Annotated in this window: 66 protein-coding genes and 4 pseudogenes (2 of these 70 only partly in view); 26 read left to right on the top strand and 44 right to left on the bottom strand. The window is 70.5% G+C overall.

Annotation, left to right across the window (positions count from 1 at the left end):
* Nucleotides 1-2,109, top strand: partial view of an SF1B family DNA helicase RecD2 gene (recD2, locus tag ACQP0P_RS25125; RefSeq protein WP_433358950.1) — the 3' portion only. Its footprint begins 108 nt before the window's first position; 2,109 of the gene's 2,217 nt are visible here — the last part of the coding sequence; its start codon lies beyond the left edge, outside the window; it ends in the stop codon at nt 2,107-2,109.
* On the opposite strand, the gene ACQP0P_RS25120 is transcribed toward recD2, so the two are convergent.
* Nucleotides 2,106-2,807, bottom strand: coding sequence for an ArsR/SmtB family transcription factor (locus ACQP0P_RS25120; RefSeq protein ID WP_433358949.1), 702 nt, complete (start codon nt 2,805-2,807; stop codon nt 2,106-2,108). The genes recD2 and ACQP0P_RS25120 overlap by 4 nt on opposite strands.
* 206 nt (nt 2,808-3,013) lie before the next feature.
* Between ACQP0P_RS25120 and ACQP0P_RS25115 the strand changes: the two genes are divergently transcribed.
* Together ACQP0P_RS25115 and ACQP0P_RS25110 are read left to right on the top strand one after the other, a co-directional pair.
* Complete coding sequence (locus ACQP0P_RS25115; RefSeq protein ID WP_433358948.1) at nt 3,014-4,204, top strand: Ig-like domain-containing protein; 1,191 nt, start codon at nt 3,014-3,016, stop codon at nt 4,202-4,204.
* Nucleotides 4,205-4,296: 92 nt separating this feature from the next.
* A complete protein-coding gene (locus tag ACQP0P_RS25110; RefSeq protein ID WP_433358947.1) occupies nt 4,297-4,989 on the top strand; it encodes an HAD family hydrolase in 693 nt (230 codons plus the stop codon).
* 16 nt (nt 4,990-5,005) lie between these two features.
* Here the strand turns inward: ACQP0P_RS25110 and ACQP0P_RS25105 are convergent, their stop codons facing one another.
* The gene (locus tag ACQP0P_RS25105; RefSeq protein WP_433358946.1) at nt 5,006-5,968 is read right to left on the bottom strand and encodes a radical SAM protein; all 963 of its coding nucleotides are present in this window, start codon (nt 5,966-5,968) and stop codon (nt 5,006-5,008) included.
* Nucleotides 5,969-6,080: 112 nt separating this feature from the next.
* Between ACQP0P_RS25105 and ACQP0P_RS25100 the strand changes: the two genes are divergently transcribed.
* The 4 genes from ACQP0P_RS25100 to ACQP0P_RS25085 are packed head-to-tail and all read left to right on the top strand — an operon-like array spanning nt 6,081 to nt 8,020.
* Nucleotides 6,081-6,407 carry a DMT family transporter gene (locus ACQP0P_RS25100; RefSeq protein ID WP_433358945.1) on the top strand — a complete coding sequence of 109 codons (327 nt, stop codon included), beginning with the start codon at nt 6,081-6,083 and terminating at the stop codon, nt 6,405-6,407.
* Nucleotides 6,408-6,461: 54 nt separating this feature from the next.
* Nucleotides 6,462-7,022, top strand: a complete 561-nt coding sequence (locus ACQP0P_RS25095; protein WP_433358944.1) for a GNAT family N-acetyltransferase — start codon at nt 6,462-6,464, stop codon at nt 7,020-7,022.
* A 52-nt stretch (nt 7,023-7,074) separates the two neighbouring features.
* Nucleotides 7,075-7,452 (top strand): DUF952 domain-containing protein, encoded by a 378-nt coding sequence (locus ACQP0P_RS25090; RefSeq protein WP_433358943.1) that lies wholly within the window; start codon nt 7,075-7,077, stop codon nt 7,450-7,452.
* Nucleotides 7,453-7,471: 19 nt separating this feature from the next.
* Nucleotides 7,472-8,020, top strand: coding sequence for an NUDIX domain-containing protein (locus ACQP0P_RS25085; RefSeq protein ID WP_433358942.1), 549 nt, complete (start codon nt 7,472-7,474; stop codon nt 8,018-8,020).
* Here ACQP0P_RS25085 and ACQP0P_RS25080 read toward each other — a convergent pair.
* The gene (locus ACQP0P_RS25080; protein ID WP_433358941.1) at nt 7,962-8,180 is read right to left on the bottom strand and encodes a hypothetical protein; all 219 of its coding nucleotides are present in this window, start codon (nt 8,178-8,180) and stop codon (nt 7,962-7,964) included. The two genes, ACQP0P_RS25085 and ACQP0P_RS25080, sit on opposite strands and share 59 nt — an antisense overlap.
* A gap of 619 nt (nt 8,181-8,799) precedes the next feature.
* Here ACQP0P_RS25080 and ACQP0P_RS25075 point away from each other — a divergent pair.
* From ACQP0P_RS25075 to ACQP0P_RS25065, 3 genes are all read left to right on the top strand, one after another.
* Nucleotides 8,800-9,840, top strand: coding sequence for a LacI family DNA-binding transcriptional regulator (locus ACQP0P_RS25075; RefSeq protein WP_433358940.1), 1,041 nt, complete (start codon nt 8,800-8,802; stop codon nt 9,838-9,840).
* A 551-nt stretch (nt 9,841-10,391) separates the two neighbouring features.
* Complete coding sequence (locus ACQP0P_RS25070; RefSeq protein ID WP_433358939.1) at nt 10,392-11,015, top strand: TetR/AcrR family transcriptional regulator; 624 nt, start codon at nt 10,392-10,394, stop codon at nt 11,013-11,015.
* Nucleotides 11,012-12,520: an FAD-dependent monooxygenase gene (locus tag ACQP0P_RS25065; RefSeq protein ID WP_433358938.1), complete on the top strand. Its 1,509-nt coding sequence runs from the start codon at nt 11,012-11,014 to the stop codon at nt 12,518-12,520. The genes ACQP0P_RS25070 and ACQP0P_RS25065 overlap by 4 nt, the downstream gene beginning before the upstream one ends.
* 159 nt (nt 12,521-12,679) lie before the next feature.
* On the opposite strand, the gene ACQP0P_RS25060 is transcribed toward ACQP0P_RS25065, so the two are convergent.
* The gene (locus ACQP0P_RS25060) at nt 12,680-13,108 is read right to left on the bottom strand and encodes an Lrp/AsnC family transcriptional regulator (RefSeq protein WP_433358937.1); all 429 of its coding nucleotides are present in this window, start codon (nt 13,106-13,108) and stop codon (nt 12,680-12,682) included.
* Nucleotides 13,109-13,253: 145 nt separating this feature from the next.
* Here ACQP0P_RS25060 and ACQP0P_RS25055 point away from each other — a divergent pair, with 145 nt between their 5' ends.
* The gene (locus ACQP0P_RS25055; RefSeq protein ID WP_433358936.1) at nt 13,254-14,423 is read left to right on the top strand and encodes a trans-sulfuration enzyme family protein; all 1,170 of its coding nucleotides are present in this window, start codon (nt 13,254-13,256) and stop codon (nt 14,421-14,423) included.
* A 299-nt stretch (nt 14,424-14,722) separates the two neighbouring features.
* A pseudogene (locus ACQP0P_RS25050) lies at nt 14,723-15,178 on the top strand (RNA polymerase sigma factor); the annotation flags it as partial.
* A gap of 147 nt (nt 15,179-15,325) precedes the next feature.
* Here the strand turns inward: ACQP0P_RS25050 and ACQP0P_RS25045 are convergent.
* From ACQP0P_RS25045 to ACQP0P_RS25035, 3 genes are all read right to left on the bottom strand, one after another.
* Nucleotides 15,326-16,078 carry a hypothetical protein gene (locus ACQP0P_RS25045; protein WP_433382482.1) on the bottom strand — a complete coding sequence of 251 codons (753 nt, stop codon included), beginning with the start codon at nt 16,076-16,078 and terminating at the stop codon, nt 15,326-15,328.
* 72 nt (nt 16,079-16,150) lie between these two features.
* Entirely contained in the window at nt 16,151-16,519 is a 369-nt protein-coding gene (locus ACQP0P_RS25040) for a hypothetical protein (RefSeq protein WP_433358935.1), read from the bottom strand.
* The gene (locus ACQP0P_RS25035; protein ID WP_433358934.1) at nt 16,516-16,905 is read right to left on the bottom strand and encodes a hypothetical protein; all 390 of its coding nucleotides are present in this window, start codon (nt 16,903-16,905) and stop codon (nt 16,516-16,518) included. Before ACQP0P_RS25035 ends, ACQP0P_RS25040 begins: the two co-directional genes overlap by 4 nt.
* Nucleotides 16,906-16,946: 41 nt before the next feature.
* Between ACQP0P_RS25035 and ACQP0P_RS25030 the strand changes: the two are divergent.
* A pseudogene (locus ACQP0P_RS25030) lies at nt 16,947-18,092 on the top strand (Tn3 family transposase); the annotation flags it as partial.
* A 582-nt stretch (nt 18,093-18,674) separates the two neighbouring features.
* Here the strand turns inward: ACQP0P_RS25030 and ACQP0P_RS25025 are convergent.
* On the bottom strand, nt 18,675-18,917 hold the full coding sequence (locus ACQP0P_RS25025) for a hypothetical protein (protein WP_433358933.1): 243 nt from the start codon (nt 18,915-18,917) through the stop codon (nt 18,675-18,677).
* Between the two features lie 117 nt (nt 18,918-19,034).
* Here ACQP0P_RS25025 and ACQP0P_RS25020 point away from each other — a divergent pair, with 117 nt between their 5' ends.
* Nucleotides 19,035-19,955, top strand: coding sequence for a serine protein kinase RIO (locus ACQP0P_RS25020; protein ID WP_433358932.1), 921 nt, complete (start codon nt 19,035-19,037; stop codon nt 19,953-19,955).
* Nucleotides 19,956-20,971: 1,016 nt separating this feature from the next.
* On the opposite strand, the gene ACQP0P_RS25015 is transcribed toward ACQP0P_RS25020, so the two are convergent.
* A complete protein-coding gene (locus ACQP0P_RS25015; protein ID WP_433358931.1) occupies nt 20,972-21,439 on the bottom strand; it encodes an SRPBCC family protein in 468 nt (155 codons plus the stop codon).
* Between the two features lie 37 nt (nt 21,440-21,476).
* A complete protein-coding gene (locus ACQP0P_RS25010; RefSeq protein WP_433358930.1) occupies nt 21,477-21,803 on the bottom strand; it encodes a hypothetical protein in 327 nt (108 codons plus the stop codon).
* 364 nt (nt 21,804-22,167) lie between these two features.
* On the opposite strand from ACQP0P_RS25010, the gene ACQP0P_RS25005 reads away from it, so the two are divergent.
* Entirely contained in the window at nt 22,168-22,911 is a 744-nt protein-coding gene (locus ACQP0P_RS25005; protein WP_433382076.1) for an alpha/beta fold hydrolase, read from the top strand.
* 132 nt (nt 22,912-23,043) lie between these two features.
* On the opposite strand, the gene ACQP0P_RS25000 is transcribed toward ACQP0P_RS25005, so the two are convergent.
* From ACQP0P_RS25000 to ACQP0P_RS24985, 4 genes are all read right to left on the bottom strand, one after another.
* Nucleotides 23,044-23,274 carry a PLDc N-terminal domain-containing protein gene (locus ACQP0P_RS25000; RefSeq protein WP_433358929.1) on the bottom strand — a complete coding sequence of 77 codons (231 nt, stop codon included), beginning with the start codon at nt 23,272-23,274 and terminating at the stop codon, nt 23,044-23,046.
* Nucleotides 23,275-23,579: 305 nt separating this feature from the next.
* On the bottom strand, nt 23,580-24,242 hold the full coding sequence (locus tag ACQP0P_RS24995; protein ID WP_433358928.1) for a CBS domain-containing protein: 663 nt from the start codon (nt 24,240-24,242) through the stop codon (nt 23,580-23,582).
* A gap of 36 nt (nt 24,243-24,278) precedes the next feature.
* Nucleotides 24,279-24,419, bottom strand: a complete 141-nt coding sequence (locus ACQP0P_RS24990; protein WP_433358927.1) for a hypothetical protein — start codon at nt 24,417-24,419, stop codon at nt 24,279-24,281.
* 526 nt (nt 24,420-24,945) lie between these two features.
* Complete coding sequence (locus ACQP0P_RS24985) at nt 24,946-25,086, bottom strand: hypothetical protein (RefSeq protein WP_433358926.1); 141 nt, start codon at nt 25,084-25,086, stop codon at nt 24,946-24,948.
* A gap of 29 nt (nt 25,087-25,115) precedes the next feature.
* On the opposite strand from ACQP0P_RS24985, the gene ACQP0P_RS24980 reads away from it, so the two are divergent.
* The 3 genes from ACQP0P_RS24980 to ACQP0P_RS24970 all read left to right on the top strand — a co-directional run bounded on the left by ACQP0P_RS24980 (nt 25,116) and on the right by ACQP0P_RS24970 (nt 27,241).
* A complete protein-coding gene (locus tag ACQP0P_RS24980; RefSeq protein ID WP_433358925.1) occupies nt 25,116-25,370 on the top strand; it encodes a hypothetical protein in 255 nt (84 codons plus the stop codon).
* Entirely contained in the window at nt 25,367-25,789 is a 423-nt protein-coding gene (locus ACQP0P_RS24975) for a hypothetical protein (RefSeq protein WP_433358924.1), read from the top strand. The genes ACQP0P_RS24980 and ACQP0P_RS24975 overlap by 4 nt, the downstream gene beginning before the upstream one ends.
* Nucleotides 25,790-26,143: 354 nt before the next feature.
* The gene (locus ACQP0P_RS24970; RefSeq protein WP_433358923.1) at nt 26,144-27,241 is read left to right on the top strand and encodes a tyrosine-type recombinase/integrase; all 1,098 of its coding nucleotides are present in this window, start codon (nt 26,144-26,146) and stop codon (nt 27,239-27,241) included.
* A gap of 44 nt (nt 27,242-27,285) precedes the next feature.
* On the opposite strand, the gene ACQP0P_RS24965 is transcribed toward ACQP0P_RS24970, so the two are convergent.
* Nucleotides 27,286-27,540 (bottom strand): helix-turn-helix domain-containing protein, encoded by a 255-nt coding sequence (locus tag ACQP0P_RS24965; RefSeq protein WP_433358922.1) that lies wholly within the window; start codon nt 27,538-27,540, stop codon nt 27,286-27,288.
* 140 nt (nt 27,541-27,680) lie between these two features.
* A complete protein-coding gene (locus ACQP0P_RS24960) occupies nt 27,681-29,603 on the bottom strand; it encodes an ABC transporter ATP-binding protein (protein WP_433358921.1) in 1,923 nt (640 codons plus the stop codon).
* 255 nt (nt 29,604-29,858) lie between these two features.
* Between ACQP0P_RS24960 and ACQP0P_RS24955 the strand changes: the two genes are divergently transcribed.
* A complete protein-coding gene (locus ACQP0P_RS24955) occupies nt 29,859-30,170 on the top strand; it encodes a DUF3817 domain-containing protein (RefSeq protein WP_433358920.1) in 312 nt (103 codons plus the stop codon).
* 16 nt (nt 30,171-30,186) lie between these two features.
* On the opposite strand, the gene ACQP0P_RS24950 is transcribed toward ACQP0P_RS24955, so the two are convergent.
* The 4 genes from ACQP0P_RS24950 to ACQP0P_RS24935 form a co-directional block, all read right to left on the bottom strand.
* On the bottom strand, nt 30,187-31,212 hold the full coding sequence (locus ACQP0P_RS24950) for a DUF4037 domain-containing protein (RefSeq protein ID WP_433358919.1): 1,026 nt from the start codon (nt 31,210-31,212) through the stop codon (nt 30,187-30,189).
* 68 nt (nt 31,213-31,280) lie between these two features.
* Nucleotides 31,281-32,006 (bottom strand): GNAT family N-acetyltransferase, encoded by a 726-nt coding sequence (locus tag ACQP0P_RS24945; RefSeq protein ID WP_433358918.1) that lies wholly within the window; start codon nt 32,004-32,006, stop codon nt 31,281-31,283.
* A 26-nt stretch (nt 32,007-32,032) separates the two neighbouring features.
* On the bottom strand, nt 32,033-33,463 hold the full coding sequence (gene purB / locus ACQP0P_RS24940) for an adenylosuccinate lyase (protein ID WP_433381632.1): 1,431 nt from the start codon (nt 33,461-33,463) through the stop codon (nt 32,033-32,035).
* A 168-nt stretch (nt 33,464-33,631) separates the two neighbouring features.
* A complete protein-coding gene (locus tag ACQP0P_RS24935; RefSeq protein ID WP_433381629.1) occupies nt 33,632-36,868 on the bottom strand; it encodes an efflux RND transporter permease subunit in 3,237 nt (1,078 codons plus the stop codon).
* Between the two features lie 116 nt (nt 36,869-36,984).
* Here ACQP0P_RS24935 and ACQP0P_RS24930 point away from each other — a divergent pair, with 116 nt between their 5' ends.
* Complete coding sequence (locus tag ACQP0P_RS24930; RefSeq protein WP_433381626.1) at nt 36,985-37,464, top strand: MarR family winged helix-turn-helix transcriptional regulator; 480 nt, start codon at nt 36,985-36,987, stop codon at nt 37,462-37,464.
* 14 nt (nt 37,465-37,478) lie between these two features.
* On the top strand, nt 37,479-38,252 hold the full coding sequence (locus ACQP0P_RS24925) for an SDR family NAD(P)-dependent oxidoreductase (protein ID WP_433381623.1): 774 nt from the start codon (nt 37,479-37,481) through the stop codon (nt 38,250-38,252).
* A 33-nt stretch (nt 38,253-38,285) separates the two neighbouring features.
* On the opposite strand, the pseudogene ACQP0P_RS24920 reads toward ACQP0P_RS24925, so the two are convergent.
* Nucleotides 38,286-39,412: pseudogene (locus ACQP0P_RS24920) on the bottom strand (macrolide family glycosyltransferase).
* 277 nt (nt 39,413-39,689) lie between these two features.
* Between ACQP0P_RS24920 and ACQP0P_RS24915 the strand changes: the two are divergent.
* Nucleotides 39,690-40,853, top strand: coding sequence for an MFS transporter (locus ACQP0P_RS24915; protein ID WP_433381620.1), 1,164 nt, complete (start codon nt 39,690-39,692; stop codon nt 40,851-40,853).
* Between the two features lie 551 nt (nt 40,854-41,404).
* On the top strand, nt 41,405-42,262 hold the full coding sequence (locus ACQP0P_RS24910) for a recombinase family protein (protein ID WP_433381617.1): 858 nt from the start codon (nt 41,405-41,407) through the stop codon (nt 42,260-42,262).
* 11 nt (nt 42,263-42,273) lie between these two features.
* Here the strand turns inward: ACQP0P_RS24910 and ACQP0P_RS24905 are convergent, their stop codons facing one another.
* Both ACQP0P_RS24905 and ACQP0P_RS24900 read right to left on the bottom strand, forming a co-directional pair.
* Nucleotides 42,274-42,399 (bottom strand): hypothetical protein, encoded by a 126-nt coding sequence (locus ACQP0P_RS24905; RefSeq protein WP_433381614.1) that lies wholly within the window; start codon nt 42,397-42,399, stop codon nt 42,274-42,276.
* A gap of 50 nt (nt 42,400-42,449) precedes the next feature.
* Complete coding sequence (locus tag ACQP0P_RS24900) at nt 42,450-44,078, bottom strand: ABC-F family ATP-binding cassette domain-containing protein (protein WP_433381611.1); 1,629 nt, start codon at nt 44,076-44,078, stop codon at nt 42,450-42,452.
* 156 nt (nt 44,079-44,234) lie between these two features.
* On the opposite strand from ACQP0P_RS24900, the gene ACQP0P_RS24895 reads away from it, so the two are divergent.
* Nucleotides 44,235-44,942, top strand: coding sequence for a TetR/AcrR family transcriptional regulator (locus ACQP0P_RS24895; protein ID WP_433381608.1), 708 nt, complete (start codon nt 44,235-44,237; stop codon nt 44,940-44,942).
* Nucleotides 44,943-45,180: 238 nt separating this feature from the next.
* Here the strand turns inward: ACQP0P_RS24895 and ACQP0P_RS24890 are convergent, their stop codons facing one another.
* Nucleotides 45,181-46,449, bottom strand: a complete 1,269-nt coding sequence (locus ACQP0P_RS24890) for a transposase (protein WP_433381605.1) — start codon at nt 46,447-46,449, stop codon at nt 45,181-45,183.
* A 110-nt stretch (nt 46,450-46,559) separates the two neighbouring features.
* Nucleotides 46,560-48,164, bottom strand: coding sequence for a DUF4158 domain-containing protein (locus tag ACQP0P_RS24885; RefSeq protein WP_433381602.1), 1,605 nt, complete (start codon nt 48,162-48,164; stop codon nt 46,560-46,562).
* 1,060 nt (nt 48,165-49,224) lie between these two features.
* Here ACQP0P_RS24885 and ACQP0P_RS24880 point away from each other — a divergent pair.
* A complete protein-coding gene (locus ACQP0P_RS24880) occupies nt 49,225-49,491 on the top strand; it encodes a hypothetical protein (protein ID WP_433381599.1) in 267 nt (88 codons plus the stop codon).
* On the opposite strand, the gene ACQP0P_RS24875 is transcribed toward ACQP0P_RS24880, so the two are convergent.
* The 6 genes from ACQP0P_RS24875 to ACQP0P_RS24850 all read right to left on the bottom strand — a co-directional run bounded on the left by ACQP0P_RS24875 (nt 49,472) and on the right by ACQP0P_RS24850 (nt 60,186).
* The gene (locus ACQP0P_RS24875) at nt 49,472-50,767 is read right to left on the bottom strand and encodes an ISAs1 family transposase (RefSeq protein ID WP_433381515.1); all 1,296 of its coding nucleotides are present in this window, start codon (nt 50,765-50,767) and stop codon (nt 49,472-49,474) included. The genes ACQP0P_RS24880 and ACQP0P_RS24875 overlap by 20 nt on opposite strands.
* A gap of 323 nt (nt 50,768-51,090) precedes the next feature.
* Nucleotides 51,091-55,806, bottom strand: a complete 4,716-nt coding sequence (locus tag ACQP0P_RS24870) for an AAA family ATPase (protein ID WP_433381596.1) — start codon at nt 55,804-55,806, stop codon at nt 51,091-51,093.
* A 15-nt stretch (nt 55,807-55,821) separates the two neighbouring features.
* On the bottom strand, nt 55,822-56,127 hold the full coding sequence (locus ACQP0P_RS24865) for a trypco2 family protein (RefSeq protein ID WP_433381593.1): 306 nt from the start codon (nt 56,125-56,127) through the stop codon (nt 55,822-55,824).
* A gap of 313 nt (nt 56,128-56,440) precedes the next feature.
* Nucleotides 56,441-56,755 carry a hypothetical protein gene (locus ACQP0P_RS24860; RefSeq protein ID WP_433381591.1) on the bottom strand — a complete coding sequence of 105 codons (315 nt, stop codon included), beginning with the start codon at nt 56,753-56,755 and terminating at the stop codon, nt 56,441-56,443.
* Between the two features lie 320 nt (nt 56,756-57,075).
* Nucleotides 57,076-58,635 carry a Tn3 family transposase gene (locus ACQP0P_RS24855; protein WP_433381588.1) on the bottom strand — a complete coding sequence of 520 codons (1,560 nt, stop codon included), beginning with the start codon at nt 58,633-58,635 and terminating at the stop codon, nt 57,076-57,078.
* A 39-nt stretch (nt 58,636-58,674) separates the two neighbouring features.
* Nucleotides 58,675-60,186 carry a DUF4158 domain-containing protein gene (locus ACQP0P_RS24850; RefSeq protein ID WP_433381585.1) on the bottom strand — a complete coding sequence of 504 codons (1,512 nt, stop codon included), beginning with the start codon at nt 60,184-60,186 and terminating at the stop codon, nt 58,675-58,677.
* Nucleotides 60,187-60,940: 754 nt separating this feature from the next.
* Here ACQP0P_RS24850 and ACQP0P_RS24845 point away from each other — a divergent pair.
* Entirely contained in the window at nt 60,941-61,555 is a 615-nt protein-coding gene (locus ACQP0P_RS24845; protein ID WP_433381582.1) for an O-methyltransferase, read from the top strand.
* Here ACQP0P_RS24845 and ACQP0P_RS24840 read toward each other — a convergent pair.
* The 13 genes and pseudogenes from ACQP0P_RS24840 to ACQP0P_RS24780 all read right to left on the bottom strand — a co-directional run.
* On the bottom strand, nt 61,530-62,630 hold the full coding sequence (locus tag ACQP0P_RS24840) for an HAD-IIIC family phosphatase (protein WP_433381579.1): 1,101 nt from the start codon (nt 62,628-62,630) through the stop codon (nt 61,530-61,532). The two genes, ACQP0P_RS24845 and ACQP0P_RS24840, sit on opposite strands and share 26 nt — an antisense overlap.
* A gap of 28 nt (nt 62,631-62,658) precedes the next feature.
* Nucleotides 62,659-63,768, bottom strand: a complete 1,110-nt coding sequence (locus ACQP0P_RS24835; RefSeq protein ID WP_433381576.1) for an acyl-CoA dehydrogenase family protein — start codon at nt 63,766-63,768, stop codon at nt 62,659-62,661.
* On the bottom strand, nt 63,761-64,039 hold the full coding sequence (locus tag ACQP0P_RS24830; protein WP_433381573.1) for an acyl carrier protein: 279 nt from the start codon (nt 64,037-64,039) through the stop codon (nt 63,761-63,763). Before ACQP0P_RS24830 ends, ACQP0P_RS24835 begins: the two co-directional genes overlap by 8 nt.
* Complete coding sequence (locus tag ACQP0P_RS24825; RefSeq protein ID WP_433381570.1) at nt 64,036-64,899, bottom strand: 3-hydroxyacyl-CoA dehydrogenase family protein; 864 nt, start codon at nt 64,897-64,899, stop codon at nt 64,036-64,038. The genes ACQP0P_RS24830 and ACQP0P_RS24825 overlap by 4 nt, the downstream gene beginning before the upstream one ends.
* 58 nt (nt 64,900-64,957) lie before the next feature.
* A complete protein-coding gene (locus ACQP0P_RS24820) occupies nt 64,958-66,181 on the bottom strand; it encodes a cytochrome P450 (RefSeq protein WP_433381567.1) in 1,224 nt (407 codons plus the stop codon).
* Nucleotides 66,178-69,339: an ACP S-malonyltransferase gene (gene fabD, locus ACQP0P_RS24815; protein ID WP_433381564.1), complete on the bottom strand. Its 3,162-nt coding sequence runs from the start codon at nt 69,337-69,339 to the stop codon at nt 66,178-66,180. The genes ACQP0P_RS24820 and fabD overlap by 4 nt, the downstream gene beginning before the upstream one ends.
* Nucleotides 69,323-70,588, bottom strand: coding sequence for a cation:proton antiporter (locus tag ACQP0P_RS24810; RefSeq protein ID WP_433381561.1), 1,266 nt, complete (start codon nt 70,586-70,588; stop codon nt 69,323-69,325). The genes fabD and ACQP0P_RS24810 overlap by 17 nt, the downstream gene beginning before the upstream one ends.
* Nucleotides 70,585-86,799: an amino acid adenylation domain-containing protein gene (locus ACQP0P_RS24805; protein ID WP_433382073.1), complete on the bottom strand. Its 16,215-nt coding sequence runs from the start codon at nt 86,797-86,799 to the stop codon at nt 70,585-70,587. The genes ACQP0P_RS24810 and ACQP0P_RS24805 overlap by 4 nt, the downstream gene beginning before the upstream one ends.
* A gap of 54 nt (nt 86,800-86,853) precedes the next feature.
* A pseudogene (locus ACQP0P_RS24800) lies at nt 86,854-91,269 on the bottom strand (type I polyketide synthase); the annotation flags it as partial.
* Nucleotides 91,270-91,301: 32 nt separating this feature from the next.
* The gene (locus ACQP0P_RS24795; protein ID WP_433381558.1) at nt 91,302-98,402 is read right to left on the bottom strand and encodes an SDR family NAD(P)-dependent oxidoreductase; all 7,101 of its coding nucleotides are present in this window, start codon (nt 98,400-98,402) and stop codon (nt 91,302-91,304) included.
* Nucleotides 98,395-99,504 (bottom strand): DUF6421 family protein, encoded by a 1,110-nt coding sequence (locus ACQP0P_RS24790; protein ID WP_433381556.1) that lies wholly within the window; start codon nt 99,502-99,504, stop codon nt 98,395-98,397. Before ACQP0P_RS24790 ends, ACQP0P_RS24795 begins: the two co-directional genes overlap by 8 nt.
* A gap of 52 nt (nt 99,505-99,556) precedes the next feature.
* Nucleotides 99,557-108,733 (bottom strand): amino acid adenylation domain-containing protein, encoded by a 9,177-nt coding sequence (locus ACQP0P_RS24785; RefSeq protein ID WP_433381553.1) that lies wholly within the window; start codon nt 108,731-108,733, stop codon nt 99,557-99,559.
* On the bottom strand, nt 108,733-115,343 hold the 3' portion of the coding sequence (locus ACQP0P_RS24780) for an amino acid adenylation domain-containing protein (protein WP_433381550.1). The gene runs 5,269 nt beyond the window's last position; only the last 6,611 of its 11,880 coding nucleotides appear in the window; its start codon lies beyond the right edge, outside the window; it ends in the stop codon at nt 108,733-108,735. Before ACQP0P_RS24780 ends, ACQP0P_RS24785 begins: the two co-directional genes overlap by 1 nt.

Genomic DNA, 115,343 nt, shown 5'->3' with positions numbered 1-115,343 from the left:
GTCGATCGCTCCAGCGACCTGCTGACCGTGGTCGGGCCGCTGCTGGGAGCCCAGCCCGGCGAGTCACTGCGGCTGACCGGACGCTGGACCTCCCACCCCAGGTACGGCAAGCAGTTCGAGGTGTGGTCCTATGCCACCGTGCTGCCCGCCACCGTGCAGGGCATCCGGCGCTACCTGGGCTCCGGGCTGATCAAGGGCATCGGGCCGAGGATGGCCGAGCGGATCGTCGAGCACTTCGGCGTCGAGACCCTGGAGGTCATCGAGACCACCCCCGAGCGGCTGGTCGAGGTCCCCGGCCTCGGCCCCAAACGGACCAAGATGATCGGTGTCGCCTGGGAGGAACAGAAGATCATCAAAGAGGTGATGATCTTCCTGCAGGGGGTCGGCGTGTCCACCTCGATCGCGGTCCGGATCTTCAAGCAGTACGGCGACAACTCCATCACCGTCGTCAAAAGCGAGCCCTACCGGCTGGCCGACGACGTGTGGGGCATCGGTTTCAAGACCGCCGACACCATCGCCCAGGCCGTGGGCATCCCGCACGACAGTCCCGAGCGCGTCAAGGCGGGCCTGCGCTACACCCTTTCCCAGGCCGCCGACGACGGCCACTGCTACCTTCCGGCGCCCAACCTCGTCGCCGACGCGGTGAAGATCCTGGAGGTCGCCGCCGAGCTGACCACGCGCTGCCTGCAGGAGCTCATCGCCGAAGACGGCGTGGTCGCCGAGGACATCCCGGTCGGCGACGGCACCGTCCCCGCGGTCTACCTGGTGCCCTTCCACCGCGCCGAGCTGTCCCTGGCGGGCGCCCTGCGCACCCTGCTGACCTGCGAGCACGACCGGCTGGGGGTCTTCGGCTCCGTCGACTGGGACGTCGCGCTCAACTGGCTGCACACCCAGACCGGCGCCGACCTCGCCGAAGAACAGGCCCACTCGGTGCGGCTGGCGCTGACGAGCAAGGTCGCGGTGCTGACCGGCGGCCCGGGCTGCGGCAAGAGCTTCACCGTGCGCTCCATCGTCACCCTGGCCCGGGCCAAGAAGGCCAAGGTGATCCTGGCCGCGCCCACCGGCAGGGCGGCCAAGCGCCTGGCGGAGCTGACCGGCCACGAGGCCACCACCGTGCACCGGCTGCTGCAGCTACGCCCCGGCGGGGAGGCCACCTTCGATCGCGACAACCCCCTGGACGCCGACCTGGTCGTGGTCGACGAGGCCTCGATGCTGGACCTGCTGCTGGCCAACAAGCTGGTCAAGGCCATCGCCCCGGGCACGCACCTGCTTTTCGTGGGCGACGTCGACCAGCTGCCCTCGGTCGGCGCCGGCGAGGTGTTGCGCGATCTGCTGGCCGCCGAGAAGGAGATCCCCCGGGTACGGCTGACCCACATCTTCCGCCAGGCCCAGGAGTCCGGCGTCGTCGTCAACGCCCACCGGGTCAACACCGGCCTGCATCCGGCGCTGGAGGGCATGAGCGACTTCTTCCTGTTCCCGTGCGAGGAACCCGAGGAGATCGCGGCGCTGACCGTGGACGTGGTCACCAACCGCATCCCGCGCAGGTTCGGCCTCAACCCGCGCCGCGACGTGCAGGTGCTGGCCCCGATGCACCGGGGCGCGGCCGGGGCGGGCAACCTCAACCACGTGCTGCAGGAGGCGCTGACCCCCTCGCGCGAGGGCATGCCCGAGCGCCGCTACGGCGGGCGGGTCTTCCGGGTCGGCGACAAGGTCACCCAGTTGCGCAACAACTACGAAAAGGGCGCCGCCGGGGTGTTCAACGGCACCGTGGGCCTGGTCGTCGACATCAAACCCGACGAGCACAAGCTGACCGTGCTGACCGACGAGGACGAGAACGTCGAGTACGCCTTCGACGAACTGGACGAGCTGGCCCACGCCTACGCGGTGTCGATCCACCGTTCCCAGGGCAGCGAGTACCCGGCGGTGGTGATCCCGCTGGCCACCAGCGCGTGGATGATGCTCCAGCGCAACCTGATCTACACCGCGATCACCCGGGCCAAGAAGCTCGTCGTCATCGTCGGCTCCCGCCGCGCGCTGGCCCAGGCGGTGCGCACCCGCGGCGCCGGGCGCCGCCACACCAGCCTCACCCACCGCCTGCGCCGGCCCTAGGGGGCGGTTTCCGCCAGGCCGGTGACGCCCAGCAAGCGGGCCAGGGCCTGCTGCCCGGCGGCGGTGACGGCCAGGGCGCGTCCCGAGCCGATCCGGCTGACCCAGCCGCGCTCCAGCGCGGTCGCGCAGAGCACGGCCCCGGCGGTGCCGGCCAGGTGGTGGCGGCGCTCGGTCCAGTCCAGGCAGGGCCGGGCCAGCAGGCGGCGCCCGCCGACCGGCAGGCAGACCCCCAGCTCGGTGGCGAACCATGACAGCCCGGCGTCGCTGAGCGCGAAACCGGCGTCCTGGCGCAGCAGGCTGCGCGCGAGGAGCGCGTCGTTGATCATCACTCCGAGCCGCCCGGCCAGGTGGTCGTAGCAGGTGCGTGCGGCCGCCAGCGCCCGGGTGGCGCTCGCGGCGCGCAGCGTGGCCGGCTGCGCACCGGCACCGGCGTGGGCGGCCAGGTCCTCGATGAGCTGGGCCACGCCCGGCCCGGCCAGGCGCACGTACCGGTGGCGTCCCTGCCGCTCCTCGGTCAGCAACCCGCCGCCGATGAGCCGCGACAGGTGCTCGCTGGCGGTCGAGGCCGCCACGCCGGCGTGGGCGGCCAGCTCTCCGGCGCTCCAGGCGCGCCCGTCCAGCAGCGCCAGGCAGAACCTGGCGCGCGTGTCGTCGGCGAGCAGGGCGGCCAGCGCGGCGAGCGGGGGACTGAGCGTCATGTACCCATCATCGGCCCGGGACGCTTCGGCGCCGACCGAAGCCTCCCTCTCCACCCTCACCGCCCCACGGCTGACTCCCGGTCAGGATTTTTCCCACTTTAGTAAGAGACCGAAACGTTACCAAACCGGTCGCAACCATGCGCAGTCACCATGCATCTCCTATTAGTGTTTTTAAGGGCAGTTTGCTGTAGTGGGGGAGAGAAATTGTGCTGACCGTGGAACGCCACAGGACGCCACTGGCCGCTCTGGCCCTGGCGACCGCGGCGGTGCTGGCCACCGCCTGCTCTACCGGGGCGGACACGAAGGCTCCTGCGGCCGGCGGGCAGGGCACCGAGGCGCCCAGCACCCCGGCCGCGCCGGAGATAAGGATCAGCCCCGCCAAGGGCAGCCAGACCGTGCGTCCGAACAGGAAGGTCGTCATCAGCGCCTCCAGCGGCGCGCTGGAGGAGGTCACCGTCGAAACCGGTGGCCAGGTGCTGGAGGGCGACTTCGACGCCGAACGCACCAAGTGGACCTCCACCACCCCCATGATTCCCGCCAGCGACTACACCGTCTCGGCGCGCGCGGTGGACGGCACGACCGCCAGCAGCTCCTTCCGGACGCTCAAACCCGAGCACGAACTCGAGGTCGCGGACGTGACCCCGGCGATCAAGGGGGAGAAGGTCGGTGTGGGGGCACCGATCATCGTCACCTTCAACCAGCAGATCGCCAACAAGGCCGGGGTGGAGAAGGCACTGAAGGTCACCTCGGACAAACCCTCCCAGGGAGCCTGGCGCTGGATCAACGACACGACCGTGATCTACCGCACCGCGAAATTCTGGCAGCCCCACCAGAAGGTGACCTTCACCGCCCGCCTCAAAGGCGTCCAGGGCGGCAAGGACATGTACGGCGTCAAGGACATGACCAAGGTCATCCACATCGGCGCGGCCCAGATCGCCACGATCGACACCCGCAAGCACAAGATGATCGTCAAGCGTGACGGCAAGGTCGTGCAGACCATGCTGATCAGCGCGGGCAACGCCAGCACCCGCGAGTACACCACCACCAGCGGCGTCCACCTGGCGATGGGCAAGGCCAACCCCGAACGCATGATCTCCCCCGGCCGCAAGAAGGGCGATCCCGGCTACTACGACCTGATGATCAACCACGCGGTCCGCTTCTCCAACAGCGGCGAGTACGTGCACGCGCTGAACAACGTCTGGGCCCAGGGACGCCGAAACGTCAGCCACGGCTGCATCAACTCCCGCCCCGACCAGGCCAAGTGGTACTACGACCAGGTCCAGCGCGGCGACGTGATCACCATCACGGGCACCGACCGCGAGATGGAGTGGAACAACGGCTGGGGCTTCTGGCAGATGCCGTACACGCAGTGGAAGAAGGGCAGCGCCCTGGCCTGACCCCGCGGCCTGACCCCGCACCGGCGCCACCGCGTACCCCGGATACGACGGTGGCGCCGGCGGCCGACGAGAACTCCAGCAAAGGAACAGGTTTGCGACTCCACCGGCAGGTCCTCATCTTCGACGCCGACGACACGCTCTGGGAGAACAACGTACTTTTCGAGCGCGTCGTCGAGGACTTTCTCGACTGGCTGGCGCATCCGACCCTGGCGCGGACCCGGATCCGCGCCGTCCTCGACGACATCCAGGCCGCCAACGCCGTCACCCACGGCTACGGCAGCACGATGTTCCTGCGCAGCCTCGGCGAATGCTTCGAACGACTGCGCGAGCGGCCGGCGACCGCGCAGGAACGCCGCCACATCGACGAGCTGGCGCTGACCCTCCTGCAGCGCCGCGTAGAACTCGTCCCCGGCGTCGCCGAGACACTCACCGCCCTGGGCGAGCGGCACGAGCTGCTGCTGCTCACCAAGGGCGCGCTGGATGAACAGCGGCGCAAGCTGGAGGCCTCACAGCTGGCCCACCACTTCCGCGACGTGCACATCGTGGCGGAAAAGGACGTCACCACCTACCGGTGGCTCACCCGCGAGCACGCGCTGGCACCCGCGACGACCTGGATGATCGGCAACTCCCCGAAGTCCGACATCCTCCCCGCCCGGCAGGCGGGCATGAACGCCGTCTTCATCCCCAACGACCACACCTGGGCGCTGGAGCAGAGCGAACTGGACCCCGGCGACGAGCGGGTACTGCACCTGAGCAGATTCCCCGACCTGCTCGATCACTTCTGATCTCGCACCGGGAAGGCTAGAGCAAGGTGAGCTGGGCCTGGCGGGGCAGCGCCAGCGGCAGGGGCTGCTCGGGCCGCACCGGACCCATGCCGTAACGGGCGGCCAGCTGCAGGACCTGGTCGGTGACGCGGCGCACGTAGCCGGCCTCGGCATCGGCACTCCTGGCATACAGCTCGCCGTAACGGGGTGCCAGCGCCGGGTGGTGCTCACCCAGCCAGGCCAGATACCACTCACGGGCACCCGGAGGCAGGCGCAGCACGTGCGGGACCAGGCTGACGGCCCCGGCGTCGGCGACCCGGCGCACGGTGGCCGCGAGCTGGTCGGGGGAGTCGGTCAGCAGCGGCAGGATCGGCGCCATCGCCACCCCGCACGCCACCCCCCGCTCGTTCAGCTCGGCCACCAGCTCCAGGCGCTTTTGCGCGCTGTGGGCGCCGGGCTCCACACTGCGGCGGATCCGGTCGTCGACGAAGGCGATCGAGACGACCACCCCCGCCCCCGGAGTGGCGGCCAGCAGATCGGCGTCGCGCAGGATCAGCCGGCTCTTGGTGTGCACGGTGAACGGCGCCCCGGCCTCACGCAACGCGGTGACCAGGCCGGGCATCAACCGGTAGATGTCCTCGGCACCCTGGTAGCAGTCACCGCCCACCCCCACCGTGACATGCTCGCCGTCCCAGCGCGAGGCCAGCTCCGCACGCAACCGCCGCACGATGTTGGTACGCACCACGATCCGCGAATCGAAGTCACCGCCGGCGTCCAGCCCCAGATAGCGATGCCCCCGGCGCACCGAGCAGTAGCGGCACCCCTGGGCACACCCCCGGTACGGGCTGATGCTCCATCCCCCGGGCGTGCGCTCCAGCGCGGTGCGCGCCTGCACCTCGTAGCAGGTCAGCGCCCCGTGCACCCTGACCAGCGCGGAGCGCTCGATCCGCGGCCTGACGTCGGGCGGCGCGGCGAGCAGGGAAGGCGCGTCCCATCGCATACGGCTCAGTGGAACACGCTTTCGACACCGCTCGCAAGTGGACTCCGGACGCGGCGCGGGCACCACCGGCCGGATGAAATGATACGTTCGTACAGATTTTGGGGGAGTGGTCATGGCGTGGTTGATCCTGGCTGGGGCGATCATCGCCGAGATCGTGGCGACCACCGCCCTCAAGCTGAGCGACGGCTTCGCCCACAAAGGCTGGGCCGCCCTGGTCGTCGCCGGCTACGCCGCCGCCTTCATCCTGCTGGCCCAGGCGCTGAAACTGCAACTGGAGGTCGGCACCGCCTACGCGGTCTGGGCCGGAGCCGGCACCGCGGCCATCGCCGCGATCGGCGTACTGTTCCTCGGCGAGACGATCAGTCTGGCCAAGATCGCGGGCATCGTCCTGATCATCGGCGGAGTCGTGGTGCTCAACCTGGCCGGCAGCCCCCACTGACCGGCCGGAAATAACGCCTCGACCGCCACCGGGCACCTGGCCTACCCTGGCCCGGTGCTGAAACCCACCTACCCCATCCGGACCGGCCGCCTGATCCTGCGCCCCTACACCCCGGCCGACCTCGACGCCCTGCACGCCATCCAGTCACTGCCGCAGGTGACCCGCTACCTGTACTGGGAACCGCGCACCCGGGAGCAGGCCGACGAGGCACTGCAAACCAAGATCACCCAAACGGAGCTGCTCGAGGAGGGACAGATCCTGACACTGGCGGTGGAACTGGCCGCCACCGGCGAGCTGATCGGCGACGGCATGCTGATCTGGCACAGCCTCACCCACCGCAGCGGAGAGATCGGCTACGTCCTCCACCCCGCCCACCACGGCAAGGGCTACGCCACCGAGACCGGCCTGGCCCTGCTGGAGCTGGGATTCGACGGCCTTGACCTGCACCGGATCATCGGACGCCTGGACGCCCGCAACGAGGCCTCGGCCCGCGTGCTGGAGAAACTGGGCATGCGCCGCGAGGCACACCTGGTCGACAACGAGATGGTCAAGGGCGAATGGACCAGCGAGCTCGACTACGCGATCCTGCAGCGGGAGTGGCGCGCCCGGCGGTGACGCCCCCCGCCTTCAGTTGAAGAACGCCCCTCCGCAGGGCACCATGTCTGCGATGACCATCCTGCATCTGGCCCTGGCCGCCGACTGGGACGCCGCCCTGCGGGCGGGGGAGTACCGCATCTCCACCCTCGGCCGCACCCTGGACGAAGAGGGCTTCATCCACGCCTGCGCGAGCCACGAACAGCTACGCGGCGTGGTGGAGCGTTTCTACCGCGACGTCACCACCCCCCTGGTACTGCTCAGCGTCGACCCGAGCGGACTGGACGTGCGCATGGAGGTGCCCGCCGACTCACCCGAGGCCTTTCCGCACATCTACGGGCCGCTACCGGTCACCGCGGTGACCTCCGTCCTGCCGTTCGCCCCACCCGGCCTCGGCCCGCACCGTCCGCACGACGCCGACCAGGCCGACGCACCTCGAACGGAGCCGTAACAGCAGTAAGCTGCGCGCCATGACCGACGTATCCGGACCGACGATCCGCACTCTCGACTCGACGGTCGTCTACACCAACCCCTGGATGAGCGTGCGCGAGGACCGCATCGAACGCCCCGACGGCTCCCACGGCATCTACGGCGTGGTGGACCAGATCGACTTCGCCCTCGTCCTGCCCATGGAAAACGACGGCTTCCACCTCGTGGAGGAGTACCGCTACCCGGTGGGGCGGCGCACCTGGAACTTCCCCCAGGGCGGGGTCAAGAACAGCCCCTCGCCCCTGGTCACGGCGCACACCGAACTGACCCAGGAGACCGGCCTGCGCGCCGCCTCGATGACCCACCTGGGCCGCCTGGACAACGCCCACGGCACGACGGGCCAGCACTTCGACATCTTCCTGGCCACCGACCTGACCGCGGGCACCCCCGACCGCGAGGACACCGAGCAGGACATGCGCCAGGAGTGGGTCTCACGGACGGAACTGGAGCAGATGATCCTGCGCGGCGCCATCACCGACAGCGGCTCGATCGCCGCCTACACCATGTTCCTGCTGCGCGGGGCGGCCTGAGGGCCCGGCGGGAGCCGGCGGGGCCGTCGCCGATCGGCCGCAGGAGGGCTCGAGCGCCGCGGGGACGCCGTACCCGAAGAGCAGCCGCCCACCAGGTGCTGCCGGTCGCGTTGGTGCCGTTGCGCGACAACACCCGGACCCGGTGCCCGTGCCGGTGCATAGGGTGGTCGATGAGGCTGCGATTTCGGATCGTCGCTCCCGGGCCAGAGGTGGGTGAAGACGGTCTTCTCCACGGTCTGCGGGACGTGCTCGTCTTCGACGATCAGCGAGCCGGGACGGGCAGACCTTCGTCCAGACCGCGGAGTCGTGGGACGGCGAGCCGGTCCGCGTCGAACGAGACGGCATGCAGGTCGCTCTGGAGGGGTCGCTCACCGCCTGGCTCGCCCATCTCAGGCAAAGGGCCGGGAACGAACCCCGCTGAGTCCTGGCCCGCCGGCCCTCGTCCGCAAGGATGTGCGGTACGCACGCTCGGGAGGCGCGCCATCGGCGCTCCTCCCGGCATCGCGATCTTCGGCGATGCGCAGCGATCGGCCCGGCCGCGAAGACCGTTCGTCCTGGGCAGGCGCATGTGATGCCCAAGCGCGTTGCGGATGTCGCGAGGTGGTGTCGATCTCAGGCCGTCGGCAGCGTGTTCGCAGCACGGACCCGAGCGGAGGGCCTCCTTCCCGGCACAAAAAAGGAGCGCTCCCACGGAAAACACCTCCCGCACGGACCCGCCCCCCGAACTGTTAGCGCAAACACTCGGATACGCTTGAAGTAACTTCGACGAGGCGGACAGGGTGACCCAGCAGGTATCTGGACAGACGTTCTCCGAGCGGCCCAAAGCCGCCGTCATGGAAGACGTCGCCGCACGCGCGGGCGTCTCGGCCATGACCGTCTCCCGCGTTCTCAACACCCCGGAGAAGGTGCGCCCCGACACCCGCGCCCGCGTCCTGGACGCGGTACGCGAACTCGGCTACCGCCCCAACTTCGCCGCCCGCTCGCTGGTCACCGGCCGCTCGGGCGCCCTGGGGGTCGTCAGCTTCGACACCACCCTGTACGGCCCGGCCTCCACCCTGCACGGCATCGAACAGGCCGCCCGCACCCACGACTACCTCGTCACCATCGTCAACGTCACCACCCTCAACCGCCGCTCCATCGCCGAGGCCGTCAACCGGCTGCGCTTCCAGTCCGTCGACGGCGTCGTCATCGTCGCCCCCCACGAATCGGCCGCCGACGGCCTGCACCACCTGCCACCCGACCTGCCCGCCGTCGTGGTCGGCGCCCGTGAGAGCCTCCCCGTCCCCGTCGCCGCCGTCGACCAGGCCGCCGGAGCCGTGCGAGCGACCAGACACCTGCTCAGCCTCGGCCACAACACCGTCTGGCACCTGTCAGGCCCCGAGGACTGGATCGACGCCAGCGCCCGCATCGAGGGCTGGCGCTCGGTCCTGACCGCCGAAGGCCGCCAGATTCCCGACCCCCTGCGCGGCGACTGGAGCGCACGCTCCGGCTTCGAGGCGGGCAGGCAACTGGCCCGCGACCCCGAGGTCACGGCCATCTTCGCCGCCAACGACCACATGGCCACCGGCGTGCTGCGAGCACTGCGCGAAACCGGCCGCCGAGTGCCCGAGGACGTCAGCGTGGTCGGCTTCGACGACGTCCCCGAAGCCCCCTACCTGTGGCCACCGCTGAGCACCGTGCGACAGAACTTCACCGAGGTCGGCCGCCTGGCCTTCCGACTGCTGCTGGAACGTATCGACGGCCGCACCGCCACCCCGCATCGCATGATCGAACCCGAACTCGTCGTCCGCGAGAGCACCGCCGCCCGCCCGCCCGGCTGATCCACAGCAGCGGGCCCACACCCACATCACCCCACTACCGACCCGACTCCCAGGCTTTTCCTCCAGGGGTCCCGGTAGTAATGGCGCAGGATCCAACGGATTGGATGGGGACGTTCTCCGAGGCGTCTCCCAGTCGCCGTCCAGCAGCGTCCACGCCGCGATCAGCGATCAGCTCCTCCGGCTCCCACCCCCGCCGCACCCGAACCCACCCTCCACCCGACCGTCTCCGACACGAACACGATCAAGCAGAAGCCCAGCCCAACCAGCCACATTCACCGCTCCGAAACGATCACGAACCGCAATCGTGATCTCTCACCCCGCTACCTGGCGGCTGGGGACATGTTCGGGAGCGGAGGGCCGTCACCCGCAGTGGCCTGCGGCAATGCTCCTGCTTTCCTTTCATGGCACGGACCCGGGCGTCGGGCCGTCAGGCCGGCCGGCCGCACCGAGCGTGAGCGTAGCGGCGGCGCAAGGCCGTTCGCAGACTTGGCCAATCGTTGCCTAATCAGCAAATTTGCCAACTAAGCAACATGTGGGTACGGTGAGGCCGTGTGAGCGGGCTAAGGGAACGCAAAAAGCAGGCCACGCGCGAGGCATTGATGAGCGCGGCGCTGCGGCTGACGTTGAAGCACGGGCTGCCCAACGTACGTAACGAGGACATCGCCGCCGAGGCCGGCGTCTCCCCTCGCACGTTCAGCAACTACTTTTCCAGCAAGTACGAGGCGCTCGCCGCCCGCCACACCGACCGCGCCGCGTACCAGGCGGCGGCGCTGCGCGCGTGGCCCGCCAATGAGCCGTTGTGGCATGCGCTGACGGAGGCGACGGTCCAGGCCTGGGAGCAGCACACCAGGCCCGATGCCGCCGCCCCCGAGCCGGAACGGCTCGCCGCCACCCGGCTGCTGGTCGACGAACCCAGCCTGCAGGCTGAAGCGGTGAGACTGGCTCTCGCTTCCCAACGGGAGCTGGCGGCCGCAGTGGCCGAGCGCACCGGCACCGATCCTGATCGCCACCTCTACCCCCACCTGGTCGCCGGCGCCGTGACCGCCGCCGTGCAGGCGGCCGTCGGGCACTGGCTGTACGCCGATCCCCCTATCCCGCTCGTGCCGCTGCTGCGCGACACGCTGCGCCTGCTGGCGGCCGGCCTCCCAGACCCATCGACGCAAGGAAACACGTGAGCGCGGACATCGTCGCGGACATCGTCGCGGACATCGTCATCGCCGGCAGCGGCCCCAACGGGCTGATGCTGGCCTGCGAACTCGGGTCGGCCGGCATCCGGCCGCTCGTCATCGAACGCCTGCCCCGCCGCAGCGACCAGCCCAAGGCCAACGCCGTCGTCGGCGAGGTCGTCCACCTGCTGCACCGCCGCGGGCTCGGCACCGGCCGGCCCACCCCGGCGCGGGCCTTCATGTTCGGCGCGCTGCCGCTGGACTTGGCCGACCTCGCCGACAACCCCTTGACCGGCATGCAGATCAAACAGGCACAGCTGGAGGAGCAACTGGAGCGCCGGGCGGTCGAGGTGGGCGCGCGAGTCCAACGCGGGCACGAGCTGACCGGCCTCGAACAAGACGCCGACGGGGTCACGCTGAACATCACAGGTCCCGAGGGGTCGTACCACCTGCGCACCCGCTACCTGGTCGGGTGCGACGGAGGGCACAGCACGGTCAGGAGGCTGGCGGGCATCGATTTCCCCGGAGTGAGCCAGAGCGACATCGTCAGCCGCGCCGCCGAGGTCACCGTGCCCGGCGCGACCTTGCGGCCCGAGCGAGCCGAGCTGGAGGTGCCGGGGATCGGCACGTTCGGGTTGTACGCCTGGCACCGGACCGAGCGCGGCGCGTACGCCATGCTGCCCACCCGGCCCGGCGTCCTGACCGTGAGCTCGGTGGAGTGGGGCGGCGCGGCGTCCGGCGAGGAGGTGCCGATGACCATCGCCGAGCTGTGTGCCAGCCTGGCTCGCGTGGTCGGTGCCGATCTGCCCCTGGCCGCCCCCGTCGGCGACGGCCCGTACCTGATGCGCCGCCTGAACGGACGCAACACCCGGGTGGCTGACCGCTACCGTGCGGGCCGGGTGTTCCTGGCCGGGGACGCCGCTCACGTCCACTCGGCCATGGGAGCCCCCGGGCTCAACCTGGGCCTGCAGGACGCCGCGAACCTCGCGTGGAAACTAGCCGCGGCCGTACAGGGCTGGGCCCCGCCCGACCTGCTCGACACCTACCAGGCCGAGCGCCGCCCTGCCGCCCTGCGGGTCGCGATGCACTCCAGGGCCCAGCTCGCCTTGACCGCCCCCGGTTCCGAGGTCACCGCGCTGCGCGAGGTGTTCGGTGAGCTACTGGCCGAGGAGGGCAACCGCCGCCGCATCGCCGCTCTTCTTGCCGGTACCGACCTGCCCTACCCGACGACCGCCCCACCGCACCCGCTCGTCGGCCGCTTCCTCGCAGACCTGCCCGCCCAGCTCGACGAGCCCGCATCGCGGGCCCGGCCGCTGCTGCTCGACCCCACCGGCAGTCTCCGCGTCCGGCACTCCCATGTGGAAGTGGTACATGTGAAAGTGCCCGAGACCGTGCTCGTGCGACCCGATGGCTTTGTGGCCTGGGCGGGCACCCCCGACAAGACGCTGGATGACGCGTTGCAGACCTGGTTCGGCGACAGCCTCGCCGAGACTGGTTCTCTCGCTGACAGGTGAGTTGTCTGAACCGCCGGCAACAAAGTCGCGAGCCATTGGTAGCCGGCCGTTACCAGGGGTCGACGTCATCGGCTTTTCCGCCGCAGCCGCTCAGCGGTACGAAGCGCTGGGAATCGAGTGCCGCAGAGAGCGAGAGCGCCGGGGTAGGTTGGCTATCTGCTAGAGCGTCTTCATGGTGACGTAGCTGGTCACCGTGGCCACGCTCGGCAGGTCGGCCAGCCGGTTGGCGTGGAAGTCCTCGTAGGCGGGCAGGTCGGCCACCTCGACTTGGAGCAGATAGTCGAAGTTGCCGGTGATGTGGTGACATGCGACCACCTCGGACAACCGGCTGACCGCGCGCTCGAAGGCGACCACGTCCGCGCGGGTGTGCCGCATCAGTCGTACTCCGGCGAACACCCGCAGGCTCCGGCCGATCGCGGCGGGGTCGATCAGTGCCCGGTAGCCGCGGATGATCCCCGCTTCCTCCAGGTGGCGCACGCGCCGCAGACAAGGTGACGGCGATAAGCCGACCCGGGCGGCGAGTTCGGCGTTGCTGATCCGCCCATGTTGTTCGAGCACCGCCAGAATCGACCGATCGACCTCATCCATGAGGGCAGATTATTGCTCTGGCAGCCCGGCTACCACAATGCGCTGCCTGGTCGGCGCGCAATGTGCTGCCAAAGTTGCCCGGAACCGTTCGCATCCAGGCGGCGGGCGGGCACGCTTCCTCCCAAGACCGAGCGGAAGGACAGCCATGCCAGGCGACAGCACCATCACCGTCCACGCTGATCGCGATATCCATCCCAGCCGGGCCGTGGCGCCACCCATCTACCAGACGGCGGCGTTCTGGGCCGAGGACGGGGAGTCGTTCGCGGCCGGCGCGGTCGCCCCGCGCGGTAAAGACTTCTACACCCGCTTCGGCAATCCGAACCACGCGCAGGTCGCGGCCGTCGTCGCCGAACTGGAGCACACCGAGACGGCCCTGGTCACCGCCTCCGGAATGGCCGCGGTCACCACCGCCGTGCTGGCCCTGGTATCGGCCGGCGACCACGTCATCGGGCAGAGGTCCACCTATGGCGGCACCGCGTCGCTGCTGCTGAACCTGCTGCCGCGCCTCGGCGTGGCGACCACCCTGGTGGATCAGACCGACCCGGAGGCGTTCGCGAAGGCGCTGACCCCGCAGACCCGCCTCATCCTGGTCGAATCACCGAGCAATCCGCTGCTGCAGATCACCGACCTGCGGGCCGTCGTGGACCTCGCCCGCGCACACGACGTCCTGACCATGGCGGACAACACCTTCGCCACCCCGCTGAACCAGCGGCCGGCCGATCTCGGCGTCGACCTGGTCTGGCACAGCGCGACCAAGTACCTCAACGGCCACACCGACGTCTCCGCCGGGGTGATGGCCGGGCGGGCCGAGTTGCTGGACCGGATCTGGGATGTCGGTCTGCTCACCGGCGCCACCCTCGGTCCGATCGACGCGTGGCTGCTCCTGCGCGGCATGCGCACCCTGCCGCTGCGGGTGTCGCGACACAACGCCAACGGCCTGGCCCTCGCCCATGTGCTGCACGAACATCCGGCCGTCAGCCGGGTGCACTATCCCGGCCTGACCAGCCATCCGCAGCACGAGTTGGCGGCCGGGCAGATGAGCGGTTTCGGTGGGGTGCTCTCCGTCGAGTTCGCCGGCGGTTACGAGACGGCTGACGCCTTCCTCGGGCGGCTGCGCTACCCCCGCCTGTCGGCCAGCCTCGGTGGTGTGGAGTCGCTTGCCGTACATCCGGCGTCCATGTGGCGCGGGATGCTCAGCGAGGAACAGATCGCCGAAGCTGTCCCGCCAGGCCTGATCCGGCTGGCCGCAGGGACGGAGGACACCGCCGACCTGGTCGCCGACGTCCTGGCCGCCGCCGACGCGGCGAGCACCTGACAGTTTTGATCACCGGCGGCACCAGCGGCATCGGGTTCGCGACCGCGCGCAAGCTTCTCGACGAGGGCGCCGGAGACAGGCCCGAAGTGCCGGTGCCGGCCCAGCCAGTACGCGGTGCGTGAGGCGATCTCGACCAGCGTGCGCTCGGGCATCCGCGTCTCCGGCACGCAGCTCCCCGGCCAGGTAGGCGAATACCATCACCCCACCCACTCAAGATCATCCCAATGTGGGTTTTGGGCTCATGCGGGCTGACCCCCAGTAACGCGACCTGCTCATAGCGAGCTGTCACATTCCGAAAGGTGCCGGACATTAACCAGGTGTCCGGCACCTTTCGGCAAGGAGACCTTGTGACAGACCGAGATCGCTTCGAAGCGGTCTATGACGCGTACTACCCGGCGATACATCAGTACGCCGCCCGCCGTACCAGCTCGCCCGACGACACGGCCGATGTCATCTCCGAGACGTTCCTCACCGCCTGGCGACGCATCGACGACGTGCCCGAGGGGGAGGAGGCGCCGCTGTGGCTGTACGGGGCGGCCCGCCGCGTGCTGGCCAATCAACAGCGCGGCGATGTCCGCAGGGCCGTGCTCGCCGAACGGCTGCGTGCGGAACTGGCCGCCGACCGGCCGATCAGACCGGTCGATCTGGACCATGTCCGCGTCGCCTTCGACGAGTTACCCGAACGTGACCGCGAGGTCTTGGCGCTGGCCTGCTGGGAGGGCCTGACCAGCGAGCGGATCGCCAAAGTTATGGGATGTACGGCTATGGCCGCCCGGACCCGGCTGCGTCGGGCGCGCAAGCGGCTGGCGGCGGTGCTGGAGCGGCAGGCCGACCCCGAGGCGCTGAACTCGAAGGGCCGGTTGATCGACGCCGGCCTCCGACAGCCATTGCGCGTTGTTTGTTCAGCTAGGGATTTGCCGCAGGAGGTGGAGGTCGTCGCCCCAGGCGTCCAGTACCGAGCTGTGACCGGCGGCGCGTGCGAATGGTTCCAGGTCGAGGAAGAGCCGGCGAGCCGTCTGCGGGACGGCGTGCGACAGGACTGTTTCCAGGAGCGGCAGCAACCTTTCCTGGCGCCATGGAGGCGGTCCCAGGGGATGGTTCCGTAGTTCCCAGCCGAGGTACTTGTTATAGGGGCGGACCCGGCAGTGGAGAGCGAAGATGCAGGTCAGCAAAGGAGGAATAGCTTCAGCGGCATCCAGGCGGGCTTCGGTGGCGCGTTCGTCGCGGTGGCTTTTCAGCCAGCGGTAGGCGGCGTTGACGAAGGTGTCCAGGGAGGCGGCGACTGTCTGATGGGCTTCCTCGCGTGACAGTGCTCCCTTGCCGGCGACAAGTTCACCGATGAGACCGTCGGGCCGGTCTTTGAGGACGCGGGCATGGGTGAAGGAGTACCTGTTCCATTCCCAGCCCGATCCCGGCAGCGCGTGCGCGCGGAATTCCTCCAGGGACATGGCCTTGACGTCCAGCCGGGAGTCGCGGCGCTCTTCGTCGGCTGCCCTGTCATCGATGGTGATCAGGTAGATGTCATAGTCGGAACGGTGCGTGGCCATGCCTTGCCGTGCCTGTGATCCGCTGAGGACGGCCCCGATGACGGCCGGGTCTGCACTGACACGGGCGAGCAGGGCAGAGAATTCTTCTCGCGCCGAGGTGTTGGTCACCGGGGCACTCCACCACCTCCCCAGACGTGGCGGCAACGGGTTATCCCGTTGCCTGGGTGCCAGGAAGCAGAGTCATCGAGGGTGATCGCCGGGGGCGTACTTCTTCCAGGTGCCTCCGGCTTCGGCGGCGATCCTGGTGGTGCTTTTGTCGTGGGTGAGGCGGACGATGCGGCTGACGGGTTGCGCGAAGAGCAGGACCAGGCAGGCCGCGATCCGGGCCTGCTCGGCATCGGTGATGGAGCCGAGGCGCTCGGCGAGCCAGCGTTCGAATGTCCATGAGTAGATCGCGCAGGTAGGTGGCGGTCCGCCAGATCGGGACCTGCTGCAGCGCTTTGGCCCGTCCGACCACTCCGCCGATTTCGGTGCTCGCCGGTTGCAGCGTGCGCAGGTGCGGATGTGCCAGCGCTCGTATTGCTCGCGGCTGACATTGGCGGGGCTCATTTGTCGCCGGTGATCCGAGCACGCTTGGGGCGAATGATGGCGGCCAGGTCAGCGATCTGGGCGCGGAGGTCGACAGCGAGACCGGCGGAGACGACGAGCAGACAGCCCCCAGGACCGACGTCGCGGCTGCGGTCGAGATGCTGGTCAAGGCGGTGCGAACGCAGGCCGCGGGGGTGGGGTCGATCCGCCAGGTGGTGGAGCGGGCCGGCGGCGCGGCCTCGCAGCTGGCAGACATCGAGGAGGTAACGGCCTACCAGCACGACAACCACGAACTGCTCGTCCAGCAGTTCTTCAAGACCGACCGCTCCATCATGCTCGCCCTGGCCGGCGCCCTGAAGTTTGTGGCGACCTCGGCCGACCGCAGCGTGCTGGACGCCTTGAACCACGCGCTCACCTACTGGGGCAAGACCCGCGAATTCATCCCCAGCCGCCACGCCGACGGCCGCAGCCTGGATCTGGCTTCGCCTCGGCCAACTGGCTGCGCGCGATTCGGGACCGCAAACATCCGGACATGCTGGTCAAACGGCACTTTGAGGCGATGGTGTTCGCCTACCTGGCCGAGGAGTTGCGCACCGGGGACATCGCGGTGGCCGGGGCCGCCGAGCACGGCGACTGGAGCTCTCACCTGCTGAGTTTCGATCAGTGCCGGCCCCTGTTGCCGGCCTACTGCGCAGAAGCGGGCCTACCGGAGACCGCGAAGGAGTTCGTGGCCGAGCTGAAGGAACGGCACCGCCAGGCCGCCGAGCACCTGGACACCAGATACGTCGACAACGAGGATCTGACCTTCGCCAAGGACGGCACCCCGACGCTCAAGCGGCTGGTCGGGGTCGGCACCACCTCGACCGCTGTCAGGCTGGGTGCGGAGGTCAAATCCCGGGTGCCCGAGCGCACGCTGATCCAGATTGTGTCGCGCACCGCGTACTGGCTGGGCCGGCACCGGCACTTCGGGCCCTCCTCCGGCCATGACCCGAAGCTGAAGAAGCCGCAGGACCGGTACGTGCTGACCACGTTCGCGTGCGGATCGAACATGGGCCCGGCCGAAGCGGCCCGGCACATCGAGGGGATCACCGCGCATGAGATCTCGCCGGCCAAGAACCGGCACATCACCCTGGCCAAGCTGAACAAGGCGATCACCGACGTGGTCAACGCGTTCGCCGCGCTGGACGTGGTCAAGGCCTGGGATGATGGCAGCAGTGTGGGGACCGACGGCACGCAGGTCGACACCTACATCGACAACCTGCTGGCTGAGACCTCGATCCGCTACGGAGGGTTCGGCGGGATCGCCTACCATTACGTCTCCGACAACTACATCGCCCTGTTCTCCCGGTTCGTGCCGTGCGGGGCGTGGGAGGCGATCTACATCATCGACGGGCTGCTGGCCAACGCCTCCGAGGTCCAGCCCAAGGCCGTGCACGCCGATACCCAGGGCCAGTCTTTCCCCGTCTTCACGCTGGCGCATTTGTTCGGTTTCGATCTGATACCGCGCATCCGCAACTGGAAGGGCCTGACCTTCTTCCAGCACGCCGACCAGATCGCCTACCAGCACCTCGACGCCTTGTTTCGCGGTGACCGCGAGCACGGGCGCGGCCCCGGTGCCCCGCTGGCTCCGCCAGTGGCTGCGCTGCGGCTTCGGGGGCCTTTTCGCGGGGCTGTTTTGGGGGATCGCGTGCGCCATCGCTGTAGCCAGGCTGCCCGCGGGTGGAGAGCTCAGGGTGGCGGGGATGGCGGTGGAGGCTGCGGTGTGCATCGCGATCGGCCTGCTGTCGGCGTCGGTAGCCGGGCGCATGCACCAGGGGAAGGTGGCCGCCCTCGCGGGCATGGGCGGTCTGCTGGTGATCGTCTCGGTGAGCCTGGTTCTGCGGGGACCGTACTGGCCGTGGCTCTATCCGGAAGAGGAGAGCTGGGAGATCGTGCACTACGGGTGGGTGGCCGTGTTGCCGCCCGTGCTCGCCGCACTGGGCTGGGCGAGCCGGGATCTACGCTGAGGAGACGGACAGGGCGTCGGCTTCGTCAGCTCTCGGGTGATCTACCGCCTGGCTTGCGTCAATCGTAACCACCGAAACGCTGAGCGCCTGGCTGGACACCGGCCAGGCCGACTCTGCCCATGCCGCCGTTTGTCGGCCGAGACGTTCCGGCTCGAACACTCCCACGGGTTTCAACACTTTCCATAGCTGCCGTTGCGAGACGAGGTGACGCTCGCCTGGTTCGCGCGCTCCCCGGCGCGGCGGCGTACGACGAACACCGCCGGCAGCTCGCCGCGTCGCAGCTCTGGCCGGGAGCCGGTGCTGCCGGAGCCGGTCTGCCGATCCGCGAAGCCGATGCAGGAGCTCCGGCTGAGCCCGACCGCACGGTTCCAGCTCCGGTAAATACGTTGCGGGGTCCGAAACGGGCGGGGCATGCTGGGTCGATCGAGCGGCGAAGAGCGCTGCCTGGACTAAGGAGGGCTGACGGATGGCCATCACTGCGCTGCGGCATGTCCGCATCAGTCCCACCTCTTTGTTCAGGAGCACACCCGTTGTCTTCCGAGTACGAACCCTCTGATACCTACTCCGACCTCGACTCCCGCCGACCCGAATTCACCGGTGACGAGTCCCAACCAGATCCGGCCGCAGCCTTCGTCTTCACGTTCCATTCGGTCGACGAGGAGCTGGGCCCGGATCGGCGGTGGTCCACCTGGCCGGAGGTCGAGCGCGGTTCTCGCGGCCCGGAACCACGCCCCTCGTGGGTTGTGACGGAACAGGCTGCGATCGACACCGAGCTCGGCGTCCTCAAAACCGGCAAGGAAGCCGACGTCTTCCTGCTCGAACGGGCCGTCGAAGCCATCGGCGACAACCCGGCGAAGTCCTCGCTGCTGGCCGCGAAACGGTACCGCACCGAGGAGCACCGGTCCTTCCACCGCAGTACGTCGTACCTCGAAGGCCGCCGTACCCGCAACAGCCGCGACAGCCGGGCGACGGCGAAGAAGACCTCGCACGGCCGCAGTGTCGCGGACGGTCAGTGGGCATACGCCGAATGGGACGCCCTCAACCGGTTGTGGAAGGCCGGCGCCCCGGTGCCGTATCCCGTGCAGGTGGACGGCACCGAGCTGCTGATGGAGTTCATCGACGACGGCCAGGGCGGTGCCGCGCCCCGGCTCGCCCAGGTCCGGCCGTCGAAGGAACTGCTCGGTGTGTACTTCGAGCAGCTCCGCAACGGCATGCGTGAACTGGCCCGCACGGGGCTCGCGCACGGCGACCTCTCGCCGTACAACGTCCTCGCGCAGGCCGAACGGATCGTGATGATCGACCTGCCCCAGGTCGTCGACATCGTCGGCAACCCGAAGGGCATGGACTTCCTGATGCGCGACTGCCACAACATGGCCACCTGGTTCACGAACCGCGGGCTCGAGATCGACGAACAGGAGCTGTTCGCCGACCTGCTCACGATGGTGTTCTGATCGCCTTCTGCACGACAACACACTCGGACACCGACAGGTCTATCCGGAACCTGGCTGATGGCCCGCACGGGGACGACGAACCGCAGCCCGTCCACGGAGCCAACGGCTGTACCGATGTTCCCCAAGGCCGTTATCGCCCACCAGGTCCCAGTCAGCGCCGACCAATCGCGCATCCCCTGAACAGGAATCACCATCAGAGGCAGCCGATAACAACTACGCCTTGAAGTCGAGATCTACCACACCGCTACCTTGCGGCTCGCCGCGGCTTCGGGATTCCCGCGCCAAGTCGCCTGCACCGGGGGAGTAGGCCGCACCGGCACCGTACAGGGAGGCGCCGTCCAAGGCAGCGGTGCGCCCACCACGGAACCTGTCCCGGTCACGATCGATACCACCCGCCATCGCAGGAACGCGCCATGACAGCCACACCCTCCGGAGCCGATGGCGAGCGGCGGCAAACGCATCGACGCCCTCAGCACGGCGGCCCGGCGCACAACCGAGGAAGAGGTGGAGTCGGCTGTCAAGCATCCGCTCAGGAAGGGCAGGCCCGTGGTTTCAGGCTGTGCAGCGAGAGCCGGAGGTTTCTGTACGGGCACCAGGTCCTGCGGCGGCGTATCGAGCGACCTCGCCGGCGCTCCACGCCAGTGCGGGCGGTCGTCCTCGACGAGGCCGATAAGGGGACACTGCGGACAATATGCTTCTCGCCCTGACAGCGGAGATCACTCGGCTCAAGAGCGCCCATCGGCCGGAGATGGCTGGGCTGCGTCAAGCGCTGGAGCGGGCGCACGGTGAGAACCCGATCCTGCACCGGGAGCCGACTGTCCTGTCTCATTCAATGTGGTCCGGAGCGAAACCCCTGACCTGCGGCGGACCAGATTGAACGAGACAGGACGGTAGTGAGCTGTCTCATCGAATGTGGTCCATTTAGCGCGCTCTCCAGAGGTTGTCTCATCCAATCTGGTCCATCTCAACGAAATGCTCAAACCGCCTCACACGATGTGGTCTAACGTGGCGGATCATCACTCGACCGCGGGAGCGGTTTCGGCAACCTGTTTGACGTGTTGGTTCCGGACTCGGATCAACCTGCGCATGTAGCGGCGGAGAACCAGGATTTCAGCGATGGTCCCCAGGGGACCAAGAGGTGCGGCGAAATCGATGATGTCGCTCATCACCGTGGCGCCATGACCGTCGGACTGGAAACGGTGAGCGTGGTGCCAGTGTTTGAACGGGCCCGACACCTGTTCGTCGACGAAATATCCCGGCCGGTCGTAGGCGCTGATCGTGGAAGTCATCCGCCAGCGGATACCGAAGTGCCGTGCCTGCCAGGTGACGCTCTCACCGAGCTCCAGACCGCCGGCGGTCACCCCGCCGACCGCCTTTTCGGACGATCCCGCCATCGAGGTGGTATGGACGCCCACGTCCAGTGAGATGTCGAAGACCCGATCCGGCGGCGCGATGACATGCGTAACGACCTCGAAGCGCGGCATGCGCTAAGTCTAAGGCTGTGCCGTGTCAGCGGAATGCTCACCTCGTCTCGCTCAACCCGAACCGCGACAGCACGATTCTCGGGTCTCTCCCACTGCGGAGTGCTTTGTTAAGGCGTAACTGATCATCGACCCAGTGCAGGACCGGATCGCTCGCGCCGCGAGGGATGTAATCGGGTGTGACCTTTCGAATCTCGGCGTAAAAATCGGCCAGCCCGTCGACGAATCGATCGACGGCGAGCGTTCTCCAGCGCGGTGAGACAAGAATGCCGCTCAGTCCGACGACCTCTGGGTAGCCGACCGCGTAGTAGATAGAGGTGCCTTGGTGGGACATGCCAGGAGACGGGACAGCCGGTTGAATGGGCATTGAAATGATCATACCTTATACCGAACAGAATCAACCTTCTGTTCGGTATAAGGTGAATAGTTCTAATCTGCCGTCTTGTCGCCCCACCTCAAGCGATTTGCTCGAGCCTCAGGTCTGGCTCACGTGGTCCGCTCGCTGAAGGTCACTTTGCGGGCGCACGCCAGGGCTCACGTCTCACTTAACCCGCCTTGCGATCATGGCGATCTTGGTGATCACGATCGTCTTAAACGATCCACTCGGCCGCACATGTACATCTCACTTGATCTGCTCTGTCAGGCCGACTTCCTTCGTGCCGTGATCGTCAGGACAGGACGTTGCGCCGCAGCGACTTGGCCTCCAGCGGGGCGTACATCTCGGCGAGTTCATCGGGTGCGAGCCAGAAGGTGCCCTGCCGGGGTGGAGTGACCGGGTCGAGCTGCCGCGCACCTCCACCCAGGTCACCGACGAGCTGCGCGAGTTGCTGCGGGTCGCCGGTGTGTCCGCTCCCTATCTGCTGGTCGGTCATTCCCTCGGCGGCCTCTACGCACGCCACCATGCGCGGCGTTTCCCCGACGAGGTGGCGGGCCTGGTCCTGGTGGATCCCGAACACGAGGACTACGACTCCTACATGCCCCAGAAACTGAACGAGCTGTACCAGGCATGGGACCCCGACGAGGCGTTACCTGATGAGTTGCCCGACGAAATCATCCAGTTCTACCGCGAACTGTTCGCGCGGGAGATGGCCGACTGGCCGCAGGAGATCCGCGAACCGCTGATCGACCGTCACATCGGCCCCGAATGGCTGAGGATCGGCGGCCAGGAGGCGACCAACCGACACCGACTCCATGACGAGGTACGCAACGCGGGACCGATGCCGGACGTCCCGCTGATCGTGCTCACCGCCACAGCGATCGACCCCTTCAAAGAAGCGGTGACCCAGGGCATCCCCACATCGCTCCTTCGCGAGGAGGCCGAAGCCAAGACGCGGCTCTACAGCGCGCTGGCCGAATCGGTCTCCCACGGCGAGAACCGCGTTGTCGACGACGCCGGACACGCCTCCGTCGTCTTCCGCCGCCCCGATGCCATCCTCCAGGCGATCCAGGACCTACTCGGCGGAGTCGGCAGCTGATGTTGGGAACGCGGCCGAGTTCGGCGCCACTCAGGGCGGTGCCCCGCAGGTCCGGCTCCGGCATTGCAGCTCAGCGGTGCTTTTCTCATGTAAACGATCAAGTTCTCCGAAACTCACCGCGAAAGCCCGGGGCTAGCGGGGTGAGGGGATGCGGCCCAGCGTGAGGTAGGCGATCGGACCCAAGGGCTGGACGAGGAGCAACGGCCACCACAGCGCCTTACCTCCCCGGATCTGTCCGGCGGGCCTGCGCCACAGGTCTGCGGCCGCCGTGGCGGTGAGCGACAGCTCTATGGAGGCCAGCGTCAAAATCGCCGCCCGTTGCCGGTCGGAGAGGTCACGCCAGCGCTTGTGTGAACGTGTCATGGGTGCTCCTTTGCTGAGAGCGGCACGGGCTCGATGCGAAACAGTGCGGTCCGCACCTCGCCTGCTTACTCGGTGATACCTGTATCTTCACCTCCATCACACACCCGCAGGAGGGCTCCGGCACCGGCCGAACGTCACCCGCCGCAAGGACCAATGTCTCCCGCGGCGCCCTCGTAGGCTCGCCGGAGGTCGCCGCCTGGCGGTCGTCTCCCCCTCCGTGCCCGGTTCGCCCGGCCTGATCCCCCGCCGCCGGCTGCTGCACGTCCTGCTCCAGGAACACGGCAAGGCCGATCCACAGCGGCGGTCTACAGCAGCGGCGGGATGACGAGCAGGTCGTCGCTTCCGTGTTCGAGCCGCGAGGTGACGTCGATGACGCCTTCGAGCCGGCGGATCGCCTGAATGAGCCGGACGATCTGTGAGCGGTGTTCGACCTTGCCTTCGAGTGTCACCACGCCGTTCTCGACGCCGATCGCCACGTCGGTTCCGGTCAGGTCGCGGACGATGGCTTCGGCCTCGGCCCGCAGTTCGGTCTCGGGGCGGTCGAAGACACGCAGCAGGTCCGACCGGTGCAGGATGCCGGCGATGCGGCCGGTCACCGGGTCGATCACCGGGAGCTGTTCGATCTTCTTGTCGTGCATGAGCCGCGCCGCGTCCCGGGCGGGCATGCCCGGGGTGACGGTGATCGCGGGCGAGGTCATCAGGTCCTTGGCCATGACCGCCGCGGCCTTCTCGTGCTCGCGGCGGCGGGCGGCGCTCTCGAAGATCGAGATACTGTGGCGCATCGCGTCGCTCTCCTTGAGCAGCAGGTCGTCTTGGGACACCACCCCGATCGGACGGCGGTCCGGGTCGATGACCGTCACCGCGCCCACGGCGAAGCGCCGCATCACGCCCACGATGTCGGCGAAGCCCGCGTCCTGTCGCACGGCGATGGCGGTGCGGCCCATCACGTCACTCACTTTGATCGGCATCTTCTTTCTCCATTCCCGCGTTTCCTTTGAGCGTTCCTATGAGATGTCGTTCGGCCGGCGGTGCACGGCGGTGACGATGCGCGGCGGCGGGCCTGTACGAGTGTCGTCGGCGGCCCATCCGAGGGCGGCGGTCGCGCCGGTGGAGCCGTCGGTTCCGGTGATGATCAGAGCAGACATGGCTGTTCTCCCTTCCTCTCCCATCAGACCCCGCCGGAAGGCCCGGCCCCAGGGCCACAGGTCCTGATCCCGCCGCGGGAGGACAGGGTCTTTCGCCCCAACGCGCCGGGTGACACCACCCCGCCTGACCGTGGCCATGGGCGCGCTGAGCGTGCCCGGCGCGAAGGCCACCTGGGTGAGGGACCTTCGGCCCCGGTGATCGCCGCCCCGGCGCGACCGGCATGGGCTGCACGTCCGCCGGTTGTGGGTGACGGCCGGTGTTCGTCCAGCGCGTTGCTCAGCGGGCGCTGGACGGCCTCGGTGGACCAGGGCCGGGGGTTGTGCGGCGACGGCGCCCACGACCCGGCCGCCTTGCGCGTGCGTGCTTGTGCAGACGTTCGCACAGTGACCGAACGGCCCGCTTGCCAGGCACTTTTGTGCCATGAGCCGGGTTTCGCCTTCGAGGCGAGCGTACAAGGAGGTGAGCACGCCTTGTGATCATGCCTGCGGGGGGTGGGGCGATCACCGGACCGAGAACCCGTTTTGGTCAGGTGAGTACCGGATGTGCCGTTTCGGGCATGGACTCGATCGCGGCACGCGGGGCGCGCATGTCGGCGTTTCGCATCCGGTCGACCTGGTCAGGGGTGACGACGACGGTCCGGAGGAGAAGGCGGTTCGCACCTGACACCAGAGGTATGCACTCTATAGAGTGAACGTATGCGCATTAAGGATAAGCGGACCAGCTTCTCCCACACCAAGGAGCAGGCGGACCAGCTCAAAGAGGCCGCCGACGAGTACGGCGTCACCGTATCCGCCTATATCGGCGAAGCCGTCACCGAGAAACTCCAGCGTGACCGCCGCATGACCGCCTGGCGGCAACTCGTCGGCCACGACCTCGACGACTCCCCCGGCGACGTCCTCGCCCGTGTCCGCACCATGTTCGACCAGATCGAGGAGAGCCACCGTCCGTGAGGTTCTTCGACACCGGCCTCGTCCTGGACCACTCGGCCCTCAACGACTGGCTGAACAAGGACATCGAGATTGAAGTGATCATCGGCGAGGCCGTCCGTCGCGGGTATCCGATTGTCGTGTCCGCCGTCGCGGCCGCCGAGGCCTCCCGCCAGGCGCTCACCGTTCCGGCTCGCGAGCGTCTGCACGGCCTTCTCTACATGATCGCCCAGCACGTCGACGGGCTCGACGCCGACGATGCCCTCATCATCGGCAACATGGCGGCCGAGCGCGAGGTCGTCTCTCTCGCCGCCGCCCACACCGCCCACTCGGCCTCCACCCGGGTCACCGCGATCGGCAATGTCACCGACTGGCGCATCATCGCCCGTGACGCGCAGCCCTATCGGCGGTTGTGTCCGCGCATCCCGGTCAACTGGCCGTAGCGGGCGCGGGCAGGTGGCGGGAAGGTGGTGAGCCGGCTCAAGGCTCCGCTCCCCCGGTTCCCCTGACCCGATCCCCGCTGCGGGCGCTCGGCGAAAGGCCGGGTGGTCGATGCCGTGCCCGGTCTTCTTGGAGGGGCGGCCCGGGTGCGGGCATTCGTTTACCGTGGGGAATGGACATGATCGGTGATCTGGCGGGCGGGACGGGCGTGCGCGGGGCGGTGTTTTTCCGCGTCGCTGTTTCGTGGCCTCGTCCCTACCGGTGCCGGTGCGAGATGAGTGGCCGTTTCAGGGCGGTCTGGGCGCGAAAGGGGTGTCGTCGGGATCATGCGGCCGGCTGATCTGAATCGTCTCGGTGTGGGTGAGTGCGCCGACCGTTATGTGGAGCTGGTGCGGGCCAGGACCCTGACCGGTGCGTTGTCGATGTCGACGGCGGAGGTGTACGCGCGTGATGTAACCACCTTTGTGCAGTTGGTGGGCGAGGAAGTGGTTTTAGATGATCTGACGGGTGAGGAGGTGGATGCCGTTCTGCTGGCCTTCGCGCGCAAGCCGGACGGGCGGCGGCGCTCGCAGCCGGAGGCCGCCTCGGGGGCGTTGCAGTCCGCCTCCTCGCAGGCGCGGTTTCGGCGGTCGGTGTCGGCGTTGTTCAAGCACGCGGTGCTGGTCGGGTGGGTGCAGGTCAATCCGATGGCGATGGCGACGGTCACGGCCAGGGAGCGCGGGGGGCTGCGGCCGGAGCGGCGTGCGCTGACCCGTGAGCAGGCGCAGGGGCTGATCGGTGCGGCGCGTGACCTGGGCGGCGGGCCGCAGGGGGTGGCGGCGAAGGAGTCGGCGGCGGGCTCGGGGCGCAGGCGTCGTCGTGATCAGAACACCGAGTTGCGCGACGGGCTGATCGTGCTGATGCTGTCGACGATGGGGCCTCGGGTCTCGGAGCTGGTGCGGGCCAATGTGGAGGACTTCTACACCAACGACGGGGTGCGTTACTGGCGGATCTTCGGTAAGGGCGGTAAGACGCGGGACGTACCGCTGCCCGGTGATGTGGCGCTGGTGCTGGAGGCCTATCTGGCGCGGGGGCGGATCGCCTCCCCCGACAAGGCGTTGCTGCTGTCGTGGCGGGGCCGGCGTCTGGCGCGCGGGGATGTGCAGGCGGTGATCGACCGGGTGCAGCGGGGGGTGGATCCCGATCGGCGTCGTTCGGTGACGCCGCACGGATTGCGGCACACCACGGCCACTCATCTGCTGGCCGACGCGGTGGACATGGACGCGGTGCGGCGGGTTCTGGGACACAGTGATCTGGCGACGCTGGGGCGCTACCGCGATGAGCTGCCCGGGGAGCTGGAGGTGGCGATGCGTTCGCATCCGTTGCTGCGCGGCCCGGCCGTTCGCGGCGCGGGTGCGTCGGGATCGGTCTCCGCCGAGGGAGTGCAAAGGTCCGGGCCCGCGGCGTCGGCATAGCCGGCGCCGGGCGGGGTTGTTTTCCGTTGCCGCCGGTGGCGGGGTCAGGCGGCGCGTTCGCCGGCGCACACCTCGGCCAGGACGTCCAGGGAGACGTCGAGGGCGGTGGCGAGCGCGGCGATGGTGAAGAAGGCCGGGGTGGGGATGCGGCCTGTCTCTATCTTGCGGAGGGTTTCGGCGGACAGGCCCGCGGCGGCGGCGACCTCGGTCATGCTGCGGGTGCCGCGTGCCTGGCGCAGGAGCGCACCCAGGCGGTGGCCTCGTTCGCGGTCAAGTTCGGTCAGCGGGGGTCGCACCATGCGCATGATCCTAGCAAGCGTGATAATAATACCGCTACGGGTGTTGGGGTGATCAGGGGGGGACGCATGGTGGAGATCAAGACCGTGGCCGAGCTGGATGCCCCTGCCCGGCCCCCTGCCCGGCGCGGCGCAGGCGGCGCTCAGCGGGCGGGTACGGCGGAGAACTCCCCGAGCCCGTCTTCCAGGTCTTCCAGGCAGGTGGCCGGCTGGTCGAACTGGGTGCGATACAGCTGCGCGTAGCGGCCGCCGGCGGCCAGCAGCTCGGTGTGCGTGCCGCGCTCGGCGACGCGCCCGTCCTCGACGACCAGGATCAGGTCCGCGGTGCGGACCGTCGACAGCCGGTGGGCGATGACCAGTGCGGTCCGCCCGGCCAGCGCCTCGGCCAGGGCTTCTTGCACCGTGGCCTCGGAGGTGGAGTCCAGGTGCGCGGTGGCCTCGTCCAGCACCACCAGCCGCGGCCGGGCCAGCAGCAGCCTGGCGATGGTCAGCCGCTGGCGCTCACCGCCGGAGAGGCGGTAGCCGCGCTCGCCGACCACGGTGTCCAGGCCTTCGGGCAGCGCCGCGACCAGGTCGGCCAGCCGGGCGCGCCGCAGCACCTCCCACAGTTCCTCGGGTTCGGCGTCCGGCCTGGCCAGCAGCAGGTTGGCCCGGATCGAGTCGTGAAACAGGTGCCCGTCCTGGGTCACCATGCCCAGACTCTGGCGGATCGAGGCCGCCGACAGCTCGCGCACGTCCACCCCCGACAGCCGTACCGCGCCGCTGTCGACGTCGTACAGGCGGGCCAGCAGCTGCGCGATCGTCGACTTGCCGGCTCCGGAGGATCCCACCAGCGCGACCAGCTGCCCGGCCTCGGCGCGGAAGGACACCTCGTGCAGCACCGCCTCGCCGCCGCGCGCGTCCAGGGCGGCGACCTCCTCCAGCGAGGCCAGCGACACCTTCTCGGCCGACGGGTAGGCGAAACCGACCTGGTCGAACTCCACGCTCACCGGCCCCTCGGGCACCGCCTTGGCGTCCGGCCTGTCGGTGATGAGGGGTTTCAGGTCGAGGATCTCAAAGACCCGCTCGAAGCTGACCAGGGCGCTCATCACCTCCACCCGGGCACCGGCCAGCGCCGTCAGCGGCGCGTACAGGCGGGTCAGCAGCAATGCCAGCGCCACCACCGCGCCCGGCTCCAGCTGCCGGCTCAGCGCGTAGAAGCCGCCCAGGCCGTACACCAGGGCCAGTGCCAGCGCCGCGACCAGGGTGAGGGCGGTGACGAACACCGAGCGCACCATCGCGGTGCGCACCCCGATGTCACGTACCCGCCGTGCCCGTGCCAGGAACTCGGCCGACTCCCTCTCGGGGCGGCCGAACAGCTTGACCAAGGTGGCGCCGGGCGCGGAGAAGCGCTCGGTCATCTGCGTGCTCATCGCCGCGTTGTGGTCGGCGGCCTCGCGTTCCAGCCGTGCCAGCCGGGCGCCGACGCGCCGGGCCGGCAGCACGAACACCGGCAGCAGCACCAGTGCCAGCGCGGTCAGCTGCCAGGAGATGCCGACCATCACCGCCAGGGTCAGGGTGAGGGTGACCAGGTTGCCCACGACCCCCGACAGGGTGTCGCTGAAGGCGCGCTGGGCGCCGATGACGTCGCTGTTCAACCGGCTGACCAGCGCGCCGGTGCGGGTGCGGGTGAAGAAGGCGACCGGCATGCGCTGCACGTGGTCGAAGACGGCGCCGCGTAGCCGCAGGATCAGGCCCTCGCCGAGGTTCGCCGACATCCACCTGGTCACCAGGCCCAGCGCCGCCTCGGCCAGCGCGATCACCGCGATCAGCCCGGCGAGCCCTGCCACGACGCCCACCGCGGCGCCGGTGACGATCGCGTCGATCACCTGCCCGGCCAGCACCGGGGTGGCCACCGCCAGCACCGCCGAGACGACGCTCAGCAGCAGGAACCAGGCCAGCAGGGCGCGGTGCGGGCGGGCGAAGGCGGCGATGCGCCGCAGCGTGGCGGCCGAGAACGGCCGCCGGTCGCGCTGGGCGTTCATCGCGCCGTACAGCGAATGCCAGGCGGCCATTTCCATGCTCATCACACACCACCGTGCTTCCTAGGGTCCTGGTTTCCCGCGCTCTTGGGTGAGAGCACCGGCGCGGTCACGACACGACCCTAAAAGCTGAACTTAAGTTGAGGTCAAGGGCCGTTGTGCTCCGGGCTCTTTCGGCGGCGCCTACCGCTCCCCCGGCGCACCGACCGGCCCCGCGCCCCCCTAGGCTGAAGACCATTGTCCGATCCGCCCGGATACCCCCTTTCTGGATCACCCCTTTTGGGAGAGGTGTACTTCGCCGTGCCGACTCTGCCGCTCACCCTGCGTCTGTTCCGTTACGTGGCGTTCGCCGAGGCGTGTTCGTGGACGGGGTTGCTCATCGGCATGTACTTCAAGCACGTGGCCGCCACCGGCGATCTCGGGGTGAGGATCTTCGGGCCGGTGCACGGCGCCCTGTTCGTGCTCTACCTGATCGCGCTGCTGGTCGCCGGCCGTCAGGCCCGCTGGAGCCTGGGCACACTCATCGTCGGCCTGGTGTGCGCGGTGCCGCCACTGGCCACGCTGTGGTTCGAGCGGCGGATGTTCGCCCGTCGCGAACCGGCCACCGTCTGACCCCTCCCGCCTGGCCTCACAGGTCCAAGATGGCGCGGGTGGCCGCCCGGCAGCGCCGCGGATCGGCCAGCAGGTCGGCGCAGTCGCCGAACTGGTCGACCGACCCCACCGCAGGCAGCGCCCGCACCCGGGCGTCGGTGATGGCGCCGCTGAGGGCGTCGGCGAACCGGCCGGCGTCGATGACCTGGAAGGGCCGCCGGTGATACGCCCGCAGGCTCCCCTCCAGCGCCGGGCCCACCCCCATCCGGTTGTGCAGGGCCGCCACCCGCCGGTAGACCACCCCCAGATGCCCCTCGCGCTCGTGCCACCCGGTGGCCGCCACCGCCGCCGACAGGGCCTCTGCCTGCTCGGCCGTACCCGACAGGCGCGCAAAGGCGCTGCCCAGCCATTTGGCGTACGGCGGGTAGCGGCGGCGCAGCAGCAGCGCCAGGCGCATCAGATCGCGGGCCAGATCGGCGGTGGCCAGCGCCGAGCCCAAATCGTCGCCGACCTCCCCGCACCGCCCGGGGAAGGCCTCCTGCTGAGCCAGGCGCCTCCACTGCCCGGCCAGCACGTAGCGCTCCAGATCCGGCGGGTACCAGCGCAGCGCGGCACGGACGCGTTCCAGGACCTCCAGGCCGTCGTGGAAGACCTCCCCGCAGGTGACCTCCGCCAGTTTCTGCCAGGGGGTCGACAGCCAGTCCAGCATGCTCACCCCCCGCAGCGGGTCGAAGCCGAGCCGCCCGGTGAACCAGGCCGCCGCGTCACCGACCTGCACACCGTGCCCACCGGTGCCGGTCACGGCGGTGCGATAGCCGCGGAAAACCTCCGGCAGCCCGCCGGCGACGGCGCGGCGGACCTGCTCGATCCGATGCTCCTCGACGAAGAGGACCACCCGGGGACCCCAGTCGTGGTCGGTGGAGCGTTCGGTGTCGAACGCCAGCACCTCAGAACCGGCGCCGATCAGCGCGGCACTGTGCGGCACCTCGGCCACGATCGGCCGCACCACCTGGGCGTAGAAAGTACGAGAAAGCTCCAGGCCAGGTATGAAACCAGACATCATTTCGTCCACTCTGCCCGCCCCGGCCTCGGCCCGCACCAGGTTTTCCCGCCCCTGCCCGGGGACCGGGTTCAGGCACCCTCCAAGGCCGCGGCGGCCAGCGGGCGAAGGCGCAGGCCCAGCCGCCCGTACAGCGCGAGCGCGGTGTGGTTGGCGGTGTCGACCATCAGCGCGGCGCGGCCGTGCGAGGTAAGCAGATCGCCCAGCGCCAGGCGGCACACCGCCTCGCCGTACCCGGCGCCGCGGCGCCGGGCGGCGGTGGCGACCCCGGCGACGAAGCCCACCTGCGGGCAGGACCAGGCGTCGGCGGCCACCGCGACCAGGTCGCCGTCCTCGTCGCGCACGCCCGCCCAGCGGCGTACGCCGGCCACCCCTGGCACCGCCCACGAGGAGGGCGCCGCGGCCGCGAGCAGGGCGCTCACCTCGCCCTCCTCCTGCGGGCCCAGCCACCGCGCCCGCCCCGGTCCCGCGTTGAGGACAGGGCTGAGCCGGTGGGTGTCCATCCACTCGAAGGTGCCCAGCAGGCGCAGCCCCGGTGAGCGGGCGGCCACCTGCCCTACCAGTGCCCGGGTGCCCACCACCCGGTAGGAGGGGCCGAGGCGCCTCAGCACCCACTCCACCAGCGCGGCCACCTGCTCGGGCTCGCCGCACACCGTCAGGCGGTCGCGGCGGTTGAGATCGGGACAGGCCACCGCGACCGCCTCCCCCAGCGCCCAGGCCCGCACACCCTGCACCATCCCCTGGGCACCCCACAGCACGAGCGGGTCACCGGCGCAGGCGGCGGCCACCTCGGCCACCTCGCCCAGCACCCTCGGCGCGCGGCTCAGAGGATCGCCCCGGGCCGGTAGGCAGCCGCCTGCGGGTAGCGGGTCACGACCTCCTGCACGCGGGCCACGACCGCCGCCACCTGGGAGGTGGCCGCGCCGGTGAAGGAGATCGGCTCGCCCAGCAGGCCCTCCAGCGCCGCCCGGTCCAGCGGGAAGCGCTCGTCGGCCGCCAGGCGGGCGAGCAGTTCGTTGCCGCCGGCGCCCTCGCGCATGGCCAGCGCCGAGGCCACCGCATGCTCCTTGATCAACTCATGGGCGCTCTCCCGGCCCAGCCCGGCCCGCACCGCGGCCATCAGCATCTTCGTGGTGGACAGGAACGGCAGGTAGCGCTCCAGCTCGGCGGCGATCACCGCGGGGAAGGCGCCGAACTCCCCCAGCACCGTCAACATGGTCTCCACCAGCCCGTCGAACGCGAAGAACGCGTCCGGCAACGCCACCCGGCGCACCACCGAACACGAGACGTCGCCCTCGTTCCACTGGTCGCCCGCCAGTTCCCCGGCCATCGACGCATACCCGCGCAGGATCACCGTCAGCCCGTTGACCCGCTCACACGAGCGGGTGTTCATCTTGTGCGGCATCGCCGAGGAACCGACCTGCCCCTGGGCGAACCCCTCGGTGACCAGCTCGTGCCCGGCCATCAGCCGGATCGTCTTGGCCAGCGAGGAGGGCGCCGCGGCCAGCTGCACCAGCGCGGTGAGCACCTCGTAGTCCAGCGAGCGCGGATACACCTGTCCCACACTGGTCAGCCGGTGGGCGAACCCCAGGTGCGCGGCCACCTCGTCCTCCAGCGCGGCCAGCTTGGCCGCGTCCCCGCCCAGCAGGTCCAGCATGTCCTGGGCGGTGCCGACCGGCCCCTTGACGCCGCGCAGCGGGTAGCGGCCGATCAACTCCTCCAGCCGGGCGAACGCCACCAGCAGCTCGTCGGCGGCCGAGGCGAAACGCTTGCCCAGCGTCGTGGACTGCGCGGCCACGTTGTGCGAGCGCCCGGCCATCACCAGCGGTGCGTGCTCGGCCGCCAGCGCCGCCAGTCCCGCCAGCAGCGCCACGCACCGGTCTCGCACCAGCACCAGGCTGTCGCGGATCTGCAGCTGCTCGACGTTCTCGGTCAGGTCCCTGGACGTCATGCCCTTGTGCACCTGCTCGTGCCCGGCCAGCGCGTTGAACTCCTCGATGCGGGCCTTGACGTCATGGCGGGTGACCCGCTCGCGGGCGGCGATCGACTCCAGGTCGACGTGCTCGACGACCTTCTCGTAGTCGCCCACCGCCTCGGGCGGGACATCCACCCCCAGCCGTGCCTGCGCGGCCAGCACGGCCAGCCACAGGCGCCGCTCGGCCACCACCTTGTACTCAGAAGACCACAGGCGGGCCAGCTGCGGTGAGGCGTAGCGGGCGGCAAGGACATTGGGGATACGCGGCTTGGCAGTCACGTTGCGTCAGTATATTCCGCCCACCCCGCCCACCCCGCCCAGGGGTTCGGGGCCGGGCGAGCACGCCTGCCGGGCGCCATCGCGAGATGGGCGGACCAGGAACGAAAAAGCCGGTCATCGCGCGGTACACACCACGCGATGACCGGCTCACCGGGCTTGCCCTGGGGCTTACTGCCTGCTCGGCGCCACCTCTTCCTTGTCGTAGACCTTCAGATCCGGCCGCGAGCCCCCTTCCTTGGGGGTACGCCGCATCCGCTCCTTGAGCCGCTCCACCATCACGTACAGGGTCGGCACCAGCACCAGCGTCAGCAGCGTCGACGACAGCAGCCCGCCGATCACCACGATCGCCAGCGGCCGGGAGATGAACCCGCCCGAACCGGTCAGTCCCAATGCCATCGGAATCAACGCGAAGATCGTCGCCACCGCGGTCATCAGGATCGGCCGCAGCCGTCGCCGGCCCCCCTCGATCACCGCCTCCACGATGCCCATGCCCTGCTCACGGTACTGGTTGATCAGGTCGATCAGCACGATCGCGTTGGTCACCACGATGCCGATCAGCATCAGCATGCCGATCAGGGCCGGCACGCCCAGCGGCGTGCCCGTCGCCAGCAGCAGCCCGATCGCGCCGGTCGCCGCGAACGGCACCGACACCAGCAGGATCAGCGGCTGCACGAAGCTCCGGAACGTCGCCACCATGATCATGAAGACGATCGCGATCGCCGCGAGCATCGCCAGCCCCAGCTGCCCGAACGCCTCGGCCTGGTCGGCGCTAACCCCGCCCACACTGAAGCTCGCCCCCGCGGGCATCGTCAGCGTGTCCAGCTTCGCGGTCAGCTCGGTGGTCACAGCGCCCAGGTCGCTGCCGACGGCCGTACCCGACACCGTCGCACTGCGCGCACCGTCGATCCGGGTCACCTGCGTGGGACCGTCGACCTTGGCGACCTCGGCCACCTGCGACAGCCTGACCATGCCCGCCGCCGTCGGCAGCGTCAGCGCACGCACCGCCTTGAGGTCCTCGGGCGCCTCCCCGGCCCGCAGCACCACCGTACCGGCGCGCCCGTCCAACGTCAGCTCACCCAGGGACATCCCGCGGAACCGCTGCGCGACCAGCTGCCCGATCTGCGTCTCGCTCAGCCCCCTGGCCGCGGCCTTCTCCCGGTCGACCCGCACCTCGATACGCTGCGCGCCGGCCTCCAGGTTCGAGCCCACGTCCCGCAGCCCGCCCAGGCCGGCCATCGCCGCGCGCACCGTCTCGGTCGCCGTGCGCAGCGTCGCCACATCCGGCGCCTGCACGATCACCTGCAACTGATCGGCCGAGCCGCCACCGGGGGCACCCTGGGCGCCGCCCACGGTTACCTCCCCGACCTCTGAGAGTCCCTTCAGCCGCTCGCGTAGCGTCTCCTCCAACGCCGCACTGTCGGCGTCCTCCTCGACCGTCACCGAGTAGGAGGCCCGGTCTCCACCGCCACCGCCGCCGGTCGCCCCCTCAAAGCCGCCGCCGGCGCCCACGTTCACCTGGTAGCCGCGCACCTCCTCCAGCGACGTCAAAACCTCCTCGACCTTCTTGGCCGCGGCGTCCGTCGTCGCCAGATCCGTGCCCGAGGGCATCCGCTGGCTGATCGAGATCGTGTCCTGCCCCGAGGAGTCGATGAAGTTGGTCTCCAGCCGGCCGGCCAGCCCCATCGTCGCGGCGAACACCACCACGCCCACCAGCAGCGTCGCCAGCCGCCGCCGGGTGGCGAAACGCAGCACCGGCAGGTACGCCCGCTGCAACGGGCTGCGCAACTCCTTGGCCTCGGCCTCCTCGCGCACCGCCCGCGCCTGCTCGGGCGAGAGCACCGGCGCCTTCAGGAACCAGTAGGCCAGCACCGGCACCACGGTCAGCGACACCAGCAGCGACGCCAGCAGTGCCACACTCACCGTGACCGCGAACGGCGCGAACAGCTGCCCCACCATGCCGCCCACCACCGCGATCGGCACGAACACCGCGACGGTCGTCAAGGTCGAGGCCGTCACCGCGCCGCTGACCTCGCGTACCCCCTCCAGCACCGCCTTGCGCTTGGCCTCGCCGTAGCCGAGGTGGCGCTTGATGTTCTCCAGCACCACGATCGAGTCGTCGACCACCCGGCCCACCGCGATCGTCAGCGCGCCCAGTGTCAGCATGTTCAGCGAGTAGTCCCCCACCCACAGTGCGATCAGCGCGATGATCACCGACAGCGGGATGGAGGCCGCCGTCACCAGCGTCGAGCGCACCGACAGCAGGAAGACCAAGATGACCAGCACCGCGAACGCCAGCCCCAGCAACCCCTCGGTCGTCAGGTCGTGGATCGACCGCTCCACGTACGGCGCCTGGTCGAAGACCACCGTCACCTGAGAGGAGTCACCGATCGCCCGCACGAAGCCGGGTATCTTCTCGCGCACCGCGTGCGAGATCGTCACCGCGTTGCCGTCCGGCTTCATCGTCACCACCACGCCCAGGCTCGGCTGCCCGTTGGTGCGCGTCAGCGAGGTGCCCTCGGCCAGCGACCGCTCCACCGTGGCCACCTCGCCCAGCCGCACCGGCCTGGGGGCCGGCACCGGGCGCTGAGCCTGAGCCTGCGGGCCCTGCTGGGCGCCTCCCGTCCGCGCCTGCGCCGATGCCTGCGCGGGTGCCTGCGCCGGTGCCGCGGGGGTCAGGTAGAGGTCCTTCAGCTCCTGCAGGGTCGAGACCCGCGTGCCGACCTGCACCGTCAGCGACGCCTTGTCCTCGGTCAGGCTGCCCGCGGGAATCGGCTGCCCGTTGGCGCGCAGCAGGTCGGCCACCGCCGTGGGCGCCAGGCCCAGTAGCGCCAGTTTCCCGAGGTCCGGGGTGATCGTCACCACCTCGTCGCGGGTGCCCGTCACCGTCGCCTCGCGCACTCCCTCGATGCCCTGCAGCTCCGGCACCACCAGCCGCTGCAGCCGCTCGGCCATGACCCGCTGGTCGCCGCCGTCGCCCACCGCCAGCTGCACCACCGGAATGTCGTCGGTCCCGCCCGTCAGCACCTGCGGGTTGACCCCCCCGGGCAGCTGCGTCCCGATCCGCGACAGTGCCTGCTGCATCTTCGAGACCGCGGCGTCGATGTCGGTGCCGTACTCGAACGCCACCTGGATCTGCGCCATCCCCTCCCGAGACGTCGAGGTCACCTTCGTGACGCCCTCCAACCCCTGGAAGCTGTTCTCGATCGGCTCGGTAACCTGTTCCTCGACGATCTCGGGAGAGGCGCCCAGGTACGGGGCCACCACGAACGCCCCCGGGAACGAGAGCGAAGGCAGCAGTTGTTGCTTCAGTGACGGGATCGCGAAGACACCGAACGCGCTGAGCACCAGCGCGATCAGTATGACGAGGCTACGGTTGGCGAGGCTCAACCTGGCCAAGGAGGTCATGGGGGCGGGACTCCTCAATGGATGTCACAACAAGATTCGCCCCAGACTAACACTTCGCCTTAGGCGAATATTTAAGGAAGCTTACCGTTCCTGATAACCTTCTCAGGAAGCGAGAGGTGAGCGTGAACGACAACCGCGAACGACTGATCGACCAGATCGGTGCCATCCAGCGCGACCTGGGACGACTGTTCGCCCAACACCAGCCCTCCTCCCCCCTCTTCGACTCCAACCTGACCATGCGCCAGCTCAAGGTCGTCATCTTCCTGTCCTGCCAGGACTCCGCCTCCGGCCAGGACCTCGCCGGCCACCTCGGCGTCGGCCTCGGCACCGTCACCGGCATCGTCGACCGCCTCGTCGCCCACGGCCTCGTCGATCGCCGCGAGGACCCCCACGACCGCCGGGTCCGGCGCGTCGGGCTCACCCCCGCCGGCCTGGCCCTGACCGAGCAGATCGCCGACGCCGGCCTCACCGACTTCCGCCGCATCCTGCACCACCTCGACACCGGCACCCTGCGCGACCTGTCCAACGTCATGGAGAAGATCCAGCAGGCCGCCTCCACCCTGCAGAATCATCCTCCACACAAAAAGGTGGGATGATAGGTTCTGCCGCTGTGACCACACCCATCAACGACTTCTTCTCCCTCGCGGGCCGCACCGCCCTCGTCACCGGCGGCAGCTCCGGCATCGGACGCACCATCGCCCAAACCCTCGGCCACGCCGGCGCGGCCCTCGTCATCGTCGCCCGCCGCACCGAACAGCTCACCCGCACCCTCGGCGAACTCCACGACCACGCCATCAGCGCCGCAGCCATCAGCGCCGACCTCACCGACCCCGCCGACATCACCCGCATCCGCGACCAGGCCCCCACCCTCTTCGGCGACATCGACATCCTGGTCAACAACGCCGCCAACAACATCCGCCACCCCATGGCCGACCTCACCGACGACGACTACCACCAGACCATGGCCGTCAACATCACCGCCCCCTACCTCCTCGGCCAGCACTTCGGCCCACGGATGGCCCGGCGCGGCTGGGGTCGCATCATCAACCTCGGCTCCCAGCAATCCCACAGGGCCTTCGGCGACAGCGGCGCCTACGGCATCTCCAAAGCCGCCATCACCGGCCTCACCCGCTCCCAGGCCGAAGCCTGGTCCCCCCACGGCGTCTGCGCCAACACCATCATCCCCGGCTTCGTCCTCACCCCCCTCACCGAACCCGCCCAGGCCATCCCCGGCCGCGTCGAAGCACTCGCCGCCCGCTCCATGACCGGCCGCAACGCCACCCCGGCCGACTTCGCCGGCATCGCCCTCCTGCTCGCCTCCGACGCCGGCGCCTACATCACCGGCCAGGCCATCTGCGTCGACGGCGGCTTCTCCGTCCACTGAGCAGACCACCCGCCCCCACCGGCGGCATGAAGATCAGCCCAGCATCTCCTCAATGAGATCCGCAGCACGCGCCTCGGCACGCAGCGACGCCGAACGCCGGGCGACCTCCGCCTCACCGACAAGTTCCTCCAGGGCCACCCGCAAAGTCACCGCGGTGGCATCCTGGGCATCGACACGGCGAGCCACCCCCAACTCGACAAGCCGGTCGGCGTTGGTGAACCGATCAACGGCCTGCGGGACCGCGATCATCGCAACCCCGGCGAACAACCCCTCACTGCTGCCCCCCATACCCGCATGGGTGACGAACGCGTCGGCCTGCTCCAGAACCGCCAGCTGAGGCACCCAGGAATACACCTCGACATTGGCCGCAACCTCCCCCAGTTCCCCCGGATCGGTGTACTTGCCGATCTGAAGCACGACATGCCAGCCAGACAGACCACCAAAGGCCGCCAGACACTGACGGTAGAACTCCGGCCGGCGGGTGTACGCCGACCCCAAGGAGACCAGCAACACCTTCTCCGCATCGACCGGACGCGTCCAGGCGCCCTGCCCCGCCCGCGCACCGAAACAGGGACCGACGAACGTCACCGCATCGGTGTCCACCTGATCCGCGTGCGGCTGCATGGCCCTGGGAATCAACGCCAGAGCTCGCGCGGGACGACCGGAAAAACATCCACATCCGCGGTGGACGCCCCACACCCGGCGAGCCACCGCGCGAACCTCCCACGATAGGAATCGGCACCCGGCAACTCCCACAACGGCGCCGCGACCTCCTGGTCATAGCCCTCCCACGCCACGAACGTCGAAGACAGCTGCACGACAGGACGGCCCTGCGCCTCGGCGAGAGCACGCGCGGCATAGGCGCCGATGTCGTACAGGTAAAGGTCCGCACGATCACGGTCGTAGACGGCACGCAACTGCGGAAGGGCCTGAACGGCGTCGTCCAGAAAGACGCCCATCGCGGCGATGGGGTCATCCGGCCAGTCGTTGTCGGCGACCGGCAGGAGCGACCCGTAGGGGACGAACTCAGCACCGGCGGCCGTGACCAGACCGGCCACCGCCGAACCGTTGGCATAGGTCACCCGGTGGCCACGAGCCACCAGCTCACGGATGATCTCAAGGCTGGGCAGGACATGACTGACGGCGGGGATGCCGACCATCGCGATATGGGCCCGGCGACGGGACAACACAGATCACTCATTTCAGGTCTACGGCGAAAGGGAAACGGCACACCGGTGCGCCGCCCCCCGACAGCAAAACCCACACAGCTCTTCAAACCCTCACCGCACACCAACCGCCAACGTCACCGGTCTTCTCCTCACCCAGGATGACCAACCAGACAAAAACTCCCATATGCTGCCAGTCCGCACACCACCCACCAACACCTCACCATGATTGAATAACCCCCCGGATGATCCAACACACCCGGGGGCGCTCATGACCACCACACATCAGCACCCCACCAACGCCCGCCGAGCCGTCTCCTACTTCTTCATCCTCCTCGGCACCGCCTCCGGAGCCTGGGCCGCCCGCATCCCCGCCGTCAAACACACACTCAACCTCAGCGACGGCCAGCTCAGCTACGGACTCCTCGCCGTCGCCATCGGACTCATCACCGGCATGCGCTTCGCCGGACGCCTCACCGACCGCCTCGGCAGCGCCCGCCTCATCACCCCCGCCGCCATCGCCACCTCACTGACCGTCATCCCCCCCGGCTACGCCACCACCCTCCCCGCCCTCATCGCCACCCTCTTCCTCTTCGGCCTCGTCAACGCCGCCCTCGACGTCTCCATGAACGCCCACGGCGTCGAAGTCGAACGCGCCTACGGCCGCCCCATCATGTCCTCCTTCCACGGCATGTTCAGCATCGGCGGACTCATCGGCGCAGGCATCGGCGGACTCTTCGCCTGGCTCGACCTCAGCGCCGCCGCCACCCTCACCGCCGTCGGCATCCCCCTCGCCCTCGCCTCCCTGTACGCCCGGCGCCACCTCCTCCCCGCCACCCCACCCCCGGCGGCCACCCACACCACCAACCCACGCCGCGCCCCATGGACCAACTGGATCATCCTCATGGGAGTCGTGGCCTTCGCCGGACTCGTCGGAGAAGGCGCCGCCAACGACTGGACCGCCGTCTACCTCTTCCAGGACCTCGGCGCCCCCCAAGCCGTCGCCGCCGCCGGATTCGCCGTCTTCTCCACCGCCATGACCATCGGCCGCTTCGCGGGAGACCACCTCGCCCAACGGTTCGGCCCGGTGCGCCTGGTCCGCTACTCCGGGCTCGTCGCCGCCCTCAGCCTCGGCACCGCACTGCTCGTCGGCCAGACCCTCGTCGCCTTCGTGGGATTCGCCCTGTTCGGCCTGGGCCTGGCCACCATCGTCCCCCAGGTCTTCTCCGCCGCGGGAAACCACGACCCGGCCCGTGCCGGGCAGGCCATCGCTCAGGTCGCCACCGTCGGCTACGCCGGGCTCGTCGCCGGCCCCGCCATCATCGGCGGCGCCGCCGAACTCATCGGCCTGCCCGCCGCCCTGGGGATTCCTGTCCTGCTCGCGGCCTTCATGGCGGCCTCCGCCGGAGCGCTACGCCCCCCGCAATCGTCATGACCGAACGGCTCTTGCTCTTTGGAGGGAGTCTTCAGTCCGCTGTAAATGATCTTGAACCCGGATGGACGCCTTTACAATGTAGATTTATAAGAGGATGGCGTTCCGTCCGGGGCCTGAGGAACACGGGCCTGGATGTCGAGGAGCTGGGTCTGCGGCTATGGGCCCTGCCGCCGACAACGCCGTCGGAGGAGTAGTTTCGGGCCAGGACCCGGCCGAGCACGATGAGCACGACGGCGCTCCAGACGGCCGCCCGCGACCCGGCCCCTGAGCAGCAACCAATCGGCCAGTGGCGGTAGCGGGCCGACGCCAGCGGAGCTACCGCCATCCAGCGGTCCGCTACAGGGCCCTCCACTCGGATCCGCGCGACCAGCCCCAAAGTAGCTCTCTGCAATCGCGCTCACGGATTGTGCTTCGGAGGCCGTTCGGGCTTGTTTGATAAGCGACCACCTATGAAACAGTGCCGTCGGCCAGGCGCATCCAGCATGTTCCGTGTTTCATAGGTCAGTGCAAACGGCTTGATTCATGAAACGTACCTATGAAACGGTTGGGCAGTGCTCGACGACTTCCAGCGGGTGGAGTCCCGCGACTGCCCGATGTCCTCCTGCGCCGCCCCGGCCGGCTCACCCTGCCGCACAGGCCGGGGCAAGGTCGCCATCCAGTACCACACCGCCCGGTTCCGGCTCGTGCCCTCGCTCGCCAAGGCGCTCAACGTGCCCACCCCGGCCGTACGCAAGCCAGGGACGGCCTGGACCGAACTGCCCCGCCCCGCAGCAGCAGGCGGCGAGAGCGCCGGTCACGTACGGATCGGCTACGCCCGCGCCTCCACCCTGCGCCAGTCCCTGGACACCCAGCTCGACTCCGTCACCAAGACCGGCGTCACCCGGATCTTCTCCGAGAAGATCTCCACCCGCGCAACGAGACGGCCCGAACTCGAACGCGCCGTCGCCCTGGCCCGGGAACTACGGGCCTCCGGCGTCGCAGTCACCCTCGTGGTCCACGAGCACAAGCGGCTCGGCCGCGGCATCGACCTAGCCACCCTCGCCGAAGAACTGAAGGCAGCCGGTGTCGGCCTGGAGTTCCTCACCGGGGAACTGCAAGGGTCACACGACCCCTCCGGCGTCGTGTTCACCGTCCTGGCGGCCCTGTCCGGGATGGAACGCGAATACATCCGCGACCGCACCCTGGAAGGCCACGAATCCGCACGCGCCCGCGGCAAGGCCATCGGTGGCGCCAGCGTCACCGATGACCACATGCTCTCCATGGCCCTGCACCTGCGCGGCCAGGACCTCAGCCTGCGCGACATCGCCGCACGGCTCGTCATCACCAGCGGCACGAAGAAGGGTCGGCACCCGTCCCCGGCGACCGTCATGCGCATGCTCCGCGAACACGACCAGCAGAGCGCGACCTGACCGGCCAGGGCCTACCGCAGGCGAATCGCCTCGGCAGTGCGGTGGCACACCGGGTAGACCGGGCTCCCGTCGGCGTCCAACCCCTTCACCAGGCGGTTATCGGTCACCACGATCTCCCACTCGCCAGGGGCGACCATGCCCAGCACCAGTTCCGGCGGCCACGGCCGCGACGTCTTGTCCTTATCGTTCAGCGGGCACGCTCGACGCGGGCTTCGTCCCATACCGGTTCGTCGCTCTCGTAGACGGTTCCGTCGGCGCCGAAGATGAGGAAGCGGTCGAAGTCGGCGGCGAACCAGCGGTCATGGGTCACCGCCAACACGGTGCCGGCGAAGGACGCGAGGCCCTGTTGTAGGGCCTCGGCGCTGGCCAGGTCGAGGTTGTCCGTGGGTTCGTCGAGCAGCAGCAGCGTCGCACCCGACAGTTCCAGCAGCAGGATCTGCAGCCGGGCCTGCTGCCCGCCGGACAGGGTCTCGAACCGCTGATTAGCGGCTGGTGCGAGTTCATAGCGGGCAAGCGCGGCCATGGCTTCGTTCAGCGTGAGAGCATGCCCGGTCATCACCAGCTCAGCGGGAGTGCGACCGTGCAGGTCGGGCCTGGCGTGGGTCTGCACGAAGTGGCCGGGCTCAACCCGGGCACCCAGCCGTACGGAACCGGTGTGCCGTACCGAGGGGACCGCGCCGTCCGTCGCTTCGGCCAGCAGCCGGAGGAAGTGAGATTTGCCCGAACCGTTGGAGCCGAGGACGCCCACGCGTTCGCCGTACCAGATCTCGGCGTCGAAGGGCCGCATCAGACCGGTGAGTTCCAGGGCTTCGCAGATGATGGTGCGTTTGCCGGTCCGACCGCCGCGCAGCCGCATCCGGACGTTCTGCCGTTTGGGCGGGCGTTCGGGCGGGCCCGCTTCCTCGAACCGTGCCAACCGCGTGCGGGCGGCCCGGTAGGTGGAGGCGACGGCATCGTTGTTGGCCGCTGTCTGCCGGAGGGTCTGCACCAGGCGCCTGAGCTTGGCGTGTTCCTCGTCCCAGCGGCGGCGCCGTTCCTCCAGCCGGTCGATGCGGTTCTGGCGGCCCTGGGCGTAGGTGGCGAAGCCCGCGCCGTGGACCCAGACGCCGCGCGCTTCCACGGTCACGATGCGGTCCGTGGCGTTGGCCAGCAACTGCCGGTCGTGGGAGACCAGCAGCACGGTCTTGGATGTGGCGCGCAGCTGATCTTCCAGCCATAGCTTGGCGGGCACGTCGAGGTAGTTGTCCGGCTCGTCCAGCAGCAGGACCTGATCCGGTCCGCGCAACAGGGCCTCCAGGACGATGCGCTTTTGCTCGCCGCCCGACAGGGTGCTCACCGGGCGTTCCCGGACCGCGTCGTGGGGCAGGCCCAAGGCCGCTGTCGCGCAGGTGTCCCACACCACCTCCATGTCGTAGCCGCCAGCGTCGGCGTAGTCGCTGATCGCCTGCGCATAGGCCAGTTGCGTCGCCTCGTTGTCGTGTTCCGCCAGCGCCGACTCCGCCCGGTCCAGGTCCGCGGCGGTGGCGCGGACCTGGCCGGGTGCAACTGATAGCAACAGATCATGCAAGGTCCGGTCGTCGCGGACGCTGCCGATGAACTGCCGCATCACCCCCAGCCCACCTGAGCAGGCCACCCTGCCGTCGTCCGGTTGCAGATCTCCGGCGATCAGTCGCAGCAGGGTGGTCTTGCCCGCACCGTTCGGCCCCACCAGCCCGGCCTTGACGCCATCGCCGATGCGGAACGAGACCTCGTGAAGCAGTAGTCGCCCGTCCGGCAGCACGTAGGTGAGCCGGTCCACCTCGACATGTCCCGCCACCGTGTTCCTCCCTGCCGGTCGACCGCTTTCCAACCAACTGGCCCGTTGTTCTAGAAACCGGATCATTGATCCAGCGCTCGATCACCATACTAGACTCGGCATTGCGACGAAGAGGAGGACGGATTGGGAGCGAGACACTCAGGATCGGCAGGAGACGTGTGGTTGCGACCGCCCGCGCGGGCGGCGCGCGAAGCGCCGCCGCTCAGCCGCGACCGGATCGTGCACGAGGCCATAACCCTCCTCGATGAGGAAGGCGCCGACCGGCTGACCATGCGGCGGCTCGCCGAGCGCCTTGGCACCGGCTCCACAACGCTGTACTGGCACGTGAAAACCAAGGATGACGTCCTTGACCTCGCCCTCGACGCGATCTTCGCAGCGGTTGAGATCCCGGGCGAAGGCAGCAAGGACTGGCGTGCCGACATCACAGCGCTGATCAGCGGATGGCGTGCCATCCTGCTGGAACATCCCTGGTCGGCGGCGCTGCTCGGCCGTCCGATGCTAGGCCCCAATGTGCTTGCCCGCAGCGAGTTCCTGTATGCCACCCTTGTGGAGGCCGGGGTCACCGAGCCACACCTGACCGCCGCGGCGTACGGCTTGTCCAACTACGTCATCGGTTCTGCGCTCATGCAGACAACCTGGACGGCCCGAGAGGAGCAAGGCGCGCGACAAGCCGCTCAGGAACACTTCCGCGCCAACCGTGACCAGTACCCCGTCCTCGCCACCCACGGCCCCCTCGCCGAGGACAGCGACTGGGACACCAGCTTCACCTTCGGCCTTACCTGGCTCCTCGACGGCATCCAAACCAGCGCGGTCAGTGCCCACAGTGCCGACGACGCTGCCAACGAGGCATCCACGGAGGTGTAGATCAAGCCCGCCCGGTGAGGCAGCGGGATCAACCCGCAGCGCCGCTATGCGGATGCGTCGGTCTCGAATCGCTGAACCTGTCCCACCTCTTCGTCGGAGTCGACCGCGCCCGGGAAACGCAGCTCCGAGCGCGATCAAGGTGGCGCCAACAAGCGCCTCCTGGACACGCCGGGAGCGGAGCAGGTTCTCCAGCCAGCCGCACACCACCGGGCCGCGTCGGGCGGCATCCCCCGCGCTGTCAGGCGGGCGGGCTGAAGCGGACGCCATCCAACTCCAGGTGGCGGCTCATGTCGAGCTCGAAGCGCCCGTACAGGTTGAGATGGGTCCAGAACAGAGCCGAAAGGCCCCGCCGATCAGCCGCGCTCAGCCGTTTTCGCCAGGCCTGATCGCGCAACACGATCTGAATCAGATGCATGTTGAGGTAGGTGATGGCGGCAGCGATCAGGTGCAGCGCCAGGGCGGAGACCTCGACGTTCTCCCGGTCGTCGCCGGTCAGGTCGCCGGCCTTGCCGTAGAACAGGTCCTTGCTGGCGGAATTGAAGTTCTCCACCACGTTCAGGCCCTCGTTGATTTCCCGTCTGAGCTGCTCATCGGCAAGGTAGTCGCAGATGAAGACGGTTCTCACAACACGGCCGAGCTCCTCGATCGCCTGGTAGGTCGGGTGCTTGGGACCACCGCGAGTGAAACGGCGCAGCATCTGGTGAGACTCAGCGGTACGCAACCGCAGAGCGGTCGCGTACTTGATCATCTGGTCGTAGTGGCGGGCGATCAGGTCCCAGTCGATGGTCTTGTTCGACAGCACCGACTCCAGACGCGGCCAGGCCTCATCCTCACCCGTCCCCGGCCGATACAGCCGTGCCGAACCGATGTTCTTCAACCGGGGCAGCAGCTTGAAGCCGAGCAACTCCGAGAAGGCGAAGCCGACGATCGAGGCGCCGTGGGTATCGGTGTACTGGCGGTCGATCTCCGCGTCGGTCAGGTGCCGCAGCAGACCCTCGATCATCGAGGCCACCTCGGAGGCGGTCGTGCTGGTCACCTGGCTGTAGATACACACGCTGCGGCGCTCCACATGCCAATACACCATGATCCCCGGCCCGTGATAGCGCTCATGCCATTCGATCATGAAATTCGCCGACCACGACCCGAACTTGCGCGAGTCGGAGGCACATGAGGTGCCCTCGCCCCACAGGGCCACATCACGCGCCTTCAGAGTGGCGTTCACGATGAGGCGGATCGCCTCGCGCAGGTTGTCGCGGTTGATAAACAGCCGACGGGTGCGCCGCAGCGCGGCCTCGTTGTCGGTCTGGCCGTCCGGCAGCGTGGCCGCAGCCACGCCGTCGGCCACCCGTTTGATCCCGACGTTCGTCCCGAGTCCGTACAGGCACAACAACAGCCGTCTTTGCACGACTGCCGGGTCGGTGACGGTACGCGAGGCGACCGACGTGAAGGCGGTGGTGTAGTCAGTGACGTGAGCGACGTCCTTGAGCACGTCCAGCAGGTCGATCACGCCCCACCGGCGGGAGATCTCCTGCTTGAGCGCCTTCAGGCCCGCCGGCTCCTCCTGTTTGCCCAGAGACGGGACGCTGATCCACGGCTCGCCCTTCTTCCGGGTGATCTTCACGCCGCCAGTGGTGCCCTTGCGAATCGTCTTGTCCAGCCGGTCGAGGGCGGCGGTGTGGCGGCGCTGCAGGTCGTCGGGTCGCGGGGCTTCGAGAGTGCCTCGTAATGCACGTCGCGGTTGTCGTCGAAGTCGGCCGGCAGGTCGGCCTCGGGGTTGCGCCAGATCTTGCCGCCCTCCACCCAGATCTCCCGCCGGCGGATCGCCTTGCGCAGCGCGACCAGCACGCACAACTCATAGGGGATGCGCTCAATCCGGCCGCGTTCGTCGACCACCGCCTCCTGCCAGTCCTCAGGCACCACATGCTCGATCGGCACGATCTCGGAGCGATCGTAGAAGACGCTCTCGGAGTCGGCGTAGCGGTCCAGCAGCTTCAGGGCGTCCATCACCGGCTGGAAGGTGGTGTTGTTGCAATGGAAGGCCAGCGCGCGCAGCAGCTTGGGCAGACCGCGCCGGTAGTGGCGCGAGTACGAGCCGCGCAGCTTGATCCGCACCCGCTGGTTGAATGCCTTTTCGTTCGCCTTGGCCTCGGCCACGATGTCGGCCAGCGTGCCGGCGCCGACCACCGGGTAGATCGCCGTGCGGACAAGCTCCTCGGGCAGGTCCAGGGCTGCCTGGGCGAGCCGGGCCAAGATGCCGTGCTTGCCCTGCACCCGCCGGAACTCGCTGCTGATCTCGTTTTCGACCTTCTTCTCGGCCCGCACGCTGATCTTGTGCACGAGCTGGATCAGCAGCTCCACCAGGCCGTCGATCATCTCCGCCTTGCGCACCCAGCACAGCGCCGCCAGCAAAGTCAGCCGGATCGGCTCGGGCGCGGCGGCGAAGTCGGACGGGTACATGCGCATCGCTCGCGCGCGCCACGCCTCCACGACCTTCTCCGACACTCCCTCGAACAGGTGCTCTGGCAGGCCGATCGCCTTGACCCGCTCCAGCTTGACGATCTCGGCCAGCAGCGTCTCCAACTGCAGCGGCCCAGGGTCCTCCTTCAACTCCTGCAGGAAGCTACGCGCTCCGGCGGCCCCAGCCTCGCCCTCACCGCCCGGGTCGGGGTCGGGAACCGCGATCAAATCTTCGAGTGCGGCCACCGTCGAGACCGGCAACTGCCGCATCGTGGTCGTGGTGAGCTCCCGCTCGAACAGCGCCTCGGCCGCGCCGGCCAGCCGTTCGATCTGCTTAGGCGTGGGCGGCTCGGTCCGTTCCTCGCGGCAGCGGGTCAGCAGCGCGGCGCGCAGCCGCTCCCGCGAGGTCTCCACTGGGCAGATCTTGTCGGCCAGCCAGAACGTCAGCTTGTCTTCATCGGCGACCGTCGGCTCGCGAAAGCCATGGAACCGGCGGATCTGCGCCCGGTGGTACTCGATCGTGCTGCCGGACCAGCGGTACTCGGCATACAGCGCCGTATCGACCTTCACCTGGCCGGCCACGTAGTCGACCGCGGCCTTTGGCACGTCCTCCCGGCGCGGGAAACGGCCCTCCAGCTCGAAGAATTTCAGCATCAGCGCGAATCCGAGACGGGTGGCACCGCTCTTGTTCGCCAACAGCTCGGCCTCGGCCTCATCCAATGTCCAGCACTCGATGAGGTCTTCCAGCTCCCACTCTCTGCGCATCGGCGGGGACCCTTTCTCCCCCGATTGCACTGAAGATTCGCAAACACCCTGCTCCGCACCGATGTCGCTACGGTACGGTACCGCTCATCCGTGACCGCTACGTATCGATTCTGAGACATTACAAAGAGCTACTTTGGGGCTGGTCGCGTGGACCCGAGTGGAGGGCCGAGTACGGCGGAAACGGGCCGCGTCTGCTGGAGACCGCACGTCAGGCAGTGGGGGCGGAAGCCGGGGTTTCGGCTGTGGATGGCCGTGCCCGGCGTGGGCCGGATTGGCTCCCGCAGTGCCTCCACCGCGCTGACCTGGTCAGACGCCGTCCCGGGAACCGGACAGAATGAAGGTTCTGTCCGGTGTGCCGACCGCCGTTGCCCCTTTCCGGCTTACTTGGTCTGCTCCCCCCAAGACCGCCACCAACACGACGACGATCACCCTAACGACCGGCCTTCAGGCCCCGCGGTGTCTTTCCGGCGTATTCGTGTGTCCTGAACGTGAAGGAGAGTTCGATGTAGGCGAATGATCTGGAGCGATGCTGCTCGGACGATGAAGGTTTGGCCCTTCGGAGTCGCCCTGCGGAGGGAGGCTTCAAACCGCCTCATGCTGCGTTTGCTGAAGACAGTCGTGGTGAGCGATGAGGAAAAGGCGCTGCAAAGGCGTCAGGTAGGGACCGGGAAGGCGAACGCGAGTGAACCACTGACGACGTGTCGAAATCGGAACAGATGACATCGAAACCGGGGAGTGAATACGACCCCGGGATGAGCCTGGCGGGTGTCCGCTTATTGGCCAGGCGGTGTCCGGCATGGAGGTGGCGTGAGTCCGGTCTGCGGCGTTCGAGTGGAACAGGAGAAGGCGCTGTTCGGACACTGCCCGCTTCGGCGGGCGAAAGGGGAGAGCCGTGGTCTGGGGAAACCCCGGGAGGCGGCGTCAGAGTACCCGTTGCCGGGCGCGCTGGCGGACCGGCCCGTAGTAGTGGTGAAGGTCCTGTAACGGGGCTGGAGCGAAGGGGCCGGGTCGTTCGTGACCCGTTTGTTCGATCAACCGGAAGTTCTCCGGGAGGAGTCGCGTGAACGAGTTGAAAGCACCGGACAAGCCGTTTGAGATCTCTAAATGGGCTGTCCAGGTGGCGTGGGAGAAGGTCAAGGCGAATAAGGGCGTAGCTGGGGTGGACGGGGTATCCATCGGGGAATTCGAGAAGGATCTGAAGAACAACCTGTACAAGATCTGGAATCGAATGTCCTCGGGAACGTACTTTCCGCCTCCGGTCACAGGGCCCCGGCACATTGACGATTCGGTCTGCCATGGGTCGATTTTCACAGGGCGAATAGGGTGAGCAGACGGTGTGAGGCGTAGCCGTGTCTGCGGCGGGCCTGAGCCATGTTGATGTGACCTTTCTGCCGGAACGCGCCGATCACGAGGTTGCGGATGGCGGCCATCACATGCGGGAGTTGCCCGGTACGCACTTGACTGGCGTCTTCGCGGAAAGTAACGTCACGAACGTAGTGCTCGCGGTTCTCCACGCCCCAGTGCTGTCGGGTGTAGTGGTTGAGGTGGGCCGGTCCGGCCAGGCCGGCGGGCAGGCTGGTGATCCCGAACGTCACCTGTTTGCCGGTGCGGGTTTCGTCCAGGCCACCGCGGTAGCGCAGGATCCGGAAGAACTGGGCCGCACCGGGGAAGTCGATGCCCTCGGCGTCGGCCGTGCGCAGGGTGCGGGTCTCGGTCCGTCCGTGGCCACGATCGGACATGGTGTGGCTGCGCGTGGCGAAGTCGGCATCGACGCCGGTCAGCGCACGCTGGGCCGCCGCCAGGAGCGTCGGTTGATTCGCCTTGAGCGTCAAGATGTAGTGCGCGCCCAGGTCCTGGGTCAGATGGCGGGCCGTCTCTCGAACGGTATGAAGCGCATCGGCGGTCAGTACCATGCCGCTCAGGTCGATTTCGGCCAGTAGCGGTGCCAGTTCGGGCACCTCGGTGGTTTTGGCCCCGATCCGGCGCTGCGCCGGCACGCTCCCGCTGGCGTGGTCGAACAATGACAGCAGGTTGACCCGGCCGCCGCCGGGTAGCCGGGCACCGCGTATGGCCTTGCCGTCCACCGCGGCTGATGGCAGCACTCCGGCCGGGGGCTGTCGGCGGTCGCGCTGAGCGGCTCGGCGTGCCTCGCGTTCACGCGCTTGCCCTTGGCCACTGTCATGGCCGCGGGTCGGTCGTCGGCCGTCGGGCTCGCGCGACTGGGCCAGGTACGCGGCGGTTTGCCGGTCGACATCGTTGCCGTTGACGTCGGCCGGTACCCGGCGGATGGTCCGCTCGCTGGGTGGGTGACATAGCCCGGTGAACGGGTCGCGCCGGCAGCCCAGGGAGGCGAGCAGATGTTGCGGCGCTTCGGCGGCCCAGTCGCAGATCGCGGTGATGGAGTCGCCGCCGACCGCGGCGGTACCGAAGGTCATCACCGCCAAGATCGTCTCCAGGGGGTGCCGGATCTTGTACGCGCATCGGCTGTCTTCGATCACGCGAAAGCGGATCAAAAGTCCCGGCTGTGGTGAGTCCAGCGGGGCTTCATCGATAATCTGGCCCTCGCTGGAAGCGGTGATCGGCGATGATGGGGCGAGGGGCACGGTTCCTCCGAGGATCGCACGGCTTAAGACACCGCTGATCTTCGGGAATCGTGCCCTTCTCCGTGCCGTGGTTTGGGCAGTTATTACCCGGCCTGCAGGCCGACTTCGACCTCACGTCCGCCGCGGGCAAGAATCAAACCCGGTCAAAACCTCGATGTGCCGGGGCCCTGCCCCGGCGGACGCTCAGTCGTCGTCTTGCTAATCCTCCCCCGATCCTCGTTCTTGTCGGCGGCCGACTGAGCCCGGCGATTGAAGTCGTCCTGGGCGCTGTCGCTGTCGGGTCTTGAAGACAGCCCGGACAGCCGGTGTGTGCCACAGACGACTCACGAGGGGCAGACAGGGCTGGGAGATTGGCCCGGCAAGTATCTCGACCACTCCTGCGGTGTGAGGTTGCGGTGAAGGACCTTGCAGATCTTCTGGATAGCCTCGGTCGGCCCGGGAAGGGCCACATCCCATAGGAGCACTGGGCCTCCGTTGGCGTCCGTAGTGGCCAGGGTGCCTCCGTCCGGGCTGAACACCACATCGTTCACGGAACTTGTACCAGGCAAGGTGGTCCGGACGTGGCCAGTGGTCAAATCCCACAGAGATACGTCTCCGGCGCCGTCGGTGGCGAGGGTGTGCCCGTTCGAGCTGAACGCCACATCGTTTACGGAAGACGTACCGGGGAGGCTCCGGGCCCGGCCAGTCACGGTGTCCCACAGTTGCACGCCATCAGTGGCAAGGGTGCGCCCGTCCGGGCTGAATTCCAGAATATCGCTCGTGCCTGTTCCGGAGAGGCCCAGAGGCTTGCGGGTGGCCAGGTCCCACAGTTGGACGCCCTTGTCACCGCTGGTGGCGAGGGTGCGCCCGTGCGGGCTGAACACCATCTGGTTCTCCGTTGTTGCTGTGGAACCTGTTCCGGGAAGGGTCCAGGGCTTGCGGGTGGCCAGATCCCACAGTCGGACGCTCTTGTCATCAATGGTGGCGAGAACGTTTCCGTCCTTCGGATTGAACGCCACACTGAAGCTGCCGCCTGTTCCGGGGAGGCTCCAGGAATCGTGGGTGCCCAGATCCCATAGTCGGATACCCGTCTCGCTGATGATTGCCAGGGTGCGTCCGTCCGGACTGAACCCCCGCGGAACCGCACCTGATGCATCAGGAGGGAGAGTGAGAGTGGTGCGGAGCACGCCGGTGACCGCATCCCACAGTCGTATCCTATTGTCGAATCCGTCGGCGGCGACGATCTGGCCGTTGGGGCTGAAAACGGGCCAGTACACCGCCGCCCATTGCACTCCACCGTGCTTGGGAGGGCTGGGGACGGGCACATCGAGGACGGCTAGGAGCTTATCGGTCTTCACATCCCACAGTCGTGGCCTCGCATCCGTCGATCCTATTTCGGTGGCTGTAGCCAGCGTGCGTCCCTTCGGGTTGAACTCCACCACGCCGCTATCCGTGTCTGGGAGGGCCGTTCGGGCCCAGCCTGCGGCACCCCACCGTTGCACAGTGCCGTCGCGGTCGTTAATGCCGGTGACGAGGGTGCGCCCGTCCGGGCTGAACGCCACCGAACTGCCGGGGCCGAGAGCAGTCCGGAGCTGACCAGTTGCCCAATCCCACAGTTGCACACCGGTGTCTCCGGTGGTGACGAGGATGCGCCCATCCGGGCTGAACGCCACCGTGACGTTATCCGTGGGTGGAAGAGTGACCTTGGTTCGTCCACTGGACATATCCCACAGCCGAGTACGGCCTCCGACGGTTCCACCGGCACCGCTGGCGAGGACGCTCCCGTCCGGGCTGAACGCCACCGCGCCCACATCCTCGCCGCCAGTGGGCATGTCTGCCAGATGTTTCCCGTTGTCCAGGTCCCACAATTGCACCCCGCCCTGCAGGCTGATGGCGACGAGGTCGGCCTTTGTCGGACTGAACACAATCGAATTCACAGTGGTGGGCGTGGTGAAGCTTCCCAAGCGTTTTCCGGTGGCCACACTCCACGAGCGAACCGAGCCAGGACTACCAACGCCGATGATCAAGGTGTCGCCTTCGACTCGACCCGTGCCAATCCCCTGGCCGGTGACGAGGGTGCTGCCGTCGGCGCTGAACGCGACCGAGTTCACGTATTTGCCTGCGGGGAGGACGCGGATCGTTTTTCCGGTAGCCACCTCTCGTAGTTGCACACCGTTGTCGCTGGCGATCGCGAGGATGCGGCCGGCTGGGTTGAAGGCTACCGATTTCGCGGCCTGGCTGGTGAGGGTGCGCAGTATTTTTCCGGTGGTCACGTCTCGTAGTTGCACACCGTTATCGCTGTTGATCGCGAGGATGCGGTTGTCTTTCGGGTGGAACGCCACTGACTTCACGGGAGCGCCGACAGTGAAACTGGCCTGGAGCGGAAGATCGGCGGCCGCGCCGAGACTCGCGATGGCCTCGGCGGTGGGGCTGGTGCGGTATGCCTTGATGGCCAGCAGCGATGCCAGGCCCGGATCGGTGGTGAGGAGGCTGGTCGATTGGCTGGCGAGTTGCCGGGACAGTGCCTCGGCGCCTCGCCGTTCGGCGTCGGTGCGTTGCCGGTCGGCGTCCTGGGCGGAGCGTACGGCGGTTATCGCGGCGATGATGGCGATGACCAGGAGCCCTGCCAGGACGGAGAACAGGGCCTGCCGACGACGCCGGGTGCGGGTGGCGGCCCGGGCGCCGGTGTGCAGGAAGGCGGTGGCGACCTCGGGCAGCCGCAGGTGGCGGTCGGGGTCGGCGTGCCAGCCCGCCGCAGCGTGCTGGGCCGTTTCCAGCCGGGTGCCGCGATACAGGAACGACGCGTCCTGGCCGGCCTTCGCCCAGTCGGTGGCGTCCTGGCAGATCTCGCCGTGCAGCCGGCGGTCGGCTTGCTCGTCGGCCAGCCAGTCGCGCAGGCGAGGCCAGGCGGTGAGCAGGACGTCGTGGGCGAGTTCAACGGTGCCGGCCGCCGCCGGGTCCGCGAGCTCGGCCGCAGGGTCGCCCGCCGCTGTAGACGAAGCGCCGCCGCCCGCAGCGGTCGAGCCGGATGCGCCCGGTGTGCCGGCGGGCGCGGTTACAGGGGGTGGTGCGGCGCCGGTCACCATCAGCCGGGCGCGGGTGAAGGCGGTCACGACGTGGCGGGCCACCTCGGGCTCGGCCGGCTCGCAGCGGGCGGCCAGCTCACCGATGCTCGCGCGCTGCCGGACGGGCTGCCCGTCGGCGCCGATGAGGGTCAGCGCCAGCAACACACCGTGGGCGGCCTCCTGCTGGCGGGGGTTCAGGTCGCGGTAGGCGTCCTCGGCGGCGTCCTGGACTGCGGAGGCAACGCCGCCGGAGCGGTCGTAGCCGTGCAGGGTCAGTTGCCCGTCGTTGCGGTGCTGCCAGGTGCGCGCCATCGCCATCGACAGCAGCGGCAGTGCCCCCACCACCGAGCCGCCACCCGGCGCCTCGTCTGCGGTGGCCCGGGTGTGGGCGATGAGGTCGCGTACCACCTGGTCGGCCAGGCCATCCTGGAGGCGCAGCCCGGCCACGGCGGCTGGCCCGATGATCGCCCGGCGCAGTTCCGGCTCGCTCATCGGGCCGAGCACGAACGCCCGCTGCTCCAGCGCCCACGCCAGCGCCGGATGGGCGGCGCACCGGTCGATGAAGTCGCCGCGCACCGCCAGCACCACGATCCCGGCCGGCTCCTGATCGTGCCGGTCCGCGCCCTGCCCACCGGCCGCTTTCCGGCCGATCGCGTGCGGGCCGGGCGGTGGCGGGCTCGCCGGGGCGGCGATCGCCTCCAGCGCGGCCAGGAACGCGGCCACCTCTTCAGCGTGCCCGCGCAGGGACGAGGTGAACATTTCCTCGAACTGGTCCACCACCATGATCAGCCGCTGCGGGGTCTGGCCGGAGCCGCCCTGCTGGCGGCGGCGGATCGCTTCGGCGGTCAGCGCCTGCCGGGCCCGCGTCCGGGCCTGGGCGGGATCGCCCCGCAGTTCGGCCATTACGACATCGGGGTCGGCGCCGGATGGCACCGCCAGATGTATGGCCAGCTCCTGCAGCGGTCGTTCGGCGGGGGTGAAGCACACCTGCGGCCACGACGAGCAGCCGCTGGGGTCGCCGGAGGCGTCGGTCAGGGCGGGCAGCAGCCCGGCGTGCAGCAGCGACGACTTGCCCGCCCCGGAGGCGCCGGTCACCATGATCAGGCCGCCGCCCGCGCGCTTATCGGTGACCATCGCCTGCAGCCGGGCGGTGGCCTGTCCCCGCCCGTGGAACAGGACCGCCTGTTCCCGCCCGAACGGCGCCAGCCCCTGATACGGACCATCGTCCGCCCACACTTCGCCGCCGGCCGCGGGCAGCGTACGCAGACGGCCAGGACCGGTGCCGAGCAGCGCCCACCAGGCGTCGCAGTCGGGGAGGGTGTCGATCAGGGTGATCGGCACGATGGTCAGGTCCGAGGCGCCCTGCCGCGGCGCGTGTTCCGACACCACCCCGATCACGCAGTCGCCGGCCAGCACCGCCGCCCCGGACATGCCCGACCAGGCCGATCCGGCCAGCGTTGTGCCAGCCGACGGGAGCGGCGGGTCTTCGGGGCGATGGTGGGTCTGCAGGGTGAGCAGCCCCGGTCCCGGCCGCTGCGAGATGGGGATCCGGCCATCGATCTGGGCGGCCTGGCGGACCACCGTCGGGCCGCGGCCGCGTTCCAGGAACCGCGGGAACCCCACCGCGCCGCAGCCCTCGACCACCTCCAGCCGCTCCGTGCGGTCGGCGACGCGCGCGAAAGCGATCATCGGCAGTAGTCCGATCTCCTCCGCCGTGTCCTCGGCCAGCTCCAGCACGGCCAGATCCGCGTGCTCGACCTCCCCGCGCAGACGCACCCATGCCCGCCAGCTCCGCTTTGGGCCATCGGGCCAGGGAATGGCACGCCGGACCTCGATCTCGCCGTCGGCGACGGCATGCAACGAGGTCAGCACGTGGCGGCCGTTAATCAGGAAACCCGAGGCGACTCGCCACTCCGTCCGAGCCTCCGAGCCCTGGCCGACGGTGACCTCGGCGATGACCTCGACGAACCGGTCCTGGATCGCCACCAGCATCATCCGGGCCCCTTTCGGCTAGCCCGGCCTGGCCGACGAACGACGCGCCACCTTGACCGGATCACCTTGCGCATCGACGGGCGGCTGCAGCACGATAGTTACCTTCTGCACCCGCTCGTGCTCGACCTTGCCACCGGCGCCGGCCTCCAGCACCCACACCTTGACCTTGCCGCTGCCCTCGCCGCTCTTGGTCAACCCGACCTGAAACTCCAGCGTCACCTCCCCGACGGGAAACTGGATCTCCGCATCAGCACCCGCGGCGATCGCCTCCCGCAGCTCCTGACGGATCTGCTCGATCGCCTCCGGTAACCCAAGCTCCGCCACACGCCCTCCCACCGCACCACGGACCGGCCAGCAACCCGATCGTAGGCCGCCAAACGCCTGCGGCGCCGCATTTCCAGCCAACCCCCCACAAGCCCGGCACCAAACGACGATGACCGCCGGTACGGCGGCGCCGTCGGCAGCCTGCAGCACCGCAACCGGTCGGCCCGATAACCCGATCGCGATAGGCCACGTATGCAGGCCACCGTCGACCCCTGGCCGCGGCCACCAGGACGGGGCACCCCCGAACGCCTGACGACAACGGCCGGCCCCGCCGCCACCCTTCACCTACTGTCAGTGAACTGGGCGAACGGCCTTATCGTACGGCGCCGTTCCTCCAGCCTGTGAGGGCCGAGCCCTCGCAGCGGGCAGCGTACGCCTCGGCCTTGTCCGCCAGATTCTCGGTGACCTCTGCCCCGCCGCGCAGCGTCTCGGTGACCTGACGAAACCACTTCGCCCGCTCCGCCGCCCGCTCGGCCTGGGCGGCCTGCAGCAGGCTCTCCAGCGCGGTGGCCACCAGCATCGCGGGGTAGGCGACGAGCGGCGCGTCGGCGCGCCCCGCTTGGGAGTCGGCCACCAGCACCATCAGATGGTTGGCCAGCCGCTGGGCCTGCACCCGCAGGAGCATCACCTGCGCCGCTTCCTCGCCCTGGTCGACGAGTTCGACATTGGCCGGTGTAGGCGAACGAGGAGCCCCGGGTGATCCTCCCGGGGTCGGCGCCGGCGTCGGCGGCCGCGTCGGCCGTCATGAGGATCTGCATGTCGGCCGCGCCCGCCAAAGCATGCGCCAGCTCCAGCCGGTGCAGCTCCCGGCCACCGGCCCGCTCGGCCTCGGCGGCCAGCTCAGCGGCGGTGAAGGACCGCTTCAGCAATCCGATGGCCACAGCGCCGCGGCCAGCTCCGCCGGATCGGCCATTGTGCCCAGGCCCTCGCGCGGCTCCCCACCGGACCTCACTCCTCCTCATCAGGGGCGGTGTTCGGATCACGCAGCTCGCGCAGCCCACCACCCAGTTCAGGGCGATTGAACGGGTAGAACCCGTGGAAGTTGATGTGCTCGAACAGCAAAGGGGAAAGTCTGGCCCGGATCTCTGGCGTGACCTCGCCGCCCTTGATGCCCAGCTCGCCGGCCTCCAGGCGCTTCACGGCCGCGTCGATATACAGCGAATTCCACCAGACGATCGCATTGATCCCCAGCCCCAAGACTCCTACCTGGTCCTCCATGCCTCGTTCATAACCGCGCACCAACCGGCCCAGGTTGCCGAAGAACACCCGCCGGGCCAGCGTGTGCCGGGCCTCACCGACGTTGAGCTGCGCCCCGATCATCCTGCGGTAGTCCTCCACGTGCAGGACCTGCAGCAGGTGGAGCGTCTTGAAGATGCGGCCGTAGTGGGCGAAGGCGCCTCCCAGCCCGGTCAGGCGGCCGTCGGCGGTCATCATCTTGATCAGGTCGTAGGCGCGGACCTGGTTCGTGGACAGCGACCCGGCCACCCGCGCCATGTCGTCCCAGTGCTGGACGATCGCGGGAATCGACACGCGCCGCAGGCCCAGGCTGTTGAAGTCGCCCCACCCGTTGGTGGCGCGCGTCCCGGTGGTCAGGCCGCCCTCCAGCATCGCGGTGTCGATCCACCACAGCTGGGTGTCGGAGACGTCGGCGTGCCGGGGCGCGAACTGATACCCGCACATCGCGAACATGCCATAGACCAGGTCGCTGTAGCTGCCCGTGTCGGTCACCACCACCTCGGGCTGCTCCGCGGCGTCCAGACGGTGGATGGCGTCCAGAATGTACAGCGAGTCGCGCAGGGTGCCGGGCACCACCAGCCCGCCCAAGCCCATCACCTTGTCCGAGACCACGTTCAACCAGGTGGCACCCCTCGGCCTTTTCCCGACACCGAAATAAAGAGGGGACGGATGGGCATATAGCGACCGGACCGGGACGACGAACCGCATCCCGTCCACCGACGCGACCAGCCCGCCGCCCCAGTCGGCGGTGATGTCGATCTCGGCCTGCTGATCCACCAGCCGCCCGGACGCCGCGGCGATGCCCTCCCCGTGGAAGTAGCCCTTCTCCGCGCCGATCAGCCGGGCCGCGGTCAGCGCGGGAACCCCGGCCTTGATCACCGGGATCAGGCCGACGTTGCACGAGCGGGCCACCGTCAGCGCGGCCAGAGTGATGTCGAGGTCATCGCGGCGCACGTGCGAGCCGGTGATGTGGGTGAAGCAGTCGAACATGCCAGTGCGGGCGTGCACCTCCAGCAGCAGCTCGGGATAGTCAATGCGGGGCAGCATCGCGGCCACCTTGTCATGCACCGCCCGGAACCCTTCCGGCTCCGGAGCCGCCTGCAGCCGGGACAGGTGCAGCTTGCCGCCCTTGATCGACACCGCCGCTTTCGCCGGCAGCCCGGCGGCCACCTCCCGGTAGGCGCCGTCCAGCAGCTCGGCCAGCTCACGCAGGTGCACGGCCGGATCGGCGTCCAGCCCGAGCGCGGTCAGCACCGCCGCCCGCTCGCGCACCCACAGCCGTTCCTCGATCAGCCGGGCACGCGGGTTACCTCACTTGTCGGCGCCGACCGCGTAGACATCACGCCGTCGCAGGGCCGCGTGCAGGGCCTCCAGAATGCAGAAGGTATAAGCGGGCCTGTCGATCAAGGGCGCCTCCAGCTTCGGGTTGCCGAACACCAGGCGCCGCCACGAGCCGGTCACCAGATCCTCGAACCCCTTGATGTGCTCGCGGCCCGGCTTGCGCGCGGCCATCAGACGGGGCAGCGCACGCAGCGCGGTCAGGATCGGCGAGCCCGCCTCGGTGCACCCCCACGGGATCACCGAGGCCAGCATGTCGACGAACGGCCGGACCGTACCGAAGCGGTCGAGGAGCTCCACCCGCCATTCCAGATCGCCGTCATCCTCGGTGCTGGGCAGCGGCAGCAGCTCCATTACCGTCTCCACCGCGGCCGCCAGCTGCTGCCGGGAGACCACCTGCTCGATGTGGTCGAGCACCTCCGGCACCGTGAGCACATGCTGCTCGCCGCCCGGCCTGTCGCCCTCGGGGCCATCGCCTTCCTCGGCCGGACCGGACGGCGGTGTCTCCAGCAGGATCGTCCACGCCGTTGCCAGCCGGGAGGCCGCCACCCGCAACCGGGGCAGATTGCGCAGCTTCTCCTTATCGGCCACCCGGCCGGCCCGGGCCAGCAGCACCGTCGACATCAGCAGGTCGAACAACAGCAGCGCGTCATCGACCGCGGTGCCCTCCAACTGACGCACCGTGGCCAGCAGGGTGGCCAGGCGGCGGCCCTTCTCCAGCTGTTCGATCCGGAACGCCTTGGCCGTCATCCCGAAGCGAGCCAGCTCAGCCAGTTTCACCGGCGCCGCCGCGGTGCAGTCCACCGCCCCGGTGCCCAGCCCCAGCACGTACGAGGCGCGATCCAGCGCCTGCTCCATCCCGGTGCCCGACAGCTTGGTCACCGCCGTGCGCATCCACTCCAAGGTGGAGACCTTCTTGCCGTCCGGCACCTGCAGGGTCGCCACCAGCTCGGCCCGCATCGGCGGCGGCGCGGCCTCGGCCAGGCTGCGGTTGATCGCCTCCAGCTCAGCCCGGCGCACCTCGGTGACCAGCCGGGACAAGGTGGTGATGCCCGGCAGCAGCACCCGATGCTCGATCAGCCACAGCACCGCCCGGTCGAACAGCTCCCGGCGCGAGTCCCGGCTCTTGCGCACCCGGGAGGCAATGAACGTCGCCACCTCCCCCTCGGCGGCCGAGAACTCGCGATAACCCAGCATGGTCCGGATCTTCGAGGCATGCTCGTACGGCGTCTGTGGGCGGTCGCCGTACAACTTCGCCACCGAGACGTCGGCGATCCCCAGCTGTTCGGCCACGTACTCCACCACCACCTGCGGCACGTCGGCCGGCCCGGAGTCGGTCAGGAACGTGCCGAGCATCCGCACCGTGCCCCACTGGATCGACCAGCCCAGGCGATTATGCAAGCGCCGCTTGTCCCGCGCTTCCTTCAGCGCGGCGGCGTCCAGGAAGAAGAACTTCTCCAGTTCCTCCGGCGTCGGGTCCGCCACGAACCGGCCATACCGGTCAACCTGTGCGGCGGACAAATACTCCTGTGCCGCAAGCCGTCACACTACGCGCATCATAGATCACTATCAGTCGGTACGCCTAAATCGAGCCGGGCTCGCTCGGCGCTCTCCTGCCATGATCCCGATGCCCCCATGGCCCGTATGCCCCAGTTGCTCGGAGGCTTAGCGGGAATTCCCGGCCGGATATGACCAGGACCCCGGTGCGCAGCCCCTGCCAGCTGAACGCGATGATCTGCGCCCCCATGATCCAGTCGGCCGGGGCATGACGGGCCCCGGCCAGCTTGCGGATCTGTCGTTCCTCTTCGGCGTCCATCGGTGGACGCGCATGCAGTAGTTTCGGCATGACAATCCCCCCTGAGACCATCATCACCCCAGGCCAGCAGGGATCTCCGCCTCCATTCAGGAACGCAGCACTAAACGCCCACTTAACCACGTCGTTGACATGTACCAGTTATAGGGCCCCGCCCATGGGGGCCTGGCGCACACACAGCAGCGCGAAGTAGTCAGGAACGGGGAAGGGCACCTCGGCTCCGTCGGTGTGCAGACTCCCGCCGAATCGGGAATCGGCGTAGCGGGCAGTGGCGCCCTCACCGGCGGGATGCTCGTCGTTCTCTTCGCCGTCCGATTCACCCGGCTGAATACGCAGTTGTCTTTCCCCGCTCCGTATAGCTGTTAAAATGCCTGGGTGGCAGACCAACTGGGGCTCTCTTCGGAATTAAGAGTCTACATACGGGAAATGTCGCTGCGGGACGACGAAATCGCGCGCGAGCTGCGTGAGCTCACCGACGAACTGCCGATGGGGCGGGCACAGCGGGTGATGCCCGAGGAGGGCCAGCTCCTCGGGCTGCTGGCCAGGCTCACCGGCGCCCGCACCATCCTGGAGGTGGGCACTTTCACCGGCTACAGCACGCTTTGCCTGGCGCGTGCCCTGCCCGCTGACGGCCACCTGGTCACCTGTGACATCACCAGCCGGTGGCCCGACATCGGTGTCGAATATTGGAAACGCGCCGGGGTCGCCGACCGGATCGAGGTGCGCATCGGCGACGCCGCGGAAACGCTCGCGGAATTGCTCACCGAGCGTGGTGCCAGCGCGTTCGACCTGGCTTTCCTCGACGCCGACAAAGCGAACTACCGCACCTATTACGAGAAGTGCCTCGCACTGCTCCGTCCCGGCGGGCTGATCGTGGTCGACAACACGCTGTTCTTCGGCCGCGTCGTCGACCCCGCCGCCCTGGACCCCGAAACGGTCGCCATCCGGGAGTTCAACTCCGCGCTCCGGGACGACGACCGCGTTGACGTCTCGCTGCTACCGATGGCCGACGGCATCACGCTCGTGCGGAAGCGGCTGTGACTCCCTCGGTCAGATCGGAGGCGGTCAACTCGATCGTCGCGTGCCGCTCCCGCCGGTCCGCGACCAGGTGCAGTCGGCGCAGGCCGTCGACGTCGGCGACGGGCAGCGCCGCCAGGCAGTGGCAGCTTTCATCACCGAACCCAGCGAACCGGTAGGCGATCTCCATCATCCGGTTCCGGTCGGTCGGCCGGAAGTCGGCGACGAGGTGCGCGTCGGCGCGGGCGGCCTGGTCGGTGAGCCAGTTGATGATCGCCGCCCCGGCCCCGAACGAGACCACTCGGCACGACGTCGCCAGCAGCTTCAGGTGCCAGGCGCCCAGGTGAGTCGCCAGCAGCAGCACGCCGACGGCGCCGTGCGGCCCGAAGCGATCGCTCATCGACGCCACGAGCACCTCGTGGTCGGGGTCAGCGAGCAACTCGCGCAGCGTGGCGTCCGAGTAGTGCACGCCGGTTGCGTTCATCTGGCTCGTGCGCAGCGTGAGCTCGCCGACCCGGGTCAGCTCCTCCTCTGTCGCCCGGCCGATCCGCATCCGCAGGTCGAGCGAGCGCAGGAACTCCTCCGCCGGGCCTGTGAACGCGGCCTGCTCCGCGTCCCGTTCGAATTCGGCCTGGTACATGCTGCGCCGCCGCCGCGCGTCGGCCGTCACCGTCTCCGGTCTGAACTCCGGCCGCTCGCCCAGCGCCGAGACCTCGGCCGCGTCATAGCAGCGCACGTCGGGCAGGTGGAACGCCACCTCGGCCCGCTCCGCTGGCTGGTCGTCGACGAAGGCGATCGTGCCGTGCGCAAACTTCAGCCGTTCCGCGATGTCGCGCACGGACTCCGACTTCAGCCCCCAGCCGATCCGTGGCAGCACGAAATACTCGGCGATTCCTAGCTCCTCCAGCTTGGCCCAGGCAAGGTCGTGGTCGTTCTTGCTGGCGACGGACTGGAGGATGCCGCGCGAGTCGAGCTCGACGACCAGTTCCCGCACCGCCTCCGGCAGCCGCACCTCCCCGTCTTCCAGCAGCGTCCCCCGCCATAGCGTGTTGTCCAGATCCCAGACCAGGCACTTCACCGTGGTCACCTCGTCGCGCATAGGTTCTCTCCCGGTCGTTTCGATGCGGTCAGTCCGCTGTCGCGACGGCGTGCTGCGCCAGGATCAGCTGACACATCTCGTTGCTGCCTTCGATGATTTCCATGAGCTTCGCGTCCCGGTACGCCCGTGCCACGACGTGCCCGTCGTGGCCGGCCGCCGAAGCCAGCACCTGAACGGCCGAAGCGGCCGCCTCGGCGGCGCTGGTCGCCCCTACGTGCTTGGCCAGCACGGTCGCAACGACCATGTCCGGCGAACCGGCGTCCCACGCCGCGCTGGCGTGCTCGCAGGCCCGGGCCGCCGACTGCTCGGCGACGTACAGCTCGGCCAGGCGCCGCGCGACGAGCTGGTGCTCGGCCAGTGGCTTGCCGAACTGACTGCGGGTGGCGGCGTGCCGCGCCGCCGCGGTACGGCAGGCGCGAAGGATGCCGACGCAGCCCCACGCGACCGACATCCGACCGTACGCGAGCGCCGTGGTCACCAGCAGCGGCAACGGCAGTCCGGCCGCGCCGAGAACGGCCGACGTGGGCAGCCGGACGCCGTTGAAGCGGACGTTCGTGTGCCCGGCCGCCCGGCAGCCCAGCGGGTCGGCGATCCGCTCGACGCGCACACCGGGCGCGTCGGCCGGGACGACGACGGCGGCCGCACCACCTTCGGCCTTCCCGAACACGACCAGCAGGTCTGCATAGGCCGCGCCGGTGACCCACACCTTGTACCCGTCGAGGACCACGGCGTCGCCGTCCGGCTCGATCGTGGTGGCCATGGCCGCCAGGTCCGAACCCGCGTCCGGCTCGCTGAAGCCGACTGCGGCGAGCTTCCCGCCGGTCAGCTCCGGCAGCAGCCGCCCGGCCTGCGGTGCGCTCGCGAGCCGCTGGATGGTCCAGGCCGCCATCCCCTGCGACGTCATCACGCTGCGGACCGAGCTGCACCGGCTACCCACGTGCGCAGTGAACTCGCCGTTGTCCCGGCTGGACATGCCAAGGCCGCCATGCTCCTCGGCGACCTGGCCGCACAGCAGGCCGCGGGCGCCCAGCTCCCGCAGCACGTCGACGGGGATCCCCCCGGCGAGGTCCCACTTGTTCGCCCGGTCGCCGATCAGCCGGTCGGCGAGCTCGTACCCGGCGGCGAGCGGCTCAGCCACCGGTGACCGGCATGGCCGAGGTGTTGCGGAGCCGCAGCACCAGCTCGGTCATCCGCTCCACGGTCCGGAAGTTGTCCATCTTGAGCTCCGGCCCGACGATGGCCACCTGGAAGTTCTGCTCGAGGTACACGACCAGTTCCATGGCGAACATCGACGACACCAGCCCGGTGGCGAACAGGTCCTGCGTCGGCGGGACCGTCGTCTTCGTCCTGGTCTCCAGGAAGCCCAGCAGATCCTGCTTGATCGCTTCCGGGGTGTGCTGTTCGGTCACGACATCGCCTTTCCATATTCGTAGAAGCCACGGCCGGTCTTGCGGCCGAGCTCGCCGTCGCGGACCTTCCGCAGCAGCAGGTCGCACGGCCGGCAGGTCTGCTCGCCGGTCCGCTCGTACAGCGCGTCGAGCGAGTCGACGAGGTTGTCCAGCCCGATCAGGTCGGCGGTGCGCAGCGGCCCGGTCGGGTGCCCAAGGCAGCCCTCCATCAGCTGGTCCACCGCTTCGACCGTGGCGGTGCCCTCCTCGACGATCCGCACGGCGGCGTTGATCATAGGGTGCAGCAGCCTGCTGGTGACGAACCCGGCGGCGTCGCCGACCAGCACAGCTTTGCGGCCTAGCGCGGTCAGCAGTGCCACCACGGCCTCGACGGGGGCGTCCGCGGTTCGCGGGCCGCGGCTCACCTCGACCATCTCGATCAGGTACGAGGGGTTCATGAAGTGCGTGCCGACGAGCTGCTCAGGCCGCTCGGTCCAGCCAGCCATCTCCGCGATCGGGATGCCCGAGGTGTTGGAGATCAGCGGCGCATCGGACTGCATCACGGCTGCGAGCTCGGCGAACACCTCCGCCTTCGTCTCGGCCGATTCGACCACCGCTTCGACGACCGCGGTCACGTCCGCGACGTCCGCGATCGACACGGTCGTGGTCAGTTCGCCCTGCTTCCGGCAGGCTGGAAGCGCGCCCAGCAGCTGAGCGTGCCGCAGCTGCTGGCGGATGCGGCTGCGCGCGGTCTTCAGCGTCTCGTCGTCGACGTCGACAAGGACCACCGGGATCCCGTGGCCGAGCGCCAGCGTGGCGATGCCCGTTCCCATCACCCCCGCCCCCACGATGGCGAGCCGGTGTTCGCTCGAATCGGTCATGTGCCTCAGATGCTCCGTTCGGTCTCAAGTGAATAGTTATGGTCCGAAGTGGATGTGGTTACAACCGCACCGGCAGGCGCGTCGGGCCGCGGAGGCTGATCCGGTCGTTCCACTCGACCTCGCCGTCCAGCCGCAGCCCGGGGAAGCGGCGGACCAGCTCGCCGATGGCGACCTTGCCCTCGAGCCGGGCCAGCGCCGCGCCCAGGCAGAAGTGGATGCCGCTGCCGAAGGAGAGCTGGCGGCGGGCTTTGGGCCGGTCCAGCTTCAGCTCTTCCGAGTCCGGGCCGAAGAACGCCTCGTCCCGGTTGGCCGAGGCGAGGTTGGCGAGCACGAACGAGCGGGCCGGGATCACCCGCCCGCCGACCTCGTAGGGCTCCAGTGTCACGCGCCGGCTGATGTGCACCGCCGTGTCGTAGCGCAGCAGTTCCTCGATCGCGTTATCCTCCAGGTCCGGCCTCGTGCGCAGCAGTTCGAGCTGCTCCGGGTGGCGCAGCAGCGCGACGGTGCCGTTCGAGATGAGGTTGACGGTGGTCTCGTGCCCGGCGACGTAGAGCAGCGTGACCTGCGCGACGAGCTCGTCGTTGCTGAGCACGTCCCCGCCCTCCTCGGCGGCGAGGAGGGCGGTGAGCAGGTCGTCGCCCGGGTGGCGCCGCTTCCACGCGACCGCCTCGCCGATCATCGCCGTCAGCTCGACGTCGGCGGCCTGGACGGCGCGCAACACCTCGGGACCACTGACGGGTTCGACCGAGCGCATCAGCGTGTCGGTGAGGGCGCGGAGCCGGTCCTCGTCGGTCGGGGGCATCCCGAGCATCCGCGAGATGACGGTGAACGGCAGCGGGAACGCCAGCGACGGCACGAGGTCGCCGCCGCCTTCGACGGCCAGGTCGTCGAGCGCGTCGCCGACCAGCTCGCGGACCAGCGGCTCCATGCCCTCGATGGCGCGCGGGGTGAACACCTTGGCGACCAGCTTGCGCAGCCGCGTGTGCCCGGGCGGGTCCCGGTCCAGCATGGCCAGCCCGTTCAGCCGCGGCTCGATCGGGACGTCCGCGTACTCGTAGGTCTTGCGGAACGGGCCGGGGCCGACGTTCCGCTGCTCGACCGACATCCCTGAGCGCAGCAGGTCGCGCACGTCGTCGTAACGGCTGAGCAGCCAGAACCCGAGCGGGTGGTCGTGCACCGGCGCGTGCCGGCGCAGTTCCGCGTAGTGCGCGTACGGGTCGTTCTTGAACTCCGGCGTGAACGGGTTGAACACGACGGAATCCCGCGCAGGGACGGCGGTCATGGTGCACTCCTGGTTTGGGAAACCTCGGTACGTCCTGCGGTCAGCACCGCCAGCCGCTTGGTGACGTACGCGGCCGCGCCCGCCATCAGCGTGTCGGCGATCGCGTCGACCGTGCGGGCCCGCCACGAACCCAGCCCGGTCCCGGCGACGACCTGGTTGAACGCGCCCATCGACGGTCCGCAGTGGACCAGGTAGTCGACCTTGGCCCGCTCGTCGCCGGTCACGGCCAGCCGGAAGCCGCAGGTGAAGTACTCGCGGAACAGCGCGGCCAGCTCGGCCTTCGGGTCGGCGCCGGACGTCGGTGTGACCGCGCCGCGCAGGTAGTGGTCGAGCACCTGCCTTCGTGTCTCGGCGTCGAGCTCGACGAAGGATTCGTGCCGACGCCACAGCTCGTGGAGCCGGGACGCCCTGGCGGGAAAGAAGATCCCGCGCTTGAGGTAGCGCGCCCGCACGCCGGCTTCGAATAGCTCACCCCACGGGGCGGTGTCGACCTCGTGCTCGCGCACCTCCTGGAGGAGGTCCTTCACCGCGTCGCTGGTGGCGGCTTCGACCGAGCACTGGTTGACCGAGCCGGTGAGCACGAAGTCGGCCCCGGTCAGGAAGGCCGCAGCGACCGCCTCGGGCGTGCCGATCCCGCCCGCGCACCCGACGTGCACGCGATGGCCGGGCAACTCGGCCGCGTCCCGCAGCCGGAGCACGGCGGGCAGCAGCGTCAGCAGGTCCGGGACGCCGGTCAGCCAGCCGCCATCGGCCTCGACGCAGAGGTCGTCGGCCATCGGCCGGGCAGCTGCGGCGGACGCCTCCTCCGCCGTGACCGCGTCGCGCTCCAGCAACCGCCGGACCAGTGGCGCGGGCGGCGGGGCGAGGAACTCGGCAGCGATGTCGGTCCTCGACACCTTCGCGATGATCCGGCCGCCCTTGAGCCGCAGCCGGACCAGTTCCTCGGTCAGCAGGGGGTAACCGGACACCTCGACCGCACCGCAGCCATGCCGCAGCAGCAGATCGACCAGCTCGCGTTCCCGGTACGGCTCCCGGTGCTGGTAAAGGAGATTGACCCCGAAGGGTCCGCCCGGGCCCAGGTCCTCGGCCAGCTCACACAGCTCGCGGTCGACGTCGCCGGTGCTGAGCCCGCCGGTGCCGAGGAACGCCAACAGACCCGCTTTCGCGGCGGAACGCACCATCGCGCCGCCGGAGATCCCGCCGTACATCGACCCCATGAGGTAGGCGTACCGCAGGCCGTACCGCTCCCGGAACCCGGCGGCGCCGAGTGACTCCGCCGTGATCGCCGGGGTGGTCTCCGCCGCGGGGGCGGCGTCCGGCAGCGGCGTGGCGGCTGCCCGGATCTTCTTGACCAGCTTGGTCAGCACCTGCCCGGGCCCTAGTTCGACGAACTCGAACTCGCCGTGGCTCATCAGCCGTCGCACGGTGTCGGTCCACCGCACCGGGGACGTCATCTGCGCGGTCAGCCGCTCCTTGAGCGTCTCCGCGGTGTAGGGCAGCGCGTCGACGTTCGCGAGCACCGGGATCGACGGCGGGTGGAAGGCGAACTCGCCGAGGAAGCGCCCGAAGGCCTCGGCGGCCGGGCGCATGTACCGGGAGTGCAGGGGCGCGCTGACGTTGAGCCGCACGGTGCGGGCGCCGGCGGCCTCGAACGCCGGACAGGCCCGGGCGATCTGCTCGACGGGCCCGGACACCACGAACTGGTCCATGGTGTTGTAGTTGGCCAGGTCCAGGCCGTCGAGCCCGGTGTCGCGCAGCACCTCCGCGACGATCGCCTCGTCGACCCCGACCACCGCGGCCATCGCGCCGCCGCCGGCCGCGGCCATCACCGCACCCCGGCGCTGCACCAACCGCAGTCCGGTCTCGAAGTCGAAGACCCCGGCGGCGAACAGTGCCGCGTACTCGCCGAGGCTGTGCCCGACCAGGAAGTCCGGCGGGGCCGGGTCCTGTTCGATCCGGTCCAGGTAGGACAGTGCGCCGACGACGTACAGCGCGGGCTGGGTGAACTCCGTGCGGCCGAGCTCGCGCCGCGGGTCAGCCAGGCACAGCTCTTCGATCGAGTAGCCGAGCACCCGGTCCGCGACGGCCGTCTCATCCGAAAACCGGGCGAACAACCCGTCGCCCATCAGTTTCCGCTGCGAGCCCTGCCCGGGGAATCCGTAGACCTTCATTCCGTGCGCCTTCCTGGGCCGCGGTTTCGGGGCCACGCGCGATCGGACCTGCTCGAGCAGGTCGGTGTCCTTGCTAAAAGGGTTCAGCAGCGGCATCGACTCCGAGCGCGTCCCCTCGGGGAGGTGGAAGCGCACGAAGTTGTGCAGGCTGCTCGACGGGCCGAGGTCGATGTAGCGGAACTCGCCGCGCTCGCGCATCCCGGCCATGGCGAGCCCGAACTCGATCGGCTGCCGGGCCACCCGCGCGAAGTGCTCGGCGGTCGGCCGCTCCACCAGTTGACCGTCCACACAGGACATCCAGGGCAGGCGGGGTGGCGCGAACCGGACGTCGGCGAAGTTGACGCGGCACGCGTCCAGCACCTCGTCGATCAGGTGGGAGTGGAAGCCGTACTGCACCGGCAGACGCAGGAACGGCACGTCGGTCTCCGAGAGCGCGGCCTCTGCCCGGGCGAGCGCCGCCTCCGTCCCGGCCACCACGAAGTTGCCCGGGTAGTTGCGGGCGGCGATCTCACACTCGCGCAGCGCCGGGACCCGGTCCAGCACGTCGAGCCCGGCGAGCACCGCGAGCATGCCGCCGGGCGGGCTCCCGCGCAGCGCAATGGCCTGCCGGACCAGCAGCCGCAGGCAGTCGGCCGCGTCGAGGCTGCCCGCGACCACGGCCGCCGAGTACTCGCCGAGGCTGACCCCGAGCACGTGGTCCGGCGTGATCCCCAGCGACGCCAAGGTTTCCGCCAGCGCAAGCTCCAGCATGACGATCGCCGGATGGGTGATCCGGGTGTCGATCAGGACGTCGCTCTTGGCCTTCGCCGGGTCGTGGATGTGCGCGAGCACCGACTCGCCCAGCTCCTCGGCCACCACGGCGTCGTGCCGCAGCAGGGCCGCGCGGAAGACATCGTTGTGCTCGACGAGCTGCCTGCCCATCTGGTAGTACTGCGACCCCTGCCCGGGGAACATGAAGACGACGGGCAGCTCATTTGGTGAAGGCATGGCCGACCTCCCGCCGAGGTGCGCGGTCCGCAGGCAGGAACCGATCGATCGCGGTCAGCAGCGGGCCGGTCATCACCGTGGTCACCAGGGCCATCACCAGCAGCGCCAGGTACAAGGCCGGGGTGATGACGCCGGCGTTGTACCCGGTCTGTAGCAGGATGATCTCGGTGAGCCCGCGGGTGTTGAGCATGACGCCGACCCGTAGTGACCCGGGCTGGTCCTCACCGCCCCGGCGCGAGAAAAAGTAGCCGCCGCCGATCTTGGCCAGTACGGCAAGCACCGTCGCCACGACCGCTACGAGCCATGGAATGCCGCCCGAGCCGGTCCAGAGCTTGAGCCCGGCGGTGATGAAGAAGACCGGCACCAGCCACAGGCCCAGCTTGGCCACCCAGCGGACCGGCGCGTCCCAGTGCGCCGAGCCCACCGGGAGCATCAAGCCGACCACGAACGCGCCGAAGATCCCGGTGAGCCCCCATTTCTCGGCCCACGCGGCGGACGAGAGGGCGCCCGCGGCCACCAGCACGGCCGCCACCCGGGGCAGCCGCTCGGCGAACCGCCCGGCCGGCTCGTGCGCCAGCAGCCGCCGCACGACCGTGGTCGCCACCAGCCCGGCCACCAGCACGACGACCGTGAAGGCGATGCCGCTCGCGCCGCCCTTCTCGATGCCGAGCACCACCGCCAGCATCAGCCACGCGAGCGCGTCGATGATCACCGCCGACGTCATCGCGAGGCGGCCGGAGCGCGTCGTGGTCAGGCCGCGGTCGGTGAGGATCCGGGCGAGGGCGGGCACCGCCGAGACGGCCATCGCGATCGAGACCATCAGCACGAACGCGAGGACCGGGGTGGTCCCGCGCAGCTCGGGCCGGTCGCCCCAGAGGAGCCAGCCGGCCAGCACCGACCCCGCGAGCAGCGAGGGCAGCAGGCTGCCCACCGTCGTCCAGGGGATCGCCCGGTCGCGCAGGCGCGAGCTGTCCAGCCGCAGTTCGTGCGCGACACCGACGAGGTACAGGACCAAGCCGGCGTGGCCGATCTGCCCGAGGACGTCGAGCACCGGCGTCGGCAGCAGCACCTGCTTGGCCTGTGGCCAGAGCCAGCCGAGCAGCGCGGGCCCGATCAGCATGCCGACGGCCAGCTCGCCGACGACCGGCGGCTGCCCGGCGGCGCGGGCCGCCCAGCGGCCCAGGTACCCGACCACCAGTACCGTAGCGAGAGCGGCTACGACGTGCACGCCGGTCATGAACGTGTTCACACGAGCCCCTCAACAGGTTGGTAGCTGTCCCAGAACAGGCCGGGCGCGGGTGCTGCGTTCCCGCGGATGACGACCCGCCGGTTCTGGGCGGGTTCCGGCAGCGGCGCGCGTCCGTCGGCGGCGTAGGCGGGTGCCGGGGCGAGGAGGACGTGCGCGTTGGTGCCACCGTCGGCGAAGCAGTTCAGCGCGGCGACGTCGGCCGTCTCCGGCCACGACTGGGCTTCACGCGGGAAGTGCATCGACGAGGCAGCCAGGTCGAAGTGCGCCAGCGGTTCCTGGCCGGACCGGAATGGCACCTGCTGCCGGTGGTGCAGCATCAGCACCACCTTGATGAAGGCGGCGATCCCTTCCGCGGCCAGCGGATGGCCGATGTTCGGCTTGACCGAGCCGAGCGCCACGCCGCCGCTGCGACCGGCGCCGTAGACCTGCTCGACCGCCTTGAGCTCGAGCAGGTCGGTGACGGCCGAGCCGGAGCCGTTGGCCTCGACCCAGCCGACGTCCTCCGGCCGGTACCCGGCGCGGGCCAGCGCCTCCCGCATGACCGCCGTCTGCGCGTGCAGGTTCGGGGTGGCTGGGCCCGCGGTGCGCCCGTCGTTGTTGACGGCGATGCCCTTGAGCACGGCCAGCACCCGGTCGCCGTCCGTGGCGGCACGAGCCAGCGGCTTGAGCACGACGACGCCGACGCCCTCGGCGAGCACCAGGCCGGCCGCCCGGCGGTCGAACATGTGGAACTCAGCGCCCGGGTTGAGCAGGCCGCGGCGGCCGAACACCTCGTGCGCCCGGTCGTCGGCGAGCAGGCTCACCCCGGCGACCACGGCCGCCTCGACGTCCCCGGCCCGCAGCGCCTGCGCGGCCATGTCCATCGCCACCAGCGCCGACGAGCACGCGGTGTCGATGACCAGGCTCGGGCCCTGGAGGTCGAAGAACTGCGACAGGTTGGCGGCGAGGTAGTTCTGCCCAGTGACGACGGCCGGGTTCTTCGCGCGCTCCAGCCGTTCAGTGTCCGGCAGGTGCCCGCTGCGGCCCCCGACGTACACGCCGACGCGGCGGCCCTTCAGTTCCGCGGGCCGATAGCCGGCGTGGTGCAGGGCCCGGTTCACCTCGTCCAGCAGCAGCAATGCCTGCGGGTCCATCGCTGCGACGTCCGCTTCGGACAGCAGGAAAGCCTCGGGATCGAAGCGGAGTTCCTCGGGCAGCAGGCCCGCGTGGTAAGCCATCGGATGGCCGAAGCGGGACTCGGGCACCGGACGCAGCGCCGAGCGTCCCTCGCGCAGGAGGTTCCAGTAGTCCGCGGCGGAGGCGGCACCTGGGAAGATGCAGGAGAGGCCGACCACTGCTATATCCGCAGTGGACCGCGTAGGCGTCGGCGCCGGTGCTGCGGGGGCCGCCTTCGGCGTGGTAACCGGCTCCCCTCCGAAGGCGGCCGCCAGTTCCTGCGGGTGCGCCTCGGTGAGGTAGGCCGCGAACTCGTCGGCGCTGGGGAACTCCAGCAGGGCCGACGGGTCGATCGGCGCACCGATCCGCTGCGCGAGGGTCTGCACGAGCTGCGAGACCAGGATCGAGTCGATGCCGTAGTCGTGCAGCGGGACGTTCCCGGTGAGCTGGGAGCGGTCGAACCGCAGCTCAGCGGCGACCCGCTCGAGGAGCCAATCGGTGACCGCGCCGGCCACACCCCGGAGCTCGCCGGGTGGTTCCGGTGCGGCTTCAGGGCTGTTCCGCGGGGCTTCCGGCTCGGTCCGCTGCGGTGCCGGGCGGCGGGTGCCGTCCGGGGTGAGGCGGGCCGCAGTGAGGCGCTCCGGGTGCCAGTCCGCCCCCGGGCGCACCACCGCCGGCAGGACCACCCGTTCGCCGCTGGCCAGCGCCTCCTCCAGCAGGTCGAGGCCCTGCTCGTCAGTCAGCGCCGCCAGCCCGGACGCCTCGTACGCGGGCGTGCGGGCCGCGCCCATTCCGGTGTCCCGCCAGCTCGGCCACTGCACGCTGACCAGCGGCAGGCCGTGCGGGCGGGCCTCGGCGACCGCATCGAGGTAGGCGTTGGCCATCGCGTAGTCGCTCTGGCCGACCGCGAGCGCGGGCACGACGGCAGCGACCGAGGAGAACAGGACGAAGAGGCTCAGCGGCTCGTCGCGGAAGCACTCGACGAGCGTGTCCAGCCCGAGAATCTTCGGCCCGATCACCCGCTGGATCCCGGCCAGCGGCTTACGGACGAAAGCCGGGTTCTCGGTGTCGGTGAAGCCCGCGCTGTGGATCACGCCGCCGACCGGGCCGAGCGTCGCCCGGACGTCGGCGAGTACCGCGGCCGTAGCGGCCCGGTCGTCGAGCGGGGTGCTGAGCACCATGAGTTCGACTCCCTGGTCCACCAGCTCCTGCAGCGGGCGCAGCTTGCGGCCGAGCGCGGTGTCGGCGGCGACGTGCGCGGCCCATTCGGCGCGCGGCGGCAAGGTTTCGCGCCCAGTGAGGACGAGCTTGCGGACGCCATGCCGGGCGACGAACCGCCGGGCGGTGAGCAGGCCGAGACCCCGGGTGCCGCCGGTGACCCAGAGGACGTGCCCGTCGGAGAAGCGTAGCGGCTGCCGCGGTCCGCGCATCGGTTCGCGCAGCTCGGCTCGGTGCCGAACGCCGTCGCGGTAGGCGATCTGCGAGGGGTCGTCACCGATCCGGAGTTCGTCGGCGACCCAGCGGCAGACCTGCCCGTCGTCGACGTCGCCGAGGTCCAGCTCCCGGGTCCGCAGGTGGCGGTACTCGCTCTGGAGCATCCGGTAGAGCCCTGCCCGCGCGGCCCCGGCGGCCCCGACGCGGGAAGCGATAAGCAGGGTGCGGTGGTCACCGTCGATGGCCCGCTGCAGCCAACCGAGCCAGGTGCCGAGCCCGCGGTGGCCGAGATGATCGCCACACCCGGCGAGATCGACGATGGCCTCGAATCGGCTTGGCCTGGTGTCGTCGGCGAGCTGGCCGGGGGTGAGTACTTCGGAGCCGGGCAGGGTAGCGGCAAGCCGCGCGGCCAGGGCTTCGGTACCGGGGGCGGCGAGCACGGCGATCAGGCGCGGAAGAGCGCCGGTGGGTGCGGCTTCGGCCGGGACCCATTGCCGGGTGAGGAGAAGCCGGCCAGAGGTGGCCGCGGGAGGCCCGGCGGCTCCGCCATCGGCCCAGGCGGCCACGCTCGCGGCCGAGGTGGTCGGCCCCGCGGCGGCCAACTCGGCCGAGCCAGCGGTGGCCGGCCCACCGGGCTGCGCCTTCGACAGCGCGGCCAGTTCGGCGTCCGCCGCGGCGAGCCATACCCGCTCGCCTCCGAACTGGTAGCCCGGCAGTGATACCCGGCGGCCCCTCACCCCTCCGTGCAGCGCCGTCCAATCCACCGCACGGCCCGTGGTCCACGCGACCGCGTACGCCGCCGGGTCCTGGGGCAACACCTCGGCGGGCAAAGGCTTGCGTGGGTCAACCACGCCCGTCCAGCTGTCCGCCGGTATCCCGCCCGAGGCGAACTCCTCCAGGTGACCGACCAGGTCTGTCACCTCCGTGAACCGTACCGCCAGCCGGTGGGCCATCGCCTCTCGGCCCGTCTGCAGCGTCCAAGCCAGGTCCTTCGGCGCGCACCCCGTGGTCCGCAGGTGTGCCGCCAAACGACCGGCCGATGCCACCAGCCGGTCGGCCTCCCGGGCCGACAACACCGCCAGCTGCGGGCCGACCACCCCGGGAAGCGGCTCGGGCTCGCCCAGGTACTCCTGCAACACCACGTGCGCGTTCGTTCCGCCCGCGCCGAACGAACTCACGCCCGCCGCGCGCGGGGCCACCGTCCCGTCCGGGCGCGTCGGACGCGGCCAGGGCGCCACCTCACGCTGCAGCTCGAACGGCGTCGACGCGAAGTCGATGTCCGGGTTCGTCTCCGTGGCGTGCAAGGACGGTGCCAGCTCGCCGTGACGCAGCTGGAGCAGCACCTTGGTCACCGCCGCGATGCCAGCCGCCGATTCGGCGTGGCCAATGTTGGACTTCACCGAACCGATCGGCAGCCGCTCCGGCGGGTCGCCGCGGAATGCCTGCAGCATGCCCGCGATCTCCACAGGGTCACCGAGCGCCGTGCCCGTGCCGTGGGCCTCCACGTAACTCAAGTCCGCCGGGCGCAGGCCCGCGCGATCCAGCGCCGCCCGCACCAGGTCGCCCTGCGCCTTCGGGTTCGGCACGTTGAATCCTCGCCCGGTGCCGCCGTGGTTGACCGCGGATCCCTTGACCACGGCCAGGATCCGGTCGCCGTCGGCCACCGCCGCGTCGAGGCGCTTGAGCAGCACCGCGCCCGACCCCTCCGCCGGGACGTACCCGGTGCCGCCTGCTCCGAAGCTGCGGCAGTGGCCGTCCTCCGACAGGAACCCGCGCCACGCCAGCTGCAGGTACTTCGCCGGGTGCGTGGTGATGTTGACGCCGCCCGCGACCGCGACCTCGCAGTCGCCGTTGCGGATCGCCAGGCACCCCTGGTGGATCGCGACCAGCGCGGACGAGCACATCGTGTCGAGGCCGACGCTCGGACCGGAGAAGTCGAAGAAGTACGACACCCGGTTGGCCGCCGAGGCGAACGACGAGTGCGGCGGCAACCCGTTGCCGCGCAACGCGTCCTGTACCCCGTACAGCTGGTACTGGCCGTACATCATGCCGACGAACACGCCCGTGCGGCTGCCGCGCAGTTGCTCACGCGTGTAGCCGGCGTCCTCGATCAGGTGCCACACCGTCTCCAAGAACACCCGCTCCTGCGGGTCGGTGTGCTCGGCCTCGATCTGCGACATCCGGAAGAACAGCGGGTCGAAGCGGTCGGCGTCGCGCAGGAATCCGCCCCACCGGCCGTAGGTCTTGCCGACGGCCGACTTGTCGGCGTCGTAGAACCGGCTGTGGTCCCAGCGCGAACGCGGGATCTCCTCGACGCTGTCCCGGCCCGTGCGGAGGTTGCGCCAGAACTCGTCGACATCATCGGCGCCGGGGTACCGGCCCGCGACGCCGATGATCGCGATGTCGTCCCTGCTGGTTTCCTGCCGCGGCGCCGGAACGGGCTCGTCCACGACGGCCGTGGCCTGCGTGAACGCGCCCGGGTGCGCCTCCGTCAGGTGGGCCGCCAGCTCGCGCACCGTCAGGTATTCGAACAGCAGCGTCTTCGACAGCGGCCCGAGGCGGTCCTCCAGCCGCCTTGTGACGGCCAGCGTGATCAGCGAATCCACGCCGTAGCTGTCGAAGGGCTCGGTCGCGACGATCTCCGACTCGGGCATCCTCAGTTCATCCGCCATGATCCCGGTCAGCCACTGCTCGGCCGACGCGGGGGACGCGGTGGCCGGGGCGGGCGCCGCCGAGGCGGCCGGGACGCTGTTGAGCGCGGCCAGGATCAGGTCCGAGTTGCCGGGGGCGAGCAGCACCCGCACCACGGACCCGGCCAGGGCGCGGTCGAGGGCGTCGAACGCGGGACCAGTGCGCACCTCGCGCATGCCGGTTTCCTGGGTCATGCGCTGCACGCCGGCCGCGTCGACCCGCATCCCGCCCTCGGCCCAGACCGGCCAGGCGGCCGCCAGGGTACGGCCGTGCCGGATCCCCTGGTGCCGCAACGCTTCCCGGCGTTCGGCGAAGTGGTCGAGGAAGGCGTTGGCGAAGGCGTAGTCGGTCTGGCCGACGTTGCCGAACGCCGCCGCGGCCGAGGAGAAGACGACAAAGTAGTCCAGGATGTCGTCCCGCGTCGCTTCGTCCAGCAGCTCCGTGCCGCGGACCTTAGGCGCCAGCACCGCGTCGACGTCGGCGCGGTCCTTTCCGTGCAGCAGGCCGTCCCGGAGCACCCCGGCGAGGTGCAGCACACCGCTGACCGAACCGTGCGCCCGGCGCACATCGTCGAACAGCGCCCGCACCGACGCGGCGTCCGTCACGTCGGCCCGCACCACGTACGCGCCGATGGCGTCGATCCGCGCCCGGGTCACCGGGTCCGGGGCGGACCGGGCTACGAGCACGACCGGGCCGCGGCCGGTCCGGGCCACGTGCTCGGCGAGTAGCAGGCCGAGCCCGCCGGTCCCGCCGGTGATCACGTGCGCGCCGGCACCGGAAAACGCTGACTTGCCTCCGGAGGGCAGGCTCAGCCGGCGCCAGGCCGCGCGGGTCCGCCCGGCCTCGTCGACGCGCACGTCCGGCTCGCCCGCCGCGTGCAGCTCGGCCACTACCGCTTCGGGTAGGAAACCGGTGGCGACGGCGAGCACCCCGAAGTCGACCGATGGGTGCTCCCGCCGGACGCTGCGGCCGAACGCCGCCATCGCCGGCAAGGCCGGGGAAGCGGCGGGGTCGCGGTGGACGTAGAGATAGCGCAGAGCGGCGCCGCGATCCCGCTGCCAGGCTCGCAGGTACGCCAGCGCCTGGTGGAGGTCGTCCGGGTGCTCGCCGGCCAGGTGCACCACGTGGGAGACGCCAGCGTCGGGGACGCCCGGCTCGCCCCGGCGGGCGGCGATCCCGGCCGCGGTCAGCGCGTCGCACACCTCGGCACCGCCGGCGCCGAACACCAGCACGCCACCGACCGGCGCCGCCCGGACGGCCGGTGCGGGCAGCCGGATCGGCTCGAAGGCTTCGACGACGTTCCCGGCCGGGACCGCACGCAGGGTGAAGCCGTCGATCGTGGCGACCACCGTCCCGGCGTCGTCGAGCAGCCGGACGTCGAAGCTGAGCGGACTGGCCGCGGGTATCGCGTAGGCTTGCAGCCGCTCCGGCAGCTCGCCGTGAATCCGGACCGCACCCACCGAGAACGGCATGTACGGCACCGCGCTCGTCAGATCGTCCGGGTCGGGCGCTAGCCGGGCCGCTGTCTGCAGTGCCGCGTCGAACAGCGACGGGTGGAAGACGTACTCACCCGCGTCCGCGACGCGCTCGGCGGGCAGCCGCAGCCGAGCCAGCACCTCGCCGTCACCGATCGCCAACTCCTCGATCACCTGGAAGCTCGGTCCGTACGCGAAACCTAGCCGCGAGAACGTCGCGTAGCACTCCGGTCCGGTGTGGACGATCGTGCAGCGCGCCCGCACCCGCTCCGGGTCGACTCGCTCCGGGCGCGCCCCGGGATCGCCGGTGACCAAGGTGCCGCGCGCGTGCGCCGCCCCACCGTCGGTCCGTACCTCAAACGCCGAGCCCAGCAGTTCGACGGTCAGCCGGTGCTCGCGCACGCCGCCGAGGAGCCGCACCGGTGCGGCCCAGGCCAGGTCGTCGATGCCGCGCACCGACGCTCCGGTCGCCGCTTCACCGGCGAGCCGGGCCATCTCCAGGTACGCGACGCCGGGCAGTACGCGGTCCCCGCCGACGACGTGGTCGCGCAGGAAGAACTCCTCACCGGTCAACGTCTTCGCGAAGGTGCGCTCGCCTGTGGCGGCGTCCAGCACCGTCGAGTGCAGCTTGGGCGCCGGGGCGAACCAGTGCCGGGTACGGGCGAACGGGTATCCGGGCAGGTGCACCCGGCGCCGGTCCGCGTCCACGTGCAGCGCCGCCCAGCCGACCTCCGCCCCCGCGACCCACTCGTCCGCGAGCGCGGCCAGGCCGGCCGTGACGTCGGCCGTGCGGGCCGGGATACCGCGTCCGGCCATGCCCTCGCGCACCGCCGACGGGTTCCCGGCCAGGTGCTCGGCGAGCTGCGTCCGCAGGCTCGCGACGCTGTCGGTCACCACGGCGAGCCGGTGCGCCATCGCCTCCCGGCCGACCTGCAGGGTGTAGGCGAGGTCGCCGGGCGCGACGTCGTGGGTCTTCAGGTGCTCGACGAGTCGCCGCTCGACGTCCGCCAGCGCCTGCGGCGTCCGCGCCGAAAGCGGGAACAGGTGCTCGGCGCGGTCTTCGGCGCGGAACTCCCGCATGGTCGGTTCCTCCAGGACGACGTGGGCGTTGGTACCGCCGAAGCCGAACGAGCTGACCCCAGCGCGACGCGGCAGCGCGACGCCCTCGCCGTCGTGCAGGCGGGGCCACGGGCGGGTGGTGACGGCGATCTCGAACGGACCGCCGTCCAGTTCCAGGTAGGGGTTCGGCTCCCGCAGGTGCAGGTTGGCAGGGATGGTGCCGTGCCGCATCGCGAGCACGACCTTGAGCAGCCCGGCGATGCCGGCCGCGGCTTCCAGATGCCCGATGTTGGTCTTCACCGAGCCGATGACGCATCCCGGGGCCGCGGCACCGTCCGCGCGCAGCCGACGGAAGGCGGTGCTCAGCCCGGCCGTCTCGATCGGGTCGCCCAGCGCGGTGCCGGTGCCGTGCGCCTCGATGTAGCCGACGGTCTCCACCGGCACGCCGGCGTTCCGGTATGCCTCGACGAGCAGGTCGGCCTGGGCGTCTGGGTTGGGCGCGGTGAGCGACGTGGTGCGGCCGCCGTGGTTGGCCGCGGTCGCCTTGATCACCGCGTGCCACGCGTCGCCGTCGCGGTGCGCCTGGCCGTCCGGCTTGAGCAGCACGATGCCGGCGCCTTCGCCGCGGACGTAGCCGTCGGCGCGGCTGTCGAACGTCTTGCAACGCCCTTCCGGACTGAGCATCTCGCCCTTGCTCAGCACTTCGTACACCGCTGGCGAGAGCATCACGTTCACCCCGCCCGCGATGGCCAGGTCGCAGGCGCCGTCGCGCAGGGCGGCGCAGGCCTGGTGCAGGGCGACGAGCGAGCTGGAGCACGCCGTGTCGATGACCATGCTGGGGCCGCGCAGGTCCAGCAGGTACGAGACGCGGTTCGCGACGATCGACGCTGCCACGCCGGTCGCCATGTGGCCCTGCGCACCGAGCCCGGCGGCCCGCTGCAGCTCCAGGTACTCGGTGTTGGCGACGCCGATGAACACCCCGACCCGGCGACCGGCCAGGTCGGCCGGGCGGTAGCCCGCGTCGTCGATGGCCGACCAGACGACCTCCAGCAGCAGGCGCTGCTGCGGGTCCATCAGCTCAGCCTCGCGTGGCGAGATGCCGAAGAACGCGGCGTCGAAGCGGTCGACGTCCGGCACGAACGCGCCCCAGCGGGAATTCGGCTGCCGCTGCCAGTCCCACCGCTCTGGCGGGGCTTCGCCGACCAGGTCGGTCCCGGCGACCAGGTGGTCCCAGAACTCATCGAGGTCGGCCGAGCCGGGCAGCCGCCCGGCCATGCCGATCACCGCGATGCCGGTGGCCGGCGCGGGTGCCGGGGTCGCCGATTCCGCGGCGCCGAACCGCGCAGCAAGCTCGGTGGCGTGGTCCTGCCACAGGTGCTCTGCCAGCGCGGACAGTGTGCCCTTGCGGTAGAAGAGCGTCGGGTAGATCTCGATCCCGTACGCGTTGCGGAGTGCGACGCTCAGTTCGGTGAAGTTCACCGAATTCATCCCGGCCTCGCCAAGCGGGTCGTGCGGCCCAAGGTCGGCTGGGTCGGCCCCGGTCAGCTCGCCGACCATCGCGGCCAGCTCCGCCTGCAACGCGGCGAGGCGGCCGCCAGGTGCCTCGGCCCGCGGTTCCGCGTGCGACGCGCCGAAGCGGGCTCGCAGTTCGGCAGTCGGCATCGCAGCCAGCGCCACGCGGTCGACCTTTTCGTTGAGGGTGTGCGGAAAACCGGTGACCCGCACCAGCGTGTCCGGCAGCATGTAATCCGGCAGCCAGGCGGCCAGCGCGTCACGCGACGGTTCGGGAGCGCCGTCGTCGAGCACGTAGCACGCGAGCAGCGAAACGCTCGTACCCGAACCCCGTGCCACCACGATGGCGTCGCGGACACCGTTCAGCCGCCGCAGGGCCGACTCGATCTCCCCCGGCTCCACCCGGAACCCACGGATCTTGACCTGCGCATCGATCCGGCCCAGGTACTCGAGCGCGCCGTCGGGCCGCCGCCGGACCTGGTCGCCGGTGCGGTACATCCGGGCGTGCGGCCCGGCCGCGAACGGGTCGGGCAGGAACCGCTTGACGGTCAAGTCCGGCCGGTTGTGGTAGCCGTCGGCGACGCCGTGACCACCGATGTACAGCTCGCCCGCGGCACCGGACGGCACCGGACGGCGGTGACTGTCGAGCACGTACAGCGTCGTGTTGGCGATCGGGGTGCCGATGGTGACGCGCTCGCCGCGCACCAGCCGGGTCAGCGACGACCAGATGGTGGTTTCCGTCGGCCCGTAGAGGTTCCACACCTCGCGGTTGCCCGCGAGCAGCGCCTCCGCCGTCTCCGCGGGCAGTGCCTCACCGCCGCAGAGCACCTTCAGGCCGGGGTCGCCGCCCCAGCTGGCGGCGAGCAGCATGCTCAACGTCGCCGGGGTCGCCTGGACCACCGTGGCGGCACTGCGTTCGAGGGCCTCGCGCAGCCGCAGCCCGTCCCGGGCGACCTCGGTCGGCAGCACCTCGACCGTGCCGCCGGTGATCAGCGGGAGGTACAGCTCGAGCCCGGAGATGTCGAAGCAGATCGTAGTGAGCGCGAGCATGGTGTCCGCGGGCCCGAACCCGGGTTCGCGGGCCATCGACCAGAGGAAGTTGACCAGCGCGCGGTGCGGAACGCGGACGCCCTTCGGCCGTCCGGTCGAGCCGGACGTGTAGAGGATGTAAGCGATGTCGGAGGCAACGGCGCTTTTCGGGGACACGGCCGCGGGCGGCTGCTCACCGCCGTCGATCAGCAGCCGCGGCACCCGGCCGCCGAGCCGCCCGCCGACGGCGGAGTGCGTGAGCGTCAGGTGGAGCCCCGCGTCCTCGGCGATGTAGTCGAGCCGCTCCTGGGGATAGGCCGGGTCGAGCGGCACGTAGGTGCCCCCGGCGGCCTGGACGGCGAGCAGTGCGACCGGCAGGTCCGCGTCACGCGGTAGCAGCACGCCGACGGTCCGGCCTCGGCAGACGTCGGCGGCGGTCAGCCGGGCCGCGAGGGCGCTGACCCGCGCGGTGAGGTCGCTATAGGTCAACTCGGTGCTGCCGTGGCGTACCGCCACGGCGTCCGGTCGGGTTTCCGCCTGGCGCCGCACGAGGTCCCACACCAGCTCATCCGCTGGGTACTCGGCGGGCGGCTGCGGGACGAGCGCGGCGCGTTCGGCAGCGGTGAGCAGTTCCAGATCGCCGACCGCGGTGTCCGGCGCGCCGATCGCGGACGCCAGCAGAGCGGCGAAGTGCGCCCCGAAGCGTTCTACGGTTCCGGCGTCGAACAGGTCCGGGTCGTACTTGAGCGTGTACCGGCAGCCCTCGGGGTGGTCGACGACGTCGAGGGTGAGGTCGAACTCGCCCTCCTGGTGCACGCCTTCGACGCGGCCGCGGACCAGGCCGTCGTCACGCAGGTCCCGCGTCCAGTTGTGGAAGTAGAAAGCGACGTCGAAGAGCCGGCTCCGGTGGCCGGCCCGGCTCAGCTCCTCGGCGAGCGTGATCAGCGGGTAGGCGCTGTGCTGGAGTGCTCGCAGGACCATCCGGTGGATCCGGCGGACCAGGCCGCGGACGTCCTCGCCCGGGTCGACCCGCTCGGCGAGCACGACCATGTTCATGAAGTACCCGACGACGTCGTCGTACCCGTGGGCTGGGCGGCCGGCGGTCGGGGTGCCGACGGCGATGTCGGCCTGGTCGCTGTACCGATGCAGCAGGGCGAAATAGACCGCCAGCACGACACTGGACAGCGACACGCGTTCGGCCGCGGCAAAGGCACGTGCCCGGTCCGTCAGCTCGGCGGCGAGCTGGCCTTCGACGGTCGCGCCGCGGTAGCCGGGCACCGGCGGACGCGGCCGGTCCAGCGGCAGCGCCACGGTGGTCCGCCGTCCGCGCAATTGCTCGACCCAGTGGTCACGCAGGCGGTCACCCTCAGGTCCGGCGAGGAGTGCCCGTTGCCAGGCGGTGAATTCGGCGTAGGTGCCGGCCGGGCGGTCGGCCGGCAGCGGCCGTCCTTCGCGGAGCGCCCGGTACCCGCGTTCGAGGTCGGCCAGCAGGAGCGGGATGGAGACGCCGTCCAGCACGAGGTGGTGGACGGTGAGCAGCAGCGCCTGCCGTCCGTCGTCGAGCGTGTAGAGAGTCGCTCGCACAAGCGGGCCAGCCGCCAGGTCGAACGGCTGGCGCATGTCGGCGTTCACCCGCCTTCGCAGCTCCGCGTCGGCCACCGTCGGCAGGAACACCTGCTGGACTGGCAGTCCGGTGTGGACGCTCACGGTGATCTCCGGCCCGTCCGAAACCGTGGCGCGCAGCTGGTCGTGCCGGTCCAGCACGTGCTGCAGGGCCAGGCGCAGGCTGCGGACGTCGACCTCGGGCGCCAGCCAGAACGCCAGCGGCAGGTTGTAGGCGCTGTTGCCGGGCGCGAGCTGTTCGACGATCCAGAGCGCGCGCTGTCCCTCCGACAGCGGGTGCACCACCGGTTCGGCCAGCGCGGGCGGCTCCTCGGCCGGCTCGGCGACAGGTGGGACGGCGTCGGTCAGCCAGCGCGCGGTGAGGTAGGCCGACAGTTCCCGCAGGGTCGGCCGCTCGAAGAACTCGTCGAGCGGCACGGCGACGCCGAACGCCTCGTCGACGGCGGCGACGATCTTCATGCCGCTGAGTGAGTCGAAGCCGTAGTCGGCCAGCGGCCGGTCCGGGGCGATCCGCTCGTCCAGCTTGAGCACCGCTTCCACGAGCTCCCGCAGCCGGTCGCCGACGGCGTCGGCCGGACTGATCGTCACCCGCGCCGTCACGGCCGTGGGCGTGACGGCTGCGGCCACCACGTGCGGCGCGACGACGTCGTTCTCCGCGACCAGGACGCGCTGCCCCAGGTCCGCCTCCCCCGCGCCGAGGACACGGATCCGCTCGTAGCCCTCTTCGGCGAGCACCCGGGTCCAGGTGTCCGGCGCGGCCAGCGGCGACGCCGGCACGCGCAGCTCATCGTCCTGAAAGGCCCACCAGCCCTCCATCACGCCACCGCCGAGGGTCAGGTACGGCCGGATTGTGGTCAGCTCGTTGAGCACCAGCCAGCCGCCGGGCTTCAGCAGCGTCTTGGCCTTGCGCAGCGTCGCGCGCAGGTCGCGCGTCGCGTGCACAACGTTGGTGGCCAGCACCAGGTCGTAGGAGCCGGGCTCGCACCCCTGCGCGGCCGGGTCGCGTTCCAGGTTGAGCAGCTGGAACTTCGTGAACGGATAGTCGGCGGCGAACCGCTCCCGGCCGTGCTCGAGGAAGCGGGGCGAGATGTCGGTGAAGGTGTAGCCGGAGCCGGGCTGCCCGGCGAGCACCGGCAGCACCCGCTCGCTGGTGGCACCGGTCCCGGCCCCGAGCTCCAGGACCTGCACCGGATGGCCGTCGGCCGAACCGTGGTCGCGGTACCGGCGGACGGTGTCCGCCACGAGGTCGTTGAAGAAGTCGGTGAGCGGGTTGCCGCGGTAGAGGTCGCGCACCAGGTCCATCGAGGAGTCCGGGAACATGATCTCGATCCCGACCACCTCCCCGCGCAGGATCTGCGGGTAGGCCAGCAGGAACTCGCGGTTGAGCGCGGCCGTCGGCTCGACGTCCGGGTACGCGGCCGCGACGCGGTCGAACTCGGCCTGCCAGCCGCTCGCCAGGTCGGTCACGGTGGTGGTGGTGGTGAATTCGTCGCCTTCGCGAGCCAGCAGGCCCGACCCGGTGAAGAGCCCGAGGATCGCTTCGTGCAGTCGGCGGAACCGGTCGCGGATGCCAAGACGCTCCCGCAGCGGTTCGGAGCGGTGCCGTTCGCCCGGACGCTGGAACACCCCCATCCGCTGGTAGACGCCGAACAGCCCGGACACCGAAACGGCGTCGAGCTCGGCGAACCCGGCGAGCACCCGCGCGATGGCGGGGTCGACGCCGTCGCGCGGCGGCGGCGTCGCCGCCGGGACCGCCGTGGGGACCGTTGTGGGGGCGACCGGGACCGGCGGGATCCACAGCCGCTTGCGGGCGAACGGGTAGGTGGGAAGCTCGATGCGCCTCGCGGACGCCGGCGTGAGCCGCGTCCAGTCGACGGCCACGCCGGTCACCCACTTCCTGGCGATCTCGGTGAGGTCGCGCCCGGACGCGGTCGCACCGTCGGTCTGGCGCACCGCCCGCCCGGTCGTGATGCGGTCGTCGGTGCCGCCGGCCACATAGGTGTCCAGCAGTTCCAAGGCTTCCGGAACCGAAGCCACCGGGAGGGCGAGGCGGAACTCGTGTGCCGTGCGCCCGGACTGCAGGGTGTGCGCGATGTCGGCGAGCCGTGCGAAGTCGCGGACCGGCGGCTGGATTCCGGCGACCGCCCGGGCCACCGCGCCGATGGTGTCGGCCGCGGTGGCCGCCGCGGGCAGCTTGGCGCCTAGTTCGTCGGCCAGCAGCGCGAAGTAGTTCGCTCGTTCGGCCATGCCGAAGCCGCAGTCGACCAGGTCCGTGTCAAGGTCGAGGGTGCCCGTCGCGACGCCGGCGAGTTCTGTGGCCAGCCGCAGGCACCGGCGTTCGGCGTCCTCCCCGGTCCCGGCGCCCCGGCGCAGGAAGATTGCCAGATCGGCGGCGTACTTGCGCAGCCGGTCCTCGCCCTTGGCGGAGAGCACCAGCAGGTGCGGGCCGTCCGGCTCGGCCGGTTCCGGCGTCAGGGCCGGCACGTGCTCCTCCATGACGACGCAGGCGTTGGCGCCCCCGGCCCCGAATGAGCTGACGATCGCGCGCCTCGGCAGCTCTCCGCGGGCCCACGGCCGTGGCGCCTGCGGGATGTCGAACGGCGTGGTGCCGAAGTCGATCTCCGGGTTGGGTGTCGCGGAGTGCAGGGACGGCACCAGGGTTTCGTGCCGGAACTGCAGCAGCACCTTCGTCAGGCCGGCGATCCCGGCCGCCGCCTCCAGGTGCCCGATGTTGGACTTCACCGAGCCGAGGGCCACGAGCGGGTACCGGTCGCGCTCGGCCGGGTCGAGCGGGCCGCCGAACGCGTCGACCAGCCCGGCGATCTCGATCGGGTCGCCGAGCAGCGTCCCGGTGCCGTGCGCCTCGACGTAGCCGACGGTTTCGCTGCCGACCCCGGCCCGGTCGAGCGCCGCGCGGATCACCCGGCTCTGGGCGGCGGAGCTGGGCACGGTGTAGCCGCCGGCGTTCCCGACGGTGTTGATCGCGGAGCCACGCAGCACAGCGAGCACCCGGTCGCCGTCGGCGAGCGCCGCCGACAGCGGCTTGAGCAGGACGGCGCCGACGCCTTCGCCGTCGACGAACCCGTCCGCGCCCGCGCCGAACGCCTTGACCCGGTCGTCGCGCGCAAGCATGCCCGCCTGGGCGAGGCTGCGCAGGTGCTTGGGATGCAGGATCAGGTTGACGCCGCCGGCGATCGCGGTCGCGCACTCCCCTGCCCGGATGCTCTGGCAGGCCAGGTGGATCGCGGTCAGCGAAGACGAGCAAGCGGTGTCCACCGCGAGGCTGGGGCCGGTGAAGTTGAAGAAGTGCGACACCCGGTTCGCAACCGACCAGTGGTGCGAGTGAGCGTCGGTCGGCACGCCGAGCGCGTCCGCCGCGCCACCCATCCACTCGTAGTCGCTGGTCATCACGCCGACGAACACGCCGACCGGACCCTGCGCGGCGAGTACTGCGTCCGGGTAGCCGGCGTCCTCCACGGTCGCTGCGGCGACCTGCAGGAAGAGCCGCTCCTGCGGATCCATCGCCTCGGCGTCGGCGGGTGAGATGTGGAAGAACAGCGGGTCGAACTCGTTGACGCCGTCGAGGAACCCCGCCCACTTGCTGTACGCACCGCCCGGCGTCACCGGGTCGTAGTGCGCATCGGCGTCCCAGCGATCCGCGGGGACCTCGCGGACGCAGTGGCGCCCGGCCGCCAGGTTGTCCCACAACTCGCCGACGGAACCGGCCAGCGGATAGCGGCCCGCGACGCCGATGATCGCGACGGGCTCGTCGGCCGCGACCGGCCCGGTGGTGACGGCGGGAGCGGCGGCCGCTTGGGCATCGGCCAGCTCACCAGCGAGGAAAGCGGTCAGCGCCCGGGGTGTCCGGTGCTGGAAGACCATGGTCGCGGGCAGCCGGAGCCCGGTGCCGGCGTTGAGGGCGTTCCGCAGTTCCAGCGCCGCCAGCGAGGTGAAGCCGAGCCGGTGGAACTCGGCGTCGGGGTCGATGTAGGCGGTCGAGTCATGCTTCAGGGCGGCGGCGACCGCCCGCAGCACCAGCTCGCCAACGGCGTCCTGAGTCCACTGTGGCGTGTCGACCGGCGTGGGCGCCGGGGTCACCGAGGCGCGACGGCGGGCCGGGGACAGCTCGCGGAACAGCGGTGCGGCCGTGAAGTCCAGGCGTGCGGGCAGGAGGTGGGCGCGTCCGGCGCCGAGGGATGCGTCGAACAGCGCCAGCGCGGTGCCGGTGTCCATCGGAAGCACCCCGGCGTCACCGAGCCGGGCGAGGTCGGCGTCGCCGAGCGTACCGGTCAGGCCGCTGCGCTCCGCCCAGAGCCCCCAGCCCAGCGCCACGGCGGGCAGGCCGAGTTCGTGGCGGTGCCGGGCGAGGCCGTCGAGGAAGCCGTTCGCGGCGGCGTAGTTGCCCTGCGCCGCCGTGCCCAGCGTGGCGGCGACGGACGAGAACAGCACGAACGCCGCCAGATCGAGGTCGCGCGTCAGCTCGTGCAGGTGCGCTGCGCCGACGGCCTTCGCCGCCAGCACGGACCGCAGCCGCTCCGGCGTCAGCGAGCCGAGGACGCCGTCGTCGAGCACTCCGGCGGCGTGCACCACGGCCCGCAGCGGCCGGTCCGCCGGGATCGCCGCGAGGACCGCCGCGAGCGCGTCCCGGTCCGCGGTGTCGCATGCGGTCGAAACCGCCGACGCGCCCAACGCGGCCAGTTCCTCGGCGAGCGCCTCCGCACCGCCACGGCTGACCAGCACGAGGTCGCGGACGCCGTGCTCGGTGACCAGGTGCCGGGCGACGACCCCGCCCAGCGTGCCCGAGGCACCGGTGATCAGCACGGTTCCGCCGGTCAACCTGGGCGCGTCCGCCGCTGGAAGCCGCGTGTGCGCGAGCCGGGTGACGCGGATTTCGTTGTCCCGTACCGAGATCTGCGGCTCGTCGGTCACCAGGAGGGCCGGCAGCGCGTCCGGCAGGCCGCCGGGGTCGTCGGTGTCGATGAGCACGATCCGGCCCGGGTTCTCGGTCTGCGCGGAGCGCACCAGGCCGTGCACCGCCGCTGTGACGGGGTCTGCCAAGCCTCCCATGGTCGCGACGACCAGCCGCGCGTCGCCGGTTTCCGCCTGCGCGAGCCAGGTTCGGAGGCCGTCGAGGACGTGCGTGGTCGCCGCGTCCAGCCTGTCCGGCAGCGTGCCGGAGACGTCCGGGCAGCGCAGCACGGTGACGCCGGAGACGTCGGCGGTACCTTCGGGGCGGGCGGTGACCCAGGTGAGTTCGAACAGCGAGCCGTCGTGCACCGCGGCGCCGATCGGGCGCAGGGCCAGCGCGTCGGCCGCCAGGACACCGCGGCCGATGCCGTCGGTGACGTGCACCGCGACCGAACCGTCATCCCGTGGGGTGAGCCGCGCGCGCAGGCTGGTGGCCTCCGCCGCAGCGGTCCGGTCCAGCCACCGGACGCCGCTGAAGGAGAACGGCAGCGCGGGGGTTGTCATGTCCAGGGCGTGCAACGCGGCGTCGAGCAGCGCCGGGCGCACCGGCGTGGCCAGGGAAACCTCGGCGAACAGTTCCCCGTCGCGACGCCACAACCGGCGCAGGCCACGGAAACCGAGCCCGTACCGGAGTCCGCGGGCGGCGCGGTCCTCGTACCAGCCGGACAGGTCCACCGGTTCGGCCTCAGTCGGCGGCCACACCCCGAACTCCGGTGCTGGCCCGCTCTCCGCGGTGACGGCGCCGGTGGCGTGTAGCCGCCACTCCGCCCCCTGGATGCGGCTGTGCAGCCGCAGCGGCCGAAATCCCTCGGCGTCGACAGGCCCGACGAGCAGTTGGACCTCGACCTCGCCCTGCTCGGGCACGACCAGCGGGGCGTGCATGGTCAGCTCGTCAACCACCGGACCGGCGCACAGCGCCATCTCCAGCAGCGCGGTGCCCGGCACTACGGCCTGGTCGCGGACCCGGTGATCACCGAGCCACGGGTGGCGGCCGAGCGACAACCGTCCGGAAAGGACTTCCTGGCCGCTGTCCGCCAATTCGACCGGCGCGCCGAGCAGCGGCTTCGGCTCGGCCAGCCAGTACACCTCGCGCTCGAACGCATACGTCGGCAGCGCCACAACCCGGCCGTTCCCGACCACCGAGCGCAGATCGACCGCGACGCCGTTGGCGTGCGCCGACGCCACCGAAAGCCTGGCTCGGCGCAGCGAATCCTCGTCGCGCTGCAGCGTTCCCTGCACCACCGCGGCCGGGACGGTGTCGTTGACCGCCATTGTCAGCAGCGGGTGCGGGCTGATCTCCACGAACACCCCGTGGCCGTCGGCGGCCAGCGCGCGCACCGCCTCTTCGAACCGCACCGGCTCACGCAGGTTCCGGTACCAGTAGTCCGGACCCAGCTCGCCGGTGTTGACCCGGCTCGCCGTCACCGTGGAGTAGAACGGCACCCGCGAGGGCCGCATCTCCACACCCGCCAGGATTTCCGCCAGTTCCCCGGCGAGCGCGTCAACGTGGGCCGAGTGCGCGGAGAAGTCGACACCCGGCACATTCCAGCGCATCACGCCGGCCTTGGCGAGGATTAGCTCCAGCTTGGCGAGAGCGTCCGGGTCGCCGGAGACGACGACGGTGTTCGGGCCGTTGACCGCGGCGATCGACACGCAGTCGCCGAACGGCTCGACCCGCTCGCGGACCCAGGACTCGGACGCGACGATCGACAACATGCCGCCGTGACCCGCCAAAGCGAGCAGCGAGCGGCTCCGCAGGGCGGAGATCCGGGCGCCGTCGGCGAGCGACAGCGCACCCGCCACGCACGCGGCGGCGATCTCGCCCTGGGAGTGTCCGACGACGGCCGACGGCTCGAGCCCGGCCGAGCGCCACACCTCTGCGAGCGACACCATCACCGCCCAGAGCGCGGGCTGGACGACGTCGACGCGGGCCAGCGCCTCGGCGTCCTCCAGCACCTCGCGCAACGACCAGTCGACGTACTCGCTCAGCAGCCGCTCGCACTCCTCGAGGCGCTCGGCGAACGCCGGGAACGCCTCACCCAGCCCGCGGGCCATGCCAGCCCACTGCGAGCCTTGGCCGGGGAACACCCACACCACACCGGATTCCGGCGCGACGGTGCCCGTGACCGAACCCGGCGACCGCTCGCCCGCGGCGAGCGCGGCCAGCCCGGCCAGCAGCTCCTCGCGGTCCGCGGCCACGACGGTGCCGCGGTGTTCCAGCGCCGAACGCGTCGTCACACTGGAGTACCCGACATCGGCCACGGTCAGCCCGGGGTCAGCGGAAACCCGTTCGCGCAACCGGTCCGCCTGCACGCGCAACGCCGTCTCACTGCGGGCCGAAACCACCACGGGCACCGGGCCGCCATCGGACGGCGGCACGTCAGCGAGTTGGCTTTCCGGCGCCTGCTCCAGGATCACGTGCGCGTTCGTGCCGCTGATCCCGAACGATGACACGCCCGCGCGGCGCGGCCGGTCCACCACCGGCCACGGCCGCCGCTTGGTCAGCAGCTCGACCGCGCCCGACGACCAGTCGACGTGCCGCGAGGGCTTGGCCACGTGCAGCGTCGCCGGCAGGACCCCGGCCCGCAGTGCCTGCACCATCTTGATCACACCGCCGACCCCGGCGGCCGCCTGCGCGTGCCCGATGTTCGACTTGAACGTCCCGAGCCACAACGGCTCCACGCGGTCCTGTCCGTAGGTGGCCAGCAGGGCCTGTGCCTCGATCGGGTCACCCAGCCGGGTGCCCGTGCCGTGCGCCTCGACGGCGTCGACGTCGGCCGCGGCCAGGCCCGCCGACGCCAGCGCGTCCCGGATCACCCGCTTCTGCGACTCGCCGTTCGGCGCGGTCAGGCCGCTGGACGCGCCGTCTTGGTTGATCGCCGAGCCGCGCAGCACCGCCAGCACCTGGTGGCCGTTGTGGCGCGCGTCCGAAAGCCGTTCCAGCACGAGTATGCCGACGCCCTCGGCCCAGCCCGCGCCGTCGGCCGCGTCGGAGAACGCCTTACATCGGCCGTTCGGCGAAACCCCGCGCTGCCGTGAGAACTCCACGAACGTCCGCGGCGTCGACATCACGGTCACGCCACCCGCCAGCGCCAGCGAACACTCGCCGGCACGCAGCGACTGCGCCGCCATGTGCAGCGCGACCAGCGATGACGAACAAGCCGTGTCGACGCTGACCGCCGGACCCTCGAAGCCGAACGTGTAGGCCACCCGGCCCGACGCGACGCTCGGGAGGCTGCCGGTCATCAGCTGGCCCTCGTAGCCGCCGGTGTCCGCGCCCGGCCGCGTCCCGTAGTCGCTGTACATCACGCCGGCGAAGACCCCGGTCCGGCTGCCGCGCAACGCCGAAGGCGCGATGCCCGCCCGCTCCAGCGCTTCCCACGATGTCTGCAGCAGGAGCCGCTGCTGCGGGTCGGTCGCTACCGCCTCGCGCGGGGACATGCCGAAGAACCCGGCGTCGAACTCGGCCGCGTCGTGCAGGAAACCGCCGTGGCGCGTGCTACTGGTGCCGAGCTGCCCCGGGTCCGGGTCGTACAGCGCGTCGAGGTCCCAGCCCCGGTCGCGCGGGAACTCCGAGACTGCGTCCACCTCGTCCGAGACGAGCTGCCAGAGGTCTTCCGGCGAGGTGATACCACCGGGGAACCGGCAGGCCATGCCGACGATCGCGACCGGTTCCGGAGCGGACGACTCCAGCTGGGTCAGCCTGCTGCGAGCCTGCCTCAGTTCGGCGGTGACCCGCTTCAGGTAACCAAGCAGCTTCTCGTTGCTCACGGTCGGGGTCCCCCCAGCTCATTGTCGATCAATGCAAACAGCTCGTCCTGGCTGGCGGCATCGACCTCCGCGTCGAGCACCGGCTCCGCCACGTCCGCCCCGGCGGCCACCACCGACAGCAGCTCCCACAGCCGGGCGGTGGCGTCGGAGCGCACGGCCTCATCCCTGATGGCGGCCACGGCCGCCGCCAGCCGGTCCAGTTCGGCCAGCACCGGCGGCTCCTTCGATGGCGGCGCGTCGAGCTCGAACCGGTCGAGGAGGTACCGCGCCAGCGCACCCGGGGTCGGGTGGTTGAAGATCACCGTGGGCGGCAGCTTCAGCGCGGTGACCGTGCCGAGCCGATGCCGCAGCTCCAGCGCCGTCACCGAGTCGAGACCGAGGTCGAGGAAACCACGGTCGGGGGGGACGGTGCCCGGCCTGCGGAGCACCGCGGCGATCTCGGCCTGCACCACTCGGCCCACCGCCAGTTCCCGGTCGTGCGGTGACATCGGGAGCAGCCAGTCACGCAGCGTCTCGGTTGTCTCGACGGCCTCCGGCCCGGCCCGCTCGCGGCGGACGACGGGCGCGGCCGGGACCAGGCCGCGGAGCACGGCCGACGGGTCGACGTCGGGACCGGAGACGTCGATCCAGGCGGGCACCAGCTGGGCCCGGTCCGCGGCCAGCCCGAGATCAAACAGCGCCAGGCCGTCGACGGTGGGCAGTTGCCGCACGCCGGCGCGGCGGACGCGCTCCTTGTCGGCCTCGCCGAGCCCCTCGGTCATCCCGGTGTGCTGCTCCCACAGGCCCCAGCCGAGCGAGACCGCGGGCAGTCCGTGGGCGCGCCGGTGGTGGGCGAGGCCGTCGAGGAACGCGTTAGCCGCCGCGTAGTTCGCCTGGCCGGCGAACCCGACCGTGGCCGTGACGGAGGAAAACACAACAAATGCCGTCAGGTCGAGGTCGCGGGTCAGCTCGTGCAGATGCCAGGCCCCGTCAACCTTCGGCGCCAGCACCTCGTGCAGCCGCTCCGGCGCCAGCGACAGCGCGGCGGCGTCTGCCATCGCGCCTGCCGCGTGGACGACCGCCCGCAGCGGCGCCGACGCGGGCACGGCGGCGAGAACCGCCGCCAGCGCCGCGCGATCGGTGACGTCGCAGGCAGCCACCGTGACCGACGCGTCCGCCGCGGCGAGGTCGGTCAGCAGGTCGTCCGGTGCTTGCCCACTCCGGCTAACCAGCAGCAGGTGCCGGACGCCGTGGCTGGTGACCAGGTGCCGCGCGACGGTGGTGCCCAGCCCGCCGGTGCCCCCGGTGACCAACACGGTCCCGGCGGGGTCGAGCGGCGGGCCGTCCGGCACGGACGCGCGGGCGAGCCGGGGCACGTAGAGCCGCCCCGAACGCTCGGCGGTCTGCGGCTCGTCCGCCACCGGCACGCCGGTGGCGAACTCGGCGTCGGAGTCGGCCAGCACGACGCGACCAGGGAACTCGGCCTGCACCGGGCGCAGCAGGCCCCACACGGTGGCGGCGGCGAGGTCGATGTCGTCGCCCGGCTCGACGGCGACCGCGTTGCGGGTGGCGACCACGAGCTTCGCCGCGGAGTCATCGTGCCCGGCCAGCCACGCTTGCACCGACTTCAATACGGACTCCGCGGTCGCGTGGACGTCCGCCGGGACGTCTTCGCCGCCCGGCCGTACGGGCAACACGGTGGCCGCAGGTTCGGCCGCGGCGGTCACTTCCCGCCAATCGAGCTGGTACAGCTTGGGGTCGGAGCGGCGGGCGTCCAGCGGCCGCAGCATCAGGGAACCGGCCGAGAGGACTTCGAAGCCGCTGCTGTCGGCGACCGTCAGCGACACGCAGTTCTCGCCCGCGAGCCGGATCCGGGCGCGCAGCCGCGTCGCCCCGGCCCGGCCCGCGCGCACGTCCGTCCACGAGAACGGCATCAGCGGACCGGCGCCGTAGGCGGCCACGAGCGGGTGGAGCACCGCGTCGAGCAGCGCCGGATGGACGGCGAACGAGCCGGGCTCGCCGGTGAGGACGACCTCGGCGAAGAGGTCGTCGCCTTGCCGCCACACCGCGCGCAGGTTCCGGAACGCCGGGCCGTACTCCAGCCCGCGCCCGGCCAGCTCCTCGTACCAGCAATCGTGCGCCACCGGTGTCGCGCCGGGTGGCGGCCACGCGGTCAGCACGGCGATCGCGCCGCCGGGATCGGTGGGGGCGACCTGCCCGGTGGCGTGCAACTGCCATTCGCCGTCGAGGCGGCTGTGGACGCGGAACCGACGTCGACCGGTCTCGTCCGGCGCGGTCACCGTCACCTGCACCTCCACGTCGCCGCGCTCCGGCACCACCAGCGGGGTCAGCATGGTCAGCTCGTCTACCTCGTCGCTGAGGCTCAGCGCCAGCTCCAGCAGGGCGGTGCCGGGCACGACGGCTTGGCCACGCACGCGGTGGTCGCCCAGCCACGGCCGTGTCCCCAACGACAACCGGCCTGACAGCACGGTCCCGCCGTCCGCCAGCTCGATGGCGGTGTCCAGCAACGGTTCCGCGGCGGCGTCCAGCCAGTAGCGCTCGGGCCGGAAGGCGTATGCCGGGAGGTCCACGACCCGCCCAGCCGTCAGCTGCGGCAGGTCGACGTCGATGCCATGGACGTGCAGGCGCGCCAAGGCCCGCAGCGCCTCGCGCGGCTCGCTCCGGTCGCGACGCTGCAGCGGCACCACGACGGCTTCGCGGTCGCCGAGGCACTCCTCGATCATCGGGACGAGCGCGGCGTCCGGCCCCAGCTCGACGAACGCGGTGACCCCCTGATCGGCCAGCCACGCGACGTCGGCTGCGAACCGCACGGTGCCACGCACATGCTTGACCCAGCGCTCCGCCGTCTGCGGCTCGCGCGCCGGCATCGGGATCTCCGGCTCGCGGAACGCGAGTTTCGCGGCCACGGCCCCGAACTCCGCCAGCATCGGGTCCATCCGCGGTGAGTGCGCGGCGTGCGAGATCCGCAGCCTCTTCACCGGCCGCCGCTGGGCTTCGAACCGCCCGGCGATGGCCAGCACGGCATGCTCGTCGCCGGCTATGACGACCGACGCCGGGCCGTTGACCGCGGCGATGGACACGCCGTCGGTGAGCAGCGGCAGGACATCGGCCTCGGGCACGCCCAGCGCCACCATCGCGCCGCCGGGCGGAAGGTTCTGCTGTAGCCGGCCGCGCGTGGTGACCAGCACGCACGCATCCGGCAGTGAAAGCACGCCCGCGACGTGTGCGGCGGCCAACTCGCCGGTGGAGTGCCCGGCCACGAAGTCCGGTCGCACGCCCCACGACGTCACCAGCCGGAACAGGGCGACCTGGAAGGCGAACATCGCCGTCTGCATCCAGCCGATCCGGTCCAGCAACGCGGCTTCCGGGCTGCCCGGCTCGGCGAACACTACCTCGCGCAGCGGCCGCTCGAGGTGCCGGTCCAGCTCGGCGCAGACCTCGGCGAAGGCGTCGGCGAAAGCCGGGAACGCTGCGGCCAGCTCGCGGCCCATCCCGAGCCGCTGCGCGCCGCCGCCGGTGAAGAGGAACGCGGTCCGGCCCGCCGCCGGGGAGCCGGTGACGACGTCGGCTGCAGGCTCACCCGCCACGAGGGCCGAGAGGCCCGCCAGCAGCTCGTCACGGCCTTCCGCCACGACCACGCCGCGCTGGTCCAGCAGCGAACGCGTGGCCACGCGGGAAAAACCGACGTCGGCCACGGTCAGCCCGGGATCGGCGGCCACCCACTCGCGCAACCGGCCTGCCTGGGTCCGCAACGCGGTCTCGTCACGCGCCGACAGAACCACCGGAACGGGGTGCGCCGGGGGCACTACGTCGGCGGTCTCGCTCTCCGGTGCCTGCTCCACGATCACGTGTGCGTTCGTGCCGCTGATCCCGAACGACGACACGCCCGCGCGCCGTGGGCGGTCGACCTCCGGCCACGGCCGCGGCTCGGTCAGTAACTCCACCGCGCCCGACGCCCAGTCCACACGCAGGGAGCGCTGTTCCGCATGCAGGGTACGTGGCAGCACGCCGTGCCGCAGCGCCTGCGCCATCTTGATTACGCCGCCGACCCCGGCCGCCGCCTGCGCATGGCCGATGTTCGACTTCAGCGAACCCAGCCACAACGGCTCCACGCGGTCCTGCCCGTAAGTCGCCAGCAGGGCGTTCGCCTCGATCGGGTCACCCAGCGCGGTCCCCGTCCCGTGCGCCTCAACAGCGTCCACTTCGGACGGTGCCAGCCCGGCCGACGCCAGCGCGTCCCGGATCACCCGCCGCTGCGACTGCCCGTTCGGCGCGGTCAGCCCGTTGCTGGCGCCGTCCTGGTTGATCGCCGAACCCCGCAGCACCGCCAGCACGTGGTGCCCGTTGCGGTGGGCGTCGGAAAGCCGTTCCAGGACGACCATGCCAACGCCCTCGGCCCAGCCGGTGCCGTCAGCGGCGTCCGAGAACGCCTTGCACCGCCCGTCCGGCGACAGGCCGCCCTGCCGGGAGAACTCGACGAACATGCCGGGCGTCGACATCACCGTCACCCCGCCCGCGACCGCCAGCGTGCACTCGCCCGCGCGTAGGGCCTGCGCGGCCAGGTGCAACGCGACCAGCGAGGACGAGCACGCGGTGTCCACGCTGACGGCGGGTCCCTCGAACCCGAACGTGTAGGCCACCCGGCCCGAGGCAACGCTCGGGGCGCCGCCGGTCAGCGCGTGTCCGGCAAAGCTCTCGGGAGTTTCGTGCAGGCGCGGCACGTAGTCCTGCCCCATCACGCCGACGTAGACGCCCGTCCGGCTGCCACGCAGGGCCGCCGGGTCGATCCCGGCGCGCTCCAGCGCCTCCCACGAGACCTCCAGCAGCAGCCGCTGCTGCGGGTCCATCGCCAGCGCCTCGCGAGGGCTGATCCGGAAGAACCCCGCGTCGAAGTCCGTTGCCCCAGAAAGGAATCCGCCGGAGTGCGTGGCGCTCTCGGCCACGTTCCAGCCGCGGTCGGCGGGGAAGTCCGTGATGGCGTCCGTGCCGTTGGTGACGAGGCGCCAGAGGTCTTCGGGGGAGCCGACGCCGCCTGGATACCGGCAGCTCATGCCCACGATGGCGATCAGGTCGCCAGCCGCGGCGGGGCCCGGGCCCGCGTCGTCGTCCGACGGCGTCCGGCCAGCCAGTTCTTCGCGCAGGTGCTTCATCAGCAGGCGCGGTGTCGGGTGCTCGAACAGCAGGGTGTCGGATAAGGACAGTCCGGTCGCTTCGCTCAACTGCTGGCACAACTGGACCGACGTCAGCGAGTCGAAGCCCAGCTCGTCGAACGCGCGATCGTCCTCGATCGACTTGCTGTCGGCATGACCAAGGAGATCCGCGGCGCGCGAACGGACCAGCTCCCGGAGATCGTCCGCAGTCGCGGTCGGCGCCGGGGCATAGGCAGGGGCAGGGGTCAAACCCGTGCCGATCCAGTGGGGCTGCCGCTGGAAGGCGTAGGTGGGCAGGTCGACGACCCGGCCGCCTTCGACGACCGGCAGCCAGTCGACGTCGGAACCCGCGACGTACGAAGCGGCCATGTCCGACAGCCGGCGACGGAGCTGGCCGGACGAAGCTCCCGAAACCGCCTCACCGTTCGCGAGCGCGGCCAGGCCGTCTAGCAGCTCGGCGCGGTCGGCGGCGATGACGACGCCGCGGTGCGCCAGCACCGATCGCGTGGTGACGGCGGAGAACCCGACGTCGGCCGGGGACAGGTCCGGCCGGGCCGCGACCCAGTCGCGCAGCCGGGCGGCCTGGGCCCGCAACGCGGCGGCGGTCTGCCCGTGGACCGGGACCGGCACCACGGGCGCCGGAACGACGTCGGCCTTCGGCGCGGCCTCGGGCGGGCCCGCGACGACCACGTGGCTGTTCGTCCCGCCGATGCCGAAGGAGCTGACCCCGGCGAGCCGCGCGCCCGGCCACGGGACAGTGCGGTCGTTGACCCGAATGTGTAGGTCCGCCAAGGGGATCGCCGGGTTCGGCTCACGGAAGTTGAGGCTCGCCGGGAGGGTCTCGTGCCCGAGGGAGAGCACGACCTTGAGCAGCCCGGCGATCCCGGCGGCGCCTTCGAGGTGGCCGATGTTGGTCTTGACCGAGCCGACGAGCAGCGGGCGGTCGCGATCCCGGCCGAGCACCGCGCCGAGGGCGCCCGCCTCGACCGGGTCGCCGACCTTAGTGCCGGTGCCGTGCAGCTCGACGTACCCCACCCGCCCGGGCTCGACCCCGGCGCGGGCGTACGCCTGCCGCAGCAGGTCTTCCTGCGCGTCGCCGTCGGGCACCGTCAGGCCCGGGCCGCCGCCGTCGTTGTTGAGGGCGCTGCCAAGCAGCACCGCGGACACCGGGTCGCCGTCGGCGAGGGCGTCTTCGAGCCGCTTGAGCACGACAACGCCGCCGCCCTCGCCCCGCACGAACCCGTTGGCCCGCGCGTCGAACGTGTAGCAGCGGCCATCCGGCGAGAGCGCGCCCGCACGGGCGAAGGCGAGCGCGCCTTCCGGGACCAGGTTCAGGTGCACCCCGCCGGCCACGGCCAGCGACGTCGTGCCCGCGAGCAGGCTCTCGCAGGCCAGGTGCACCGCGGCCAGCGACGACGATTGCGCGGTGTCCACCGTAAGGCTCGGCCCGCGGAAGCCGAACCGGTAGGAGACCCGGTTGGCGATCGCGGCCCGGCTCAGCCCGGCCGGCGAGTGGTGCGAGAGACAGTCCGCACCGGACCGGTGCACGAGCGAGGCGTAATCGTCCCCGGTGGCGCCGAGGAAGACTCCGATGGCACCGCCGCGCAGTGTCTCCGGCACGACCCTGGCGTTCTCCAGCGCCTCCCAGGTCAGCTCCAGAGCCAGCCGCTGCCGTGGGTCCGTCGCCGCGGCTTCGCGCGGCGACATGCCGAAGAACTCGCAGTCGAAACCAGCGACGCGGTCGAGGAACCCCCCTCGCCGCAGTCCCGGTGAATCCAGCTCCGCCGGAACGGCGCCAGGGTTCCACCGGTCCGCCGGCGCGTCCGTTACCGCGTCGACGCCGTCGCGCAGCAGCCGCCAGAAGGCGCCGGTGTCCGCCGCGCCGGGAACCCGGCAGGACACGCCGACCACCGCGATCGCGGGGCCGACCTGATCCGTGTCAGACACGCAGGCGCTCCTTGATCTCCGCGAAGAACGGGATGTGCCGGTAGTCCTTGGCTTCCGGGTCGTAGTCGGTGTACTGGTTGGTGAACCTCAGCAACATCTGCTGCACCTGCTCGACCGGCGTGGTGTGGATCAGCGCCTCGATCCGCTTGATCTCGCCGAGGAACTCTGTGAGCACATCCGGGAGTTCCTTGCGGAGCCGGATCACGCCGTCGCGCAGCTCGATCCCGCCGTGCTGGGACAGGAAGTTGAACAGCATCTGCGACGCGACCGCGTCGTAGTTCGGTCGCGGGATTCCTTCCACCGCGTAACGGAGCACCCGCTCGGAAAGGATGTACTCGTAGGTGAGCTGCGCCTCCCAGGACGGCAGCGCCGAATCATTCAGGCAGGCGAGCGCGCCCGAGATGTCAACGCGCAGTTCTTCCAGCCCGGCCAGCGGCTTCTGCTTCTTGTACGGCAGATAGTCCGGGATGGGCATGTCGCCCTGCCGGTGGTGGTACTCGTGCAACCGCACCCACCACGAGGACGCCTGCTCCACCGTTTGGTCGTCGACGCCGCGCAGCAGCGGGAAGCTGTCCTCGGCCATCACCGCGTCGATCATCTTGCGGGTGATCTGGTTATGCCGTTCGACGAACTTGTCGATGAAGTAGAAGATCAGGTCCTCGCCCCGCTGGACGCCGTCGATGTGGTTCTCCGGGAACAACGCCACCAACGACCGCGCCTTGAAGCCCTCCGAGCGGGCGGTGATCCTCACCGGCATCGTCGGGCTGGCGTACCGGGTGGCCAGGTGGGGATCGGTCGGCAGCGTCTCGTAGGTCAGGTAATCCAGGGAGAGCGACGGGAAGTACGAGGCGTCAAACAACGAGAAGATCGTGTGGTCGTGGCCTTCGTTGATGTGCGCCTTGACGGATCTGAGGAAGGCTTCCGACGAGAAGTTCCGGAGGTCCTCCGCCAGCGCGAGCGCGGCGGGCTGTCGGCCCAGATTCGGGGTCTCGATGATGCGCTGTGCCAGTTCGTCGAGGAAGGTCTGGTCGCGGAACGACGCGCGCTTGCCCTGAATCTTGTCGCGGAGTTGGTCGACCTCTTCGATGACCGCGTCTACCATGCTGTTCGACATAGTGTGCCTTCGCTGTCTCGGGCGTGTGGAACGGGTTCGGTCACTGACGTTCGTGCGCGCTCCCCTGTCTGGCATCGGCTGCCAGCCGGGCCAGGTCTGCGTGCGGTTGTTGGACGATCAGCTCCAGCAGCCGTACGTAGTCGCTCGCCAGTTCGCGGGCGGTGGGTCCGGCGAACAGGTCGGTGCTGTATTCGAGGTAGCCCTCCAGACCCGACCCGGTCTCCCGCAGGGCCAGACTCAGGTCGAACCGCGCAGTGCCGGCGTCGCCGGGGACGGGCCGCACGTCCAGGCCCTCTCCGACGGCGCCCGCGTCCGGTGTCTCGGCCCGCACCGGTGCCGGCACCAGGTTGAACATCGCCTGGAACAGCGGGGAGTGCGCGGGCTCGGCCACGGGCACGAGGGTGCGGACGAGGTCGGCGAAAGGCAGGTCCTTGCAGGCATGGGCCGCCGCCACCACTTCTCTGGCCTGTGTCAGCAGATCGAGGAACGCCCGCGCCGGGGTCACGTCAAGGCGTAGAACCAGCGTGTTGACGAAGTACCCCGCGAGGGCCTCGACCTCGGCGGCGGGCCGGTTGGTCACCGGGGAGCCGATTGCCAGCTCACGGTCTTCGGTGCGGCCGCCCAGCAGGACTGCGTAGGCCGCGAGCACGGTCATGTACAGCGACGCCCCGTGGTCCGCGCCGAACTTGCGCAGCCGCTCCACCAGATCGGCCGGGACGGCGAGCTCCACCGCCGCACCCCGGAACGTCTTGACCAGGCAGCGCGGATAGTCGGCGCGCAGCGCCAGGCACGCGTGCAGCCCGTCGAGCTGCTTGCGCCAGTAGTCGCGCTGCCGGTCGAGCTCGGCGTCGTCCACCATCCGGCGCTGCCAGGCGGCGAAGTCGGCGTACTGCAACGGCAACGCCGTCAACGCGGGTTCGCGGCCCTCGCTCAGCGCGCGGTAAGCGACGCCCAGTTCGCCCAGCAGGATGGCCGAGGACCAGCCGTCGAACAGGCCCCAGGGCCTGGTGAGGACGAGCACGTGCTCGTCCGCCGCGAGCACCAGCAGGTGCGCCCGGAAGGGGTACCGATCCTCCGGGGCGAACGGGCGCAGCCGTTCGGCACCCAGCCATTCGACGAGCGCGTCCTCGCCCGGTACCGTCAGCACCGGGACGTCGAATCCGGCGGCACCGTTGATTCGCTGGACGAAGATGTCTCCGCGACGCACGAAGCTGGTACGCAGGATCGCGTGCCGGGCCACCAGCGCGCGCACCGCGCCGGTGACGGCGTCCCCGTCCACCGGGCCGTGCACCCGGAACGCCTGCTGGACGTTGTCGTGCGCGATGCCCAGCCACGCCGGGGTGCGCAGGAACCACAAGTCCTGCTGCGCCAGGGAAAGCGGGGCTTCCGTGCCCTCGACCGCGGGCTCGGCGGGCAGCAGGTTCGCGAGCGGCGGCCGGTCCTCGGCAACGGGCTCCTCGACGGCCGTCCGGCCCAGCTCCGCATCCAGCACCGCCGCCATCTCGGCAACGGTCTTGGCTGTCAGGATGAGCTGAAGCGGCAGCTCCGCGCCCGTCTGCTTCTTGACGCGCAGGGTGAGCCGGGTGGCCAGCAGCGAGTGCCCGCCCAGGGTGAAGAAGTTGTCCTGCAGGCCCACGCGCTCCAGGCCGAGCACGCCGCCGATGAGTCGGCACAGGGTGCGCTCGGCCTCGGTCCGCGGCGCGACGTAGGTCTCCTTGGCGACGTCGTTCTCGTCCGGCGCGGGCAGGGCCCGCTTGTCGACCTTGCCCTGCGACGTGACCGGCAACTCCTCCAGCACAACGAAGGCGCCGGGCACCATGTAGTCCGGCAGGCACTCGCCCAGGTGGTGCCGCAGTTCCCGGACCAGCGCCGGGCTCAGCCGGTCGAGCTGCGGCGCGTTCGCCAGGCGCGACGCCCGGTAGGGCTCCCGTGCCTGCCCCCGGGGGGTGCCGTCGCGGCCCAGGAGCAAGTCGATGCCGTCCGGCCGATCCTGCGACCAGGTCGCGGACACCGTGTACCCGAGCTCTTCGGCGTGCTTCACCACGCTCTCCAGCTCCCGGATGTCCATCTGGGCGCGGGCGGACAGCCGGCCGCCGCCGGGCAGCGGCTCCACCTGGCGCGACGGCGCCCAGAGGGCCAGCGCCGTCCGGACGCGGACGTCCTCGGCGACCCGCGGGTTGGTCAGCCCGGCGACGCCGAACCGGTCCGGCGTCCCGGCGTCGAGCATGGCCCGCAGCTCGGCCGGGGTCCCGGCGGTCAGCCACGGGAGTTCGGGGGCCGGCTCGGCCGCTCCCTTGGTCAGCACGACGTCGTAGCGGTAGGCGAGCATCTCATTACCGCCCACGCCCCGCTTGACCAGGATGTCAACCGCGCCCAGTTCCGGGAATCGCTCCGGCAGCCGGGCGAAGCAGGTCGGGCTGACCAGCAGCTCGGTCTCCTGCCGGCGCCGCCGCTGGACCTGCGCAGCGAGCACGCCCGCCGTGGTCGCCGCGCCGGAGCGGCTGCGCTCGATCGCGCACACGTGCGCGGAGAACAGGTCCAGGTTCCGGATGTCGCCGAGCAGGACACGGCCGCCGTCGGCCACCAGCGGCAGGACGCGGGCGATGACCTCCTCCAGGTACTGCCGGCTGGGGAAGTACTGGACGACGGAGTTGAGCACGACGACGTCGAAGAGCTCCTCGTCCGGCCCGGCCACCGACAGCGCGTCGCCCTGCTGCAGGGTGACGTGGGACCAGCCGCGGCGACGCACGCCCCGGCGCACGTCGTCGAGCGCCGCGGCGGAGATGTCGATGCCGTGCACCGCTTCGCACTCCTGCGCGTACCGGAAGAGCAGCAGCCCGGTCCCGCAGCCGATCTCCAGCAGCCGCTTCGGCCGCAGCGCCCGGATCCGGTCGACCGTGCCGTCGATCCACTCGCGCATCTCGGCCTCGGAAATGGCTTCCCCGGTGTAGCTGCTCTTCCAGCCGGCCAGGTTCAGGTCGTCCGGCACGCTCTCACCGGCATCGCGGGAGTACTCGGTCTCGAAAAGCTGTTGCCACTGGCCGAGGTGCTCGGCGGACTGCTTCTCGGCGGCCGCGGCCAGCCACTCGCCGGTCGGGCGCACATAGGCATTGAGGGAGTGGACCTCGCCGGACGTCCGCGGCACGACCACGGCGCTGTGCACCGACGGGTGCGCCTGCAGCACCGTCTCGATCTCGCCCGGTTCGACGCGGAAGCCGCGGACCTTGACCTGGTCGTCCACCCGGCCGCGGAACTCCAGCTCCCCGCTCGGCAGCCGGCACACCAGGTCACCGGTGCGGTACAGCCGACCGGCCGGGTCGCCGCCGAACGGGTCGGGCACGAACCGATCGGCCGTCAGCTCCTCGTCGCCGAGGTAGCCGCGAGCCACGCCGGCGCCGCCGAGGCACAGCTCGCCGAGCACGCCGTCCGGCACCAGCCGCAGGTCGGCGTCGGTGACGTACGCGGTGGTGTGCGGGATCGGCCAGCCGATCGGCACTCGGGCGTCGTCGGCGATGTCCCGATCGATCACGTGGTAGGTGGACGCGGTGCTGTTCTCGGTCGGCCCGTAGCCGTTGACCAGGGTCAGCACTGGGTGCGCCGCGTACAGCCGGCGGACGTCGCGGGCCGAGAACGTGTCGCCGACGATGGCCATTTCGCGCAGCGACAGCTCGCGGTCCGCCGCGGCGTCCGCGAACGCGGGCAGGAACGCGGCCGACAGCAGCATCGAGGTGACGCCGCCGCGGACGACGGAGTCCAGCAGCAGCGCGGGGTCCTTGGCGTCGCCGTCGTGCAGCACCAGCACACCACCGGTGACCAGCGGGGTCAGCACCTCCTGCGACCCAGCGTCGAACGAGATCGAGGAGTGGTGCAGCACCACGGTGTTCTCATCCGCGGCGAAGTAGTCCGGATTGCGGAACAACCGGATCACGCCGCGCTGCTCGATCAGCACGCCCTTGGGGCGACCGGTGGAGCCAGAGGTGAAGATGACGCAGGCGAGGTGCTCAGGCGTCAGGCCGGGCCGCCCGGGGTTCTCCTCGGACCGGCCGTCGAGCACCTGGACGCGGTCGGCGGCCCGCTCGCCGGTGTCGAGGTGCACGACCTCGGCGACCTGCGCGAACCAGTCGTCCGGTAACCGGGACTGGCCCAGCAGGACACGCACGCCGGAGCTGTCAAGGAGGGTCCGAATCCGCTGCTCGGGGTAACCGGGGTCGATCGGCACGTACGCGCCGCCGGCCTTGAGGATACCCAGCATCCCGATGACCAGCTCCGGCGTGCGGTCGGCGCACAGCCCGACGAGCACGTCCGGGCCTACCCCGCTCTCGAGCAGGTGGTGGGCGACGCGGTTCGCCCGGGCGTTCAGCTCCGCGTAGGTCAGCCGCTGCCCGCTGTGGCGGACCGCGATCGCGCCAGGGCGCCGGGCCGCCTGCTCCTCGAAGAGGTCGGCAAGCCCGGCGTCGTGCGGGTACGGCGGGCGCGCACCCTCGGCCACGGTCAGCAGCCGCTCCCGCTCGGCCGCGGGCAGCACGTCGATGTCGAGCGCCCGGGTGCCGTGCCCGCCGTCGGCGGCGAGCGCGTCGACGATGCCCTCGAGCGCGGCCTCCACGTACGCCAGGAGCATCTCGGGTTCCACCGTGCCCTCGACCTGGACGGTCAGGGACAGCTCGTCGCCGGTGTCGTCGAGCGAAATGCCCATGGGGTAGTTGGTCCGGTCCATCGTGCCGAGCCAGCTGATCCCCTGTGCCTCCAGCGACAGCGCGCCAGCATCGTCGGCCGACGGCTCGAAGTGCCGGAAGTTGATCGCCGCGCTGAACAGCGGGGTGTCGCTGTCCAGCCCGCTGCACCGCTGGACCAGGCTTAGCGACGACTGTTCGCGCGCGATTAGCTCGCGTACGCTGGCCGCGACCTCGTCGACCAGCTGGCGGACGCTGCGGCCGGCGATCTGGACGCGCAGCGGGAGCGTGTTGATGAAGTTGCCCAGCATCCGCTCCACGCCGGGGACGCCCTGCAGCCGTCCTGACATCACGGTGCCGAAGACGACATCGTCGCGACCGCTGCTCGCGGCCACGACACGCGCGGCAGCGGCGTGGAAGAGCCACGCCGGGCTCAGCCCGAGCCGTCCGGCTTCGGCACGCAGCCGCCGGGCGAGCTCCGCGGGCAGGGACCGGCGCGGCTTGCGCGTCCGGCGCCCGTCACCGCGGACGTCGGTGAGGCCGAACGGCACCGTCGGCTCGGTGACATCGCCGAGCACGCCGCGGAAGTACTCTTCTGCGTCGCCGGTGCGCAGCTGGTGCAGGGTGTGCGTGACGAACTCGCGGTACGGCACCGGCGGGTCGAGCAGGTCCGTCCGCCCGGCCATGTGGGCCGCCAGCTCTTCGAGGATCAACCGCATCGACGTCGCGTCCTCGATGAGGTGGTGGTAATGCACCAGCAGGAAGTGCGCCGGAGAGCCGGGTTCCGGCGCGGTGCGGACCTGCACCATCGGCGCCTGGGACGGCTGGAGCGCCGGCGGGTTCCGCATCAGCGCGCCTATCTGCTCCTCGGCGTCCGTGGCCTCGTCGAGCCGGAACTCCTCGACCGGCAGCCGCACCGAGCGGTACACCACCTGCACCGGCTCGGGCAGTCCCTCACCGAGCACGGCCGTGCGCATCACGTCGTGGCGGTCGACCAGCGCCTGGAACGCGGTGAGGAACGCGTCCCGCGCCGATTCGTCGGCGGCGGTGAACGCCACGGACATGACGTACGGGTCGTTCTCCGGATCCATCAGGTGGTGGAAGTAGATGCCTTCCTGCGCGGGCACCAGCGGGTAGACGTCCTGGACGTTCGCCGCGCCGCCGGGGACGGCCGCCGCGATCGCGTCGCAGTCGTCCTGGGTCAGCTCCACCAGCGGCAGCAGGTCCGGCGTCAGCCGCTCGAAGCCCTCGGGGATCGCGTTCGGCGGTACGGCGTAGCCGGCGTCGACCACCTCGACGGCCGTTCCGTCGGTCGCGGAGTTCTCGTCGATCCGCCTCGCGAGCGCGGCCAGGGTCGGGGCGTCGAACAGGTCGCGCACGGAGAGGCGCCGCCCGGCTTCCCGGAGCTGGGCCACCAGCACCGTGACGCGCAGCGAATGCCCACCCAGCGCGAAGAAGTTGTCCTGCGCGCTGATCCGCCCGGCGTCGAAGCCGAGCAGCTCCGCCCAGAGCGTCGCCAGCAGCCGTTCGGTGGCGGTGGCGGGCGCGACAAACTCCTCGTCGTCCCGCCGGGCGACGGCCTCGATGCCGGGCGCCGGGAGCGCGGCGCGGTCGAGCTTCCCGTTGGCGTTCAACGGCAAGTCCGGCAGGAGCAGGTAGGCGCCCGGGAGCATGTACTCGGGCAGGGTGCGGCGCGCGAGCGCGTCCAGCTCTTCGCGCAGCGCGGCTTCTTCCGTCCAGGACGTCGGAACCACGTAGGCGACGAGCTGCTTATGACCCGGCTGGTCCTCGCGGACCACGACTGCGCACGAGCCGACGCCGGGGTGCCCGTTGAGCCGGCTGGAGATCTCGCCGAGTTCGATGCGGTAGCCGCGAATCTTGACCTGGTCGTCGTTGCGGCCGTGGTACTCGAGTCCGCCGTCCGCCGTGCGCCGGGCGAGGTCGCCGGTCCGGTACATCCGCGCGCCGGGCACGCCTGCGAACGGGTCGTCCAGGAAGCGCTCCGCGGTCAGCTCCGGGCGGTTCAGGTAGCCGCGGGCCACGCCGGCGCCGCCGACGTACATCTCACCCACATCGCCGTCCGGCACCGGATCGCCCTGCGGGTCCAGCACGTACACGGCTAGGTCCGGCAGCGGGACGCCGATCGGGCTGACCGCGTTACCGGTGTCGGCCGCGGTCACCACGCGGTTGGTGACGTGCACCGTCGTCTCGGTGATGCCGTACATGTTGACCAGCTCGGCCCCGGCGTTGACCGGCCGCGCGAACCACGGACGCAGCACCGAGGGGTCCAGGGCCTCACCGCCGAAGACGACCGTCCGGAGCCGGTGCGGGGCACCATCGTCCCCCTGTGCGCCGACCAGCTGCCCGAACGCGCTTGGCGTCTGGTTGAGGACGGTGACGCCTTCTTCGACCAGCAGCGCGTAGAACTCGCCGGGGCTGCGCGCGACTTCCGGCGTGACGACGACGAGACGGCCGCCGTGCAGTAGCGCGCCCCACATCTCCCACACCGAAAAGTCGAACGCGAAGGAGTGGAACAGCGTCCAGACGTCCGCGGCCCCGAAGTTGAACCGGTCGCGCGTCGAGGTGAACAGGCGCGTCACCTGACGCTGCTCGACCAGCACGCCCTTGGGCAGGCCGGTCGAGCCGGACGTGTAGATCACGTAGGCCAGATCCGCGGCCGACGCACCGGGCAGCGGCTCGAGGTCGTTGTCCGGCAAGAAATCCCAGCCGCCGCTCGCGACGTCGACCACCGTGGCGGCACCGGCGTCCAGTCCTTCGGGGATCGCTCCGTCGACGAGCAGCACCCGCGGCGCGCTGTCGGAAAGGACGTGGGCGAGCCGCTCCACCGGCGCCGAGGTGTCCACCGGCCCGTACGCGCCGCCGGCCTTCACCACGGCCAGCGCGCAGACGACCAGCCACTCGCTGCGCGGCAGGCACAATGCGACCAGCGAGTCCCGGCCGACGCCCAGCTCGCGCAGGTGCCGGGCCAGCCGGTTCGCACGCGAGTTCAGCTCGCCGTAGGTCAGCGACCGGTCCGCGCAGCGCACCGCCACTGCGTCCGGAGCGGCCTTCGCGACCTCCTCGAACCAGTCGGGCAGCCGTCGCCCTGCGGGGTCCAATTCGGACAGACGCTGATGCGGCGCGTCGGCGACTGTGGTGAGCAGGCCGGTGAACTCGCGGACGAAGTCTTGTATGGTCTCCCGGTCGAACAGCGCGGTGCTGTACTCGACGGCGCCGTCCAGGCCGTCCGGGGTCGGCCGCAGGTCCAGCGTGAGGTCGAACTTGGCGATGCTGAAGTCGGCCTCGACCGGCGTCACCTCCAGCCCGTCCAGCGTCAGCCGCGCCTCGGTCTGCTCCTCCTGCAGCACCAGCACGGTCTGGAACACCGGTGTGTGGCTGAGGCTGCGGTCCGCCCCGACGGCGTCCACGACAGTTTCGAACGGCGCGTCCTGGTGGTCGTAGGCCGCCAGGGCGGTACGTTTCACTCGCGCGAGCAACTCGGGGAAGTCCGGGTCGCCGGAAAGGTCGTTGCGCATCACCAGGGTGTTGGCGAACAGGCCGATGAGCCCCTCCACCTCCGCCCGGGTGCGGTTCGCTACGATGGTGCCGACGGCGATGTCCGCCTGCCCGGTGCGGCGGTGCAACACCGCGGAATACGCGGCCAGCAGGATCATGTACAGCGTGGCGTCGTGCCGCTCGCCGAGTTCGCGCAGCCGGTCAAGGCCTTCGCGCGGGAACCGGAAGAACTCCCGGGTGCCGGCGTGGTCGCGCACCGCCGGGCGGGGCCGGTCGGCGGGCAGTGTCAGCTCCACGGGGACGCCGTCGAGCTGCTTCTTCCAATACTCGACCTGCCGCGCCTGCACCTCGCCCGTCAGCCACCCGCGCTGCCATTGTGCGAAGTCGGCGTACTGTAGCGGCAACGGCTCCAGCGTGATCTCCCGGCCCTCGCGCGCCGCTTCGCACAGCGCGGTCACTTCGCGAACGAACACGCCGAGCGACCAGCCGTCCGAAACGATGTGGTGCATCGTGACCATCAGGACGTGCTCGGTCTCGCCCAGCCGCAACAGCAGCGCGCGGATCAGCGAGTCGCGGGCCAGGTCGAACGGCTCCAGCATTTCCTGCTGGCAGATCGCGGTGACGTCGGCCGGATCGGCGTCGCGCTCCCGCACGGTGAACCCGCTGCCGTCGTCGACGCACTGGTGCGGAACCCCACCACGGTCCTCGAACCGTGTGCGCAACGCCTCGTGCCGCAGCACGAGCCCCTGCAGCGCGGTGCGCATCGCGGCGCGGTTGAGCGGCCCGTGCAGCCGCATCGCCAGCGGGACGTTGTAGGTGGCGCTCGCCCCTTCGAGCTGGTCGAGGAACCACAGCCGCTGCTGGGCGAAGGACAGCCGGAGCGGCCGTTCCGGCGACCGCGGCACGCGCGGGATGAAGTCCAGGGCCGAGGTGTCGACGCCCTGCTCGCCCAGTAGTGTCAGCACGGCCTGCTGCTGCTTGGCCGGCATGGCCTGGATCTTCCGGATCAGCTCCTGGTGCGACGTGCTCATCAACGGTCTCTTTCAGTGTCGTCCGGTTGCAGGGCGTCCAGCTCGGCGTCGCTCATGGCCTCGACAAGGCTGATGCTGCGGCTGAGCGCGTCCAGGTCAAGTTCGGGCACCGGGTCGGGACCCGCCATTGCGCGCTCGACCGCGGCGGCCAGGTCGGCCAGCCGTTCGGCATCGAAGACCGTCTGAACTCGCAGCTCGACGCCGGTCCGCCGCTTGACCGTGTTGATCATGCGGGTGGCGAGCAGCGAGTTGCCGCCCAGCGCGAAGAAGTTGCTCGCCATGCCGAGTTCGCCGACATCGACGTTGAGCAGGTCGGCGCAGATCTCGGCCACGACGCGCTCGGCCTCTGTGCGCAGAGCCGCGTCGTCGTCCTCGGGCCTCCGCTGTACGTCGGGCTCGGGCAGCGCCTTCGTGTCGAGCTTCCCGTTGCCGGTCAGCGGGAGTTCGTCCAGCAGGACGTACCCGGACGGCACCATGTACGGCGGGAGCGCGGCCCGCAGCGCGGCGTCCAGTTCCTCCTTCACGACCCGCTCGTTCGGCCACCGCGGCAGCGAAAGCGGGCGAGAGGCGGTACCGGTCTCGCCGGGGCGTTTGGCGTAGATGCGGTACGGCGCCGTCGTCCCGGGCAGCCCGTCCTCCATTTCGCTGACGACGTCGAAGCCCTGCGCCTCCAGCAGCGCCACGACCTCCTTGAGACGTCCGCCGACGTCGTCGAGGCCGGCCACGACCTGGCGGACCCGGGACCAGTCGGCGTTGGTGAGCTCACCGAGCAGGTCGCCGGTGCCCAGTTCGATGTTGAGCAGGCCGACATCCGCGTCCGGCAGGAACGGGGGGGAATCGAAGGTCTTCACGTCGAGTCCGTGCAGGGAGACGTTGCGGCGCAGCGCGTCGAACCGCGCCGGGTCCGGCTCGAAGGCCGACACCTCGGCCGCCGGGTAGTACAGCCCGGCGAACAGCGTGAAGAGCCCGATGCCGGCACCGAGGTCGACGACGTGGTCGCCGTCCTCGATCGTGACGCCGTGCCGGAGGTGCCCGGCGCCGTTGAAGATCCGCTGGTACCGCAGGTCGGTCTCGGCGTGGTCGTGGTCGACGACCGGCAGCCCGTTCGGCAGCTCGCGCACGCGATCGAGGACCGCCGGTTCGGTGCGCGCCAGGCGCACCAGCTCCCGCACCGCCCGCGCCTCCTGGGCCGACGGCACGAGGTAACCGACCAGTCGCCGGTTATCGCCCTGGCCCCAGACCACCACGCGGGCGTCCGCGACCGCAGGGTGCTCGTTGAGGCGCGTGGAGATCTCGCCCAGCTCGATCCGGTAACCGCGGATCTTCACCTGGTCGTCGTTGCGCCCGAGGAACTCCAGCGAGCCGTCCGGCAGTCGGCGGCCCAGGTCGCCGGTGCGGTACATCCGCGCCCCCGGCGTCCCCGCGAATGGGTCCGCGAGGAACCGCTGGGCGGTCTGCTCGGCCCGGTTCAGGTAGCCGCGCGCCATCGCGTCGCCGCCGATGACAAGTTCGCCCACCGCCCCGGTCGGCACCGGCCGCTGCCGCCGGTCGAGCACGTACACGCTCAGCCCCGGCATGGGGCCACCGATCGGCCGGGTCGTCAGCCGGGTGTCGGCCTCGGTCACGACGCGGTAAGTCGTGACGACGCCGGTCTCGGTGGTGCCCCACATGTTGACCAGCTCGGTGCCGGCGTTGTCCGGCCGCGCGAACCACGGGCCCAGCGTCGAAGCGTCGAGTTCCTCGCCGCCGAGCACGACGGTCCGGATCCGGTGCCGCGTGTCGCTCTCGCCCTGAGCCTCGATCAGCTGGCCGAACCCGGTCGGGGTCTGCCCGAGGATCGTGACGCCTTCCGCACACAGCAACGCGTAGAAGTCGCGCGGGCTGCGGGCGACGTCCCGCGTGACCACGACGAGCGTGCCGCGGTGCAGCAGCGCGCCCCACATCTCCCAGATCGTGAAGTCGAAGGCGAAGGAGTGGAACAGCGTCCACACGTCGCCGGGCCGGTAGTCGAACCACTCCTGCGCGACGAAGAACCGCGCGAGGTGGCTGTGCGGGACCTGCACACCCTTCGGCAGCCCCGTTGAACCCGAGGTGTAGATCACGTACGCCAGGTCCGCGGGCGACGCGCCGGGCAGCGGGTCCAGGTTGTCGCGGGGGAACGCCGCCCAGCGACCAGCGTCCGCCGCGACGTCGACCACGACCGCGTCACCCGGGTCGAGCCCCGCGGGCATCGCGCCCTCGACGAGCAGCACCCGCGGCTTGCTGTCGGACAACATGTGCCCGAGCCGCTCGGCGGGGGCCGACGGGTCGACCGGCAGGTAGGCGCCACCGGCTTTGACCACTGCCAGCGCGCCCAGCACCAGCCATTCGCTGCGCGGCAGGCACAACGCGACCAATGAGTCGCGGCCGACGCCCAGCGCCCGCAGGTACCGCGCGAGGCGGTTCGCCCGCCGGTTCAGCTCCGCGTAGGTCAGCGACCGGTCCTCGCACCGCACGGCCACCGCGTCCGGCACGTCCCGGGCGATCTCTTCGAACCACTCGTGCGCGGTCCGGTTCGCCGCGGCGTCGGCGCCCTCGGCCGTTACCGGCTCCCAAGCGAACTCCGCAGTCTCACGGTGGTACATCTCCTCCGGCAGCACCGCCAGGTCCAGCGCTGCCCCGGCACCGTCCTCATCGGACAGTGCGGCGACGAGCGAGCGCATGGCGGCTTCCAGGCAGTCGACCACGGCCTCGGCGTCCTGCGCCCGGTGGATCAGCGCGACGAGCCGGAAGGTGTCGCCGAGGTCGTCGATGGAGAGGGTGACCGGGTAGTTGTTGCGCTCCAGCACCTCCGACGGCGGGGTGACGCCGAGCTGGCCGAGCCGCTCGGCGACACCGTCGTCCCCCGGCAAATGGCGGTAGTTGAGGATCGCGTTGAACAGGGGCACCGCCGGGTTCGGTAGTCCACTGTGGACCCGAGCTTCGGTGAGCGGGACCTGCTCGAAGCGCACCAGCTCCTGCAGCACTCTGCCGGTGTGCCGCACGACGTCCTGTACGCTCCGGCCTGCCAGGTCGAGCCGCATCGGCAGCGTGTTGACGAAGCTGCCGAGCATCCGGTCCATCCCGGCCGGTCCCTGCACGCGACCCGACATGACGGTGCCGAACACGACGTCGTCGCGGTCGGCGCAGGCCGCTACGGTCAGCGCCCAGCCGATGTGGAACAGCGTCGCCGGGCTGGTGCGCAGCTCCGCCGCGACGCCGCGGATCCGGCGGCTGAGATCGCCGTCGAGCGGACGCCGCAGTTCGAGGACGTCCCGGCCGTCGCCGTGCACGTCGTCCAGGCCGAACATGACGGTCGGCTCGGACACCCCGCCGAGCAACTCGCCGAAGAACGCGGCGGGATCGAGGTCCGCCGGCCGGGTCCGGCTGTGCGCGACGAACTCGCGGTACGGCACCGGCTCCGGCAGCGCGTCGCCCCGCCCGGCCATGACCTCGGCGATCTCGGTCAGCAGCAGGCCGAGCGACGAGGCGTCGTGGATGACGTTGTGCAGCGTCAGCGCCGCGTGCCAGACCCCGGTGTCCGGGTGCCGGCCACCGCGCAGCCGGATCAGCGGGGGCTCATGGAGTGCCATGCGCGGGGCGTTCGCGACCAGGTCGGTCAGCTGTTCGTTCGCGGGCGTCCCGGCGCGCAGCTCGATTTCCTCCAGCGCGGGTTCGGCATGCCGCAGCACGGCCTGCACCGGCTCGCGGAGCCCGTCGGAGAGAATCACCGTACGCAGCGCGTCGTGCCGGACGACCACCGCGCGCAGCGCCTCGGCGAACCCGTCCAGGATTTCGCGGTCCGCGAAGGCGAACAGTCCCGAAGAGACGTACGGGTCCTGTGCCTCATCTCGGATGTGGTGGAAGAACATGCCTTCCTGCATCTGGGCGAGCGGGTAGACGTCCTGGAGGTTCGCATCCCCGCCCGGCACCGCGGCGACGACCGCCGCGAGTTCGTCCTCGGTGAGCGAGACCAGCGAGAGTCGTTCGGTGCCCGAAGTGGACTCGGCCGGGGCGGCGGCGTCGATGGCCACGGCGATGTCCGCGATCGTGCCCGCCGCGAAGACGCGATACTGGTCGCAGGCCAGGCCCCGCTCGCGCAGCAGCGCCACGAACTTCGGGACGTGCAGGGAGTGCCCGCCGAGCGCGCGGAAGTCGTCGTCGAGGCCGATCTGACCGGTCCGGTAACCGAGCAGCTCTTCGCAGACGGAGAGCACGATCCGCTGCGTCTCGGTGAGCGACCCCGCGCGTGGCTCGTCGGCGGGCACCGGCGTGGCGGGCGGCGTGCTGTCCTCGGTCCGGCCGGGCCGCGCTGCGACCCAGTACCGGTCTGGTTCGAAGGCGGTCACCGGCAGCGCGACCAGCCGGCGTCGCCCGGTGTGCAGCTCGCGCCAGGGCACGGCCACGCCGCGCACCCAAAGCTCGGCAAGCCGCTCGAGGTCGCCGTCCGCGGTGAGCGCGGACAGGAACGCCTCGCCGCGGGCGCCGTCGAGCAGCATCCGCAGCGGACCTGGGTCGTCCTCGGCGTTGCCCAGCAGCACCAGCGCGGTCCCGAAGGACTCCCCGGCGATGTGCCGTGCGAGCGCGGCCTGTAGGTCCGCCCGCGAGGACACGACGACGGCGAGCCGTTCCGGCTGCGCGTCGCGGCCGAGCTGGGAGGTGTACGCGATGTCCGCGAGCGCGGCCGTGTCGTCCCGCTCCAGGAAGTCGTGCAGCCGCCGCGCCGCCGTCCGGAGGCGGCCGGCGTCGCGTGCCGACAACACGACCAGCTGCGGCCCGCTGTCCTCGCTCGGCCGCTCGGCGACCACGACCGGCGGGGGTGCCTCGACGACCAGGCTGACGTGGCTCCCGCCCGCCGCGACCGAGTTGATCAGCGCGCGCTGCGGCGCCGTCCCCCGCGGCTCCCAGGCCGTCAGCTCGTCGCAGAGCCGCAGCGACGTCCCGTCGGCTTCGAGACCGGGATTGGGCGTGCCGATGTCGACCAGCGGCGTGATCTCGCCGTGCCGCAGTTGCAGGACGACCTTGGTGAGCTGGGCAATGCCGGACGCGGCCTCGGGGTGCCCGAGGTTCGACTTCACGGTGCCCAGCGCCACCTTCTCGGTGACGCCGGAGAAGACCTCCCGCAGCGCGCGGAATTCGACGGCGTCGGAGAGCGCGGCGCCGTTGGCCGCGGCCTCGACGTACCCGATGGAGGCAGGTTCGGTGCCCGCCCGCTCCAGCGCCCGTCGCATGACCTTCACTTGCGACGCGTGGCTCGGCATCATGAAGCCGTTGGCCCGCCCGCTGTGCAGCGACGCGGTCCCGGTGATCACGGCGTGGATCTGGTCACCGTCCCGGACCGCCGCGTCCAGCGGCTTGAGCAGCACCGCGCCGACCGCCTCTGCCGGGAGGTAGCCGTCACCGTCGCGGAAACTGCGGCTGCCTGGGTGCGTGCCGAGCAGTTCGAGCTCGGACAGTGCGACGTACTTGTCCGGGTGGATGGTGAGATTGATGCCGCCGGCCACGGCCAGCTCTGTCTCGCCGCGCTGGAGGTCGGCGCAGGCGAGGTGGATCGCGGTCGCCGACGACGAACACATGCTGTCCACGGCCAGGCTCGGGCCTTCGAGGCCGAAGAAGTACGAGACCCGATTGGCGATCATGTTGTAGGACGTCGACGACGTCAGCGCGACGAGCGTCGGCTCCGCATTGTCGGCGCGGTACATCTGGTAGCCCGCGCCGACGTACACGCCGACCCGCCGCTCGTACCGCCGCTCGACGACCTCCTGCGTCACGCCGCCCTGCTCCAGCAGGTGCCAGACGGTCTGGAGGAACAGCCGCTGCTGCGGGTCCATCGCCTCGGCGTCGCGGGGCGAGATCCCGAACAGCTGCGGGTCGAAGCGGTCGACGCCGTCGATGAACCCGCCCCAGCAGGTGCGGCCGCCAGCGTCCCAGCGCTCCGCGGGGACCTCGGTGACGCAGTCACCGCCGGCGCGCAGCTGGGCCCAGAACGCGTCGAGGTCATCGCACTTCGGATAGATGCCGGTGATGCCGACGATCGCGATCCGGCGGTCGCCGACCACCGGAGCGGGCTCCTCGACTCGCACGACCGGCTTCGCCACGACCGGCTCAGGAGCCGGTTCGGGCATCGGCTGCGAGGCCGGTTCCCCGACGAGCGCGCGCAACGCGTCGGTGTGGCCAGTCGCGAAGTACCGCGCGAGGTTCTGCACGGTCGGCTCTTCGAACAGCAGCGTCCGCGGCAACTCGCCGAACGTCTTCTCTAGGGTGGAGATAACATTTACCGCGACGACGGAGTCCATGCCGAACTGCTCCAGCGGCGCCCCGATGTCCAATCGTTCCGGCGCGAGCTTCAGCGACGCGGCGAGCACGCGCCGCAGGTACGCCACCGCTCGCTCCTCCAGCACCCGCATGGTGGCCTCCGTGGTCGTGATCTCTATCGGCTGCTTGACGGCGGCCCGTGACTCCTCCTGGCCGGGGAGCCGGGAAAGCACCCGGTCGCGGCGTCCGACGAAAATGACCAGCCGCCCGGCGTCGAGTCCGGTGCCTTCGGCCGTCGCGATCCGCAGCACCGCCAGGCCGCGCGCGGTGTCCAGCG

Source organism: Streptosporangium sp. CA-115845, assembly GCF_050943795.1.
GTDB lineage: Bacteria > Actinomycetota > Actinomycetes > Streptosporangiales > Streptosporangiaceae > Streptosporangium.
Note: the sequence above shows the minus strand (reverse complement) of the source record. Positions and strands in the feature narration are given on the sequence as shown.

Coding starts and splice junctions, on each gene's coding strand:
- ACQP0P_RS24885 (WP_433381602.1), bottom strand. CDS start 48,164: ATGCGCAGAGAGTGGGAGCTGGAAGACCTCATCGAGTGCTGGACATTG.
- ACQP0P_RS25000 (WP_433358929.1), bottom strand. CDS start 23,274: ATGACACGTTCACACAAGCGCTGGCGTGACCTCTCCGACCGGCAACGG.
- ACQP0P_RS24995 (WP_433358928.1), bottom strand. CDS start 24,242: ATGCCGATCAAAGTGAGTGACGTGATGGGCCGCACCGCCATCGCCGTG.
- ACQP0P_RS24785 (WP_433381553.1), bottom strand. CDS start 108,733: ATGAGCACGTCGCACCAGGAGCTGATCCGGAAGATCCAGGCCATGCCG.
- ACQP0P_RS25120 (WP_433358949.1), bottom strand. CDS start 2,807: ATGACGCTCAGTCCCCCGCTCGCCGCGCTGGCCGCCCTGCTCGCCGAC.
- ACQP0P_RS25080 (WP_433358941.1), bottom strand. CDS start 8,180: ATGCACCGGCACGGGCACCGGGTCCGGGTGTTGTCGCGCAACGGCACC.
- ACQP0P_RS24820 (WP_433381567.1), bottom strand. CDS start 66,181: ATGACCGCCGTCCCTGCGCGGGATTCCGTCGTGTTCAACCCGTTCACG.
- ACQP0P_RS24790 (WP_433381556.1), bottom strand. CDS start 99,504: ATGGTAGACGCGGTCATCGAAGAGGTCGACCAACTCCGCGACAAGATT.
- ACQP0P_RS24990 (WP_433358927.1), bottom strand. CDS start 24,419: ATGTCTGCTCTGATCATCACCGGAACCGACGGCTCCACCGGCGCGACC.
- ACQP0P_RS25010 (WP_433358930.1), bottom strand. CDS start 21,803: ATGCCCATTCAACCGGCTGTCCCGTCTCCTGGCATGTCCCACCAAGGC.
- ACQP0P_RS25105 (WP_433358946.1), bottom strand. CDS start 5,968: ATGCGATGGGACGCGCCTTCCCTGCTCGCCGCGCCGCCCGACGTCAGG.
- ACQP0P_RS24965 (WP_433358922.1), bottom strand. CDS start 27,540: ATGGTGCGACCCCCGCTGACCGAACTTGACCGCGAACGAGGCCACCGC.
- ACQP0P_RS24845 (WP_433381582.1), top strand. CDS start 60,941: ATGTCGCTGCGGGACGACGAAATCGCGCGCGAGCTGCGTGAGCTCACC.
- ACQP0P_RS25100 (WP_433358945.1), top strand. CDS start 6,081: ATGGCGTGGTTGATCCTGGCTGGGGCGATCATCGCCGAGATCGTGGCG.
- ACQP0P_RS24870 (WP_433381596.1), bottom strand. CDS start 55,806: ATGATGCTGGTGGCGATCCAGGACCGGTTCGTCGAGGTCATCGCCGAG.
- ACQP0P_RS24935 (WP_433381629.1), bottom strand. CDS start 36,868: ATGACCTCCTTGGCCAGGTTGAGCCTCGCCAACCGTAGCCTCGTCATA.
- ACQP0P_RS25040 (WP_433358935.1), bottom strand. CDS start 16,519: ATGAGCCCCGCCAATGTCAGCCGCGAGCAATACGAGCGCTGGCACATC.
- ACQP0P_RS25060 (WP_433358937.1), bottom strand. CDS start 13,108: ATGGATGAGGTCGATCGGTCGATTCTGGCGGTGCTCGAACAACATGGG.
- ACQP0P_RS24825 (WP_433381570.1), bottom strand. CDS start 64,899: ATGACCGATTCGAGCGAACACCGGCTCGCCATCGTGGGGGCGGGGGTG.
- ACQP0P_RS24805 (WP_433382073.1), bottom strand. CDS start 86,799: ATGGACACCGGCACCGCGCTGGCGCTGTTCGACGCATCCCTCGGCGCC.
- ACQP0P_RS24950 (WP_433358919.1), bottom strand. CDS start 31,212: ATGATGTCTGGTTTCATACCTGGCCTGGAGCTTTCTCGTACTTTCTAC.
- ACQP0P_RS24980 (WP_433358925.1), top strand. CDS start 25,116: ATGCGCATTAAGGATAAGCGGACCAGCTTCTCCCACACCAAGGAGCAG.
- fabD (WP_433381564.1), bottom strand. CDS start 69,339: ATGCCTTCACCAAATGAGCTGCCCGTCGTCTTCATGTTCCCCGGGCAG.
- ACQP0P_RS25090 (WP_433358943.1), top strand. CDS start 7,075: ATGACCATCCTGCATCTGGCCCTGGCCGCCGACTGGGACGCCGCCCTG.
- ACQP0P_RS24905 (WP_433381614.1), bottom strand. CDS start 42,399: ATGGTCGCCCCTGGCGAGTGGGAGATCGTGGTGACCGATAACCGCCTG.
- ACQP0P_RS24840 (WP_433381579.1), bottom strand. CDS start 62,630: ATGCGCGACGAGGTGACCACGGTGAAGTGCCTGGTCTGGGATCTGGAC.
- ACQP0P_RS24915 (WP_433381620.1), top strand. CDS start 39,690: ATGACCACCACACATCAGCACCCCACCAACGCCCGCCGAGCCGTCTCC.
- ACQP0P_RS25085 (WP_433358942.1), top strand. CDS start 7,472: ATGACCGACGTATCCGGACCGACGATCCGCACTCTCGACTCGACGGTC.
- ACQP0P_RS25015 (WP_433358931.1), bottom strand. CDS start 21,439: ATGCCGCGCTTCGAGGTCGTTACGCATGTCATCGCGCCGCCGGATCGG.
- ACQP0P_RS25025 (WP_433358933.1), bottom strand. CDS start 18,917: ATGCCCCGCCCGTTTCGGACCCCGCAACGTATTTACCGGAGCTGGAAC.
- ACQP0P_RS24960 (WP_433358921.1), bottom strand. CDS start 29,603: ATGAGCATGGAAATGGCCGCCTGGCATTCGCTGTACGGCGCGATGAAC.
- ACQP0P_RS25055 (WP_433358936.1), top strand. CDS start 13,254: ATGCCAGGCGACAGCACCATCACCGTCCACGCTGATCGCGATATCCAT.